Origin of the sequence: Phreatobacter sp. (genome assembly GCF_022843985.1) — a bacterium.
Lineage (GTDB): Bacteria > Pseudomonadota > Alphaproteobacteria > Rhizobiales > Phreatobacteraceae > Phreatobacter.
The window spans coordinates 1-110,444 of record NZ_JALHMP010000011.1; the positions used below are offsets into that span (position 1 = coordinate 1).

At 68.2% G+C, this 110,444-nt stretch carries 112 protein-coding genes (1 of these 112 running past the window's edge); 55 read left to right on the forward strand and 57 right to left on the reverse strand.

Annotated features, from left to right (window positions below; translation table 11 throughout):
• Positions 1-292 precede the first annotated feature (292 nt).
• From Q0C57_RS09475 to aceB, 4 genes are all read right to left on the reverse strand, one after another.
• Positions 293-700, reverse strand: a complete 408-nt coding sequence (locus Q0C57_RS09475; protein ID WP_296575781.1) for an NADH:ubiquinone oxidoreductase subunit NDUFA12 — start codon at positions 698-700, stop codon at positions 293-295.
• A 133-nt stretch (positions 701-833) separates the two neighbouring features.
• Complete coding sequence (locus Q0C57_RS09480) at positions 834-1,667, reverse strand: DUF2076 domain-containing protein (RefSeq protein ID WP_296575458.1); 834 nt, start codon at positions 1,665-1,667, stop codon at positions 834-836.
• Between the two features lie 251 nt (positions 1,668-1,918).
• Positions 1,919-2,800, reverse strand: a complete 882-nt coding sequence (locus tag Q0C57_RS09485) for a TorF family putative porin (RefSeq protein ID WP_296575460.1) — start codon at positions 2,798-2,800, stop codon at positions 1,919-1,921.
• A gap of 220 nt (positions 2,801-3,020) precedes the next feature.
• Positions 3,021-4,607 carry a malate synthase A gene (gene aceB / locus Q0C57_RS09490; RefSeq protein ID WP_296575463.1) on the reverse strand — a complete coding sequence of 529 codons (1,587 nt, stop codon included), beginning with the start codon at positions 4,605-4,607 and terminating at the stop codon, positions 3,021-3,023.
• Positions 4,608-4,793: 186 nt separating this feature from the next.
• On the opposite strand from aceB, the gene Q0C57_RS09495 reads away from it, so the two are divergent.
• Positions 4,794-5,768, forward strand: coding sequence for a hypothetical protein (locus tag Q0C57_RS09495; RefSeq protein WP_296575466.1), 975 nt, complete (start codon positions 4,794-4,796; stop codon positions 5,766-5,768).
• Positions 5,769-5,796: 28 nt separating this feature from the next.
• Here the strand turns inward: Q0C57_RS09495 and Q0C57_RS09500 are convergent, their stop codons facing one another.
• The 3 genes from Q0C57_RS09500 to Q0C57_RS09510 all read right to left on the reverse strand — a co-directional run bounded on the left by Q0C57_RS09500 (position 5,797) and on the right by Q0C57_RS09510 (position 10,074).
• Entirely contained in the window at positions 5,797-7,224 is a 1,428-nt protein-coding gene (locus Q0C57_RS09500) for a heterodisulfide reductase-related iron-sulfur binding cluster (protein WP_296575468.1), read from the reverse strand.
• 5 nt (positions 7,225-7,229) lie between these two features.
• Complete coding sequence (locus Q0C57_RS09505; RefSeq protein ID WP_296575471.1) at positions 7,230-8,408, reverse strand: FAD-binding protein; 1,179 nt, start codon at positions 8,406-8,408, stop codon at positions 7,230-7,232.
• Positions 8,409-8,622: 214 nt separating this feature from the next.
• Positions 8,623-10,074, reverse strand: coding sequence for an FAD-linked oxidase C-terminal domain-containing protein (locus Q0C57_RS09510; protein ID WP_296575474.1), 1,452 nt, complete (start codon positions 10,072-10,074; stop codon positions 8,623-8,625).
• Between the two features lie 189 nt (positions 10,075-10,263).
• Between Q0C57_RS09510 and Q0C57_RS09515 the strand changes: the two genes are divergently transcribed.
• Genes Q0C57_RS09515 through hisG form a run of 3 tightly spaced genes read left to right on the forward strand, consistent with a single transcriptional unit; the run spans position 10,264 to position 13,335 of the window.
• A complete protein-coding gene (locus tag Q0C57_RS09515) occupies positions 10,264-11,190 on the forward strand; it encodes a LysR family transcriptional regulator (RefSeq protein WP_296575784.1) in 927 nt (308 codons plus the stop codon).
• A gap of 34 nt (positions 11,191-11,224) precedes the next feature.
• On the forward strand, positions 11,225-12,361 hold the full coding sequence (locus tag Q0C57_RS09520) for an ATP phosphoribosyltransferase regulatory subunit (protein WP_296575477.1): 1,137 nt from the start codon (positions 11,225-11,227) through the stop codon (positions 12,359-12,361).
• Entirely contained in the window at positions 12,358-13,335 is a 978-nt protein-coding gene (gene hisG, locus Q0C57_RS09525) for an ATP phosphoribosyltransferase (RefSeq protein WP_296575479.1), read from the forward strand. The genes Q0C57_RS09520 and hisG overlap by 4 nt, the downstream gene beginning before the upstream one ends.
• A gap of 3 nt (positions 13,336-13,338) precedes the next feature.
• Here the strand turns inward: hisG and Q0C57_RS09530 are convergent, their stop codons facing one another.
• The 7 genes from Q0C57_RS09530 to Q0C57_RS09560 form a co-directional block, all read right to left on the reverse strand.
• Positions 13,339-13,734 carry a hypothetical protein gene (locus tag Q0C57_RS09530; protein WP_296575482.1) on the reverse strand — a complete coding sequence of 132 codons (396 nt, stop codon included), beginning with the start codon at positions 13,732-13,734 and terminating at the stop codon, positions 13,339-13,341.
• Between the two features lie 83 nt (positions 13,735-13,817).
• Positions 13,818-14,132 carry an AzlD domain-containing protein gene (locus Q0C57_RS09535; RefSeq protein WP_296575485.1) on the reverse strand — a complete coding sequence of 105 codons (315 nt, stop codon included), beginning with the start codon at positions 14,130-14,132 and terminating at the stop codon, positions 13,818-13,820.
• Positions 14,119-14,841 carry an AzlC family ABC transporter permease gene (locus Q0C57_RS09540; RefSeq protein WP_296575488.1) on the reverse strand — a complete coding sequence of 241 codons (723 nt, stop codon included), beginning with the start codon at positions 14,839-14,841 and terminating at the stop codon, positions 14,119-14,121. The genes Q0C57_RS09535 and Q0C57_RS09540 overlap by 14 nt, the downstream gene beginning before the upstream one ends.
• Before the next feature lie 175 nt (positions 14,842-15,016).
• Complete coding sequence (locus tag Q0C57_RS09545; protein ID WP_296575491.1) at positions 15,017-15,490, reverse strand: GNAT family N-acetyltransferase; 474 nt, start codon at positions 15,488-15,490, stop codon at positions 15,017-15,019.
• The gene (gene aat / locus Q0C57_RS09550) at positions 15,487-16,158 is read right to left on the reverse strand and encodes a leucyl/phenylalanyl-tRNA--protein transferase (protein WP_296575493.1); all 672 of its coding nucleotides are present in this window, start codon (positions 16,156-16,158) and stop codon (positions 15,487-15,489) included. The genes Q0C57_RS09545 and aat overlap by 4 nt, the downstream gene beginning before the upstream one ends.
• 71 nt (positions 16,159-16,229) lie before the next feature.
• Positions 16,230-16,643, reverse strand: coding sequence for a GNAT family N-acetyltransferase (locus Q0C57_RS09555; protein WP_296575496.1), 414 nt, complete (start codon positions 16,641-16,643; stop codon positions 16,230-16,232).
• On the reverse strand, positions 16,640-17,632 hold the full coding sequence (locus tag Q0C57_RS09560) for a tripartite tricarboxylate transporter substrate binding protein (RefSeq protein WP_296575500.1): 993 nt from the start codon (positions 17,630-17,632) through the stop codon (positions 16,640-16,642). The genes Q0C57_RS09555 and Q0C57_RS09560 overlap by 4 nt, the downstream gene beginning before the upstream one ends.
• 189 nt (positions 17,633-17,821) lie before the next feature.
• Between Q0C57_RS09560 and Q0C57_RS09565 the strand changes: the two genes are divergently transcribed.
• The 5 genes from Q0C57_RS09565 (at position 17,822) to Q0C57_RS09585 (ending at position 22,466) form a co-directional block, all read left to right on the forward strand.
• Positions 17,822-18,493 (forward strand): histidine phosphatase family protein, encoded by a 672-nt coding sequence (locus Q0C57_RS09565; protein WP_296575503.1) that lies wholly within the window; start codon positions 17,822-17,824, stop codon positions 18,491-18,493.
• 73 nt (positions 18,494-18,566) lie between these two features.
• Positions 18,567-18,887, forward strand: coding sequence for a metalloregulator ArsR/SmtB family transcription factor (locus Q0C57_RS09570; protein ID WP_296575506.1), 321 nt, complete (start codon positions 18,567-18,569; stop codon positions 18,885-18,887).
• 78 nt (positions 18,888-18,965) lie between these two features.
• Complete coding sequence (locus Q0C57_RS09575; RefSeq protein ID WP_296575508.1) at positions 18,966-20,291, forward strand: NAD(P)-binding domain-containing protein; 1,326 nt, start codon at positions 18,966-18,968, stop codon at positions 20,289-20,291.
• A 59-nt stretch (positions 20,292-20,350) separates the two neighbouring features.
• Positions 20,351-21,547, forward strand: coding sequence for an MFS transporter (locus Q0C57_RS09580; protein ID WP_296575511.1), 1,197 nt, complete (start codon positions 20,351-20,353; stop codon positions 21,545-21,547).
• 16 nt (positions 21,548-21,563) lie between these two features.
• Positions 21,564-22,466: a CopD family protein gene (locus Q0C57_RS09585; RefSeq protein ID WP_296575513.1), complete on the forward strand. Its 903-nt coding sequence runs from the start codon at positions 21,564-21,566 to the stop codon at positions 22,464-22,466.
• 4 nt (positions 22,467-22,470) lie between these two features.
• Here Q0C57_RS09585 and Q0C57_RS09590 read toward each other — a convergent pair whose 3' ends face one another.
• On the reverse strand, positions 22,471-23,271 hold the full coding sequence (locus tag Q0C57_RS09590; RefSeq protein WP_366937820.1) for a DeoR/GlpR family DNA-binding transcription regulator: 801 nt from the start codon (positions 23,269-23,271) through the stop codon (positions 22,471-22,473).
• A 50-nt stretch (positions 23,272-23,321) separates the two neighbouring features.
• On the opposite strand from Q0C57_RS09590, the gene Q0C57_RS09595 reads away from it, so the two are divergent.
• Positions 23,322-23,867 (forward strand): RNA pyrophosphohydrolase, encoded by a 546-nt coding sequence (locus Q0C57_RS09595; RefSeq protein WP_296575786.1) that lies wholly within the window; start codon positions 23,322-23,324, stop codon positions 23,865-23,867.
• Between the two features lie 73 nt (positions 23,868-23,940).
• Positions 23,941-25,581, forward strand: coding sequence for a glucose-6-phosphate isomerase (gene pgi / locus Q0C57_RS09600; protein ID WP_296575519.1), 1,641 nt, complete (start codon positions 23,941-23,943; stop codon positions 25,579-25,581).
• Positions 25,582-25,686: 105 nt separating this feature from the next.
• Here the strand turns inward: pgi and Q0C57_RS09605 are convergent, their stop codons facing one another.
• From Q0C57_RS09605 to Q0C57_RS09630, 6 genes are all read right to left on the reverse strand, one after another.
• Complete coding sequence (locus tag Q0C57_RS09605) at positions 25,687-27,333, reverse strand: ABC transporter substrate-binding protein (RefSeq protein WP_296575522.1); 1,647 nt, start codon at positions 27,331-27,333, stop codon at positions 25,687-25,689.
• 183 nt (positions 27,334-27,516) lie between these two features.
• Positions 27,517-28,452 (reverse strand): N-carbamoyl-D-amino-acid hydrolase, encoded by a 936-nt coding sequence (locus Q0C57_RS09610; RefSeq protein WP_296575525.1) that lies wholly within the window; start codon positions 28,450-28,452, stop codon positions 27,517-27,519.
• A gap of 22 nt (positions 28,453-28,474) precedes the next feature.
• Entirely contained in the window at positions 28,475-29,140 is a 666-nt protein-coding gene (locus Q0C57_RS09615; protein ID WP_296575527.1) for an amino acid ABC transporter permease, read from the reverse strand.
• A complete protein-coding gene (locus Q0C57_RS09620; RefSeq protein ID WP_296575529.1) occupies positions 29,140-29,823 on the reverse strand; it encodes an amino acid ABC transporter permease in 684 nt (227 codons plus the stop codon). Before Q0C57_RS09620 ends, Q0C57_RS09615 begins: the two co-directional genes overlap by 1 nt.
• Positions 29,824-30,055: 232 nt before the next feature.
• The gene (locus Q0C57_RS09625) at positions 30,056-30,790 is read right to left on the reverse strand and encodes an amino acid ABC transporter ATP-binding protein (RefSeq protein WP_296575532.1); all 735 of its coding nucleotides are present in this window, start codon (positions 30,788-30,790) and stop codon (positions 30,056-30,058) included.
• On the reverse strand, positions 30,790-31,623 hold the full coding sequence (locus Q0C57_RS09630; protein WP_296575533.1) for a transporter substrate-binding domain-containing protein: 834 nt from the start codon (positions 31,621-31,623) through the stop codon (positions 30,790-30,792). The genes Q0C57_RS09625 and Q0C57_RS09630 overlap by 1 nt, the downstream gene beginning before the upstream one ends.
• A 154-nt stretch (positions 31,624-31,777) precedes the next feature.
• Here Q0C57_RS09630 and Q0C57_RS09635 point away from each other — a divergent pair, with 154 nt between their 5' ends.
• From Q0C57_RS09635 to Q0C57_RS09665, 7 genes are all read left to right on the forward strand, one after another.
• Positions 31,778-32,686 carry a LysR family transcriptional regulator gene (locus Q0C57_RS09635; protein WP_296575535.1) on the forward strand — a complete coding sequence of 303 codons (909 nt, stop codon included), beginning with the start codon at positions 31,778-31,780 and terminating at the stop codon, positions 32,684-32,686.
• Between the two features lie 102 nt (positions 32,687-32,788).
• Complete coding sequence (locus Q0C57_RS09640) at positions 32,789-33,736, forward strand: dihydrodipicolinate synthase family protein (protein WP_296575538.1); 948 nt, start codon at positions 32,789-32,791, stop codon at positions 33,734-33,736.
• Between the two features lie 130 nt (positions 33,737-33,866).
• Positions 33,867-35,285 (forward strand): M20 family metallopeptidase, encoded by a 1,419-nt coding sequence (locus Q0C57_RS09645; protein ID WP_296575541.1) that lies wholly within the window; start codon positions 33,867-33,869, stop codon positions 35,283-35,285.
• Positions 35,286-35,316: 31 nt separating this feature from the next.
• Positions 35,317-36,003, forward strand: a complete 687-nt coding sequence (locus tag Q0C57_RS09650) for a glutathione S-transferase N-terminal domain-containing protein (protein WP_296575544.1) — start codon at positions 35,317-35,319, stop codon at positions 36,001-36,003.
• 73 nt (positions 36,004-36,076) lie between these two features.
• Positions 36,077-37,075: an alpha/beta hydrolase gene (locus tag Q0C57_RS09655; RefSeq protein ID WP_296575546.1), complete on the forward strand. Its 999-nt coding sequence runs from the start codon at positions 36,077-36,079 to the stop codon at positions 37,073-37,075.
• Between the two features lie 27 nt (positions 37,076-37,102).
• The gene (locus Q0C57_RS09660; protein ID WP_296575549.1) at positions 37,103-37,894 is read left to right on the forward strand and encodes an SDR family NAD(P)-dependent oxidoreductase; all 792 of its coding nucleotides are present in this window, start codon (positions 37,103-37,105) and stop codon (positions 37,892-37,894) included.
• Positions 37,895-37,943: 49 nt separating this feature from the next.
• The gene (locus Q0C57_RS09665) at positions 37,944-40,004 is read left to right on the forward strand and encodes a 3-hydroxyacyl-CoA dehydrogenase NAD-binding domain-containing protein (RefSeq protein ID WP_296575790.1); all 2,061 of its coding nucleotides are present in this window, start codon (positions 37,944-37,946) and stop codon (positions 40,002-40,004) included.
• A gap of 48 nt (positions 40,005-40,052) precedes the next feature.
• Here Q0C57_RS09665 and Q0C57_RS09670 read toward each other — a convergent pair whose 3' ends face one another.
• Positions 40,053-41,054 (reverse strand): Gfo/Idh/MocA family oxidoreductase, encoded by a 1,002-nt coding sequence (locus Q0C57_RS09670; protein WP_296575552.1) that lies wholly within the window; start codon positions 41,052-41,054, stop codon positions 40,053-40,055.
• A gap of 150 nt (positions 41,055-41,204) precedes the next feature.
• Here Q0C57_RS09670 and Q0C57_RS09675 point away from each other — a divergent pair, with 150 nt between their 5' ends.
• The 5 genes from Q0C57_RS09675 to Q0C57_RS09695 all read left to right on the forward strand — a co-directional run bounded on the left by Q0C57_RS09675 (position 41,205) and on the right by Q0C57_RS09695 (position 45,314).
• A complete protein-coding gene (locus tag Q0C57_RS09675) occupies positions 41,205-41,618 on the forward strand; it encodes a DUF3830 family protein (protein WP_296575555.1) in 414 nt (137 codons plus the stop codon).
• A complete protein-coding gene (locus Q0C57_RS09680) occupies positions 41,615-42,343 on the forward strand; it encodes an aspartate/glutamate racemase family protein (protein WP_296575557.1) in 729 nt (242 codons plus the stop codon). The genes Q0C57_RS09675 and Q0C57_RS09680 overlap by 4 nt, the downstream gene beginning before the upstream one ends.
• A gap of 97 nt (positions 42,344-42,440) precedes the next feature.
• Entirely contained in the window at positions 42,441-43,112 is a 672-nt protein-coding gene (locus Q0C57_RS09685; protein WP_296575559.1) for a TetR/AcrR family transcriptional regulator, read from the forward strand.
• A 29-nt stretch (positions 43,113-43,141) separates the two neighbouring features.
• Positions 43,142-44,377: an acyl-CoA dehydrogenase family protein gene (locus Q0C57_RS09690; protein ID WP_296575563.1), complete on the forward strand. Its 1,236-nt coding sequence runs from the start codon at positions 43,142-43,144 to the stop codon at positions 44,375-44,377.
• Between the two features lie 172 nt (positions 44,378-44,549).
• Complete coding sequence (locus Q0C57_RS09695; RefSeq protein ID WP_296575567.1) at positions 44,550-45,314, forward strand: SDR family NAD(P)-dependent oxidoreductase; 765 nt, start codon at positions 44,550-44,552, stop codon at positions 45,312-45,314.
• 43 nt (positions 45,315-45,357) lie between these two features.
• Here the strand turns inward: Q0C57_RS09695 and Q0C57_RS09700 are convergent, their stop codons facing one another.
• The 4 genes from Q0C57_RS09700 to Q0C57_RS09715 all read right to left on the reverse strand — a co-directional run bounded on the left by Q0C57_RS09700 (position 45,358) and on the right by Q0C57_RS09715 (position 49,174).
• Entirely contained in the window at positions 45,358-46,116 is a 759-nt protein-coding gene (locus tag Q0C57_RS09700; RefSeq protein ID WP_296575569.1) for an SDR family NAD(P)-dependent oxidoreductase, read from the reverse strand.
• 40 nt (positions 46,117-46,156) lie between these two features.
• A complete protein-coding gene (locus Q0C57_RS09705) occupies positions 46,157-47,476 on the reverse strand; it encodes a TRAP transporter large permease (RefSeq protein ID WP_296575571.1) in 1,320 nt (439 codons plus the stop codon).
• Entirely contained in the window at positions 47,473-48,048 is a 576-nt protein-coding gene (locus tag Q0C57_RS09710; RefSeq protein WP_296575574.1) for a TRAP transporter small permease subunit, read from the reverse strand. The genes Q0C57_RS09705 and Q0C57_RS09710 overlap by 4 nt, the downstream gene beginning before the upstream one ends.
• A gap of 91 nt (positions 48,049-48,139) precedes the next feature.
• On the reverse strand, positions 48,140-49,174 hold the full coding sequence (locus Q0C57_RS09715) for a TRAP transporter substrate-binding protein (RefSeq protein WP_296575577.1): 1,035 nt from the start codon (positions 49,172-49,174) through the stop codon (positions 48,140-48,142).
• Positions 49,175-49,637: 463 nt separating this feature from the next.
• On the opposite strand from Q0C57_RS09715, the gene Q0C57_RS09720 reads away from it, so the two are divergent.
• Genes Q0C57_RS09720 through Q0C57_RS09735 form a run of 4 tightly spaced genes read left to right on the forward strand, consistent with a single transcriptional unit; the run spans position 49,638 to position 53,568 of the window.
• Positions 49,638-50,477, forward strand: a complete 840-nt coding sequence (locus Q0C57_RS09720) for a hypothetical protein (RefSeq protein ID WP_296575580.1) — start codon at positions 49,638-49,640, stop codon at positions 50,475-50,477.
• A 31-nt stretch (positions 50,478-50,508) separates the two neighbouring features.
• Complete coding sequence (locus tag Q0C57_RS09725) at positions 50,509-50,766, forward strand: acyl carrier protein (protein WP_296575582.1); 258 nt, start codon at positions 50,509-50,511, stop codon at positions 50,764-50,766.
• A complete protein-coding gene (locus Q0C57_RS09730) occupies positions 50,763-52,292 on the forward strand; it encodes an AMP-binding protein (RefSeq protein ID WP_296575585.1) in 1,530 nt (509 codons plus the stop codon). The genes Q0C57_RS09725 and Q0C57_RS09730 overlap by 4 nt, the downstream gene beginning before the upstream one ends.
• Complete coding sequence (locus Q0C57_RS09735) at positions 52,282-53,568, forward strand: type III PLP-dependent enzyme (RefSeq protein WP_296575588.1); 1,287 nt, start codon at positions 52,282-52,284, stop codon at positions 53,566-53,568. The genes Q0C57_RS09730 and Q0C57_RS09735 overlap by 11 nt, the downstream gene beginning before the upstream one ends.
• On the opposite strand, the gene Q0C57_RS09740 is transcribed toward Q0C57_RS09735, so the two are convergent.
• The 3 genes from Q0C57_RS09740 to phaZ form a co-directional block, all read right to left on the reverse strand.
• Positions 53,562-54,251 (reverse strand): RraA family protein, encoded by a 690-nt coding sequence (locus tag Q0C57_RS09740; RefSeq protein WP_296575592.1) that lies wholly within the window; start codon positions 54,249-54,251, stop codon positions 53,562-53,564. The genes Q0C57_RS09735 and Q0C57_RS09740 overlap by 7 nt on opposite strands.
• Positions 54,252-54,264: 13 nt before the next feature.
• Positions 54,265-54,840: a hypothetical protein gene (locus Q0C57_RS09745; protein WP_296575594.1), complete on the reverse strand. Its 576-nt coding sequence runs from the start codon at positions 54,838-54,840 to the stop codon at positions 54,265-54,267.
• 143 nt (positions 54,841-54,983) lie between these two features.
• Positions 54,984-56,198: a polyhydroxyalkanoate depolymerase gene (gene phaZ / locus Q0C57_RS09750; protein WP_296575597.1), complete on the reverse strand. Its 1,215-nt coding sequence runs from the start codon at positions 56,196-56,198 to the stop codon at positions 54,984-54,986.
• Positions 56,199-56,332: 134 nt separating this feature from the next.
• On the opposite strand from phaZ, the gene Q0C57_RS09755 reads away from it, so the two are divergent.
• Positions 56,333-56,989, forward strand: coding sequence for a glutathione S-transferase family protein (locus Q0C57_RS09755; protein WP_296575600.1), 657 nt, complete (start codon positions 56,333-56,335; stop codon positions 56,987-56,989).
• Positions 56,976-57,740: a DUF3750 domain-containing protein gene (locus tag Q0C57_RS09760; protein WP_296575603.1), complete on the forward strand. Its 765-nt coding sequence runs from the start codon at positions 56,976-56,978 to the stop codon at positions 57,738-57,740. The genes Q0C57_RS09755 and Q0C57_RS09760 overlap by 14 nt, the downstream gene beginning before the upstream one ends.
• Here Q0C57_RS09760 and Q0C57_RS09765 read toward each other — a convergent pair.
• The gene (locus Q0C57_RS09765) at positions 57,737-58,213 is read right to left on the reverse strand and encodes a YaiI/YqxD family protein (RefSeq protein ID WP_296575606.1); all 477 of its coding nucleotides are present in this window, start codon (positions 58,211-58,213) and stop codon (positions 57,737-57,739) included. The two genes, Q0C57_RS09760 and Q0C57_RS09765, sit on opposite strands and share 4 nt — an antisense overlap.
• Before the next feature lie 4 nt (positions 58,214-58,217).
• A complete protein-coding gene (locus Q0C57_RS09770; RefSeq protein WP_296575609.1) occupies positions 58,218-59,984 on the reverse strand; it encodes a DEAD/DEAH box helicase in 1,767 nt (588 codons plus the stop codon).
• A 256-nt stretch (positions 59,985-60,240) separates the two neighbouring features.
• On the opposite strand from Q0C57_RS09770, the gene Q0C57_RS09775 reads away from it, so the two are divergent.
• The 3 genes from Q0C57_RS09775 to Q0C57_RS09785 all read left to right on the forward strand — a co-directional run bounded on the left by Q0C57_RS09775 (position 60,241) and on the right by Q0C57_RS09785 (position 62,222).
• The gene (locus tag Q0C57_RS09775; protein WP_296575612.1) at positions 60,241-61,098 is read left to right on the forward strand and encodes a ferric reductase-like transmembrane domain-containing protein; all 858 of its coding nucleotides are present in this window, start codon (positions 60,241-60,243) and stop codon (positions 61,096-61,098) included.
• A 70-nt stretch (positions 61,099-61,168) separates the two neighbouring features.
• The gene (gene msrB / locus Q0C57_RS09780; RefSeq protein WP_296575793.1) at positions 61,169-61,576 is read left to right on the forward strand and encodes a peptide-methionine (R)-S-oxide reductase MsrB; all 408 of its coding nucleotides are present in this window, start codon (positions 61,169-61,171) and stop codon (positions 61,574-61,576) included.
• 97 nt (positions 61,577-61,673) lie between these two features.
• Positions 61,674-62,222 (forward strand): hypothetical protein, encoded by a 549-nt coding sequence (locus Q0C57_RS09785; RefSeq protein WP_296575615.1) that lies wholly within the window; start codon positions 61,674-61,676, stop codon positions 62,220-62,222.
• On the opposite strand, the gene ugpC is transcribed toward Q0C57_RS09785, so the two are convergent.
• The 5 genes from ugpC to Q0C57_RS09810 form a co-directional block, all read right to left on the reverse strand.
• Entirely contained in the window at positions 62,223-63,320 is a 1,098-nt protein-coding gene (ugpC, locus tag Q0C57_RS09790) for a sn-glycerol-3-phosphate ABC transporter ATP-binding protein UgpC (protein ID WP_296575617.1), read from the reverse strand.
• Positions 63,321-63,334: 14 nt separating this feature from the next.
• Positions 63,335-64,252, reverse strand: a complete 918-nt coding sequence (locus Q0C57_RS09795) for a carbohydrate ABC transporter permease (protein WP_296575620.1) — start codon at positions 64,250-64,252, stop codon at positions 63,335-63,337.
• Entirely contained in the window at positions 64,249-65,127 is an 879-nt protein-coding gene (locus Q0C57_RS09800) for a carbohydrate ABC transporter permease (RefSeq protein WP_296575796.1), read from the reverse strand. Before Q0C57_RS09800 ends, Q0C57_RS09795 begins: the two co-directional genes overlap by 4 nt.
• Positions 65,128-65,373: 246 nt before the next feature.
• Positions 65,374-66,711 carry an extracellular solute-binding protein gene (locus tag Q0C57_RS09805; protein ID WP_296575622.1) on the reverse strand — a complete coding sequence of 446 codons (1,338 nt, stop codon included), beginning with the start codon at positions 66,709-66,711 and terminating at the stop codon, positions 65,374-65,376.
• A 64-nt stretch (positions 66,712-66,775) separates the two neighbouring features.
• Complete coding sequence (locus tag Q0C57_RS09810) at positions 66,776-67,207, reverse strand: hypothetical protein (RefSeq protein ID WP_296575625.1); 432 nt, start codon at positions 67,205-67,207, stop codon at positions 66,776-66,778.
• On the opposite strand from Q0C57_RS09810, the gene Q0C57_RS09815 reads away from it, so the two are divergent.
• Positions 67,206-67,685, forward strand: a complete 480-nt coding sequence (locus Q0C57_RS09815) for a DUF2938 domain-containing protein (protein WP_296575628.1) — start codon at positions 67,206-67,208, stop codon at positions 67,683-67,685. The genes Q0C57_RS09810 and Q0C57_RS09815 overlap by 2 nt on opposite strands.
• Here Q0C57_RS09815 and Q0C57_RS09820 read toward each other — a convergent pair.
• The gene (locus Q0C57_RS09820) at positions 67,658-68,590 is read right to left on the reverse strand and encodes a LysR substrate-binding domain-containing protein (RefSeq protein ID WP_296575631.1); all 933 of its coding nucleotides are present in this window, start codon (positions 68,588-68,590) and stop codon (positions 67,658-67,660) included. The genes Q0C57_RS09815 and Q0C57_RS09820 overlap by 28 nt on opposite strands.
• Positions 68,591-68,855: 265 nt before the next feature.
• Between Q0C57_RS09820 and Q0C57_RS09825 the strand changes: the two genes are divergently transcribed.
• The 7 genes from Q0C57_RS09825 (at position 68,856) to Q0C57_RS09855 (ending at position 76,498) form a co-directional block, all read left to right on the forward strand.
• Positions 68,856-70,214 carry a flagellar biosynthesis protein FlgA gene (locus Q0C57_RS09825; RefSeq protein WP_296575634.1) on the forward strand — a complete coding sequence of 453 codons (1,359 nt, stop codon included), beginning with the start codon at positions 68,856-68,858 and terminating at the stop codon, positions 70,212-70,214.
• Between the two features lie 163 nt (positions 70,215-70,377).
• Positions 70,378-71,373: a TRAP transporter substrate-binding protein gene (locus Q0C57_RS09830; protein ID WP_296575637.1), complete on the forward strand. Its 996-nt coding sequence runs from the start codon at positions 70,378-70,380 to the stop codon at positions 71,371-71,373.
• A 127-nt stretch (positions 71,374-71,500) separates the two neighbouring features.
• Positions 71,501-72,001: a TRAP transporter small permease gene (locus Q0C57_RS09835; RefSeq protein WP_296575638.1), complete on the forward strand. Its 501-nt coding sequence runs from the start codon at positions 71,501-71,503 to the stop codon at positions 71,999-72,001.
• Positions 72,001-73,293 (forward strand): TRAP transporter large permease, encoded by a 1,293-nt coding sequence (locus Q0C57_RS09840; protein ID WP_296575640.1) that lies wholly within the window; start codon positions 72,001-72,003, stop codon positions 73,291-73,293. Before Q0C57_RS09835 ends, Q0C57_RS09840 begins: the two co-directional genes overlap by 1 nt.
• Before the next feature lie 10 nt (positions 73,294-73,303).
• Positions 73,304-74,095: an SDR family oxidoreductase gene (locus Q0C57_RS09845; RefSeq protein ID WP_296575643.1), complete on the forward strand. Its 792-nt coding sequence runs from the start codon at positions 73,304-73,306 to the stop codon at positions 74,093-74,095.
• Between the two features lie 113 nt (positions 74,096-74,208).
• Complete coding sequence (locus tag Q0C57_RS09850) at positions 74,209-75,027, forward strand: SDR family oxidoreductase (RefSeq protein WP_296575646.1); 819 nt, start codon at positions 74,209-74,211, stop codon at positions 75,025-75,027.
• Positions 75,028-75,244: 217 nt separating this feature from the next.
• A complete protein-coding gene (locus Q0C57_RS09855) occupies positions 75,245-76,498 on the forward strand; it encodes an aminotransferase class I/II-fold pyridoxal phosphate-dependent enzyme (RefSeq protein WP_296575650.1) in 1,254 nt (417 codons plus the stop codon).
• Between the two features lie 36 nt (positions 76,499-76,534).
• On the opposite strand, the gene Q0C57_RS09860 is transcribed toward Q0C57_RS09855, so the two are convergent.
• Genes Q0C57_RS09860 through Q0C57_RS09875 form a run of 4 tightly spaced genes read right to left on the reverse strand, consistent with a single transcriptional unit; the run spans position 76,535 to position 78,808 of the window.
• Complete coding sequence (locus Q0C57_RS09860; protein ID WP_296575653.1) at positions 76,535-76,948, reverse strand: MaoC/PaaZ C-terminal domain-containing protein; 414 nt, start codon at positions 76,946-76,948, stop codon at positions 76,535-76,537.
• Entirely contained in the window at positions 76,945-77,316 is a 372-nt protein-coding gene (locus tag Q0C57_RS09865) for a hypothetical protein (RefSeq protein ID WP_296575656.1), read from the reverse strand. The genes Q0C57_RS09860 and Q0C57_RS09865 overlap by 4 nt, the downstream gene beginning before the upstream one ends.
• Positions 77,313-78,527, reverse strand: a complete 1,215-nt coding sequence (locus Q0C57_RS09870) for a beta-ketoacyl-[acyl-carrier-protein] synthase family protein (RefSeq protein ID WP_366937821.1) — start codon at positions 78,525-78,527, stop codon at positions 77,313-77,315. The genes Q0C57_RS09865 and Q0C57_RS09870 overlap by 4 nt, the downstream gene beginning before the upstream one ends.
• Positions 78,528-78,529: 2 nt before the next feature.
• Entirely contained in the window at positions 78,530-78,808 is a 279-nt protein-coding gene (locus Q0C57_RS09875; protein ID WP_296575658.1) for an acyl carrier protein, read from the reverse strand.
• 230 nt (positions 78,809-79,038) lie between these two features.
• Between Q0C57_RS09875 and Q0C57_RS09880 the strand changes: the two genes are divergently transcribed.
• Entirely contained in the window at positions 79,039-79,647 is a 609-nt protein-coding gene (locus tag Q0C57_RS09880) for a DUF4833 domain-containing protein (protein ID WP_296575662.1), read from the forward strand.
• Positions 79,648-79,653: 6 nt separating this feature from the next.
• Here the strand turns inward: Q0C57_RS09880 and Q0C57_RS09885 are convergent, their stop codons facing one another.
• The 3 genes from Q0C57_RS09885 to Q0C57_RS09895 are packed head-to-tail and all read right to left on the reverse strand — an operon-like array spanning position 79,654 to position 82,864.
• A complete protein-coding gene (locus Q0C57_RS09885) occupies positions 79,654-80,409 on the reverse strand; it encodes a glycosyltransferase (RefSeq protein WP_296575664.1) in 756 nt (251 codons plus the stop codon).
• A 53-nt stretch (positions 80,410-80,462) separates the two neighbouring features.
• Positions 80,463-81,647: an LptF/LptG family permease gene (locus Q0C57_RS09890; protein ID WP_296575666.1), complete on the reverse strand. Its 1,185-nt coding sequence runs from the start codon at positions 81,645-81,647 to the stop codon at positions 80,463-80,465.
• On the reverse strand, positions 81,644-82,864 hold the full coding sequence (locus Q0C57_RS09895; protein ID WP_296575669.1) for an LptF/LptG family permease: 1,221 nt from the start codon (positions 82,862-82,864) through the stop codon (positions 81,644-81,646). Before Q0C57_RS09895 ends, Q0C57_RS09890 begins: the two co-directional genes overlap by 4 nt.
• A 181-nt stretch (positions 82,865-83,045) precedes the next feature.
• Here Q0C57_RS09895 and Q0C57_RS09900 point away from each other — a divergent pair, with 181 nt between their 5' ends.
• Both Q0C57_RS09900 and Q0C57_RS09905 read left to right on the forward strand, forming a co-directional pair.
• The gene (locus Q0C57_RS09900) at positions 83,046-84,107 is read left to right on the forward strand and encodes a hypothetical protein (protein ID WP_296575671.1); all 1,062 of its coding nucleotides are present in this window, start codon (positions 83,046-83,048) and stop codon (positions 84,105-84,107) included.
• A complete protein-coding gene (locus Q0C57_RS09905) occupies positions 84,104-84,613 on the forward strand; it encodes a phosphatidylglycerophosphatase A (protein ID WP_296575674.1) in 510 nt (169 codons plus the stop codon). The genes Q0C57_RS09900 and Q0C57_RS09905 overlap by 4 nt, the downstream gene beginning before the upstream one ends.
• A gap of 36 nt (positions 84,614-84,649) precedes the next feature.
• On the opposite strand, the gene Q0C57_RS09910 is transcribed toward Q0C57_RS09905, so the two are convergent.
• The 3 genes from Q0C57_RS09910 to Q0C57_RS09920 all read right to left on the reverse strand — a co-directional run bounded on the left by Q0C57_RS09910 (position 84,650) and on the right by Q0C57_RS09920 (position 86,715).
• On the reverse strand, positions 84,650-84,772 hold the full coding sequence (locus Q0C57_RS09910; protein WP_296575676.1) for a hypothetical protein: 123 nt from the start codon (positions 84,770-84,772) through the stop codon (positions 84,650-84,652).
• A gap of 94 nt (positions 84,773-84,866) precedes the next feature.
• Positions 84,867-85,583: an LPS export ABC transporter ATP-binding protein gene (gene lptB / locus Q0C57_RS09915; RefSeq protein ID WP_296575678.1), complete on the reverse strand. Its 717-nt coding sequence runs from the start codon at positions 85,581-85,583 to the stop codon at positions 84,867-84,869.
• A 52-nt stretch (positions 85,584-85,635) separates the two neighbouring features.
• A complete protein-coding gene (locus Q0C57_RS09920; protein WP_296575680.1) occupies positions 85,636-86,715 on the reverse strand; it encodes an inositol-3-phosphate synthase in 1,080 nt (359 codons plus the stop codon).
• Between the two features lie 85 nt (positions 86,716-86,800).
• Between Q0C57_RS09920 and Q0C57_RS09925 the strand changes: the two genes are divergently transcribed.
• Together Q0C57_RS09925 and Q0C57_RS09930 are read left to right on the forward strand one after the other, a co-directional pair.
• On the forward strand, positions 86,801-87,769 hold the full coding sequence (locus Q0C57_RS09925) for an NAD-dependent epimerase/dehydratase family protein (protein WP_296575682.1): 969 nt from the start codon (positions 86,801-86,803) through the stop codon (positions 87,767-87,769).
• Between the two features lie 36 nt (positions 87,770-87,805).
• A complete protein-coding gene (locus Q0C57_RS09930; protein ID WP_296575685.1) occupies positions 87,806-88,915 on the forward strand; it encodes a glycosyltransferase family 4 protein in 1,110 nt (369 codons plus the stop codon).
• Here Q0C57_RS09930 and Q0C57_RS09935 read toward each other — a convergent pair whose 3' ends face one another.
• From Q0C57_RS09935 to Q0C57_RS09945, 3 genes are all read right to left on the reverse strand, one after another.
• Positions 88,916-89,914 carry a lysylphosphatidylglycerol synthase transmembrane domain-containing protein gene (locus Q0C57_RS09935; protein ID WP_296575687.1) on the reverse strand — a complete coding sequence of 333 codons (999 nt, stop codon included), beginning with the start codon at positions 89,912-89,914 and terminating at the stop codon, positions 88,916-88,918. It lies immediately after the preceding gene.
• Entirely contained in the window at positions 89,911-90,651 is a 741-nt protein-coding gene (locus Q0C57_RS09940) for a polysaccharide deacetylase family protein (RefSeq protein WP_296575690.1), read from the reverse strand. The genes Q0C57_RS09935 and Q0C57_RS09940 overlap by 4 nt, the downstream gene beginning before the upstream one ends.
• Before the next feature lie 66 nt (positions 90,652-90,717).
• Entirely contained in the window at positions 90,718-91,554 is an 837-nt protein-coding gene (locus Q0C57_RS09945) for a hypothetical protein (protein WP_296575693.1), read from the reverse strand.
• A 111-nt stretch (positions 91,555-91,665) separates the two neighbouring features.
• Between Q0C57_RS09945 and Q0C57_RS09950 the strand changes: the two genes are divergently transcribed.
• Positions 91,666-92,364 (forward strand): CDP-alcohol phosphatidyltransferase family protein, encoded by a 699-nt coding sequence (locus tag Q0C57_RS09950; RefSeq protein WP_296575696.1) that lies wholly within the window; start codon positions 91,666-91,668, stop codon positions 92,362-92,364.
• A gap of 7 nt (positions 92,365-92,371) precedes the next feature.
• Positions 92,372-93,319 (forward strand): phosphatase PAP2 family protein, encoded by a 948-nt coding sequence (locus Q0C57_RS09955; protein WP_296575699.1) that lies wholly within the window; start codon positions 92,372-92,374, stop codon positions 93,317-93,319.
• A 58-nt stretch (positions 93,320-93,377) separates the two neighbouring features.
• Here the strand turns inward: Q0C57_RS09955 and Q0C57_RS09960 are convergent, their stop codons facing one another.
• A complete protein-coding gene (locus tag Q0C57_RS09960; protein ID WP_296575700.1) occupies positions 93,378-95,600 on the reverse strand; it encodes a serine protease in 2,223 nt (740 codons plus the stop codon).
• Positions 95,601-95,748: 148 nt separating this feature from the next.
• Positions 95,749-96,990: a serine hydrolase gene (locus Q0C57_RS09965; protein WP_296575703.1), complete on the reverse strand. Its 1,242-nt coding sequence runs from the start codon at positions 96,988-96,990 to the stop codon at positions 95,749-95,751.
• A 288-nt stretch (positions 96,991-97,278) separates the two neighbouring features.
• Between Q0C57_RS09965 and Q0C57_RS09970 the strand changes: the two genes are divergently transcribed.
• The 5 genes from Q0C57_RS09970 to Q0C57_RS09990 all read left to right on the forward strand — a co-directional run bounded on the left by Q0C57_RS09970 (position 97,279) and on the right by Q0C57_RS09990 (position 103,957).
• On the forward strand, positions 97,279-98,916 hold the full coding sequence (locus Q0C57_RS09970) for an amidohydrolase (RefSeq protein WP_296575706.1): 1,638 nt from the start codon (positions 97,279-97,281) through the stop codon (positions 98,914-98,916).
• 5 nt (positions 98,917-98,921) lie between these two features.
• On the forward strand, positions 98,922-99,863 hold the full coding sequence (locus Q0C57_RS09975) for an ABC transporter permease (protein ID WP_296575709.1): 942 nt from the start codon (positions 98,922-98,924) through the stop codon (positions 99,861-99,863).
• Positions 99,860-100,750 carry an ABC transporter permease gene (locus Q0C57_RS09980; RefSeq protein ID WP_296575712.1) on the forward strand — a complete coding sequence of 297 codons (891 nt, stop codon included), beginning with the start codon at positions 99,860-99,862 and terminating at the stop codon, positions 100,748-100,750. The genes Q0C57_RS09975 and Q0C57_RS09980 overlap by 4 nt, the downstream gene beginning before the upstream one ends.
• A gap of 70 nt (positions 100,751-100,820) precedes the next feature.
• Entirely contained in the window at positions 100,821-102,416 is a 1,596-nt protein-coding gene (locus Q0C57_RS09985) for an ABC transporter substrate-binding protein (protein WP_296575715.1), read from the forward strand.
• Positions 102,417-102,505: 89 nt separating this feature from the next.
• The gene (locus Q0C57_RS09990) at positions 102,506-103,957 is read left to right on the forward strand and encodes an amidohydrolase family protein (RefSeq protein WP_296575718.1); all 1,452 of its coding nucleotides are present in this window, start codon (positions 102,506-102,508) and stop codon (positions 103,955-103,957) included.
• Between the two features lie 212 nt (positions 103,958-104,169).
• Here the strand turns inward: Q0C57_RS09990 and Q0C57_RS09995 are convergent, their stop codons facing one another.
• Positions 104,170-105,300: a 5-methyltetrahydropteroyltriglutamate--homocysteine S-methyltransferase gene (locus Q0C57_RS09995; RefSeq protein WP_296575722.1), complete on the reverse strand. Its 1,131-nt coding sequence runs from the start codon at positions 105,298-105,300 to the stop codon at positions 104,170-104,172.
• Positions 105,301-105,542: 242 nt separating this feature from the next.
• Between Q0C57_RS09995 and Q0C57_RS10000 the strand changes: the two genes are divergently transcribed.
• Positions 105,543-106,493 carry a ring-cleaving dioxygenase gene (locus Q0C57_RS10000; RefSeq protein ID WP_296575725.1) on the forward strand — a complete coding sequence of 317 codons (951 nt, stop codon included), beginning with the start codon at positions 105,543-105,545 and terminating at the stop codon, positions 106,491-106,493.
• Here Q0C57_RS10000 and Q0C57_RS10005 read toward each other — a convergent pair.
• Positions 106,490-107,383 (reverse strand): alpha/beta fold hydrolase, encoded by an 894-nt coding sequence (locus tag Q0C57_RS10005; protein ID WP_296575727.1) that lies wholly within the window; start codon positions 107,381-107,383, stop codon positions 106,490-106,492. The genes Q0C57_RS10000 and Q0C57_RS10005 overlap by 4 nt on opposite strands.
• A gap of 158 nt (positions 107,384-107,541) precedes the next feature.
• Between Q0C57_RS10005 and Q0C57_RS10010 the strand changes: the two genes are divergently transcribed.
• A complete protein-coding gene (locus Q0C57_RS10010; protein ID WP_296575731.1) occupies positions 107,542-107,886 on the forward strand; it encodes a hypothetical protein in 345 nt (114 codons plus the stop codon).
• Here the strand turns inward: Q0C57_RS10010 and Q0C57_RS10015 are convergent.
• Positions 107,874-108,599, reverse strand: coding sequence for an NUDIX domain-containing protein (locus tag Q0C57_RS10015; RefSeq protein WP_296575736.1), 726 nt, complete (start codon positions 108,597-108,599; stop codon positions 107,874-107,876). The genes Q0C57_RS10010 and Q0C57_RS10015 overlap by 13 nt on opposite strands.
• A 174-nt stretch (positions 108,600-108,773) precedes the next feature.
• On the opposite strand from Q0C57_RS10015, the gene Q0C57_RS10020 reads away from it, so the two are divergent.
• On the forward strand, positions 108,774-109,040 hold the full coding sequence (locus Q0C57_RS10020; RefSeq protein ID WP_296575739.1) for a glycine zipper domain-containing protein: 267 nt from the start codon (positions 108,774-108,776) through the stop codon (positions 109,038-109,040).
• A 98-nt stretch (positions 109,041-109,138) separates the two neighbouring features.
• Here Q0C57_RS10020 and Q0C57_RS10025 read toward each other — a convergent pair whose 3' ends face one another.
• The gene (locus Q0C57_RS10025; RefSeq protein ID WP_296575741.1) at positions 109,139-110,065 is read right to left on the reverse strand and encodes a PhzF family phenazine biosynthesis protein; all 927 of its coding nucleotides are present in this window, start codon (positions 110,063-110,065) and stop codon (positions 109,139-109,141) included.
• A gap of 8 nt (positions 110,066-110,073) precedes the next feature.
• Positions 110,074-110,444, reverse strand: partial view of a pyridoxal kinase PdxY gene (gene pdxY / locus Q0C57_RS10030; protein ID WP_296575744.1) — the 3' portion only. 481 nt of this gene lie beyond the right edge of the window; only the last 371 of its 852 coding nucleotides appear in the window; the start codon falls outside the window, past its right edge; the stop codon is at positions 110,074-110,076.

Sequence of the window (110,444 nt, forward strand, 5' to 3'; positions counted from 1 at the left end):
GTGCCGTCTGTCCCGGCGGCGGCGGGCGCTGCTGGGTCGTCGGCGGTGGGCCGAGCTGGAGCTGGGCGAGCGCCGGTGCGCCGGCAGGCGGGATCAGCGCCGGAACGACGACGGCCAAGGCGGTCAGCGCGGAGAGGATCGCAATCTTGTTCGCCAAGGCCTGATCTGGTGTCCCTGTTGCCGGGCCGCTAGCGCTCGGGCCGGGTCTGGATGCGGGGAGGTCCGGCGTCCGGCATTCATTATGGCCGCGAACATGGCGGAACCATGCCGCCCCGGCGGTCGGCTTGCGGCCTTAGGAGCCGGGCGTCCAGGCCTGGTAGTCGCCCGTCGCCTTCGGCCGGCGACCGGCATTCAGGGTCGAGCCTGGCGGCCGATAGGCCGAGGCTGTGCCGGTGGCGTTCGGCTGGTGCGGCTGCTGCCAGGGGCGCGGCCGGTAGGCGCTGGCGGTCGGCGGCTCGGCGGTCCGATGATGCATCCAGCCCCACCAGCCCGGCGGAATGGCGGAGGCCTCGGCCTGTCCGTGGTAGACGACCCAGCGCCGCTCGTGGCCGAGGGCCGGGTCCTTGGCAAAGCGGGACCGGTAATACCTGTTGCCGAACTCGTCCTCGCCGACGAAAACCCCCACCCGCCAGATGGTGAGCTGGGTTCCGAAGGTCTGGCTGTTCCACCAGGTGAAGAACTTGAGGAAGAAGGTCTTCATCGCCTGCCTGCGCGCCTGTCGATCAGACCGGTTCATGCCACCCGTCTTCCCGAATGTCCAGCAGGTGCAGCGGCAATGCAGAACGGCCGCCCCGGTGGGGCGGCCGCTGGGTCTTCAAAGCACGCGGGGCGAGTCAGTAATCGTCGCCACCGCCGTCGTCATAGCCGGCGGAATCGTCGTAACCGCCGTAACCGTCATCACCGGTGAAGCTGTCCTGCGCGGCGGGCTTCTCGGCCGCCTGCTGGGCCTCGGGCGCCGCGGCCGGCGCCGCCGAGGCGGAACTCGTGCCGCCGCCCATCATGCTGGAGATGGCGTTGGCCGCCAGAATGCCGCCGACCACACCCACCGCCGCCGTGGCAGCCGTCGCGAGGAAGCCGCCGCCGCCGCCGCCCTGCTGGGCCGGCGCGGCCTGCTGCCCCCAGGGGCCGCCCATCGGACGTCCCTGCGGGCCACCCATCGGCTGGCCCCAGGGGCCACCCTGCTGGGGTGCGCCGAAATTGCCCTGCGGCGGGGCACCGAAATTGCCCTGAGGGGGGGCGCCGTATGCCGGCGGCGGACCGCCCTGGGGCTGGCCGAAACCGGGCGGCGGCGGTGCCATGCCGGTGTTCAGCGGGCGTCCCGGCATCGGCGGCGGCGCCGCCGGCTTGGAGCCGAAGATGCTCGACAGGAAGCCGCCGCTCTGCGGCTGCTCGGCCTGGCGCTGCACGTGCTGGAGATGCTGCTGCATCTGGTCGACCTGATTCTGCAGCGACTGCGCCTGTCCCTGCAGCGTCTCATTCTGCTTGGCCAGGTCATTGAGGGCCTGGTCGGAGACATACATCGTCTGCAGCAGGGCGTAGACCGCGCCGGGCTGCTGCACGAGGCGCTCCTTGATGAAGGCGTCGACGGCAGGGTCGCGCTGCTGGCTCTCGGCCGAGCGCAGGCGGTCGAACAGTCCGGCGATGATATCGCGTTCCTGTTGGTTCATGGGGGTAGATCCTCCGGAAGAACGTTCGTAGCGGGTCGCCCCCGCGTGGTTCCTGTCTGGCATCGTCTCATTGCGGTCTGATGTCGCGATTCAGAGCCGGAGCCTTCAGGTAGCGGGAAGATGGTATATGGCCCCATCCCGCGCCAGAGGTTTGACGGGGGCGTGGCGGCAAGTCGCAGGGGCCCCACAGATCCAACGAAAAAAGGCCGGGGCGGACCCCGGCCGTGACACCGCGCAGCGCCGCGGTGGGATCATTTGTAGGGCAGCTTCGACCATTGCAGATCGATCGACAGGCTGGCGACGACGCTGTGGCCGCACCAGTTGGACCGGCCCGAGCCGCTGAAAACGCCGCGATAGTCGCCGGTGGTGGCGAAGCACTGCTGCGAGGTCAGGTTGGTTCCGTGATAGCGCAGGTCCAGGGTCAGGAAGTCCTTGTAGGTCCACGACACGCCGGCGTTCCAGTAGACGTAATCCTGGATGTTGAAGTCGGCGCCCGGACCGAACACCGTCGTCGTGCCGAGCCAGTAATGGCCGACCGCACCCGAGATCGCGAAGTCGTTCGGCAGCTTCACCTTGGCGTTGAGCTCGCCATAGGTGCCGGCCGCCCCGGTGCCGAGCCAGTTGGGGGCGAAGTAGAGGGCTGCGCCGACATTGACCGTCGGGGTGATGTCGTAGCCAACCTTGCCGTAGACCTCGACAAAGTTGCTGCGCGCAGGGGCCCAGACGCCGTTGAGGGCCGGTGCCGCCAGGCCGGCCGTCACGAACTGGCGCTCGTTCGGATAGAGATAGTACATCACGCCGAGGTCGAAGGTCGCATCGCCGACGACCGGCCGGATGCCGCCATAGAGGTCGACTTCGCCGACCGGCCGGTTCGGCAGCTTCGTGGTCCAGAAGGCGGCGCCGGCATAGAGCCAGCCGTAACGCGCCTCGCCATAGACGTTGATCGCCGGGCCCCGCGCCGACTGCGAGATGCCGCGGAAATTGTAGTCCGAGAGTACCTTGCCGCCGAAAGCGAAATCGAAGGCCCAGGGCGCCGGCGCGGCGATCGGGGCCGGCGCGGCAACGTCGGCGGCGAAGGCCTGGCTTCCCAGTGCCGCGGCAAGCAGGCCCGTCAGCATCGTTTTGCGAAACATCTGCGTCTCCCGACTGCGGTCGGCGCAGGCCGCCGACCCAAATCACCGCATATCCGTCACAATGACGTCACATGTGGGCAACGGGCGACAAGGCAAAAAATCGGGCATAGGTCGGCAAAATGCCCAATCAGAAAGCAGATGAACCCAATAAAAGCCCCCTGTGGCCGCGTGGCCACAGGGGGTTTGTTAACCCAATTGACCATCGCGGCCGATTCGTCGCTCACGCGAGCATGCGATAGGCCGGAAGGGTGAGGAATTCCTCGAAGTCGGGCGCCAGGGACAGTTTGGCGAAGAGGGCGATGGCCTCGGCGAATCGGCCCTTCTCGAAAGCCTCGGCTCCGACTTCGGCCTTCACCACCTCCATCTCCTCCTTCAGCGCCTTGTCGAAGAAGGCCGGGGTGCAGGCGATGCCGCCTTCCAGCGCCACGCCATAGGTCGTCCATTGCCAGATCTGCGCCCGCGAGATCTCGGCGGTCGCCGCGTCCTCCATCAGGTTGTAGATCGGTACGGCGCCACGGCCGCGCAGCCAGGCCTCGATATACTGGACGCCGACGCGGATGTTCTCGCGATAGCCGGCCTCCGAGCGGGTGCCCTGATGGATCTCGAGAAGGTCCTTCTGCCCGACCACGACGTCGTCGCGCTGGCGGGACACCTGGTTCGCCGCCGGCATCAGCCGGTCGAAGGCCTCCATGGCCACCGGCACGAGATCGGGATGGGCGACCCAGGTGCCGTCGTGGCCGATGGTCGCCTCGCGCTCCTTGTCGGCCTTCACCTTGGCGAAGGCGGCGGCATTGGCCTCGGGATTGTTCTTGATGGGGATCTGCGCCGCCATGCCGCCCATCGCGAAGGCGCCGCGCTTGTGGCAGGTCTTCACCAGGAGTTCGGCATAGGCCTTCAGGAAGGCCTTGCTCATCACCACCTGGCCGCGATCGGGCAGGACATAGGCCTGGTTCCGCGCCAGCTTCTTGATGAAGGAGAAGATGTAGTCCCAGCGGCCGGCATTGAGGCCCGCCATGTGGTCCTTCAGCTCGAACAGGATCTCGTCCATCTCGAAGGCCGCCGGCAGGGTCTCGATCAGCACGGTTGCCTTGATCGTGCCGCGGGGGATGCCGAGCTTCTCCTGGGCGTGGACGAAGACATCGTTCCACAGCCGCGCCTCGAGATGGCTCTCCATCTTCGGCAGGTAGAAATAGGGGCCCGAGCCCTGGGCCAGGGCCGCCCTGGCGTTGTGGAAGAGATAGAGGCCGAAATCGAACAGCGAGCCCGACATCTCCTCACCGTCGACCTGCATGTGGACTTCCGGCAGATGCCAGCCGCGCGGCCGCGGAATGATGACCGCGACCTTGTCCTTCATCGCATAGGACTTGCCGCTGTTCGGGTCGGTGAAGGCGAGCGTGCCGGCCCAGCGATCCCTGAGGTTGATCTGGCCCTCGATCTGGTTCGACCAGGTCGGCGAATTGGCGTCCTCGAAATCGGCCATGAAGCATTTGGCGCCGCAGTTCAGCGCGTTGATGACCATCTTGCGGTCGACCGGGCCGGTGATCTCGACACGGCGGTCCTGGAGGTCCGCCGGGATCGGCGCGACGCTCCAGGCGCCGTCACGGATGTGCTTCGTCTCCGGCAGGAAATCGGGAAGGGTGCCGGCGTCGAACTGCTTCTGCCGTTCGGCGCGCAGCTTCAAAAGGCGCTTGCGCGTCTCGTTGAAGGTCCGCTGCAGATCGACCACGAAGGCCACGGCCTCCGGGCTGAGGATCTCGTCATAGCGCGGGCCCATGGCCCCCGTGATGGTGACTCCGGTCGTGGTCATGGCCCGCTTCCTCCAGAAGATGCATGATATCCGCACACTCTAGCGCAGCGCCGTCTGTTCCGAAATGGACGAGGGTGATGAAGACTTGTTCCAATGGAGGATAAAATCCGGCCCTCCGGCCTTCGTCTGGATTTTGCCGCCCGCAGCCGCTATGGCGACGGACAGCAATTCCGTCACGCGGATGACATGGCCGAGATCGCGCGCGTAGAGACCTATTCCTTCACGCCCGCCGCTCTGCGGGTCGGTGACCGGCGGCCGGGCATATCCGGCTTCGTCCGGACGCGGAACGGAGCCGATTTCGTGGCCGCCGCCATTCGCAGCCACGCCGCCCATGTCGACGAGATCGTCGTCGTCTACAACCAGTGCACGGACGGCACCGAGGCGATCCTCGCGGCGCTGCAGGACGAACTCGGGCCGCAGAAGCTGAGGATCGTCCATTACCTGCCGCGGGTCTTTCCGCCCGGCTCCGACGAACATATCGCCGAGCCCGCCAATTCGCCCCACAGCGTCGTCAATTACTCGAACTTCGCGCTCGCCTGCACCACCCGCCAGGTGGCCTTCAAGATCGACGACGACCACGTCGCCATGGACGGCGCCTTCGCGCGCATGGCGGCGGACATTCACCGGGACGGGCTGGCGCCCGGACGCATGGCCTGCTTTTCCGGGATCAATCTGGCGCGGGACGACCAGGGGCGGGTCGGCGTCTTCGCCGCGACGCCGCTGGCGGGCAATGGCGACCACGGCTTCTTCCCCGTGACGCCCGACGCCTATTTCGTGCATGACCGGCGCTACGAGGACTTCCGCAAGCGCCACTTCCGCCGGAGCTTCATCGGCTTCGCCTACTGGCACCTGAAATATCTGAAGGCCGGTCTCGGCTTCGCCAATTACGAGATCGCGGGTGGCGCCAACCGCCGCTTTGCGAAGAAGCAGCGCGACTTTCACCGCCGCCGCGAGGTCGTCACCATGGCCGAGCTCGCCGCGACCATGCCGCGTCTGCGTGCCTCGCTGATGCGGCTCCTGCCCTTCGACAAATGGGCGCTGATCGGCAACCGCGCCCTCGCCATGGCCGACGGCGCCGTGACCGAGGCCGATCTCGCCGAGGTTCTGGCCCGTTATGGTCTCGGCGCGCTCCACCGCTCCGACCAGGCCTCCGGCGCCTGAACGCCGCCCGGCGCTGCGCGACCGCTCCCTATTGCGCGGCGGCGAGCGCCGGCACCAGCCGCTGCGCCAAGCCGGCCGCCTCCAGCGTCTCGGGGGCCGGCCCGCCCGTCGCCCAGTCGAGCAGTTCGACCGTATGGATGATCGGCGCGCCGCCACCCCTGTCGGCATGGCCGTTGGCGATCTGGGTGATGCAGCCGATATTGCCGGCGGCGATGATGTCGGGCCGGGTCTTGTCGAGATTGGCGATCTTGCGGTCGCGCAGCCGCTCGGCGATCTCCGGCTGCATGATGTTGTAGACACCGGCCGAGCCGCAGCACAGGTGCCCCTCCGGCGGTTCCTTCACCGTGAAGCCGGCGGCCTTGAGCAGGTTTTTCGGCGCGTCCTTGATCTGCTGGCCATGCTGCATCGAACAGGCGGAATGGTAAGTCACGACGAGCCCGTTCGGCGCCGCGGCGGGCAGGCCGAGGGCCGTCAGATATTCCGTGACATCCTTGGCGATGGCCGAGACGCGCGCCGCCTTCTCCGCATAGGCGGGGTCGTCGCGGAACATGAAGCCGTAATCCTTGATCGTCGTGCCGCAGCCCGATGCGGTGATGACGATGGCGTCGAGCCCGGCGCCGTCCATCTCGGCGATCCAGGCGTCGATGGTGCGCTTGGCCTGGTCGTGGCTCTGCTCCTCCCGGCCCATGTGATGGACCAGCGCGCCGCAGCAGCCCTCGCCCCGGGCGAAGACCACCTCGACGCCGAGGCGGGTCAGCAGACGCACTGTCGCCTCGTTGATCGAGGGCTGCAGCACCGGCTGGGCGCAGCCCTGCAGCAGCACGACGCGGCCACGCTTCGGGCCCTCCGGCGCATGCACGCCGCCGCGATCGAGGTGCGAGCGGGCGGGGAGCCGGTCCGGGGCGAGGCCGATCATCGCCCGCGTGCGCTTCAGGATCCCGATGCGCTCCGAGATCGGTCCGACCGCCTTGCGCGACACGGCGACCGCCGCCCGGCCCTTCCAGCGCAGCACCGAGACCAGCGACAGCGCCTTCTTGGCCAGGAAACCGCCGGCCAGCGCCAGACGGAACCGGTTCGGATAGGGCAGGATATTGGCGAGGACGGAGCGCATCAGCCGGTCGGTCCAGGGGCGCTCGTAGGTCGCCTCGATATGGGCGCGGGCATGGTCGACCAGATGCATGTAGTGCACGCCCGAGGGGCAGGTGGTCATGCAGGAGAGGCAGGACAGGCAGCGGTCGACATGCTTGACCACCTCTGCCGTCGCCGGCTGGCCGGTCTCGAACATCTCCTTCATCAGGTAGATGCGCCCACGCGGGCTGTCGAGCTCGTCGCCGAGCAATTGGTAGGTCGGGCAGGTGGCCGTACAGAAGCCGCAATGGACGCAGGTCCGGAGGATCTTCTCCGAGGCCGCCATGGCCGGATCGGCGAGCTGCTGGGGCGTGAAGTTCGTCTGCATGGACCTCAAACCCCCGGATACATGCGGCCGGGATTGAGCACCCCTGCCGGATCGAAGCTCATTTTCATCTTGCGCTGGATCGCCATCAGCGGTGCGGCCGGCGGGGAGAAGACATCGACGGCGAGCCGCACCTGATCGGGCGCCCGCGCCAGGGTCGCATGGCCGCTTGCGGCCTTGGCGGCGGCATGGACGGCCTTCGCTCCCGCATCCCCTGCGGCGGCGATACCGGCCCAGACGAGGCCACCGCCCCAGTCGAGGACGAGGCGGGGGGACAGCGGGGCCAGCCGCTCGGCCAGGGCCGGCGCGGCCGAGGGCGGCACCGAGAAGCGCCAGACCGCCTCGTCCGTCCCGGCGAAGAGGGCGGCATCCCGGATCCCGGCCCAGAGGGTGGCGGAGGCATCGGCCTCCAGGGTCTCGATGGCGCCGAAGGGGGTGAGCAGCTTCGACAGGGCGTCGGTGCGATAGGCGAGGGACGCCGAAAAGCCCTCGATGCGGATGAGGGTGCGCGCCGCCTCTCCAGCGGCAGCGGGCAGGTGCGCCGCCCCCGTCGGCTCGAAGGGCGAGCCGAGCGCCGCCGAGAGGGCTTCCACGGCCCGGGGAATGGACAGACCGGCGACGACCAGCGTCCGCTCGCCCTCGGCAACGGGCAGCACCTTGAAACAGACCTCGTGGAAGACGGCGAGCGTTCCGAAGGACCCGGCCAGCGCCTTGACGAGATCGAGGCCGGTGACGTTCTTCATCACCCGGCCGCCGGACTTCACGTCCTCGGACAGGCCGTTGACGAATTTCAGCCCTATCATCGAATCGCGGGCGGCCCCGAGATTGATCCGCGCCGGACCGGAGACATTGGCCGCGGCGACGCCGCCCACTGTCGGCTCGCCGGTCGAGCCATAGAGCCGGCGATGGTCCATCGGCTCGAAGGGCAGGCGCTGCCCCTTGGCCGCCAGCGCCTCCGTCACCTCCCGCAGCGGTGTCCCCGCCATCGCCGCGATGACGAGCTCCGCCGGTTCATAGAGCGTGAGGCCCGAGAGCCTGGCGGTGGACACCGTCGCGGCCGCCTGGACCGGCCGGCCGAGGCCGGCGCGCGTGCCGCCGCCGGCCACGGCCAGTGGCGTACCGGTGCTGCGCGCCGCGGCAACGACGGCCGCCAGTTCCGCGGGAGAGGAGGGTGTGTGGAGGGTCATGCCGTTGTTGATCCGTACCAGAAGGCCCCACCCCTACCCTCGCCTCGCTGGCGCGAGGAGAGGGGGACTTCGACGTCCCGCGTCATCACAAGTCTTGCGCCCGGCGCAGCCGTCCCCGGCTGGAGGCGCGACGCCATAGTCCCCCTCTCCGCGCAGCGGGGAGGGTGCGGGTGGGGCTTTTCGCCAGATGCATCGACGGGCTGCAAATGGTCCATCATGCCGCCTCGCGTGGGGCTTCGTCCCGCGGCGCATCCAGCGGAAACACCTTGGCCGGGTTGAGGATCCATTTCGGGTCGAGGGCGGTCTTGATCCGCGTCTGCTGCAGGAGGTCGACCTCGGTGAACTGCTCGCGCATCAGGTCGCGCTTCTCGATACCAACGCCGTGCTCGCCGGTCAGACAGCCGCCGAGCTGCACGCAGAGCCTGAGGATGTCCTCTCCGGCATGTTCGGCCTTCACCTGCTCGGCGGGGTCGTTGACGTTGAACATCACCAGCGGATGCAGGTTGCCGTCGCCGGCATGGAAAACATTGGCCACGCGCAGCCCGTAACCCTTCACGATCCGATCGATGCCGGCGAGCACGTCCGGTAGGCGGCCGGTCGGGATCGTCCCGTCCATGCAGATATAGTCGGCGACGCGGCCGGTGGCGCCGAAGGCGGACTTGCGCCCCTTCCAGATCGCCGCCGTCTCCATGGCGGATTTCGACTCTTTCACCGTCGCCACGTCGTGCCGGCGGGCGATCTCGACGATCCGCGCCAGCATGGCCTCCATTTCGGCTTCCGAGCCCTCGACCTCGATGATCAGCATGGCTTCCACGTCGAGCGGATAGCCGGCCTTGGCGAAGGCCTCGCAGATGTGGATCGCCTCGCGGTCCATATATTCGATGGCGACGGGGATGATGCCGGCGCCGATAATGTCCGACACGGTCTGCCCGGCCTGGGCGATCTCCCGGAAACCGAACAGCACAGGCCGCGCGCCCTCCGCGTGTCTGAGGATGCGCACGGTCACCTCGGTGACGACGCCGAGCTGCCCCTCGGAGCCGACCAGCAGCCCGATCAGGTCATAGCCGGGCGAGTCCAGCGCGCCGCCGCCGATCTCGACGACCTCGCCCTCCACCGTCACCAGCTTCAGGCCGAGGATGTTGTTGGCGGTGACGCCGTATTTCAGGCAGTGCGCGCCGCCGGAATTCATCGCCACGTTGCCGGCGATGGTGCAGGCGAGCTGGCTCGACGGATCGGGGGCGTAGAAGAACCCGGCATGGGCCACCTCGCCGGAAATGGCGAGATTGGTGATGCCTGCCTCGACCCGCATGGTCCTGTCGGCGAAATTGACGTCGAGCACCCGGTTCATCTTGGCGACGCCGAGCACCACCGCATCCTCCTGCGGGATCGAGCCGCCGCACAGCGACGTGCCGGCGCCGCGTGCCACCACCGGCACGCCTTCGGCGTGGCAGAAGGCCATGATGGCGGCGACCTGTTCCGTCGTCTCCGGCAGTACCACCACCATGGGCACCCGCCGGTAGGAGGTCAGTGCATCGGTCTCGAAGGCGCGCCGCTCCTTCTCCTCGGTGATCACGCCCTCGCCGGGCACGATGGCCTTGAGGGCGGCGACGACGCGGTCGCGTTTCGCCAGCACGTCGGCACGCGGCGCGGGAAAGGCAATGGTCATGGTGTCCTCCCTCTTCGGGTTTCGGGGCCGCATGTCGGCAAGTGCGTCCTTCGAGGCTCGAAGCACGCAATTTCCGGATGCACATCCCCTCCCGGCTGACTTGATTTCACATCACTATACGCTGGTTCCCCTCTGGCGGAATGGTGTGCAACAGGTCAAGATTGTTTCCCTGCAGGAAAGAATGGGGGCATTCTTTTGACACCACTCGCCGATCTCGAGGTCTTCGCCCGCGTCGTCACCGCCGGCAGCATGTCTGCCGCCGGCCGCGAGATGGGCCTGTCGCCGGCGGTCATCTCCAAGCGCATCAAGCGGCTGGAGGATCGGCTCGGCACGCGACTGCTCCAGCGCACCACGCGGCAATTGTCCCTGACCGAAGCGGGACAGGGCTATTATGAGCGCGTCGTCGCCATCCTCGCCTCCATCGACGAGGCCGAGACCTTCGTGACCCGCCGCTCGAACCTGGCCCGCGGCACCCTCCGTGTCTCGGCGCCAACCTCCTTCGGCCGGCTGCACATCGCGCCGCATCTGCGCGCCTTCCTCGGCGCCAATCCCGATCTCGTCGTCCATCTCGAGCTCTCCGACAGTTTCGTCGACATCGTCGCCGAGGGCTATGACGTCGCCATCCGCATCGGCGAATTGGACGATTCCTCCTTCGTCGCCCGGCGTCTCGCCCCCAACCACCGACTGCTGGTCGCGACGCCCGGCTATCTCGCGGCGCGCGGCCGGCCGGCCGGTCTCGCCGACCTCGCCGATCACGCGCTGCTCGCCCACAATGCCGATACCTGGCGCCTGGAGGGTCCAGACGGGCTGCAGGTGGTGCGGCTGCACGGGCCGCTGCGCACCAATTCCTCCGAGGTCGTCCGCGAGGCGGTGCTGGCCGGCATCGGCATCGCGCTGCGCTCCACCTGGGATGTCGGGCCGGAACTGAAGGATGGTCGGCTGGAGGTCGTGCTGCCGCCATGGCGCGCCTCGCGACGGGTCGCAGTCCATGCCGTCTACCCGACGCGCCGGTTCCTGCCGCAGAAGGTCAGGGTCTTCGTCGACTGGCTGGCGGCGCTCTACGGCCCGGTGCCCTATTGGGACCAGGGGCTCGACCTCGCGGCACGGGAAGGCTAGAGGCTTGACCCATCCGCCCCACCCGGAACACCGCATGACGCGCGCCCTGTCCGATCTCGATCTCCGCCTCGCGAGCCTGCTGGCCGCGGCCGGCTTCGCGCGCGCCGAGCCGCCGCTGCTCATCGCCGCCGATCTGGTCCGCGATCTCGTCGGCGAGGCGCTCGCCCGCCGGCTATTCCTCACCAGCGACGCGGAAGGCCAGGAACTCTGCCTCCGGCCCGACTACACGATCCCCGTGGTCCAGGCCCATCTCGAAGGCCCGCGCGCGGGCGAAGCCGCGGCCTATTCCTATCTCGGACCCGTCTTCCGCCACCGCCCCGGCATGGCGGGCGAATTCAACCAGGCCGGCATCGAGCTTCTCGGGCGGGCCGACCACGAGGCGGCCGAGGCCGAGGTCGTCGCCCTCGCCCTCAAGGGGGCGCGCCTCTACACGGATGGTCCGCTCTCCCTCGCCATCGGTGATGTCGGCATCTTCATGGCCCTGGTGGCCGCCCTCGGCCTGCCGCCCGCCTGGCGCCGGCGCCTCGCCAAGGACTTCCGGCGCTCCGGCATGCTGGCAGGCGACCTGAAGCGCCTCGCCGAACCGGCCCGCAACGGCTCCACCCATGCCGGCCTGCTCGCCGCCCTCGAAGGGTCCGACCCCAAGGCGGCCCGCGCCCTGGTCACCGACCTCCTGTCCATCGCCGGCATCACCACGGTCGGCGGCCGCTCCGCCGCCGACGTCGCCGAGCGCTTCCTCGAACAGGCGGCGCTGGGCACGGGCGGCCTCAGCCCGGACAAGGTCGCGGTCGTCCAGAAGCTGCTCGCCATCGACACCGACGCCGTGTCGGCTGAGGCCGAGATCCGCGATCTCGCCACGGCGTCCGGGCTCGCCATGGGCCCGGCCATCGACCGGCTGGCCCGCCGCAATCAGCTGCTCGCCACTGCCGGGGTCGACCTGTCCACCACGCGCTTCTCGCCGCGCTTCGGCCGCGATGTCGACTACTATACCGGCCTGGTCTTCGAGGTGCATGACGGGTCGGGCCGGGAGCGCCGGCCGCTCGTCGGCGGCGGCCGCTACGACCGGCTCACCGATATGATGACCGCCAAGATGGGGCTCGACATCAAGGTTCCGGCGGTGGGCTGCGCCTTCTGGGTCGAGCGCCTCGCCGTGACGGGAGGCCGCACATGACCGATTTGCCGCTCGTCTTCGCCATCCCCTCCAAGGGCCGCATCCTCGAATCGGCGCAGGGGTTCCTGGAGCGTGCCGGGCTCAAGCCGGTGCAGGGCCGCGGTGCCCGTGACTATCGCGGTACGATCCCGGGCCTCGACCATGTGGAGGTCGCCTTTCTCTCGGCCTCCGACATCGCGCGCGAACTGGCGGCCGGCACGGTGCATCTCGGCCTCACCGGCCTCGATCTCATGCACGAGGCGACGCCGGAGCCCGAGGACCGCCTGGTCTCGCTCACCCCGCTCGGCTTCTCGCGCGCCGATGTCGTCGTCGCCGTGCCGCAGGCCTGGATCGACGTCGCCACCATGGCCGATCTCGATGACGTCGCCAGCCAGTACCGCGCCCGCCACCGCTCGCGCATGCGCGTCGCTACCAAATACCTGAACCTCACCCGCGCCTTCTTCGACCGCCACGGCATCGCCGACTACCGAATCGTCGAGTCCGCGGGGGCGACCGAGGGCGCGCCGGCGGCCGGCGCCGCCGAGCTCATCGTCGACATCACCACGACGGGCGCGACGCTCGCGGCCAATGCGCTGAAGGTGCTGGACGACGGCATCATCATGAAGTCGGAGGCCCATCTCGTGGCCTCGCGGACGGCGCCCTGGCATGCGTCGGCGCTCGCCTCCGCCCGCGACATGCTCGACCGGATCGAGTCCCAGGCGCGGGCCCGCCGGGTCAAGGAGGTGCGCACGCGCTTCGCGTCGGCCGACGCGGCTTTGCTGGACGAAGCCCGCGCCCGCTTTGGCGTCGAGGCGCCCTTCGGCGGGCCGACATCCTCCGGCATGCTGACGCTGCACTGCCCGCCCAAGGCCCTGTTCGGCCTCGCACGCTTCCTCCGGGACCGCGGCGCGGAAACCGTCTCCGTCACCGAACTGGACTATGTCTTCTCGCGCGACAACCCGCTTTACGAGACGCTGGCCACAGCGCTTGCCTGACGCTCAGACCGCATCCGTCGAGGTGACGACGAAGGTCGTGAGGTCGCCGTCCTCGTCGCGGATGGAGACATATTCGCCGATCTGGAAGGCGTGGTCGCCGAAGCGGAAGCCGGCCTCGTCGTCGTCCTCGGCTGTCGGGTCGTAGTCGAAGGTCCAGGTCGCGCCCTTGGCGCCGCCCGCCTTGTGGACGAGGAGACCGTGCTGGTCGGCCTCGCCCTGCCAGAACCGGCGCACCTTGCACAGGGACCGGTGCTCCTTCCACGCTTCGGCGTCGATGAAGCCCTCCGCGTTCAGCGGCGCGACGAATTCATAGCCGTGCAGCTTGGAGCCTTCGGGATAGCCCGGGGAGCGCGCCATGTTGAGGCGGATGCGGTGAAAGCCACGGGGGAGAGTCGTCATGCGTCGGTGCCTCTGGCTGTGATGGCATCCTTGATGCGCCCGGCCCCGCCGCCCCGCCTTGATCGGGGTCAAGTCGTTCGTGCTCAGGGCAGGCCGAGGGCCCGCGCGGCCATGACCGCGCCCATGCCGGCAGCCATGGCCGCGATGTCCTTGCGCACCGCCAGCATGGTCGCCGCCGCTACCGCGACACCGATCCAGGCGGAAATGCCTCCGCGCATCGCCAGCGGCACGACGGTGGCGACGATGATGGCGCCGGGCAGCGCCTCGAGCGCGGCGCGCAGGAACGGGGTCAGCGGCACCCGGCTCATGATCCAGTACCCGGCGAAGCGCACCGCATAGGTCGCCGCCGCCATGGCGAGGATCGCCGCGACGGGGCCGGTCCAGTCAGCCGCGGTCACGGAACATTCCCGCCGCTAGCGAGCCGGCAAGCGCCCCGGCGATGATGAACCAGAAGCCCTCCACGAGGTGTGCCGTGATCACCGCGACGGCGCCCGCCACCGGCCAGGCCAGCCGGTCGCGCCGCATCCGGAACAGGCCGACCGACATCACCGTGAAGGTCAGCGGCATGACCATGTCGATGGCGAAGCGCTTCGGGTCGGTGAGGAGATGGCCGAGGGCATGGCCGGGAATGGTCGCCAGCGTCCAGATGATCCACATGAAGACGCCGGCGCCGACGAAGACGCCGGCATCCTGCCCGCCTCCCGCGTGGTAACGTGAGCCGATGACGAAATTGGCGTCCGTCAGGCCGGCGAGGCCGAGATGGACGGGTCCGGCCGGCCCGCGTGACAGCCAGGGCTGCAGGGCCGCCCCCATCAGCAGGAACCGCAGGTTCACCGCCGTCGTCACCACCACGAGCGCGACGATGGCGGAGAGCGAGAAGATCTCCGGCCAGAGCTGCAGGGCGAGGAGCTGGGAGGCCCCGGCATAGACCGAGAAGCTCATCAGCACCGCCTGTCCGAGGGTCAGGCCCTTTTCGGCGGAGGCCGCGCCCACTGCCGCGGCGAAGACCAGCACGCCCGGCAGCATGGGCATGCTCAGCCGGGCGCCCTCGACCATGCCGGCCAGGGTGCAGGGGACGGGACGAGGAGCGGAATCGGGCGTGTGCATGGGACCTGCGGAGTGGTCGGCCTTTGTCCTGTTCCGCGGCCGGCTGGTCCAGTCCATCCGGTGCAGGGCGGGGCTTCTCGCATCGCAGGGGTGGAACGGGAGCCACTCCACCATCGGACCCGGTTTCGGCCCGACGCCAAGTTCAGGTCCACCCCACCCGCACGGCGCGGGGCGCTCAGTCCAGCCGCTTGCGGAAGCAGAACTCCCAGCTGGCGCTGGCGTCGGCGAGGTAGCGCTCCACCGGCTCCCGCAGGAAGCCGAGCTTCTCGTAGAACCGGTGGCCCCTGAGGAAGCGCGTGTCGCTCCACAGGATGATCGTGTCGGCGCCGCGCTGCCGGAGCAGTGTTTCGCCCTGCCCATAGAGGGCCTGTGCCAGGCCCGAACCTCTGTGGTCGGCACGGGCATAGACCTTGAACAGTTCGCCCAGCCCCGCCGTTCCTGTCATTACCGCCGCGAGCGAGCCGACGAGCAGGCCCTCGCTTTCGGCGACGATGAGACGGCCCCCCTGCCGCTCGTAATGGCTGGCGGGGGCCTTCAGCTCGGGAAACTCAGCGTCGATGAACAGACATCCGGGATATTCGGCGAAGGTGGCGGCGATCAGCGCGGCGAGGGCCGGGCCGTCGGCATCGGTGGCGGGGCGAAGGATCATGCGTCTGCGGGTCTGACGAGGGCGAGGGCGGTGAGGGGGGCGAGCGCTGTGGCGGTGAACCGTGCCGGCACGGGCAGGGCGGCGGCCAGCAGCCGCTGGTAGCGGTTGCGCGGCACCTCGACGGCGCCGAGCGTGGCGAGATGCGGCGTCACGAATTGCGTGTCGAGCAGGCGGAAGCCGTCGGCGGTGAGGCGCGCCACGAGATGGACCAGCGCCACCTTGGAGGCGTCGGTCTCGCGGTGGAACATGCTCTCGCCGAAGAAGGCGCCGCCGAGGCTGACGCCGTAGAGGCCACCGACCAGCTGGCCCTCCCGCCAGGCTTCGACCGTGTGGCAATTCCCCATGCGGAAGAGCGCACCGTAGAGCCGGCGGATGCGGGCATTGATCCAGGTCTGGCCGCGCCCCTCGGCGGGGGCGGCGCAGGCGGCGATGACGGCCTCGAAATCGTGATCGAGGCGGATCTCGAACCGGCCCGACTTGACCGTGCGGGCCAGCCGCGACGAGACCGTCAGCCCATCAAGGGGGATGATACCGCGGCGCTCCGGCTCGACCCAGTAGAGGCCGGGATCGTCGGCACTTTCCGCCATCGGAAAAATGCCGCAGGCATAGGCCTTGAGGAGCACCTCCGGCGTGATGGTCTGGTCGAGGTCGTCGCCGTGGCGCGTCATGCGGCCAGACTAGCGCCGGCGCGCCGGCGCGGCCAGTCCGTCGGCAAAACCATAGGCGGGATCCCCGGGCGCTAACCCAGCGCCTTCTCGAAGATGATCTGGCCGTCGTCGGTCCGGCCGGTCGGTTCCCAGCCCTGCTGGCGGTAGAAGCGTTCTGCCCTTGTGCCGGTGCCGGTCGTCAGCGAGGCCCTGGCGTGGCCTGTACGGGCCAGGTGACGGCAGGCCGCATCGAGCAGGGCGCGGGCAATGCCGCGGCCCTCGCTGGCGGGATCCATGAACAGGGCGAAGATCGATCCGTCGCGCGGATCAGCCGAGGAGAAGCCGTGGATATGGCCATCGTCCTCGAAGACCCAGAAGGCGTCGCGGTCGATCAGGTACTGGACGGCGTCGACGATCTTGTCCGGCCGGGAGAGGACGTTCTCCCGGACGGCCAGGCGGATCTCGGAAATGCGCGGCAGATCGGCGCGGGTCGCGACCCGGATCACTGCTTCTCGATGCCGGCGACGCGCGCGGCCTCTTCCCACTTGACCGCCTCTGCGGTGACGCGCGCGGCGAGTTCCTCCGGCGAGGAGGGCGCGATCACCATGCCGAGCCGGTCGGTAAGGCTGGTCTTGACCTCGGTGCTGGCGGCGGCGCTGCGCACGGCCTCGTTCAGCTTGGTGACGACTTCGGCGGGCACGCCGGCCGGGGTGAAGAGCCCGAACCAGGCGATCAGTTCATAGCCCTTGGTGCCGGCTGCCTCGTCGACCGTCGGCAGGTCCGGCATTTGCGGTGTGCGCTGCTGCGACGTCACCGCCAGAGCGCGCACCGTGCCGCCGCGGACCTGCGGCAGCATCACGCCGAGATCGGCGGTGAACAGGGTGACGCGGCCAGCGATCAGGTCCTGCATCGCGTTCGGGCCGCTGCGGTAGAAGACATGGGTCATCTTCATGCCGGTCATGGTCAGCAGCATCTCGGTCGAAACACGCTGCGACGACGAGGCCGAGGCGAAGGTCAGGTCGGTGCGGGTCTTGGCGAGTTCGATCAGTTCGCGCAGCGTCGTCACCGGCACCGAATTGGCGACCGCCACGATCAGCGGCACCGAGCACAGGAAGGACACCGGCTGGAAGTCCTTGTGCATGTTGAACGGCACGTTGTTGAACAGGGCCGGGGCCGCCGCATTGGTCGAATTGGTACCGACGAGGATCGTGTATCCGTCATTCGCCGCCTTGGCGACGGCATCGGCGCCGATCAGGCCGTTGGCGCCGGGGCGGTTCTCGATGACGATGGTCTGGCCGAGCGTCTTCGACATCTGGTCGGCGAAGGTGCGGGCGACGATATCCGTGGCGCTGCCGGCAGCGAAGGGCACGATCGCGCGGATCGGACGGGTCGGATAGCTCTGCGCCTCGGCGGCCTGCGGCGCCAGCGAGAGGCCGGCAAGGACCAGGGTGGCGGCGGCGGCAAGGCGGGCCATCGACGACATGGCGCGGAACATGGGCATCTCCCGTTGAACATGGTCGGGCGTCGGTCGCGCCCGTTCAGAATGCCGCTATGTCTATCGGCTTTGCGGGGGAAGGCAAGCGATCGCAGGATAGGGCAGGGTGGCACGGTGTCGGTCATGGCGGTGCAGACCTGCGACGTCGCGGCGCTTCGTACGGCCTGACTGCAGCGGATAGAAAAAGCGATGCGTGTCATCCCCAAGCCGATGCCTGCCCTGCGATGGGTCGCAGCCTGCGCCATCGCCGCCACCTGCCTCGCCGCACCGGCCGCGGCCCGGGAACTCGTGCCGCTGGACGCCGCCTCGCCGGCCGCGCGGCCACTGGTGGATCGGCTGCGCCAGGGCGGTCTCGTGCTGTTCTTCCGCCATGCCGATACCGCCGGCATGCCCTGCGACAGCTCCTATCGCATCGGTGACCGCGCCGGACAGCGCAACATCTCGGCCCGGGGGCGCGAACAGTCCCGCCGCATCGGCGAAGCCCTGCGGGCCCTCGGCATCCCCGTGGCCTTTCCGGTCCTCGCCGGTCCCGTCTTCCGCGCCCGGGACACCGCGGAAGAAGCCTTCGGCGCTGGACAGGTGGCCGTGACCGACGGACTGACGGCCGACGATTTCGCCGGGTCGCGCCTCGGCTGGGTGCTGTCGGAACATCGGCGGCTGATGGCCGAGCCGGTGCCGGCCGGCACGAACCGCGTCCTCGTCGGCCACCGCACGCCGGCGATGATGCTCTTCGGTGAGGCGGCCGGTGGCCGGGCCTTCCCGGAGGGGGCCGCCATCATCATGGAGCCGGCGCCCGTGCCGCGCCTCCTCGGGGTCCTGATGCCGGCACCGATCCCCGGCGCCGGCTTCCACAATTGCTGACGGCCGTCCTACTATTTCGATATTGCTCGAAATATATCTTGACGCCGATCGGCTGCGGCAGCAGTCTGCGGCCATGGATATCCTGACCCAGGCGAACCGGCTGGAGGCTCTCGGCAACCCGACGCGCCTCGCCATCTATCGGGCGCTGGTGCGGGCCGGTCACGCCGGCACGCCCGTCGGCAAGCTGCAGGACGCCATCGGCATTCCCGCCTCGACCCTGTCGCATCATCTTGCCAAGCTCTGCGCCTGCGGCCTCGCCGGCCAGACGCGCGAGGGGACGGTGCTGCGCTGCCGGGCGCATTACGACGTGATGGAGCAATTGGTCGCCTTCCTTGCCGCCGAATGCTGCGCGGACGCGACCGCCGCACCCTGCGAGACATCGGCATGCGGATGACACCGGGCGCAGCAGGGCAGTAGCCGGTAAAATATTTCGAATTTTCTGGAATGATAAAAAAAGTGGATGATGGGCGACATGACGATGCATGAGGACCTTCCCGTGGTGGTGATCGGCGCCGGGCCTGTCGGTCTTGCCGCGGCCGCCGAACTGGCGGAGCGCAACCTCCCCTTCCGGATCATCGAGAAGGCCCCGACCGTCGCCGGCGCAGTGTCCGCCTGGGGCCATGTGCGCCTGTTCTCGCCATGGCAGTTCAATGTCGCCGCCGCCGCGGCCCGGCTGCTTGGCCCCACGGGATGGCGCCGGCCGCCGGACCCTGTCCACCCCACCGGTGGCGCGCTCGTCCGGGACTATCTCGCCCCGCTGGCCGCCCATCCCGCCATCGCGCCGCACCTCGTGACGGACACGGAGGTCACCGCCGTGGCGCGTGCCGGCACCGACCGGGTGCGGGATGCGGGCCGCGCGTCGCGCCCCTTTGTCGTTCGCCTCCGCGGTGCAGCCGGTGAGACGGAGATGCGCGCCCGTGCCGTGATCGACACCTCCGGGACCTGGTCGTCGCCGAACCGGGTGCTCTCGGGCGGGCTGGGGGCGCTCGGCGAGATGGATCCGGCCGTGGCCGCCCATGTCGCCTATGCCATGCCGGACGTGCTGGGGCAGGCCCGTGCGCGCTATGCCGGGCGCCGCGTCGCCGTCCTCGGATCGGGCCATTCCGCCATCGGGACCCTCCTCGATCTCGGCCGCCTCGCCGCCGACGGTCCCGGCGGGCAGATCGTCTGGCTGTTGCGCGCCGACAGCGTCGAAAGCGCCTATCGCAGCGGCGCGAACGACCAGCTGGAAGAGCGCGGCGCCCTCGCCACGAGCGTCGCCGGCCTCGTCGCATCCGGGCGCGTCGCGGTGCGCACCGGCATCCGCATCGCGCGCCTCGCGGCGGCGGGAGGGGCGCTGGCGATCGTCACCGAGGGCGGTGATCGCCTCGAGGTCGATGAGCTCGTCGTCGCCACCGGCTTCCGGCCCGATCACGGCCTCGCCGCGGAACTGCGGCTCGACCTCGACCCGGCCCTGGATTGTCCGGTGGCGCTCGCCCCGCTGATCGATCCGAACCAGCATTCCTGCGGGACGGTGCGCCCGCACGGCCATGCGGTCCTCGCCCATCCCGATGCCGGCTACTTCATCGCCGGGATGAAGAGCTATGGCCGCGCGCCGACCTTTCTCATGGCGACGGGGTATGAACAGGTCCGCTCCATCGTCGCCCATCTCGCTGGTGACGCCCAGGCGGCGGCCGACGTCCGGCTGGTGCTGCCCGACACCGGGGTCTGTTCCACCGGACCCGCCAAAGCGGAACCGGCCAGGGCGACATCCTGCTGCGGCGGCGCCGCCGCGCGCGTGCTGGAAACGCAGGACTGAATCGCGGCGGCCCCGGATTGACCGGGGCCAGATTCCGCTTTCAGCATCCCGGCATCATCATGCGCGCATCCTTCCCCTTCATCATCACCGCCCTCGGCCTCACCCAGATCATCTCCTGGGGCACGATCTTCTATGGCATCTCGGTGCTGGCCAAGCCCATGGTGGCCGAGCTCGGCTGGAGTTTCACCTTCATCTTTGCCGGCTTCTCACTGTCGCTGCTCGTCGGAGGCCTGGTCTCGAAACCGGTGGCGCGGCTGATCGAGCGCCGCGGCGGGCGGTTCACCCTGACCGTCGGCTCCGTTGTCGGTGGCATCGGTCTGCTCATGCTGTCGCAGGTCAATGATCCGGTTGTCTATATCGCTGCCTGGATCGTGCTTGGCTTCGCCTCGCGCCTGACGCTCTACGATGCTGCCTTCGCCACCCTTGTCGAGATCTACGGAATGCGGGCGCGCCGGCCGATCTCCGTCCTGACCCTGTTCGGCGGTCTCGCCTCGACGATCTTCTGGCCGATCTGCCACTATGCCAACGAGGCCATCGGCTGGCGCGGCGCCTGGATGGTCTGCGCCCTCTCCGTGCTCGTCATCTGCACGCCGCTGCACCTGCTGCTGCCACGCTTCGGCGCCCCGATCGGCGGCAGCGACGCCAGCGGCACGGGAGATCCCGATCCCGAGCCGCTGGTCCCGGCGGCCCAGCGTGCTTTCGCCGTGCTGATGCTGACCATCGCCATGGCGGCCAATTCCTTCATCACCACCGCCCTGTCGGTCCATCTCATTCCCGCCGTGGTGGCGATGGGCATGGGGGCGGCCATGGCGGTGTGGATCTCCTCGCTGCGCGGTGTCTTCCAGACCCTTGGCCGTCTCGCCGAGATCCTCTGGGGCCGCAACCTCGATCCCTTCCTCTTCGCCAACATCTCCACCGGTGTCATGGTCCTGGCCTTCGTGCCATTGGCGGTCGGCGGCGTCGGCGTCCCCTATTTCTTCGCCTTCAACGTGCTCTTCGGCATTTCGGTCGGGCTCGCCACCATCGTGAAGGGCGCTGTGCCCCTCGTCCTCTTCGGCAAGCACGGCTATGCCGGCGTGCTCGCCTCCATCGCCACGCCCGGCCTCATCGTCACCGCCGCGGCGCCCACCGCCTATGCCGCGGTGCTCGATGCAGCGGGGCCGGTGGCGGGCTTCTGGCTGCTCTTCGCCATCGCAATCCTGTCGTTCGCGGCGACGGCGGCCCTTGCATGGAGGTTCCGCCGCAGCCCAATCTGACCCTGGGGAAACGGCAATGATTCTCGAGGTCTGGCAGGGCGCGGGTGATCCGGTGCGCGGCGCGGCGGTTCTGGTGCGGGCCCTTGCCACGGCGAGCGCCCTCGGGGCTGCCGGCGCGGCCCTGTTCCTGGTCTTCCTCAGCGAGCGGCTCACCCTCGACGAGGCCCGGGCGGCCCGCCGCTGGCTCACCCTCTTCGTCGTGCTCGCCCTTGTTGCAAACGCCGCCCTCTGGCCCTTCCGCGCAGCGGCGCTGACCGGGATCGGCGAGGGGATGGGCCGCTGGCAACTCTATCCCGAGATCGCTCGCTCGCCCTTCGGCGATGCCGCCTTCACCTTGCTGGCCGGACTTGCCCTGCTGCTCTTCGCCCGCGTGCGCACCGCCTGGGGGGCGGGACTGGCGACGGCCGGTGCCTTGCTGGTCTGCCTCGCTCCGGTGCTGGCGGGCCATGCGGTGGGTCATGCCCGCCGCCAGGAACTGATCGCCCTCGGCCTCGTTCACGGCGCTGCCGCGGCCTTCTGGTTCGGCAGCCTCTTCCCTCTGCGCAGCGTTGCCCGCCGGCGCGATCCGCGCTCTGCGTCCGAGACGGTGCTCGCCTGGTCGCGTTTCGCCATGGTCTTTGCGGGTCTGGCGGTCGCCACCGGCGCCACCATGGCGCTTGTCCTCGCCGCCTCGCCCATGGCGCTGGTCCGGACCGGTTACGGCTGGGTCGTGCTGGCGAAGACCGCCCTTGTCGGCGCCATGGTGCTCGGCGCTCTTGCCTGTCGGTTCAAACATGCGCGCCTGATGCAACGCGGCGACGTTCTTGCGGGCGAGGCTTTGCGCACCTCCTGCGGACGACAGATCCTCTTCGCGCTTCTGGTGTTCTACGCGACGGCCGAACTGACGACGGCCGACCTTCCCGCCGTCGCCGGCCGCTGAGCGCTCAGGCGCCCACCAGCATTTCAAGGCCGCGGTCGGTGACCGCCTTGGCGAGCGCCTTGGCCGGCCTCTGGTCGACGATGATCCCGGTGGCGGCGTCCGCTCCTTCGATCCGCACCGGCGTCTCACGATCGAGGGACGATGCATCGACCAGGAAATAGGCGCGTTTGGCGGCGGCGATCATCTGCTTGCGCTGCTCCGCCCAGACGCGGCTGAAATCGGTCGGCTGCCCATCTGCGGCCATGCCTCCCACGCCGACAAAGGCGATGTCGACGCGGTAGTTGCGCAGCATGGCCATGGTGTCGATGCCGACGGCACCGTCACTCGCCGCGTCCACCTCGCCACCGAGCATCACCACGCGGATACCGGGGACCTGTGACAACAGGGCGGCATTGGCGATGCCATTGGTGATGACGGTCAGCCGCGACTTCCCGGCGAGGGCGGAGGCCACGGCGAGAGCGGTGGGGCCGGCATCGAGCAGAACGACGCTGCCGTCCTCGACCAGTCCCGCCGCGGCGCGGGCGATGGCGGACCGACCGGACGGAGTGTCCGCAAGCAGGGTGATCGGGGTCCGGTTGTCGCTCCCGCGGCGCGAAGCGCCGCCATGCACGATGGTGACCTCGCCGCGATCTGCGAAAAGCTTGAGGTCACGGCGAATCGTCTCGCGGGAGACGCCGAGCGTGCTGGCGAGTCCCGAGACAGTGACCGTTCCGACTTCCGCGAGCATCATGCGGATGCGATCATGGCGGGTAATGGCTAGGGGTCTTGCCATCGCGTTGAAGTTCCCTCCGGGAATGTGTGTCATGGTACCAATCGACCATGTCCGAGCGGGGCAATTAATGCGTGTTTGTACGTATGTGCGGTGCTGACGCAGCCTATCGGCCTAATGTCGGGATCGCCCTGTTCAATGCACAGGGCCGGGTCCTGATCGCCCGCCGCATCGGAGACGACGGACCGGAGGTCATCTATCCCGGCTTCGAATGGCAGATGCCGCAAGGGGGAGCAGACCCCGGCGAGGCCCCCGAAATGGCCGCGCGGCGGGAGCTTTTCGAGGAAACGGGCGTGACGTCGGTGCAGTTGCTCGGCCGGTTGCAACGGCCTGTTGCCTATGACTGGCCACCCTATCACGGCCCGCCGCACCGGCTCGGCCGCTGGCGCGGCCAGAGCCAGATCTGGTTCGCCTTCCGTTTCACCGGCTGCGACAGCGAGATCGACCTCGACTCGCCACGGCTGGGGGAAGCGGCGGAGTTCGACGCCTGGCGCTGGGAGCAGCTGTCGGTGCTGCCCGAGATGGTCGTGCCCTATAAGCGCGAGGTCTATTCGGCCGTGGTGGCCGGTTTCGCCCCTTTCGCCGGGCTGTCGGGTGTGCATGACCGTGAGGTCTTGTCCGGTTCCGGTTGATCATGATGTGGTCACGATGGCCGACGATGGTCGCGCCGCCTGCTGCCTGCTGCATGTCGATGGACCTTCCTTGATGACCGATGCCATCACCCGCGCCTATGAGGCGCTCGAAGCCAACCGTCGCGCTTTGATGGTGATGTCGCTGCCGGAAATGTTCGACGAGGATTCCGGGCGGTTCGCGCGCTTCTCGCTGAAGCTCGGCCCGCTTCTGATGGACTGGTCCAAGACGCGCGTCTCGGCCACGACGATGCGGCTTCTGGTTGACCTGGCCAGTGCCGCCGGTGTCGAGGACAAGCGCGACGCGATGTTTGCTGGCGCGCGGATCAATGCCACCGAGGATCGTGCCGCCTTGCACGTCGCCCTGCGCAACCTCTCGGGCGCGCCGATGTTCACCGATGGGCGCGACGTCATGCCGGAAGTTGCGGCCGAACGGGAGCGCTGCTTCGCCTTCGCCGAGGCCGTGCGCACCGGCGCACTGCGTGGCGCCACCGGCAAGCGCTTCACCGCCATCGTCAATATCGGCATCGGCGGCTCCGACCTCGGCCCGGCCATGGCGACCCAGGCGCTCGCCCCCTATGTCCGGCGCGGCCTTGCCATCCGCTTCGTCTCCAATGTCGACGGCGCCCACGTGGCGGAGACGCTGAAGGGCCTCGACCCCGCGCGCACCCTGTTCGTCGTGGTCTCCAAGACCTTCACCACGGTGGAGACCATGACCAATGCGCAGACGGCGCGGAACTGGCTGGCGCAGGCCCTCGGCGATGAGGCGGTCGGCCGGCACTTCGCGGCGGTCTCCACCAATCTGCCTGCGGTCAACGCTTTCGGCATCGCCGAGGCCAGCATGTTCCGCTTCTGGGATTGGGTGGGCGGCCGCTACTCGGTCTGGTCGGCGGTCGGGCTCACGCTGATGATCGCCATTGGTCCGCGCCAGTTCACCGCCTTCCTCGCGGGGGCCGAGCGTGTCGACCAGCATTTCCGCACGGCGCCGCTGAAGCGCAACATGCCGGTGATCATGGGCCTTCTCGGTCTCTGGCACCGCCATGTCTGGGGCTATTCCAGCCATGCGGTGCTTCCCTACGACCAGCGCCTCGCCCGCCTGCCGGCCCATCTCCAGCAGCTCGACATGGAGAGCCTCGGCAAGGGCGTCACACTGACGGGGCAGGCGGTGACGCGGCCGACCGGACCCATCATCTGGGGTGAGCCGGGAACCAACGGTCAGCACGCCTTCTTCCAGCTCCTGCACCAGGGCACCGAGATCGTGCCCTGCGATTTCCTCGTCGCCGCCTCGCCGCACGAGCGCGGCCGCAAGCACCATGACCTGCTGATCGCCAATTGCCTCGCCCAGAGCCAGGCCATGATGCGGGGCCGCAGCTTCCAGGAGGCCCGCGACCAGCTGATCGCCCGGGGCATGGACAGGGCCGCCGCCGAGCGCATCGCCCCGCACCGGGTCTTTCCTGGCAACCGGCCCTCGACCACCTTCCTCTATCGCAAGCTCGACCCCGCGACCCTCGGCATGATCGTCGCCCTCTACGAGCACAAGGTCTTCGTCATGGCGACCGTCCTCGGCATCAATGCCTTCGACCAATGGGGCGTCGAACTGGGCAAGGAACTGGCGACGCGGCTCGAGCCGCTGGTGGCCGGCCACTCCGCCGATGCGTCGGGCCTCGACTCCTCGACTGCGGGGCTTCTGGCGCAGTTGAAGAAACTCAGGGTCTGAGGCGGCGACGGGGCCGCCGCGCCATGGACCCGCCGATGACGTCATGGCCGGGCTTAAGCGGGCCATGACGCGGGAGCGGGCGAATGGCGGGGCACCCCCTGATCCTCAGGCCGCCGGCCCCACCGTCACCGGCGTATAGTCCTGGAACCAGTTGCGGGCCTGGACGAAACCCTTCACGCGGGCCGACAGGCCGCGCGGATTGAGATCATGGACGACGAACAGCGCCGCGGCGTCGTCCACCAGCAGGGCATGCAGCTTGCCCATCGCCTCGTTCTGCGCCGCGGGATCGAAGGCTTCGCGCATGACCTTGATCTGCGCATCGATCGCCGGGTTATTGTACCAGCCCCAGTTGACGCCGCGGGGCGCGGTCAGCGTCGAATCGTAGATCACCCAGCCGGTCGTCGGGTCGATGGAGGGGATGGCGATATTGAGGGCGTGGAAGCCCTTCTGCTGGTCGGTGCGCGTGCCGCCGCGCAGCATGTTGATGATGGTGGTGAAGTCGACCACCTCGAACTTCACGTCGATCCAGATCTCCTTGAGGTTCTCCTGGATCATCTCGTTCATTGGCAGCGGCACCATCTGGCCGCCGCCCCCGGACGCGATGACCGCGACGACCTCAAGCCGCTTGGCGGGTCCATAGCCGGCTTCGGTCATCAGCTTCTTTGCCGCCGCGACATCGTAGCGGATGTCAAATGTCGGCTTGCCGAACCAGGGATCGCCGGGCAGGACCTTGCCCTTGGCCGGCAGCGCCGTGCCGGACAGCAACTGCACCATGCTGTCGCGGTCGATGGCGAGATTGGCCGCGCGCCGCACGCGCAGATCGGCGAAGGGGGTGCCGGGATTGACGTTGAGCCGCCAGGCCCAGATGTGGGGATAGGAGTTCTGGACCACCTGGAAGCCCGCCGATTTCAGGGAGGGAATGGCGTCGGGCGGCAGGGTTTCGGCCATGTCGATCGTGCCGGAGCGCAGGGCCGCGATCCGCGCATTGGCATCAGGAATGGGTAGCAGCACGGTGCGCTGCGTCTTCGGCACGCGGCCCTTGTCCCAATAGGCGGTGTTGGCCTCCAGCTCGACCCGCTCGCGCGGGGTGACGGAGACGACCTTGTAGGGACCGGTGCCGGCAGGACGCTGGGTGAAGCGCTGCCAGTCGCCACCGAGTTCGGCCAGCCGTGCCGGGCTGACGAACCAGAGATAGGCGAGTTGATAGGGCAGCATGCCGTCGACGACATTGGTGGTCACCGCGATGGTCTTCGCGTCGATCTTCGTGTAGCCGGCAATGGATGACAGGCGCGAGCGCACCAGGCCGACGCGCGGCTGGTGGAACTGCGGCGCATCCGCCTTGAAGATGGAATCGAAATTCCAGATCACGGCATCGGCGTCGAAGGCCGTGCCGTCATGGAAGGTGACGCCCTCGCGCAGGGTGATGATCCAGCGCTGCCGGTTGGCCGGGTCGATCTCCCACTTGGTTGCAAGGCCCGGCGTCAGGCCCGAGGGCTGGTCGGCCTTGGTCATGTCCCAGTTCACCAGCGCGTCGAAGACCATATAGGCGCCGAAGCGCAGGCCCTCGAAGCCGCCTTCCGGCCCGCCCCACATGCGCGGCACGTCGGAGAGCGAGATGCCGATGCGCAGCGGGGCGTTGGCCGCCTGCGCGCCTGCCGTACCCGGCAGGGTCGCCGCACCGGCCGCCACGGCGGCGCCCTTCAGCAGGGTCCGGCGGGAAAAGGCACTGCTCGTGAGGGTCTTGCGCGCCATGACGGCCTCCAGGTTCGGTCACCTGGAAGGTCCTGCATACAATTCATATGCCAGCCGGTGCGCCGGCGCAAAGCCCTGAAATCAAGCATCAATTTCTGCGGAGCGCGCATGGGTGACTGGATTCGGATGCGGCAGCCTGCCTCCATGCGAGGCAGGGGCCGTCCCTGGCGCAGCCGCGGGCCGTCAGCGTCCCAGCGGTTCGCCGACGCCGACGCGCTCGGTGATGAGGCCGTAATGTTCGATGCGGCGATGGCGCTTGAAGTCGAAGATCGTCTCCTTGCCGAAGACGGTGTCGTCGAGGTCGCAGGCATGGACCAGCACGCCGTCGTGCTCGTGCGGCAGTTCGCCGACGATCTTGCCGTTGGGATCGACGATCAGCGTGCCGCCCATCAGGTGGTTGCCGTCCTCCGTGCCGGCCTTGGCGACGGCGACGACCCAGGTGGCGTTCTGATAGGCGCCCGCCTGGCAGGACAGACGATGGTGGAACAGCCGGTCCTCCATGCCCTCGCCGGCGCGCTGCGAATTGACCGAGGGCGTGTTGAAGCCGAGCACCACCATCTCGACGCCCTGCAGGCCCATGACCCGGTAGGTCTCCGGCCAGCGGCGATCGTTGCAGATCGCCATGCCCATCAGCCCGCCTTCGAAGCGCCAGACCGGAAAGCCGGTGTCACCGGGCTCGAAATAGCGCTTTTCGAGATGTTGGTGGGTACGTTCGGGATCGAACTCGACATGGCCGGGCAGGTGGGTCTTGCGATACTTGCCGACGACGGCGCCAGCCTTGTCGACGAGGATCGAGGTGTTGAAATGGTGGCCGTCGGGGGTCAGCTCGGCATAGCCGAAGCTCATCGCCATGCCGAAGGCCCTGGCCTTGTCGAACAGCGGTTGCGTCGCCGCATTGGGCATCGCGGCCTCGAACCACATGTCCATCTTCGCCCGGTCCTCTTCGTACCAGCGCGGGAAGAAGGTGGTCAGCGCCAGTTCGGGATAGACGATGAAGGTCGCACCCTTGGCCTTGGCCTCCTCCATCAGCGCGATCATGCGGGCCACCACGCTGGCGCGGCTTTCCGCCTTCTGGATGGGGCCGAGCTGGGCTGCGGCGACGGTGACGATGCGGGCCATGAGGGGTCTCCTGGAGGGGCCTCTAGTGTCCAAGCCGGTGTTCGAGCCGGCTGACGAGCCGCACGATGGGCCAGAGGACGATGAGATAGAGGAAGGCGGCGAGGACGATGGGCGAGGTGTTGTAGGTCACGCTGCGGGCCATGTCGGCGGCATAGAGCAACTCGGTGAAGGATACGACCGAGGCGATGGAGGTGAGCTTGATCACCTCCACCGTGTTGGAGACGAGGTCCGGCAGCACGTTGCGGGTCGCCTGCGGGAGAATCACGGACCGGTAGGTCTGCACCCAGCTCAGCCCGGTCGAGCGCGCCGCCTCCCATTGTCCCTTGCCGACGGATTCGATGCCGGCGCGGAAAATCTCGCCATAGAAGGACGAGGCGTTGAGGAAGAAGGCGATGCAGACCGCCATGAAGGGCGACATGCGGATGCCGGCGAAGGGCAGGCCGGAATAGATGATGATCAGCAACACCAGCGGCGGCACGGCGCGGAAGAAGTCGACATAGGCCTTGGTGGCGAGCCGCAGCGCCCGCGAGCGCGCCATCGCCCCCGTCGCCACCATCAGCCCGCCGGCGAGGCCGAGCGGAATGACGGCCAGGCACAGCAGCAGCGTCATCTGCGCGCCGCCGAAAATGATCGGCCAGGCCTGCCGCATGATGTCGAAGTTGAGGAACTGGAAGAGGAAGATCTCCATCACGCCCTCTTCCAGGCGAAGCGCCGCTCGATCCACGATCCCAGCGCGACGACAGGCACGAAGATGAGGATATAGGCCACGGCGGCCATCATCAGCGGCGTCGCATTGCCTGACAGCGACATGGCCGAGGTGCCCTCGTTCATGATCTCGCCAACCCCGATCACCGTGCCGAGTGCAGTGTTCTTGGTCACCGCGATGGTCCGGTTGGTCAGCGGCGGCACGCAGATGCGGATCGCCTGCGGCAGGATCACCGACGTCATGGTCTGCCAGTGGCTGAGCCCGGTGGAGCGCGCCGCCTCCCACTGGCCCTTGCGCACCGAGACGATGCCCGACCAGAAGATCTCCTCGGCGAAGGCCGCGAGCACCAGCGACAGCACGAGCCAGAGCACGGCGAAGCCGGAAATGTTGATGCCGAGATTGGGCAGGCCGAAATAGACGATGAGGATGGCGACCAGCGGCGGCAGGGCGCGGAACATGTCGACGAAGACGATGATCGGCGCATTGGCAAGGCGCGAGCGGTAGCTGCGGATCACCGCCAGGACGAGGCCGAGGGCCAGGCCCGTGATCACCACCGCCACGGCGATCTGCAGCGTCACCGCCACGCCCGAGAGGATATCGGGCCAGTAGCGGGCGATCAGCTCCGGCTTCAGGAAGGCGTCCTGGAAGCGCTCGAGGCCGGTCACCTGAGGCCTCCCGCCGCCGGAGCAATCACGACATGCCCCACCCGCACGCTCCCCTTCTCGCTGCGCTCGCAGGGGAGGGGGACTTTGGCGCTCAGCCCTTCATGCTCCGGTCGGGCCTGGCTCGACGGCCGGCGATGAGCCGGGGCGCAATAGTCCCCCTCTCCTCGCGCCAGCGAGGGGAGGGTGCGGGTGGGGCCATTTCCATCCCCCCTCAACGGGCGATCAGAATACCTCACCGCGACAGCTCCCCGACGAAGTCCCGGGTGCGCGGAAGCTGCGGATTGCCGAAGATCTCCGCCGGCGTGCCCTGTTCGAGAATCTGGCCCTCCGCCATGAAGACGATTCGGTCGGCGGCGTCGCGGGCGAAGCGCATCTCGTGGCTGACGACGACCATGGTCATGCCCGAGGCCTTGAGGTCACGCATCACCCCGAGCACCGCGCCGACCAGTTCCGGATCGAGCGCCGACGTCGGCTCGTCGAAGAGCATGATCTTCGGCTCCAGTGCCAGCGCCCGGGCGATCGCCACGCGCTGCTGCTGGCCGCCCGAGAGTTCGGACGGGTAGCTCGGCGCTTTTTCTTTCAGTCCGACGCGATCAAGCGCGGCGCGGCCGATCGCTTCGGCCTCGTCCCGGCTCTTGCCCAGCACCTTGCGCAGCGCCAGCGTGACGTTCCCGAGCGCCGTCATGTGCGGGTAGAGGTTGAAGGCCTGGAAGACCATGCCGATCTGCCGGCGCATGGCGTTGATGTCGATGCCAGGCGCCATCAGGTCGACGCCATCCACGATCACCTGGCCGGCTGTCGGCTCCTCGAGCCGGTTGCAGCAGCGCAGCATGGTCGACTTGCCCGAGCCCGAAGGCCCGATGATGAAGACCAATTCCCGCGCGGCGACGGAAAAGTCGATGCCGCGCAGGATCTCGGTGGTGCCGAAGCTCTTTCTGAGGCCCCGGACGTCGAGCAGTGCCGACATCAGCAGCGCGGCTCGCGGGCGGTCGCGTCATAGCCCGCCATGCCGGGAACGCCGGAGCCCGGGAAGATGGTGACGGCCGCGGAACCCGGACGGGGCGCGATGCCGAACCACTTCTCGAAGATCTTCGCCATGGTGCCGTCCTTCTTGATGCACTCGATGGCGTTCTCGAGGGCCGCACGGGTCGCGAGGTCGCCGTTGCGGACGGGCGCGGCCCAAACGAGGCCGGTCTTGTGCAGATAGTCGAGTTTGATCTGCGGGTTGTTGCGCACGGCGAAGGCGGCGACCGTCTCGGCGGTGATATTGGCGACGGCGCGGCCGGCGATGACCGCCTGCACGGCATCGGTCTGGGTACCGAAGGCTTCCACCTTCCAGCCCACCGTGGCCTCCATCGATTTCGCCCAGCTCTCGTAGGCCGAGCCGCGGTTCACCGAGACGACCTTGTCGCGCAGCGAGGCAAGATCGGTAATCGCTGCGTCACCCCGACGGGTGACAAGGCGGAAGTCCGTATCGAGATAGCCCTCGGTGAAAAGCAGGCTCTCGGCGCGCTCCCTGGTCACCGTGACCGGAGCCGCGATGAAGTCGTAGGTGCCGGCGTTCAGCGCCGGGATGATGCCGGAGAACTGCGTCGAGGTGATTTCGATGGGGCGGCCGAGGCGCCTGGCGACTTCCTGGAACAGGTCGATGTTGAAGCCCTGGACGCCGCCGGCGGCGAGGTTCGGGAAGGCATGCGGGGCGAAGGTGCCGTCGACGGCGGTCTTGATGGGAGCCTGCGCCAGGGCCTGTCCGGTCATGAGCGTCGCAAGGCCTGCGGCAGCGAGAATATGGCGGAGCATGATGGGAACCCTCTGTTGGGAGCCGCTCTGACGGCGGTGGTTCCCAACGTAAACACGCAAAAAAGGGCACCTCAATATCATTGACGATGAATAATCAAGCCTTGAGTATAATCATAGATTATATTGCCCGCTCCCTGGGCACGAGGGCCCACCCATGCTCAATCTGCGGCAACTGGAAATCTTCCGTGAGGTCATCCGCTGCCAGACGACCGTCGGCGCGGCGGAGGCGCTGGCCATTTCGCAGCCGGCCGTCTCCAACGCCATCAGGCAGATCGAGGCCCAGCTCGGGCTGCCACTCTTCGACCGGATCGGCAATCGCCTGGTTCCGACCGCCGAGGCGCAGGAGGTCATGCGCGGCTCGGAACCGATCTTCTCGCTCTACCGGGCCTTTTCCCAGAAGCTGAAGGATCTGCGTGATACCCGAACGGGCAGCCTCAGGGTCCTCTCGACCCCGGCCCTCTCCAACGCCCTGGTGCCGCGCGCCCTCAAGGCCTTTCTCGCGAGCCGGCCGGACATGCATGTCTTCTTCGATGTCAGGCGGACGCCGGGCGTGGTCGAAGGTGTCGAGACCGGCTTCGTCGATCTTGGCTTCTCGCTCTCGCCGCAGCCGCGGCCGGGCATCGAGGCCACGGCCATCTGCACGGGACAGATGGTCTGCGTCTGCCCGCCCGATCATCCGCTGGCCGATCGGTCCGAGATTTCCGCCACCGATCTCGCCGCCTATCCGCTCGTCGGCTTCGAGCCGGGAACCCCGCTCGGCTTCGCCCTCAACCAGGGTTTCTGGACCCCGGCGCTGCAGGACCGGGTGATGGTGGAGACGCGCTACAGCGGCACCGCCTGCCTCCTCGCCGAGAGCGGCGTCGGCGTCGCGGTGGTCGATTCCTTCGCCGTCGTCGGTGGACGCTACGACCTCGTCTTCCGTCCGCTCAGCCCGCGGGTGCCGATCCAGGCCTTCGCCCTGACGGCCCGCGGGCAGCCGCCGAAGCGCGTCGTCCGCGCTTTCCTGAAGGAGGTTCAGGCGAGCGCCGTCCGCTTCGCCGATCCTTTCGTGGCGCTGCCGTGAGCGGCCCGGCATGGAAGCCTTGCGACGGCCGGCTTTGACCGCCACCCTCGTTCCGTGGCATCGCCAGCATCGAAACGCGCCCCCCTTGAGAGGACAAGAGCCATGAAGGCGAACGGAACGGATCTGACCACGGCCAGCGGTGTCTATGTCATCGCGGCGACGCCCTTCCACGAGGACGGTCGCATCGACGAGAAGTCGACGGATTCCATGGTTGATTTCTACCGTGCCTGCGGCGCCGACGGGCTCACCATTCTCGGTGTCATGGGCGAGGCGCCCAAGCTCGCCGCCGAGGAATCGGTCGCCATCTCCAAGCAGATCATCCAGCGCGCCGGCCCCTCCATGCCGGTCATCGTCGGCGTCTCGGCGCCGGGTTTCGCCGCCATGCGCTCGCTCGCCCGCACCGTGATGGATGCCGGCGCTGCCGGCGTCATGATCGCCCCGCCCAACACGCTGCGCACCGACGACCAGATCATCGGCTACTACAAGCAGGCAGTCGATGCGATCGGCGACGACGTGCCCTTCTGCATCCAGGATTTTCCCATCACCTTCTCGGTGGTGATGAGCCCGAAGGTCATCCGCGCCATCATCCAGGACCTGCCGTCCTGCGTGATGCTGAAGCACGAGGACTGGCCGGGCCTGGAGAAGATCTCGACCCTGCGCGGCTTCGAGGCCGACGGTTCCATGCGCCACGTCTCCATCCTGTGCGGCAATGGCGGCCTGTTCCTCGACTTCGAATGCGAGCGCGGCGCCGACGGCGCCATGACCGGCTATGCTTTCCCGGACATGCTGGTGGACGTGGTCCGGCTGCAGAAGGCCGGCAAGCGCGACGCCGCCCATGATCTCTTCGACGCCCACCTGCCGCTGATCCGTTACGAGCAGCAGCCGGGCGCCGGCCTCGCCGTGCGCAAATATCTGATGAAGAAGCGCGGCGTCATCGCCTCCGACGCCCAGCGCAAGCCCAGCGCCCCGCTCTCGGCCAAGGCGCGTGCCGAGGTCGACTATCTCTTCGACCGGCTGGCCAAGCACGACGCCCGCGCCAAAGCGGCGTGAACGGGCCCGGGGGCCGTCGGCGGAAGGCCGGCGGCCCGCCGGGTCGTCGGGTCAACCATGCGCAGGCGCGCTGGACTTCGCTGCAGCGCGGTCGTGTTATGCGCGCTGGCTGATCGACCCCGGGGGTATCATGGACAACAGAAGCGATCTGTGGCGGCAGGTGGACGCGGCATCGGGCCGTCTCATCGCACTGTCGGACCGCGTCTGGGGCATGCCGGAGGTCTGCTACACCGAGACCCGCTCCTGCGCCGAGCACACCGCCCAGCTGAAGGCCGAAGGCTTCCGCATCACCGAGAAGGTCGCCGGCATCCCGACCGCCGTGATCGGCGAGGCGGGCGAGGGTGGACCGGTCATCGCCTTCCTCGGCGAATATGACGCCCTGCCGGGACTCAGCCAGGAGGCCGGCGTCGCCGAGCCTCGCCCGGTCGAGGCCGGTGGCCACGGCCACGGCTGCGGTCACAATCTCCTTGGCTCCGCCGCCCTTCTCGCAGCCACCGCCATGAAGAACTGGCTGGCGGAGAACGGCATTCCCGGCCGCGTCCGCTACTATGGTTGCCCGGCGGAAGAGGGCGGCGCAGCCAAGGCCTTCATGGTGCGGGCCGGCGCCTTCCAGGACGCCGACATCGCCATCACCTGGCATCCGGGAAGCTGGTGGGAGGTCGCCCCGCCGCTGTCGCTGGCCAATACCCGCGCCGACTTCATCTTCACCGGCAAGGCCGCCCATGCCGCGGCTTCGCCCCATCTCGGCCGCTCGGCGCTCGACGCGGTCGAACTGATGAATGTCGGCGTCAACTATATGCGCGAGCACATGCCCTCAGACGCGCGGGTGCATTACGCGCTCCTCGACACCGGCGGGATCGCCCCCAACGTCGTGCAGGCCCATGCGCGCGTGCGCTATTCGATCCGTGCCCGCGACCTACCCGGCATGCTCGAACTGGTCGGGCGCGTGAAGAAGATCGCCGAGGGCGCAGCGCTGATGACCGAGACGAAGATGGAGGTGAAGATCATCTCCGCGGTCTCCAACATCCTCGGCAACACGCCGCTGGAGCAGACGCTGCAGGGCGTGATGGAGGAGCTCGGCCCGCCGCATTTCGACGAGGTCGACAAGGATTTCGCCCGGCAGATTCAGGCGACCCTGACGCCGCAGGACATTGCCAGCGTCTATCGCGCCATCGGCCTCGAGCCCGAGGACAAGCCGCTGGCCGACTTCACCGTGCCGCTCGACGCCAGGCGCAATCCCTTCATCGGCTCGACCGATGTCGGCGATGTCAGCTGGGTGGTGCCGACCGTGCAGGCCCATGCGCCCACCGTCGCCGTCGGCACGCCGTTCCACACCTGGCAGGTGGTGGCCCAGGGCAAGACGCCCGCCGCTCACAAGGCCATGGTCCATGTGGCGAAAGCCATGGCCGCCACCGGCGCCGCCGTGCTGTCGAATCCGGCGCTCATGGCCGCCGCCAAGGCGGACCTTGCCCGCCGCACCAAAGCCACGCCCTATAGCTGCCCGATCCCCGACGAGATCGGGCCGCCGCTTACCATGTCCGCCGGCTGAGCCGGACCCCCATGCCCGAAAGGCCTCTTCGATGATCCGCTTCTACTTCAACGGTTCGCCCAACCCGACCAAGGTCGCGCTCCTTCTCGAGGAGACAGGTCTCGCCTACGAGCCTGTCGCGGTCGACACCCGCACCGGCGCCCAGTTCGCGCCCGGCTATCTCGCCATCAATCCCAATGGCAAGGTGCCGGCCATCGTCGACGGCGATGCGGTCGTCTTCGATTCCAACGCCATCCTGCTCTATCTCGCCGAGAAGAGCGGCCAGTTCATTCCCCCGGCCTCCGACGCCAAGGCGCGCGGCGAGCTCCTGTCCTGGCTCATGTTCGTCGCCTCCGGCATCGGCCCCTATTTCGGCCAGGCGGTGCATTTCAAGCATTTCGCCCCCGAGCCGGTGCCCTATGCCCATGACCGCTACCAGTATGAGGCGGACCGCCACCTGAAGGTGGTCGAGGGGCACCTCGCCGGCCGCGACTGGATGGTGGGCGGCGCCTATTCCATCGTCGACATGGCGCTCTGGGGCTGGATCCGCATGCTGCCCTTCGTCCTCGGCGACGATGCCTGGTCGCGCTATCCGAACGTCAGGAAGCTGCACGATGCCGTGGCGTCCCGCCCCGCCGCCGCCCGCGCCGTCGCCCTGAAGGACCGCTTCACCTTCAAGGCGCAGATGGACGACGAGGCCCGTGCCATCATGTTCGGCCACCTGAAGAAGGCCGGCTGATCGCAGCCTTCCCCGGCCATGCCGCATCCCGCTCCTGCCGTTCGGCCTATTGCGACGGCCGGAGGCGGGGTGAATGCTGGCCGCAGAGGTTCTTCTTCGGGAATTCCGCATGGCCAGTGAGCCGATCCCCGCACCCCTGGTCGCCTTCGCCGGCGCCAGGCCGCCGGCGCCGCCATGGTTCACCCAGGCCCTCGCCACCGAGCCCGAGCGTTCCACGCACCAGGGCGCCGGCGTGACGATCGAGTGCCTGGCCTGGGGCGAGCGCGGCAAGCCGGGGCTCCTGCTGCTGCACGGCGGTTCGGCCCATGCCGACTGGTGGAGCCATCTCGCCCCCTTCTTCGCCCGGACCCACCGCGTCGTCGCCCCGTCCTGGTCGGGCATGGGCGGCACCGACTGGCGCCCGGCCTATTCCATGGACGACCTGATGGGCGAGATGCTCGCCACCATCGCGGCGACGGGTCTCGATGCGGGGCCGGTAAAGCCTGTCGTCGTCTCCCATTCCTTCGGCAGTTTCCCCGCCATGGCCTTCGCGGCGACCCACGGCCATCGCATCGGCGGGCTGATGACCATCGATTCGCCCTTCCTGTCGAAGGACATGCGGGCGAAGCGCGACTTTGGCCGGCCGCCCTCGCGGGAGCCGCGGGAGACTCTCGTCTATGACACGTTCGACCAGGCGCTGGCCCGCTTCCGCCTGATGCCGGCCCAGACCGTGGACAACCTCTACATCGTCGACAATATCGCCCGCCACTCGCTGCGCGAGGTGAGCAGGGCCGACGGCTCATCCGGCTGGACCTGGCGCTTCGATCCCTTCATGTGGTCGCGGATGACCAGGCGCGAGCCGGCCGAGGATCTCGCAGCCGCGACCTGCCGCCTCGCCATCACCTGGGGCTCGGATTCGGTGCTGTTTCCCGACGAGGTGAAGGCCTACGTTCGCCGGCAGGCGCCGCCCGGGACCTTCTTTGTCGAGATCCCCGAGGCCCAGCATCACGTGCTGATCGACCAGCCGCTCGCCCTCGTCACGGTGATGCGGACGGTGCTGTCGGCCTGGGAGGCTGACGACAAGGCTCGGTGAACGGGCGACAGGTCTCGGGAGGACCGCATGGGCAGGCTCAAGGGCAAGCGCACCATCGTCACCGGTGCGGCGAGCGGCATCGGCCGGGCGAGCGCCCGTCTCTTCGCGCGCGAGGGCGCCAGCGTCCTCCTCATCGACCGGTCTGACGAGGCGGTGGAGGCTGTGGCCGCCGAAATCCGCGCCACCGGCGCCACGGCTCTCGCCATGGCTGCCGATGCAGGGTCGGAGGCGGATGTGAAGGCCTATGTGGCGCGCGCCGTCGCCGCATTCGGCGGCATCGACGCCATCTACGCCAATGCCGGCATTTCCGGCGGCCTGACGCCGTTCTTGGATCTCACCGTGGACCACTGGCAGGAGATCCTGCGCGTCAACCTGATCGGCCCCTTCCTCGCCATTCGCGAGGTCGCCCCGCTGATGATCGCCCAGGGGGGAGGGGCCATCGTCTGCACTGCCTCGGTGGCCGGTCTGAAGGCCAATGCCGGCGGTGCCCCCTATTCCGCCTCCAAGGCCGGCGTCGTCAGCCTCGTGCAGACGGCGGCCAACGCCTTCTGTGGCACCGGCGTCCGCGTCAACGCCGTCTGCCCCGGCCTGATCGAGACCGGGATGACGGTCCCGATCTTCGACCACGCCCGCAAGCGCGGCAGCGAGGGCAAGCTCGGCCAGCTCAATCCCCTGAACCGCCCGGGCCAGCCGGAGGAGATCGCCGCCATGGCCTGTTTCCTCGCCAGCGACGAGGCGAGCTACGTCAATGGCCAGGCCTTCCCCGTCGATGGCGGCCTGTCCTCGACGCTGCCCTTTGCCGGTCAGCGCCCGCGCTGACGCCCTGACCATCCAGCCATTGCATCCAAGGAGTTTGCCCGTGTCCGCCATCAACGACGTCATCGATCTCGCAGCCGAAGGGGCCGTGGCCGTCGTCACTGTCGCTTCCCCGCCGGTGAATGCGCTCTCGGCCCATGTCCGCACCGGCATCGCCGAGGCCGTGCAGAAGGCCGGCGCCGACCCCGCCGTGAAGGCCGTCGTCATCCACTGCGCCGGCCGCACCTTCATCGCCGGCGCCGACATCACCGAATTCGGCAAGCCGCCGAAGGGCGTGCCGCTCAGCGAGGTCAATGCGATCATCGAGGGCTGCCCGAAACCGGTCGTCGCCGCTATCCACGGCACGGCGCTTGGCGGCGGGCTCGAACTGGCGCTGTCCTGCCACTATCGCGTTGCCGTGCCCTCGGCGAAGCTCGGCCTTCCCGAGGTCAAGCTCGGGCTCGTGCCCGGGGCGGGTGGCACCCAGCGCCTGCCGCGCCTCATCGGCATCGAGCGGGCGCTCGAGGTCATCGCCTTCGGCGAGCCGATGAAGGCGGCCGAAGCCGCGACCCATGGCCTCGTCGACGCCGTCGCCGGCGAAGCGACCCTGAGGGCGGATGCGCTCGCCTTCGCCGCCAAGCTCGTCGCCGAGGCCGCGCCGCTGGCCAAGGTGCGTGACCGCGCGGGGAAGCTCGTCGCCGATCCCGCCATCTTCGCCACCTTCCGCAAGGCCAATGCCCGCCGCTTCCGGGGTTTCGAGGCACCCGAGGCCTGCATCCAGTGCGTCGAGGCCGCCGTCTCCATGCCCTTCGACCAGGGCCTGAAATACGAGCGCGACACCATCATGCGCCTGATGGTCGGCACCCAGTCCCTGGCCCAGCGCTACGTCTTCTTCGCCGAGCGTCAGGCCGCCAAGATCCCCGACGTTCCCGAGACCACGCCGACGCGCAAGATCGCCAGGGTCGGCATCATCGGCGCCGGCACGATGGGCGGCGGCATCGCCATGAACTTCGTCAATGTCGGACTTCCCGTCACCATCGTCGAGACCAGGCAGGAGGCCCTCGACCGCGGCCTGTCCGTCATCCGCAAGAACTACGAGAACACCGCCAAGCGTGGCCGCCTCACCATGGCCGATGTCGAGACCCGCATGGCGCTCTTCACGCCGACGCTCGATCTCTCGGCGCTGGCCGATTGCGACCTCATCATCGAGGCGGTCTTCGAGAATATGGACATCAAGAAGGAGGTCTTCGGCAAGCTCGACGCCATCGCCAGGCCCGGCGCCATCCTCGCCACCAATACCTCCTATCTCGACGTCGACCAGATCGCCGCCATGACGACGCGTCCCGAGGATGTCATCGGCATGCATTTCTTCTCGCCGGCCAATGTCATGCGCCTGCTCGAGGTGGTGCGCGGCGCGAAGACCGCGAAGGATGTGATCGCCACCGCCATGGGCCTCGCCAAGACGATCGGCAAGGTCGGCGTCCTCGTCGGCGTCTGCCACGGCTTCGTCGGCAACCGCATGCTCGCCCAGCGCCAGCGCGAGGCGACCAAGCTGATCCTCGAGGGGGCCATGCCCTGGGACGTCGACCGCGTGCTCTACGAATTCGGCCTGCCCATGGGACCCTTCGCCATGAGCGACCTCGCCGGCCTCGACATCGGCTGGTCGCGCGAGACCTCGAAGGGCGAGACGGTGCGTGAGATCCTCTGCGAGATGGACCGCCGCGGCCAGAAGACCGGCGCCGGCTTCTACGATTACGACGAGAACCGTGTGGCGAAACCCTCGCCGGTGACCGAGACGATCATTCTCGACCTCGCCGCGAAGAAGGGCATCAACCGGCGTGAGATCTCCGACGAGGAGATTCTGCAGCGCTGTATCTATCCGATGATCAACGAGGGCGCGAAGATCCTCGAGGAGGGCAAGGCGATCCGCGCCTCCGATATCGATATCGTCTGGATCAACGGCTATGGCTGGCCGGTCTATCGCGGCGGCCCCATGTTCTACGGCGACACGGTGGGCCTCTCCGAGGTGCTGAAGGTGATGAGGGCGTTCGAGGGCCGCCACGGCGCCGACTTCAAGCCATCGGCGCTGCTGGAGAAGTTGGTGGCCGAGGGCAAGGGCTTCAAGGACCTTTGAGGGCAAGGATGAGGGCCGGCGCATGCGGCCGGCCCTTCAACCCACATGCTACCAGCCCGCCTTTTCCAGGATCTCGCCGATGAGCTCCTGGCTCTTCAGCGCCTCCTCGCCGGAGACCACGGGGTCCCGGCCCTCCTTGATCGCATCGAGGAAGTCGGTGATCAGAAGCCGGTGCCAGTCGTGGGGAAAGTCCATGACATTGGCGCCGCCGCCGGTCGGCCCCTCCTGCCGCAGCACCTCCTCGCGTCCATCGAGCCAGGCGACCTTGAGACTGCCTCCGGCAAGCCAGGCCGTGCCGAGGCTTCCCATGATCTCGATCCGCTCCTCGCCGCCTGGATAGGCGGCGGTGGTGGCCTGGATGACGCCAGGCGCGCCGTTGGCGAGCCGAACCAGCGCCGCGGCGAAATCCTCGGTCTCCATGCGGTGCACAGGGGTGGTCGCGGCGGTCGCCGCGGTCACCGTCATATCCCCGACCAGCGAGCGGAACAGGTCGAGCGTATGGATGGCCTGCGTCAGCAGCACGCCGCCGCCATCGCGCGCCAGGGTGCAGCGGCCGGGCTGGTCGTAATAGGCCTGCGGACGCCACCAGGGCACGGTGCAGGACGCTGCCCCGATCGTGCCGAGCCCGTCCTCCGCCAGGATCGCCTTCAGCCGCAGCGCCGCCGGTCGGAACCGGTGCTGCAGCGTCACGCCGAGGGTGAGGCCGGACCCGCGCATGCCCGAAACGATCGCCGCGGCCCGGTCGAGCGTGATGTCCAGCGGCTTTTCGAGCAGAACGTGCTTGCGGCCCTTCGCCGCCTGCTTGACCAGTTCGAGATGGGAATGGGGCGGCGTCAGGATCCACACCGCATCGATGTCGCGGCTGGCGAGGACGCCTTCGACATCGGTGGTCATCGGAAAGCTGAACCGCTGCGCGAAGGCCTTGAGCCGGTCCTCGCTGCGCGAGGCTGCGACGACGACCTCCACGCGATTGCCCAGATCCATCAGGCTCTTCGCATGCGGCTCCACCGCATTGCCAAGCCCGATGATCCCGATACGGATCCGTGCCATGCCCTGCCCCCGATGCTTCTCCCGTGCCGCATCTTGCGCGCGGCTACCCCTCATTCTGTGGCACTTCGGCAGTCCTGCACAACCCTCCGCATTGCCACTTGCCTCCGCGGCGGCTGCCATGCACTTTCGCCGCCTCTTTCGGAGCGTCCCATGAAGAAGATCAAGATCACTGCCGGCCCCTACACCTTCGTCGCCAAGCTCGAAACCGAGGCCGCGCCGAAGACCTGCGCCGCCTTCGAGAAGGCGCTGCCCTTCATCTCGGAGATCATCCACGTGCGCTGGAGCGGGGAGGGCGTCTGGATGCCCCTCGGCGACCTGAATTTCGGCGTCGACTATGAAAACGCCACCTCCTATCCGGCGCCCGGCCAGATCATCCTCTATCCCGGCGGCGTCTCGGAGACCGAGATCCTCCTTTCCTACGGCCCGGTCTGCTTCGCCTCCAAGGCGGGCCAGCTCGCCGGCAACCACTTCCTGACCATTGTCGAGGGCCTGGAGAACGTCCATCCGCTCGGCCGGCTCGTCCTCCTGAAGGGCGCCCACCCGATTCGCTTCGACGCGCTGTGACGGCACCCCGCATCGCACCCGGCGGCAAGGCGATCTACGGCGCGCCTCTTGGCATCCTCATGCTGGAGGCGCGCTTTCCGCGCATTCCCGGCGACATGGGCAACGGCACGACCTGGCCGTTCCCGGTGCTGTTCCGGGTGGTGCGCGGCGCCGATCCCGAACGCGTCGTGCTCCAGGGCGCGCGCGGCCTGCTGCCGGATTTCATCGCCGCGGCACGCGACCTCGTCGACCTCGGCGCCGAGGCCATCACCACCAATTGCGGGTTCCTGTCGCTGTTCCAGCGCGAACTGGCGGAAGCCGTGAACGTGCCCGTCGCCACCTCCTCGCTGATGCAGGTGCCCTGGGTCCAGGCGACGCTGCCGCCGGGCCAGCGCGTCGGCGTCATTACCGTCAGCCGCAGTTCGCTCACCGCCGCCCATCTCGACGCGGCCGGCGTGCCGCGCGACGTGCCGGTCGTCGGCACCGAGGGCGGGCGCGAGTTCTTCCGGGTGCTGATCAAGGCCGAGAAGACCGACATGGACATCGCCCTGGCCGAGGCCGACATCGTCGCCGCCGGCCGTGATCTCGTCGCCCGCCATCCCGAGGTCGGTGCCATCGTGCTGGAATGCACCAACATGCCGCCCTATGCCGCCGCGCTGGCCGCGGCCGTGGGACGGCCGGTCTATGACATCTATTCGATGATCACCTGGTTCCATGCCGGCCTGAGGCCGCGCCGCTTCGGCTGACCATCCCCCATCCGGCTCGAAACGCTCTTCGCCCTTGACCCGTGGTCATCGATGTTATTTGTTTGTCAGCAAGCAAATAATACGGCGGGACGAGGCGATGGGTGCGGCGGGTGCGCAGAAGCGAGCGGTGACGGAGGCGGGAGCCGATGTCGCCATCCGGCGTCGGCGCACCCAGGCCGAACGGCGGGCCGAAGCCGAATCCCGCGTCCTCGCCGCCACTGCCGAACTGGTCGCCGAGAAGGGCATCGACGGCGTCACCCTGGCCGAGGCCGGGGAGCGCGCCGGTTACAGCCGCGGTCTCGCCGCCCACTATTTCGGCTCCCGCGACGAATTGCTCGCCGCCATGGCCGAAGCCATCCACGACGAGTTCAGCCAGCAGCGCCGCGAGCGCCTGCGCGGCACATCCGGGCTTGCCCGGCTGATGGCCACGCTCGACGCGTCCTTCGAGCGCCCCGCAGTCGGCATGGTCAAGATGCGCGCCTATATCGCCGTGCTGATGGGCGCTGCCCACAAACCGGCCCTTGCCGAGGCGGTCGCCACCTTCAACCGGGAATCGGCCACCGAGTTCGGCCGCCTGATCGGCAGCGCCATGGAGGCGGGGGAGATCCGTCCCGACATCGATGCGCGCACCCAGGCGCTCATTCTGTCCGCCGCTCTGCGCGGCATCATGGCCCAGTGGGTGCTCGACCCCGAGGGCGTCGACCTCGTGCGCATCCGCGAGGAGTTCATCGCGCTCGTCGCCCGCAGCCTCGCCATATCCCCAAGCTGATCCACAAGACCCAAGAGGAGAGGAAGTCCATGGATTTCTCGATGTCCGAACGCCAGCGCTACTGGCGCGACCGCGTGATCGCCTTCATGAACGCCCATGTCTATCCGGCCATGCCCACCTATGACGCCCAGATGGAAGGCTTCGGAGCCAACCGCTGGCAGGTCGTGCCGGTGCTGGAGGACTTGAAGGCCAAGGCCAAGGCCGAGGGATTGTGGAACCTCTTCCTGCCGCCTTCCGAGGCTCATGACGACGACGAGTTTCACGGCGCCGGGCTGACCAATCTCGAATATGCCCTCTGCTCGGAACAGATGGGCCGCGTCGGCTTCGGCTCGGAGGTGTTCAACTGCTCGGCCCCCGACACCGGCAACATGGAGGTGTTGCACCGCTACGGCACGAAGGAGCAAAAGCAGCAGTGGCTGCGCCCCCTCATGGCCGGCCAGATCCGCTCGGCCTTCCTGATGACCGAGCCGGCGGTGGCATCCTCCGATGCCACCAACATCGAGACCTCCATCCGCCGCGACGGCGACCATTACGTCGTCAACGGCCGCAAGTGGTGGTCCTCGGGCGTCGGTGATCCCCGCTGCAAGATCGCCATCGTCATGGGCAAGACCGATACGGGCGCGGCCAAGCACATGCAGCAGTCGCAGATCCTCGTGCCGCTCGACACGCCCGGCGTGAAGATCCTGCGCCACCTGCCGGTCTTCGGCTTCGACGATGCCCCCCACGGCCATTCCGAGGTGCTGCTGGAGAATGTCCGCGTTCCCGCCGGCAACCTGCTGCTCGGCGAGGGTCGCGGCTTCGAGATCGCCCAGGGTCGCCTCGGACCGGGCCGCATCCATCACTGCATGCGCACCATCGGCGTCGCCGAGATGGCGCTGGAGAAGCTGATCAAGCGCATCCAGTCGCGCGTCGCCTTCGGCAAGCGTGTCTCCGAGCAATCGGTGTGGGAGCAGCGCATCGCCGAGGCCCGCATCGATATCGAGATGACGCGGCTCCTCTGCCTCAAGGCCGCGGACATGATGGACAAGGTCGGCAACAAGGTCGCCAAGCTCGAGATCGCTATGATCAAGGTGGCGGCGCCGCGCATGGCCCTGAAGATCATCGACAACGCCATCCAGGCGCATGGCGGTGGCGGTGTCACCACCGATTTCGGTCTCGCCAAGGCCTATGCGCACATCCGCACCCTGCGCCTCGCCGACGGTCCGGACGAGGTGCACAACCGGTCCATCGCCCGGATGGAGATGGGCAAATACGCCAGCCATTGAGAAGCAGTCAGCCTCACAGGCTTCGCCCCAACCGTCATGGCCGGGCTTGTCCCGGCCATCCACGACTTGAACACCGCACTGTCAGGAAAGTCGTGGATGCCCGGCACGAGGCCGGGCATGACGGAAGGGAGAGTCAGCCGACCAGACAACGATAAGCCAGGAAGGACACGCCATGACTCTCTTCGACATGAGCGGCAAGGTCGCCGTCATCACCGGGTCCTCGCGCGGCATCGGCCGCGCCATCGCCGAGCGCATGGCCGAGCATGGCGCCAAGGTCGTCATCTCCTCGCGCAAGGCCGGGCCCTGCGAGGAGGTGGCGTATGCCATCAACGCCAAGCACGGCGCCGGCACCGCCATCGTCGTGCCGGCCAACATCTCGTCGAAGGAGGACCTGCAGCGCCTCGTCGACGAGACACGCCGCCAACTCGGCAAGATCGACGTGCTCGTCTGCAATGCCGCTTCGAACCCCTATTACGGGCCGATGGCCGGCATCACCGACGACGCCTTCGGCAAGATCCTCACCAACAACATCGTCGCCAACAACTGGCTGATCTCCATGGTCGTGCCGGAGATGATCGCGCGGAAGGAGGGCTCCATCATCATCGTCTCCTCCATCGGGGGCCTGCGCGGCTCGGAGGTGATCGGCGCCTATTGCATCTCCAAGGCCGCCGACATGCAGCTTGCCCGCAACCTCGCCCACGAGCACGGCCGCCACAATATCCGCGTCAACTGCATCGCCCCGGGCCTGATCAAGACCGACTTCGCCAGGGCGCTGTGGGAGGACAAGGAAGCCCGCGAGGCCCGCGAGCGCGAGACGCCGCTGCGCCGCATCGGCGACCCCGACGAGATCGCCGGCGCCGCCGTCTATCTCGGCTCGAAGGCCTCGACCTACATGACCGGGCAGTGCCTGGTGGTGGATGGCGGCGTCACGATCTGAGCGGGAGATCAGGCGGTCGGCAGTCGTCCGATTGCCGATCGTCTCAGTAGAGCCCGCGGCCGCCGTTGATCTGCACCGTCTCGCCGGTGATGAAGGCCGCCATGTCCGAGGCGAGGAAGAGCACGAGATTGGCGACGTCCTCCGCCGTCCCCTCCCGCCGGAGCGGCGTGCCCTCCACCGCCGACTTCCGCCCCTCCGGCGTGTTGAACTGCACGTGGAAGCGCGTGTCGATGAGCCCCGGCGCCACGCCGTTGACCCGGATGCCGAGCGGCCCGAGTTCCTTCGCCAGTGCGCGGGTATAGGTGACGATGGCCCCCTTCGACGCGGCATAGTGCAGCGCGCCAGGCCCGCCGCCGTCCATCGCCGCCAGCGACGACATGGTGACGATGGCACCCGATTTCTTCTCCGTCATGATCTTCACCGCTGCCTGGCAGGTGAGATAGGTGGACATGACGTTGAGGTCGAAGGTGCGCTGCCACAGGTCGAGCGAGGATGCGGTCGTGCCGACCCGCTGCAGGATGCCGCCGGCATTGGTGAAGACGATGTCGAGCGTGCCGAAGGCGCGCAGCACTGCCGCAAAGGCGGCATCGGTTTCATCCTGCCGCGTCAGGTCCGCCTTGACGGCCAGGGCCTTGCCGCCGGCCGCTGCGATCTCCGTCTCCAGCGCGTTCGCCTCCGCGCCGCTGGAAATATAGGTGAAGGCGACTTTGGCGCCGGCCTTGGCAAAGGCCCGCGTCGCTGCCGCGCCGATGCCCGATGCGCCACCCGTGACCAGTGCGACCTTGCCCTTGAAATCCATCATGCACTCCCTCGGATGGCGATGAACGGCCACGCTGGCCGCGTCAGTTCAGAAATTCCGGCGAGATCAGGCTCGGCAGGAACAGCGTCACCTTCGGCCAGACGATGACCAGCGCCAGCACCATGAACAGCGGGATCAGCATGAAGATCGTATCCTTGATCACCGCCCGCATGCGCAGGCCCGCGACAGCGCAGGCGATCATCAGACAGAGCCCGTAGGGTGGCGTGACGAGGCCGAAGGCGAGTGAGACGATGCCGATCATGGCGAAATGGACCGGATCCATCTCCACCGCCTTCGCCAGCGGCTGCAGGATCGGCCCGCAGATGATGATGGCGGGGATGGCATCGAGGAAACAGCCGACGATCAGGAAGACGGCGGCGATGAAGAATCCGGTGGCGATGAAGCCCATCTGCCAGGTCGAGACGCCGGTCAGGATGGCTTCGGGGATCTTGTAATAGGCCAGCAGCCAGCCGAAACAGCTCGCCGTACCCACGCAGAACAGGATCACGCCGGTGAGCCGGCCGGTATCGAGCAGCGCAGTGTAGAGCCCCTTCAGGTTCATCTCGCGATAGACGACGAAGGACAGGACGCCGGCATAGAGCACGGCGATCGCCGCCGATTCAGTCGCCGTGAACCAGCCGAAGATCTTGCCGCCGATGATGATGCCGGGGGTGAGCAGCGCCAGGAAGGAATGGGCGCAGGCGCAGAGCAGGGCCCGCCAGGTCTCGCGCGGATAGGTCGGGTAGCCCCGCTTCACCGCATAGATGTGGACGGTGGCCATCTGCGCCCCGGCGATGAGGATGCCGGGGACGATCCCGGCGAGGAACAGCGCGCCGATCGAGGTCGTCAGGATGCCCCCCCAGACGATCATCAGGATCGACGGCGGGACGATGACCGCGAGGACGGCGGACACGGCGGTGATGGCGACCGAGAAGGAATCGTCGTAGCCGGCGCGGCGCTGGGCCTCGATGAAGATCTTCGACTGGCTGGCGGCATCCGCCGTCGATGAGCCGGAAATCCCGGCGAAGAACAGCGACAGGACCACATTGATCTGTGCCAGGCCGCCCGGCCAGTGGCCGACCATGCTGCGCGACAGCTTCAAGAGGCGGTCGGTGATGCCACCGGTGTTCATCAGGTTGGCGGTGAGCAGAAAGAACGGCACCGCCAGCAGGATGAAGGAATTGAAGGCGTTGAAGCTCTCCGACATGAGCGTCACGGTGTCGAGACGCGGCTCGATCAGGAGGATCGGCAGACAGGCGAGTCCGAGGGCGAAAGCCACCGGCACGCGCAAGGCGAGCAGCCCGAAGAAGGCCCCGAACAGCACGAAGGCCGCCTGGCCCGAGGTCAGCACGGCGCCGGTCATAGGTTGAGCGTCCCGGCTTCGATATCGTTGATGGCGGGCTTCACCGGGGATGCCTTGCGGCCGGCGGCGATCAGCACGTCGTCCCACATCTGCTCGCCGAGGAAGATGATCCAGGTGACGCCCATCATCGGCCAGGGCAGGTGGATGAGCCAGAGCGGCAGGTCGGCGAGTTCGGAGGTCCGGAACCAGGCGAACTCGACGAATTTCGTGCCGGCGAAGACGAAGACGCAGGCCAGCACCAGCGTGCCGATGCGACCGATCAGGCGGGCCACCGCCTCGGCCCGGGGCGGCAGTTCCGGCATGACGTCGACCTCGAAATGGGTCGATTCCCTGACGCCGATCATGGCGCCGATCGAGATGGTCCAGATGAACAGGAAGCGCGCCATCTCCTCGGTCCAGATATAGCTCGGAATCAGCGCGGTATGGCGCGAGAAGATCTGCAGGCTGACCGGGATGATGAGGACGGCGACCGAGGCCACGACAAGATGGGACAGGAGGCTCGCATAGGCGGCCGTAAACCGCCGCCAGAGGCTCGGTGCCTCCCCCACGGCAGGACTGTCGGACGGGGTCATGATGCGCTTTCGGAGAACGATGGAACGGCGCCGGCGCGCCGCAACGGGCCGGCCGGCCGCGCCGGGGCGGCGGGCCGGCCGAACGGTTTCGTCAGACGCCGCTGAGCTGTCCGAAGATGGCCTCGGCGCCGATCTCCCTGGCATAGGCGGCCATGACCGGATCGGTCAGCCTCTTCATCGCGTCGCGTTCCTCGAACACGATGCGCTTCAGGCGGCCGGCCTTCTCCAGCGTCTCCAGCTTGGCGCTGTCCTCGCTCGATTCCACCTGGCGGCCGAATTCGCCGGCCTCGGCACCGGCCGCCACGATAGCGTCCTGCAGGTCCTTTGGCAGCGTGGTCAGCATCTTCATCGAGAAGCAGATCGGGCGGATCGACACCGCGTGCTGGGTCAGCACGAGGTTCGGCGCCACTTCGAAGAACTTCATCGCCTCGACGCCGGCCGCCTCGTTCTCGCCCGCCTGGATCACGCCGTTCTGGATGGCGTTGTAGACCTCGTTATAGGCGATGACGGTCGGCGACATGCCCGCTGCGGCGAAGGTGCGCGACCAGATCGGCGCGCCCTGGACGCGGATCTTCAGGCCGCGCATCTCGGCAAGGTTCTTGAAGGGCTTGTTGGCGAAGATGTTGCGGGTACCGCCGCCGGCATGGCCGATGAGACGCACGCCCGCCCGCCGTTCCACTTCGTCCTCGATGGGCTTCAGCACTTTCGCCTTGATCACGTTGCCCATATGAGCCACGTCGCGGAACACGAAGGGCGCATCGATGAAGGGCGCGGCGCGGGCAAAGGTGGACATGTGTGCCGGTGAGACGATGGCATAGTCCACCGCGCGGCCCTGGGCCATGTACTCGAAATACTGCTTCTCGAGGCCCAGCGACGAGTTCTTGTGCAGGTTGAAATTGACCGGCTTGCCGTAGAGCGCCTTGACCCGCTCCTCGAACCGCACCAGCGCCTTGGTAAAGGCATGGTCGTCGTTGAACTGGACGGCACCGTTCAGCGTGATCGGGGCCTGGGCGCGCAGCACGGTCGGGCTGGCGACGAGGGCCGCAGCGGAGACGGCGCCGAGACCGAGGATGACCTGCCTGCGTTCCACGCCGCTCCGTGTATGGGTGTCCTTGCGCATGCTCATTGCGATTCCTCCACAGTTGCCTTGCACTCTTGCGGTGCGCCCATGTTGTCCTGGGTAGGCCAGATAGTATGTCAGAACGATCTGGGGCCGGACAATTGCAAAAGCCCATGTTGCGGCGCGAATTTAAATGGATTTATATTGCAGTGCACTGAACGGATATTTCGCAACGCACATCCGCTCTGCCGGACCGGTGGCCGGGATTGTAACCGTTGCGCATGTGACCGGGCCTGTGGCTTTACCCGGTAAATCGAGGCAATCCGTCGCAGCCCCGGGCCACAGGACCATAACCCTTCCGTAGCGGTTTTCTCGTAGGGATCGGACGTATTCAGTCGTTTCCTCGGCGGAACCGGCTGCTTTCGAGTCAAGAGGCCGCGAGGCGACCACCATGGCGGTTCACCATGACAGTTAAGGACGCGTCCATATTGTCCCGCCGGCCAGCCCGTTCGCTGCTAGTGTCGTAGCAATGCTGGAGGCGATCGGACGAGACACGATGGGGGAGGCGCGGGCGCTCTTGGCGCGCGGCTTTCCCATGCGCGCGGAGCCCTTCTGGGCGGCCGGGCTCGACCGGCTGTCTGCCTTTCACGATGCCCAGGGCCTCGGTCCCATCGGCCAGATCATGCGGATCAAGGGTGAAGCCGTCGGCGTGATCCTCACCATGCGCAGCCGCCGCGAACAGGCCGATGGCGCACCGCCGCAGACTGTCGTCAATCTGTCCAGCTGGTATGTCGAAGAGCGTTTTCGTCTGATGGCGCCGCGCATGCTGCAGAAGGTCCTTGCCGAGACGGTCGATAGCTTCACCGACCTGACCCCGAGCCCTGCCGTCACTGACATGATCGGCCGCTTTGGCTTCGTGCGCTGCCATGACGGCGGCGTCATCTTCGCCCTGCCGGTCCAGGCGCTCCAGTCGGGGCCTGGACAGATCGGTCCGGTCGAAACCATCGCGCTCGACGCGGCTCTCGGCCGTATCGTCGAGGATCACCTGGGCCTCGGTTGTCTCGCCTGCGCCCTGGTCGATCCGGAGGGCAGTCGCCCGCTGGTCTTCAGCCTCGGCCGGCGCAAGGGCCTGCCGGCGGCCCGGCTCGTCTATGCCGACGACGTTGCGTCAGTTCGCCGCAACATCGGGGCCATCGCGCGTTTTCTGCTGTCGCGAGGCGTGATCTGTCTGGAAATGCCCGCCAATCGCCAGGATACACCCAAAGGCGCGTGGTTCTCGACCCGGTCCCGACCAAGCTTCGTCCGGGGCGTCAGCCCGGTGGCCGCGATCGACCATGCCTATTCGGAATTTGTTTTCCTTCGCATCTGACAATGCCACCGGACCTGAGCGGGAGAGAACCGTGAGCACCGAGATGATCGATATTGCCGAGGAGACCAGCGCCTTCCTCAAGGGCCGGTTCCCGGCACTCGCCAACCAGCCGCTTGCGGCCGAGACGCAGCTCCTCGCCAGCGGCGCCATCGATTCCCTCGGCATTCTTGAACTGGTCACCTTCCTCGACGAGCGCTTCGGCATCCAGCTGATGGACGACGACTTCGACCCGGCCAATTTCGAGACCTTCGGCCAGCTGGTCGCCTTCGCGGAGCGCCAGCGCGCGTGACGGCTCCGCCCTATCTCCTCCACCACCTTCTCGAACAGGCCGCCGCGTCCGGGGCGGAGCGCATCGCCGTGGTTGATGGCGAGCGGCAGGCGACCTATGCCGACCTTCTCGCCGCCGCCCGCTGCTGCGCGCAGCTCTGTCGCGACCAGGGCCTGGCCCGTGGTGATCGGGTCGCGATCTTTCTGCCGAAGAGCCTCGAGGAATGCTGGGCGATCTTCGGAATCGCCATGGCCGGCGGCGTCTTCGTCCCCGTCAATGCCCTGCTGAAGCCGGCCCAGGTCCGCCACATCGTTGCCGATTGCGGCGCTCGGATCGTGCTGACCCTCAGGGATCAGGTCGCCGCCCTCGACGAGGCTTTTGCGGGCCTCGATGACATCCGGATCATCGCCGTCGACGGCCTGCCGGCCGACGAGCCGGCCGCCTTGCCGCCGGCCGCTGGCATCGGCGAGGATCTCGCCGCCATCCTCTACACCTCGGGCTCGACCGGGCGGCCCAAGGGCGTGATGCTGAGCCACCGCAACCTGCTGGCGGGCACGCGCATCGTGCGCACCTATCTTGGAATCACCGAAGACGAGCGCATCCTCTCGGTGCTGCCCTTCAGCTTTGATTACGGCCTCAACCAGTTGCTGACGGCGGTGGAGCAGCGCGCCCGCATCGTGCTGCTCACCTTCCAGTTCGGCGCCGACATCGTGAAGGCGATCGCCACGCACGGCATCACCGGGCTCGCCGGCGTTCCCACGATCTGGGCCATCCTCACCCGGGCGACGCCGATCCTGGCGAAGACGCCGCTCCCGACCCTGCGCTACATCACCAATTCCGGCGGGGCCGTGCCCTCCGAGACCGTGGCGCGGCTGCGCGAGAAACTGCCCGGCACCCGGATCTTCCTGATGTATGGCCTCACCGAGGCCTTCCGCTCCACCTTCCTGCCGCCCGAGGAGGTGGAGCACCGCCCGACCTCCATCGGCAAGGCCATCCCCGAATGCGAGATGCTGGTGGTGACCGCCGACGGCCGCCGGGCCGCGCCCGGGGAGCCGGGGATCCTCGTCCACCGTGGCCCCACCGTGTCGCTCGGCTACTGGAACCGGCCGGATGCGACGGCCGAGGTCCTCAGGCCCCATCCGTTCCGGCCGGCCGTCGAGGGCGGCGAGACCGTCTGCTGGTCCGGTGACCTGGTGACGGAGGATGCGGACGGTTTCCTCTATTTCGTCGCCCGCAACGACGCCATGATCAAATCCTCCGGCCATCGCATCAGCCCGACCGAGGTCGAGGAATGCCTGATGGCCATGGGCCATTTCCAGCAGGTTGCGGTGATCGGCCTGCCCGACCCCTTCGCCGGGCAGAAGGTCCATGCCGTGGCGGTGGCCCTCGGCCCGGTCGACGGCGCCGCGGTGCTGCAGGCCGCCGCGGCCGAACTGCCGCCCTACATGGTGCCGCGCGAGCTGGAGCTGGTCGCGCGCCTGCCCGTCACCCCCAATGGCAAGGTCGACTATGTCGGCCTGGTCCGCGAGCGCAGCCATGGCGACTGACGCGACCCTCGCCGACAGGCTCGTCGCCGACCAGTTCGGCGTCGCCGGTGCCGACCTCCTGATCGGCGGTATCCCGGCCCGTGCCCTCGCCGAGCGCTTCGGCACGCCGCTCTTCGCCTATGATGCCGGCCTCATCCGGCGCTCCTATCACGCTCTGGCGGCCGCCCTCGAAGGCTTCGCCACCATCCATTACTCGATCAAGGCCAATCCCAATCCGGCCGTGGTGCGGGTGCTCCATGCCGCCGGCGCCGGAATCGAAATCGCCTCGCTCGGCGAGTTCCACGCGGCGATGAAAGCGGGCGTCGATCCCGCACAGATCCTCTTCGCCGGCCCGGGCAAGCGCCGCTCGGAACTCGCGGCCGTGATATCAGCCGGTATCGGCGAGATCCACCTTGAGAGCCACGAGGAAATGGCCCATGTCGCGGCCATCGGCGCGTCCCTCGGCCGCCGGGTCTGCGTTGCCGTCCGTGTCAATCCCATCGCCGAGGCCCAGGGCGGCGCCATGCGCATGGGCGGCAAGGCCGCCCCCTTCGGCTTCGACGAGGAGGATCTCGACGCCGTCGTGGACGCTGTGGCAGGCGATCCCCATCTCGATCTCACCGGCATCCATCTCTTCGCGGGGACGCAGATCCTCGATGCCGCCGTGCTGATCGGCCAGTGGCGCCACGGCCTCGCCGTCGCCGGCCGCGCCGCCGCGCGTCTCGGCCGCCCGCTGCGCACCATCGACCTCGGTGGCGGGCTCGGCATCCCCTATTTCGCCGGTGAAGGCACCCTCGACCTCGCGGCGGTCCGGGCCGGCCTGCCGGAGCTGATCGCCCTGCGCGACGCCGATCCGCTCATCCGCGACGCCCATGTGCTGGTCGAGCCCGGCCGCTATCTCGTCGGTGCGAGCGGCGTCTATCTCTCGGCCGTTCTCGCCGCCAAGATCTCGCGAGGCCAGCGCTTCCTCGTGGTTGACGGCGGCATGCACCACCATCTCGCCGCCTCCGGCAATCTCGGACAGGTCATCAAGCGCGATTATCCGGTCGCCGCCGCCTCGCGCATGGGCGAACCGCTGGTCGGTCAGGCCAGCGTCGTCGGGCCGCTCTGCACGCCGCTCGACACCCTGGCCCGCAAGGTCGAGATGCCGACCATGGCCGAGGGCGATCTCGTCGCCGTGCTGCAGTCGGGCGCCTATGGGCCGACCGCCAGTCCGGTCGGCTTCCTCAGCCATCCCGCGCCCGCCGAGGTCCTGGTGGACGCCGGCGCGGCGCAGCTGATTTCACGGGTTCAGTAGACCGAGGCCTTGCCGAGCGCGGCGCCTTTGGCGGCGAGCGTCGCATCGACCCAGCTGCGGTCGAGCGTGCCGGCGGCGATGGCCTTCATCGTCGCATCCTCGGCGGCGAGCTGGGCGCGGGCGAGCGCCGCGACGGCGGCCACCTCCGCCCGCGGCACGGCGAGAACCCCGTCGGTATCGCCGACGACGAGATCGCCGGGCGCGACATGCTGGCCGCCGATCACCGCACCTGTATTGATCTCGCCGGGGCCGTCCTTGTAGGGGCCGCGATGGGTCACACCGGCGGCGAAGATGGGCAGGCTCATCGCCGCGATGGCGTCGGAATCGCGGATGGCGCCGTCGATGACGATGCCGGCGACACCGTTCTTCAGCGCGATCGTCGCCATGATCTCGCCGATGATGGCATTGGTCAGCACGCCGCCGGCCTCCACCACCACCACATCGCCCGGACCGGCCATGTCGATGGCCTTGTGGACCAGGAGGTTGTCGCCGGGCCGTGTCCTGACCGTCAGCGCGAAGCCGAGCATCGGCGTGCCGTCATGCATCGGCCGCAGCGCCGGGCCAGCGGCGAAGAGCCGGCCCATATTGTCGCTGAGCAGCGCCGTCGGGATGCCGGCGAGCAGCGCCGTCAGCGCGGGATCGTTGGCATGGGGCTTGGGCAGGACCTGGAAACCGAGGGACATGGCGGGAGCCCGATCAGCCGTTGAAGGATTCGATGGCGGCGATATCGAGCAGGTCCAGAAGGGCGCGCTTCTCGGCTTCGGTCCCGGATCCCTCGAGAATGATCAGCGTCCGCCCCAGCAGCACCTGGATATTGCCGTCGCGGGAATGCACGGCGGTCTTGCCCTTGAAGCGGAAGACACGGCCCATGGCGCCGAGCAGCTGGGCGTTGGAGAACAGCGGCGACAGCTGGGCGATCATCGGGGAATTGGCAAGCACCTGCAGGGTCACGTGGCGCTCGCCGGTGGAATAGCGCCGCTTGGCGATGAGGCCGCCGCCGAACATGGCTGCGGCGCTGGCATCGGTCTCAGCCTCGTCGGCGGTCCAGCCGCGCGGCGGGGCGGGCAGGAAGCGCGACAGGCCGCTGGCGCTGCGCTGCGCCAGAAGCTGCGAGGCGACGTCGAGGGCCGCCTTGGCGGCGACGAGGTCATTGGCCTGATAGGCCTTGCGGGCCTCCTCGATCGCATCGCGGATATCGTCGGCGAAGGCGGGCGAGGCGACGGCGAGCGTCGCTGCAATGGCGGCGGCGCGCAGCAGGCGGGTCAGGGTCATGGCGGGTTGGTCCTCATTGGCGTCGTCCGGCGCGGTGCCGGAATCGTCAGTCGTCCCTGCCACCGCCTATAGCGGGTCGCCGGCCGATTGACACGCCCCCCAAAAAGGGCAGCGGCTCCGCCCCTTGCTCGCGGAGGCTGTTTCTATTCGCTCGCGAGGATCATGTTGCGGACGATCGGATAGACCTGACCGTCCCATTTCCGGCCGCTGAAGACGCCGTAATGGCCGACGCCCGCCTGCATGTGGTGGCGCTTGCGGAAAGGCTTCAGCTTCGAGGCGAGATCGTGGGCGGCGACGGTCTGGCCGAGCGAGCAGATGTCGTCACGCTCACCCTCGACGGTCAGGAGGGCGGTCCGGCGGATGGCGGAGGGGTCGACGGGGCGGCCCTTGTAGGTGAGTTCACCCTTCGGCAGCAGCGCCCGCTGGAAGACCTTGTCGATGGTCTCCAGATAGAATTCCGCCGTCAGGTCGAGCACGGCGAAATACTCATCGTAGAAGGTCTTGATCGCTTCGGCCTTCTCCGTCTCGCCGCGTGTGAGGTGGCCGTGCAGGTCGAGATGGGCCTTGATGTGCCGCTCCTTGTTCATCGACAGGAAGGCGATGAGCTGGAGGACGCCCGGATAGACGCGCCGGCCGGCGCCGGCGCAGGGCAGGGGCACCGTCGAGATCAGGTTCCTCTCGAACCACTCGAAGGGATGGCTGGTGGCGAGATCGTTGACCTTGGTCGGGTTGACCCGCACGTCAACGGGGCCGGCCATCAGCGTCAAGCTGCTGGGTTGGTCCGGATCGCCGGCCTGCGCCATTACCGCGGCGGCGACGAGCGCCTGCACGCAGGGCTGGCAGACCGCGACCACATGCGATCCCGGCCCCATCACATGCAGGAAGTCGATGATGTGCTCGACATATTCGTCGAAGCCGAAACGTCCCGCCGTCCATGGAATGTCGCGGGCGCTGTGCCAGTCGGTGATGAAGACGTCATGGTCCTGCAGCATCGTCCGCGCCGTGCTGCGCAGCAATGTCGCGAAATGGCCGGAGAGCGGCGCCACCAGCAGCACTTTCGGCTGGGTGACGTCGACATCCTTGCGGAAATTGAGCAGCGTTCCGAAGGGCGTGACGTGGACGGGGACCTCCGATACAGCCGCCTCGCGGTTGCCCACCATGACGCTGGTGATCCCGTAATCCGGACGGGTATGGATGACTCCGGTGCGGCCGATCATCTCCCAGGACGCCATGATCTCGCGGCCGAGCCGTCCTTGCGATGCGAAGAGAGCGGGGCCGAACAGGGCACCGGCCATGCGGGCAGCATCACGTACGGGCTCGAACATCCGCTGCTGGAATTCGAACGCGTGGTACAGCATGGGTGGTCCGGGGTGGGTCGAGATGCCACCTTGGCATCGATCCAAAAAAAGCTAGTGCACTTTCTGTTGCACTGCGAGAGTATTCTTTCTGTCGGATCTCTGCATCAGAGCCGCCGTCACCGGGGAGGTTCGGGATGGCCAAGGCCAAGCTCACCATTTCGAGCAAGAACTATTCGTCCTGGTCGCTGCGCGGCTGGCTCCTCTGCAAGATGTCCGGCATCGCCTTCGACGAGGTGCCGATTCCCGTCGATGATCCGGGGCAGCGGGCCGAGCTCCTGTTGCTCTCGCCGTCGTTCCTCGTTCCGGCGCTGACCGACGAGGGCGCCAAGATATGGGGCACCTGGGCGATCGCGGAATATCTGCACGAGACCTTTCCCAAGGCGGGTCTGCTGCCCCGGGACCGCGTGGCACGGGCCCATTGCCGCTCCATCTCGGGCGAGATGCATGCAGGTTTCCAGAACCTGCGCTCGGCCCTGCCGATGAATCTCAAGGCCCGCCATGCAGGCTTCAAGATCTGGGCCGGGGCTCAGCCCGACATCGACCGCATCCTCGCCATCTGGGACGAGTGCCTTTCCACCTATGGCGGCCCCTGGCTGTTCGGGGCGTCGCCGACGGTGGCCGACGCCATGTATGCGCCGGTCTGCATGCGATTCTACACCTACGATGTCCCTCTGGATGCCACAGCCGCCGCCTATTGCCGGACCGTCATGGACTGGGCGCCGCTGAGGGAATGGATCAAGGCCGCCAAGGCCGAGCCCGAGGAGATCGAGGAACTGGATGTCGAGTTCTAGGCCCGGCCGGAGCCGGCGGATTGCCCTGGCCTTTCTGCTGCTGTTCCTGCTGCCCATCGGCTGGTCCGCCGGCCATTACGCGGCCGGTGACCAGGGTCCCGACTGGTCGGCTGCAGGCCGGGCCAGCGCCGGGCTCCTGGCACCCGCCGGGGCGACGCCTGAGGCGGTGATCCGCGTCTATGCCGCCCGCACGGTGCGCTGGCGCGGCATCTTCGCCACCCATACCTGGATCGTGGTGAAGGAGGCGGGTGCCGCCCGCTATGACCGGTTCGACTATACCGCCTGGGGCGAACCGATCCGCATCAACGGCTTCGTCGCCGACGGTCGCTGGTTCGGGCGCGAGCCGGAACTGGTCTTCGCTGCCGACGGCGCGACGGCCGCCGCCGCCATTCCCAGGATCCGCGCCGCCATCGCCGGCTATGTCCATGCCAATCGCGGCGACTACCGCGCCTGGCCGGGGCCGAATTCCAATACGTTCGTCGCCGCGGTTCTCGCCGCCGCCGATCTGGAGGCGACCCTGCCGCCGACCGCCATCGGCAAGGACTTTCCCCATGATGGCCGCTGGCTTGCGCCCGCGGCGGCCGGCCTCGGCTTCCGCGCCACGCTCGGCGGCTATCTCGGTCTCACCATCGGCTGGTACGAGGGGCTGGAAATCAGCCTTTTCGGCGCGGTTCTCGGCCTCGACTTCCGCCGCCCGGCCATCAAGCTGCCGGCCATCGGCCGCATCGGCATGGGCGAGAGCTTCGTCTAGCCGCCATAGCCCGCCCGCTTCAGCCGGTTCACCGTCAGGTCCATGGCCGAGAGAAAGGCCGAGCGGTCGCGGGCGGCAAAGGCCGGCGGACCGCGGGTCTGGCCGCCCGCCGAGCGGATGTCGTCCATGAGGTTGCGGGTGGCCAGCGCCATGCCGATCGAGCCGGCGTCGAAAATGCGGCCGTTCGGCGCGAGCGTGGCGGCACCTGCCTTCACCGTCCGCGCCGCCAGCGGAATGTCGGCGGTGACGACGATGGCGCCGGCGCCGGCGCGCTCGGCGATCCAGTCGTCGGCGACGTCGGGACCCTCGCTCACCACGACGCGCTCGATCCACGGCTCGCGCGGTACGGCGATCGGGCTGTTCGCCACCACCTTGACGGCGAGGCCGTAGCGCTGGGCGACGCGGTAAACCTCGTCCTTCACCGGACAGGCATCGGCATCGACATAGACGACGATCGGACCGCCCGCCGTCATAGCGTCACTGGCGCTCGCGATTCTTGCGGTGCTTGAAGCCGCCGCGCTCGGCCTTGCCCTTGGGCGAACCCGGCGGCGGGCGCTTCTTGGCATAGGGCTTGGCGTCGCGCGTCTCGCGCCCCTCGTCCGGCCGCTGGCGGAAGCGCGGCGGCGGTGCGCCGCCCTCGCCCTCCTGGATCGGGGTGATGAACACGTCGTCCGCATTGGCCTTGCGGGCATTGACGATGAAGGTCTCGGCGAGGGCCGCCGACACCTGGAACTCCGTCGTCGTGTCATGGATGCGGATGGCACCGATATCGTCGCGCGTGACCTTGCCGCGGCGGCAGATCATCGGCAGCAGCCATTTCGGATCGGCGCGGTTCTGCCGGCCGACATCGGCGCGGAACCAGGCCATGTCGCCGGTCATCTTCAGGTCGCGCTCGGGCCGACCGCGCGGCCCGGCGGTGGCGCTGCGGGCGAAGCCCGGATCGGAGACCTCCTCCGGCTCGGGCAGGCGAGAGCGCAGCACCCGTGCCAGGGCGACGGCAATGTCCTCCGCCGACTTGCGCTCCATCAGCACCGCGGCGACCTGACGGTCCTCCTCGCTGGCCTCCTCGGTCAGCAGCGGGTCGGCGAAGATGCGCTCGCGGTCGAGGGCGCGGATGTCGTCGGCGGTCGGCGGGCCGGTCCATTCGGCCCGGATGCCGGCTTCGGCGAGCAGGCTTTCGGCGCGGCGACGCCGCGTCGTGGGCACGAGGAGGACGCTGACGCCCTTGTTGCCGGCGCGGCCCGTGCGGCCGGAACGATGCTGCATCACCTCGGCGTCGTGCGGCAACTCGGCATGGATGACGAGGGCGAGGTTCGGCAGGTCGATGCCGCGCGCCGCGACATCGGTGGCGACGCAGATGCGGGCACGCCCGTCGCGCAGGGACTGCAGGGCGAGGTTGCGCTCGTGCTGGCCGAGTTCGCCCGACAGGAACACGGCGGAGAAGCCGCGCTCCACCAGCGTCGCCTGCAGGTGGCGCACGGCGTTGCGGGTATTGGCGAAGACGATCGCCGTCTTCGGCTCGAGCTGGCGCAGCACGTTGACGACCGCGTGCTCGACCTCGTTCGGAAAGACCCGGATCACGCGGTAGTCGATGTCCTGGTGGCCGCGTTCGCCGGCCCCGGATTCGATGCGCAGGGCCTGGCGCTGGTAGCGCTTGGCAAGGGTGGCGATGGCGGCGGGGATCGTCGCCGAGAACAGCAGGGTGCGGCGATCCTCGGGGGTGGCGTTGAGGATGAACTCGAGATCGTCGCGGAAGCCGAGATCGAGCATCTCGTCGGCCTCGTCCAGCACCACGGCCTTGGCCTCGAACGGTTCGAGCGCGCCGCGTTCGATATGGTCGCGCAACCGGCCCGGCGTGCCGACGACGATATGGGCGCCGTCCTCGAGCAGGCGCCGCTCGCGGCGCGCGTCCATGCCGCCGACACAGGCGATGATGCGCGCCCCGGTATCGGCATAGAGCCAGGTCAGTTCGCGCTGCACCTGCAGCGCCAGTTCGCGCGTCGGCGCCACGACCAGCGCCAGCGGCGCGGCGGTGCGGTGCAGGCGCTCGGCATCCCCCATCAGGGTGTCGACGAGGGCCAGACCATAGGCGACCGTCTTGCCTGATCCCGTCTGGGCAGAGACAAGGAGGTCGCGGCCCGCGGCCGCGGGCGCCAGAACGGCGCTCTGGACCGGGGTGAGGTCGACATAGTCCCTGGCGGCGAGGGCCGCGGCCAGTTGCGATGGGATGATGGCTTCGGTCACGTGGCGGAATGTCCTGAATGGTCCGAGCCGGCGGAAGGAAGGGCCGGTCAGGGATCGGCGGACATGGCGGCTTCGGAGGTTGGCCGTCTCCCTAGGCGCATCCGCGACAAAAATCCATGTTTTTCGCAGATGCGGTAGATCCCGCCAGCTCCGACGCGCCGGAGGCCCGGGCCTCACCGCAACGTGAGGGGCGATACAGTAACCTGTTGCGGTGCTCTCGCGTATGGCATGACATCGGGCCGTCAGGGGATCTTGCATGCTGCCGTGGAACGACCGGGCGGGGAATCTCTCCGTTCTCAAGCTCATCGTCTTCCTGGGGATCCTTGCGCCTGGGGCGTGGATCGCCCTCCAGGCGGCGACGGGCTCGCTCGGCGCGAAACCGATCACCGCGGCTATTCACCAGTCCGGCGACTGGTCCCTGCGGCTGCTTCTGGTCGCCCTTCTGGTGACGCCGCTGCGTTTCATCGCCGACTGGCCGAAGCTGATCGCCGTGCGCCGCATGGTCGGCGTCGCCGCCGCGGCCTATGCGCTCGTCCATCTCCTCTTCTACGTGGTCGAACAGGCCTATGACCTGCAGAAGGTGGCGAGCGAGATCCTCCTGCGCTTCTATCTCACCATCGGCTTCGTCGGCGTCGTGGGGCTGCTCGTCCTCGCCGCGACCTCGACCGACGCCATGATCCGCCGGCTCGGCAGCACCGCCTGGAACCGGCTGCATCTGCTGACCTATCCGCTCACCTTCATCGCCATCTGGCATTTCTTCCTGCAGACCAAGATCGACGTGTCGCAGCCGGCGCTGATGCTCGGCTTCTTCGTCTGGCTCATGGGATTCCGGCTGATGCGGCGCCGGGGGATCGCGCCGCGGCCGTTGCAACTCGCCGGTCTCGCCCTCATATCGGGGATCGCCACGGCCCTGCTCGAGGCGCTGTGGTACGCGACTATGACCGGTGTCATGGCCTCGCGCATCCTTCTCGCCAATCTCGACATCGCCTTCGGGGTGAGGCCGGCCCTGTGGGTGGTTCTGGCGGGCCTGGCGCTGGCGCTGGTCAGTCTCGTCCGGCTCCGTGCCCGGCGGGACGCGCCTGCCCCGCGTCGGGCAACCGCCGGCGCGCGATGACAGGAGGGCCCAGGTCATGGGACTTTTGCAGCAACTGACCGCCCTGTTCGGAACGAAGGGAGACGACACGATGAATGTTGCCACCAAGACCTTTCCCGTCACCAAGACCGACGAGGAATGGCGCCGCATCCTGACGGCCGAGCAGTATCAGGTGTTGCGCGGCCACGGCACGGAGCGGCCGGGCAGCTGCGCCCTCAACCACGAGAAGCGCGCCGGCACCTTCTCCTGTGCCGGCTGCGGACAGAAGCTCTTCGTGGCGGCCAAGAAATTCGAGAGCGGGACCGGCTGGCCGAGCTTCGACCAGCCCCTGCCGGGCGCGGTGGAGGAGACGGTCGACCGCTCGTGGGGCATGGTGCGTACCGAGGTGCACTGTTCCAGCTGCGGCGGCCATCTCGGCCATGTCTTCCCCGATGGCCCGCCGCCGACGGGCCTGCGCTACTGCATCAACGGCGTGGCGCTGACCTTCGAACCGGCCTGACACGGCGGCGGGCAACCGGGCATTAACGGGGCGATGCGATCATGATCCCGGACCCTCCGGACGGCCCTCTCCGGAGCCCATCGAACCGAGTGCCCGCATGACCTCGCCCGCCGTCCCGCCGCCCTTCGACCGCGAGAGGGCCCTGATCGACGTGACGCGGGTCATCGTCGCCAGCGCGCTGACCATCGGCTCGGTGATGCTCACCGCCTTCGGCTTCGTCGAGCGCGTCGTCGGCATCGACAAGATCGCCACCGACCGCCGTTTCGCCCTGCTCGCGCTGATGCCCGGGGCGGCGGCGCTGGCCTTCCTTGCCAGCGGCCGGGCGCTCGGCGCGCTCTTCGACGTGAGCGTGCCGCCGCGCGCCGTCCCGGCCTGGCAGCGCGCCCTGTTGCGCTTTACGGACATATCGGGCGCCTATGGCCTCTTCGCCGTTGTCATTTCCGGCCTTGTCGGCGTCGCCACCTTCCTGTCCATCGCTCTGATGCTGGACCTGAGGTTCGTCATCCTGTCGAGCCTGAGCGGCATGCTCGCCTTCTGCGTGGCGCTGTCGGGCATGCTGATGCGCTACTCGCCGCGCCGCCGACTGATCGACCTGGCATTGGCCGTATCGATCGTTGCAGCCATGGCGATCGACCAGTTCTTCTGATCACAGCACCATGCCTGCGGCATCGATGAGGTGCATGTGGTTGAGATTGGCAGCGAGGCGCATGGGCTGGCCATCGGCGGCCCCCGCATTGGGACTGACGCGCCCGCACATGGTATCTCCGCCAATGGTGAAATAGACCAGCGTCTCGTTGCCCATGGGCTCGATGACATCGAGCGTCATGGCGAAGGGCGCGACGCCCGGATCCATGGCCGCCGAGGTCTCGGTGATGTGCTCGGGGCGAAGGCCGAGGACCAGTCCCGCCTGGCCGGCAAAGCCCTTGTAGCGCTCCACCCGTGCCGGCGGCACCGGCAGCACGATGGAGCCGGTGATGAAAAGGTCGAGGCCGCCATCCGTCGCCAGCAATTGCACCGGGATGAAGTTCATCGCCGGCGAGCCGATGAAGCCGGCGACGAAGCGGGTCCGCGGGTGGTGGTAGAGCTCGTTCGGCGGCCCGATCTGCTCGATCAGGCCGTGGTTCATCACCACCACGCGATCGGCGAGGGTCATCGCCTCGACCTGGTCGTGGGTCACGTAGACTGTGGTGGTGCGCACCTTGAGGTGGACCTTCTTGATCTCGGTGCGCATCTGCACGCGCAGCTTGGCATCGAGGTTCGACAGCGGCTCGTCGAAGAGGAAGACCTTGGGATTGCGCACGATGGCACGGCCCATGGCGACGCGCTGGCGCTGGCCGCCGGACAGCGCCTTGGGTTTGCGATCGAGCAGCTCCCGGATGTCGAGGATGCGCGCCGCCTCGTCCACACGGCTCTTGATCTCCGCCTTGGGATAGCGCTTCAGCCTGAGGCCGAAACTCATGTTCTCGGCCACCGTCATATGCGGGTAGAGGGCATAGTTCTGGAACACCATGGCGATGTCCCGGTCCTTCGGCGGCACATCGTTGACCACGTCGCCGTCGATGGCGATGTCCCCGTCCGAAATGTCCTCCAGCCCGGCGATCATGCGCAGCGTCGTCGACTTGCCGCAGCCGGACGGGCCGACCAGCACCACGAATTCCTCATCGGCGATGTCCAGGTTGATGCCGCGGACGGCCTCCACGTCTCCATAGCGCTTGACGACGTTCCTGAGGGTTACTCCTGCCATTGTCTGCTCTCCCGTCAGCCCTTGGTCGCGCCGGCTGTCAGGCCTGCGATGTAATAGTCCATGAGGAAGGCGTAGATGATCAGCGGCGGCAGGGCTCCGAGCAGCGCTCCCGTCATGATCTGGCCCCAGGCGAAGACGTCACCACGGATCAGCGTGGTGATGATCCCCACCGGCAGCACCAACTGATCCACTGACGTGGTGAAGGCCAGCGGGTAGAGGAACTGTGCCCAGCTCACCGTGAAGGCGAAGATGGTGGCGGCGATGATGCCGGGCAGGGCGACGGGAATGAAGATCCGCGTCAGGGTCTGGAACCATGAGGCCCCGTCGATGATCGCCGCCTCGTCGAGCTCCTTCGGGATCGAGGCGAAATAGCCGATCATGATCCAGGTGCAGAAGGGCACGGTCAGCGTCGGATAGACGACGAGCAGCACCCACCAGCGGTTCAGCATCTGGATGCCGGTCCATTCGTGAAACACGGCGAACATCTTGAACAACGGGATGAAAAGCAGCGTGTCCGGAACGAGATAGGTGAGGAACACCCCCGTCGCGAGCGTCGCTGACCCCCAGAACCGCATGCGCGACAGGGCGAAGGCGGCGGGGATCGAGATCAGCATGGTGATCGTCACCACGAAGGTCGAGACGACCACCGAATTGCGGAAGAAGACGAGATATTCCGGCTTGGTCAGCAGTTCGACATAGTTCGACAGGGTGGGATTGTAGACCCACCACGGATTGGTCGCCGCTGAGATTTCCGCGCTGGTCTTCAGCGATGTGATGAACATGTAGATCGGCGGCAGCAGGAAGAAGGCGGCGAAGATGACGAGGAAGAAATAGGACCAGCGCAGCGCCCAGGTCCGGTCGCGGCTCATCGAGCCATAGGCCGTCTTGCGCCTCGGGGCGCCCTTGTCGGACATGGTGGTCGCCGCGGTCATGCCTCGTTCCCTCGCTGGTTGATGTCCCGCAGGATGAAGATCGCCGCGACCGCCAGGATCGGCACCATGAACAGCGACACCGAGGCGCCGAGCGGGATGTCGCCGCCCTCGATGCCGAGCTTGAAGGCCCAGGTCGCGAAGAGATGGGTCTGGTCCAGCGGCCCGCCGGCCGTGAGCACGCGGACGATGTCGAAATTGGCGAAGGTGACGATGGTGGAGAACAGCGCCGTGATGGCGATGATGTTGCGCATCATCGGCAGCGTCACGTACCAGATGCGCTGCCACCAATTGGCGCCGTCGATGGCGGCCGCCTCGTAGAGCTGGTCGGGCACCGATTTCAGCGCCGCCAGATACATGATCATGAAGAACGGCGCACCGACCCAGATATTGACCAGGATCACCGCGAACCGCGCCCAGTTGGCGTCCCCCGTCCAGGGGATGCGGTCGAAGCCCGCGCCGGTCAGCACATAGTTGAAGGCGCTGTAGGAGGGGTCGAAGAGCCAGAGCCAGGCGAGCGTCGACATGGCCGGCGGAATGACCCAGGGGATCAGCAGCATGCCGCGCCACTTGCGCTGCCCCTTGGCGGGGATGTTGTGGACGAAATGGGCGAGGATGAAGCCCAGCAGCGCCTTGAAGATCACCGCCGTGATGGCGAAGAGGCAGGACTGGTAGACGACCTTCCAGAACGTCTCGCGGGTGAACAGGAACTGGATGTTGCCGAAGGGCAGGTGGGTGCAGATGATGTCGGGCAGCCAGGCGCAGTTGCGCATCCAGGCGACGCTGGTCATCGATTTGCGGAGCGTCGACAGATAGACCGCATAGAAGGCCGGATAGATGACGAGGCCGAAGATCAGGATGATCAGCGGCAGGGCCATCAGGAAGGCGATGGTGGACTTGCGCTGGAAGAAGCGCCGGACCGCATTCGGGCGGGTGATGACGCGGCGCGCCGGGGGATCGGATGAAAGGACTGCATCTGCCATCAGGTGTCGCCGCCTTGCGAGGGTGTCGGTCCGGGTGATCGGGTGATGCTGCCGCACGGCGGCCCGCATCGGCGCGCCGCCGTCATCGTCGCAGGGGGCGCCGCAAGCGCCCCCTCGACCGGTGCGGGAAACCCGCGCGGATCAGGTGCGCAGGAAGCCTTCCACCTCGCTCTCGGCCCAGGCCAGCGTGCGCTCCATGGGCTCGCCCTGCAGGTGCCGGACGATCATCTTCGTCAGCGTTCCCTGGCTGTAGATCTGCTGGGCGATCTTCGGCGGCGCCGGGGCGGCGGCGATCGAGAGGGTCTGGTGATTGTGCGGGTTGGGGTAGTGGTAGAGCGTGCCCTTCGGCGGCCCTTCCTCCGCCCAGGTCGGCAGGGTCGTCAGCTTCTCGAAGGAGGGAATGTCATAGCCGGCCGAGGCCGCCACGAATTTCGCGACGGCGTCCGGCTGCGACATCGCGACGAGCAGGCTCTTGGCGGCCGGCTTGTTCGGCGAGAAGGACCAGATGTTCCAGAAATAGGGCAGGAAGGGCGAGAAGCGCCCCCGCGGTCCCGCCGGCATGCCGTGGGTCCAGCACTGGGCCGCGATTTGCGGGGCGTCGCGCTTGGCCACCGCCCAGGCGCTCGGCGGGTTCATGATCAGCGCGCCGCGGCCGGAGACCAGCCAGCGGTTGTTCGAGCCGTCGTCCCAGGCCGGCGCGTCGGCGGGATAGAACCTCGCGACCTTGACGCAGTATTCCAGCGCCTGGCGCACGGCGTCCGACTTCACCGTCAGGTCGCCCTTGGCGTCGACCAGCGCCGCTCCGAAGGACTGGAAGAAGGCGCCGGCCGTATCGACCGAGTCGGTGGTGTCGCCGAGCCCGACGCCGAAGGGCACACCCGCCTTGTGGCAGGCTTCCGCCGCCTTGAGATAGGCGTCCATGGTCCAGGCATCGGCTTTCGGCGCGGAGCCGGCCGGATACATGGCCTGGATGTCGATGCCGGCATGCTGCTTCAGCAGGTCGATGCGCGAGCAGGGCCCCTTGATCTGCGAACCGATGGTAGCGGGCACGCCGAGCCACTTTTGGCCGGCACGCCCGAGATATTGCACCGTGCCGTTCACCTGACCGTTCTGGCTGATGAGCTGGGTCATGATGTCGTTGCACGATTCCAGCTGGTCGGCATGGGCCTGCGGCCACCAGGTCGGCATGGCGAGCATGTCGTGGCCCGACCTCGCCTGCGCCTGGGCGGCGATGGTCAGGAGATTCTTGTTTCCCTGCGAGGGGATGTAGTCGATCGTCAGTTCGACCTTCTCTTTCGCAGCCCAGGCCTGTGCCACCTCGGTGGAGGCCCGGTTCGCCCCGGGGACCCAATGGTCCCAGAGCCCGATGGACAGCTTGCCGGCGGCATGGGCGCCGCGGACGAAGGGCGTCGAAAGCGCCGCTGTGGTGATCGCCGTCGCTGCCAGGAACCGGCGGCGGCTCAGGGTCTGTCTGCGCATGGTGAATCCTCCCGAGGACGGTCGCGGCCGGATGGCCGCGCTGATGGACGCCGTGCCGAGCTCGTTAGCCAATCCAGCGACCCGGCCGCAGGGCCTGCCGCATGCATGTCAGCTTGGGCGTCGTCCGCAGTAAACGATAAAATTCGGCGGAGTCAAAGATGCGGATACTACCGCACGTGAAGTGAATATTTCGCAGTCGCAAAATAATCGCTGAAATGTATGATACAAGTTGTGTATTTGTTACAACAATCCCGCGGGTAAAAGCCGAAGTGATGGCGATCTGTCTGGTGTGCGTTGCAGCAAGTAGGTGATCATTGCTGCCGCGATGCAGCGTTCTGGGGTGGCCGGTGATCCGCAGGCCCCCGGGGGGATCACGCCCCGCCGGTTGCCACGCAACCCTGCCATCCGCACCGACCCGGCTTCTCGCCGCCGCGACGATCGTCCAGATTGGCGCCTGCGCCGCGCCGCAAGAGCGCGGGACGGGGAGTTCATCCATGTTCGAATTCATCTGGCGGTCCATCGTGCTCGGCGTCGCCGCCACCGCCCTGCTCGATCTCTGGGCCCTGTTCCTGCAGCGCGCCTTCGCCATCGCTCCGCCGAACTGGGCCATGGTCGGCCGCTGGGTCGGCCATCTGCCGCAGGGCCGGTTCATCCATGACGATATCGGCCGGGCCGCGCCGGTGGCGAACGAGCGCGCCATCGGCTGGATCTTCCACTATGCCGTCGGCATCGCCTTCGCCGCTGCCCTGCTGGCCATCTGGGGGGTCGGCTGGGCCCGGGTCCCAACCCTCGTTCCCGCGCTCATCGTCGGCTATGTGACCATCGGCTGCGGCTGGTTCATCCTGCAGCCCGGCATGGGCGCCGGCATCGCCGCCTCCCGGCGTGACAATGCCATGCAGATCCGCATGCTCAACATCCTCGGCCACACCGTCTTCGGGCTCGGGCTCTACGTCGCCGCCCTTCTGACCCGCTGAGGCGCCTCCACCTTTGCACGGTCGGCCGCCATCTCCTCGGTGATCCAGGTGACGAAGGCCTCGATCTGCTGACGCGCCCGGTCCTCGCGCCGGTAGACGAGCCGGTGCGCGACGGCGGTGACCCCGAGAGGGCCGAATGGCGCGATGAGTTCCCCCGCCGCCAGCATTCCGCCGGCCTGGAGGGTCGATTCCAGCATCAGCCCGAGCCCGTCGCGCGCCGCCATCAGCCCGAGATAGGCGCGGTCGAAAGTCATCCCGCGGCGTGCCAACATGACATGCGGCGCATGGCGGGCGATCCACTGGTCCCACTGCACGACGCTGCGGACGGAATGGATGAGCGGCACGGCGCTGATGTCCTCCACCCGCGTCAGGTGGTGGCGCGCCACGAAATCCGGGCTGGCCAGCGGCATGACCGTCTCCTCGCACAGCACCAGCCCCTCGCAGGCCTCGGGCACGGGGCGGTTGTACTGGATGTCGATCATGAAGCCGTCGTCGCCGAGCTTTGCCGGTTCGTGGCCGGCGAACAGCGTCAGGTCGATCTCCGGGTGTCGGGCGCGGAAGGCGGAAAGCCGCGGCACCAGCCAGAGCGTCGCGAGGCTCGGCGCCGAATGCAGCATCAGGCGCAGGACCGATCCCTCGGACGCGAAGCGGCTGGTGGCGACCGCGATGCGGGTGAAGCTCTCGCCGAGGGCACTGGCATAGGCCACGGCGTCCTCGGTCGGCTGCACCGTCCGGTTGCGGCGTACGAAGAGCGGCTTGCCGAGAATGTCCTCCAGCATGCGGATCTGGTGGCTGACCGCCGACGGCGTCACGTTGAGCTGCCCTGCGGCGCCCGCGAAACTGCCCGTCTCCATGACCGCCGTGAAGGTCTGGAGGCACTTCAGGGGCGGCATGCCTCCGATCATCGGTGAAATCTCCTCGTCGATTTCATCAGTTTATTTCGTTTTCATGAAAATCATATCCTTGTTAGCGTTCTCTCAAGATACGTCGACGGCCCGGTCAACAGGGTCGCGGGGAGGAAGCCATCAGGTCGCCGCACGGGATGCGGCTGCACCGGCGCGGATGCGGCCTTCAGGCTGCCGCGCGGCCTTGTCTGCCCGCAATCTGGCCAGTCCCCGACGGTCCCGGCGCCGCTGCGCCGACGTGAAACTGTCAGAGGACGACCGTCGCATGAACCTCCATCGGATGCTTCTCGAACGGCAGGCGGCCGGCAAGCCCGTGACCGTCGGTCTCATCGGCGCCGGCAAGTTCGGCACCATGTTCGCCAGCCAGTGCCGCCTGACCGAGGGCATGCATCTCGTCGGCGTCGCCGATCTCAACCCCGACCGCGCCCGCTCCCAGCTGAAGGCCGGCTCCTGGCCGGAGGAGCAATATGCCGCCTCGTCCATCGACGACGCGCTGCGCACCGGCCGCACCGCCATCCTCGACAATGCCGATCTTCTCGTCACCCATCCCGCCATCGAGGTCATCATCGAGGCGACGGGTGATCCCGGCGCCGGCATCCGCTTCGCCATCAAGGCGATCGACAACGGCAAGCATATCGTCATGGTCAATGTCGAGGCCGATGCCGTGGCCGGTCCCATCCTCGCCCGCAAGGCCAAGGCTGCCGGCGTCGTCTATTCGCTCGCCTGGGGCGACCAGCCCGCCCTCATCGCCGACCATGTCGACTGGGCTCGCGCCTGCGGCTTCCGCGTCGTCGCCGCCGGCAAGGGCACCCGCTACCACCCGACCTACCACCAGTCGACGCCCGACACGGTCTGGGACATCCTCGACAAATACATGAAGATCCGGGACCGGAACTCCATCAATCCGAAGATGTTCAACTCCTTCGTCGACGGCACCAAGTCCGGCATCGAGATGACGGCGGTCTGCAATGCCACCGGCCTCCATGCCCAGTCGGAAGGCCTGTCCTTTCCGCCGGCGACCCGCTTCGAACATGCCGAGATCTGCAAGCCCCGCTCCGCCGGCGGCGTGCTGGAAAAGGCAGGCGTCACCGAGGTGACCTCGTCGGTCTATCGTGACGGGACGGACGTTCCCCATTCCCTGGTCATGGGCACCTATGTCGTCTTCGAGAGCGACAGCGCCTACAGCCAGGAATGTTTCCGCGAATATTCCATGCTGCAGGATTCCTCGGGCAAATATGCCTGCCTCTACCGCCCGATCCACATGATCGGCCTCGAACTCGGCTATTCCGTCGCTTCCGCCGCCCTGCGCAAGGAGCCGACCGGCGCGCCGATCTGCTTCAATTCCGACGTCGTCGCCACCGCCAAGCGCGACCTCAAGGCCGGCGAGATGCTCGACGGCGAGGGTGGCTTCTGCGTCTGGGGCAAGCAGACCCCGGCCGAGGCCTCCCTTGATCAGGGCTATTTGCCGCTCGGACTTGCGCATAACGTCAAGCTCAAGACCGACGTGAAGCTCGGCCAGCGGCTGAAGTGGAGCGACGTCGCCTATGACGCCGACAGCCTCGCCGTGAAGGTCCGGCGGGAGATGGAGGCGGCCTTCGCCAAGCCCAACGCCAAGGTGGCGTGAGGGCCGATCCGACAGCGTCGCGCCCGGCCACCGGGCGCGACATGCAGGCATAGAGATGACCGGACAACCGGTCCGCCAAAATCAGACCGGCCTCAGGCCGGCACCCGAGGAAACGATCGTCAGAGCCCGCCAAACGGGCCCCACCCCACCGAGGAGGACCACCATGACCACATTCGAGACCAAGAGTGCATCCCGTCGCCTGGTGCTCGGCGGCCTCGCTGCCGGTACGGCGCTCGTGGCCATGCCGGCCGTGCTGCGCGCCCAGCGGCTGAACTGGATCGGCGCCAGCGCCACAGCCCAGGCCGACTTCATCGGTCAGAGCCTTGACTTCTTCGCAAAGCGCGTCGGCGAACTGACACAGGGCCAGATCGTCATCACGGCCCATCACGGAGGCTCCCTCGGCGGTGAACGGGAGCATATCGAGGCGGTGCAGCAGGGTGCTATCCAGGTTGCCACGCCCGGTCAGGGCGTGCTCGCCGGCGTTTATCGGCCCGCAGAGGTCTGGACCCATCCCTATCTGTTCAAGGACGTCGCCCACAAGGATCGGGTCTGGGACACGATCCGTGCCGAATATCAGGACGACGTCGCAAGGAATGCCCGGATCCGGCCCCTCGGCGCGATTCCCCGCATGCCGCGCCAGCTCTCGTCCAATCGTCTGGTGCGTGTGCCTGCCGACCTCCGGGGCCTTAAAATTCGCGTGCCGGAAACAGCGCTCTGGCGGCGCACCTTCGAGCTTTTCGGCGCATCCCCGACCCCGATGCCGTGGCCGGAGGTCTTCCAGGCTCTGAAGTCCAGGGTCATCGACGGCCAGGAGAACCCGACGGCGCTGTCGTTCAACTCCGGCATCTTCGATGCCAACACCCATCTCGCCCTGACCGAGCATATGATGCAGGACAATTGCATCCTTGTTTCCCAGTCGACCTACCAGGGGCTGGCTCCGGCCCTCCAGCAGGCGCTCGACCAGGCCGCACGCGACATGGAGGCCCATATCCGGCCCCGTGTCATCGCAGAGGACACCGATATCCTTGCCAAGGTGAAGGCGAAGGGCATCGTCGTCACCGAGGTCGACAAGGCCGCCTTCACGCAGTCCGTTCGGAACCTCATCACGGAGTTCCCTGCCGGCAAGCGGTGGGCTGACCGGATGGCCCAGGTCGCCTGACCTTGGGCTCCACCTCGCCCATGGCCGGCTTAGGCGGGCCATGGGTGCCTTCGCGGCGGGCGCACCCGCCCAAGCCGGCTGACCGTCCGCCACTGCCTGGCGGGCGGCATCGTTTGGCACGAGGTCCATGACCGCAATCATCAGCAGGACGTCCCATTGGGTGACCGAGGTGGCGAAAGTCTTCCTCGGAATCTGGGTCGCCGCGATCGTCCTCATCACGCTGGCGGCCGTCTGGTGGCGCTATGTGATGAACTCGCCGATCTCCTGGATCGAGCAGGTGTCGAACATCCTGTTCATCTGGATCACCTTTGTTGGTGCGGCCGTACTCTATCGGCAGAAACTCCATATCGGGGTTGACATGTTCATCGATATGCTACGCGGTCGCGCCAAGCAGATCATGTTTTGGGTCATTGAGTTGGCCAATCTATTGTTCATCATTGTCTTGTTTATCTATAGTTTGAAGCTCTCCATCGATGTTTTGCCGAACACATATGGGGCCCTCGACATATCGCCGGCCTATTTCTATTTCGCCGCACCGGTGGCTTGCGCGATGATGATGCTCTACTTCCTGGAGAAGATCGTCGATCCGTCGAAGCGTCGCCCCGAGGGCTCGGTGGGGGACTTCTGATGGGCACGGTCCTGATCGGCGTTTTCTTCCTTCTCCTCGCGGTCTCCGTCCCCATCGGCTTCGCCATGGGCCTTGCAACCATGGCGGCGATCTGGACCCACGGCAGCCTGCCCATGTCGCTGCTCGCTCAGCGCACGCTGGTCGGCGCAGACAGCTATGCGCTCCTCGCCATTCCCTTCTTCATCCTCGCCGGCAACCTGATGAATGGCGGCGGCATTACCGAGCAGATCATCCGCCTCGCCAATGCCATGGTCGGCCGCTTCCGCGGCGGCCTGGCGCTGACCTCCATCACCGCCGCCATGATCTTCTCCGGGCTCTCCGGTTCAGCTGCGGCGGATGCCTCGGCGCTCGGCAAGGTGCTCATCCCCGCCATGAAGAAGCAGGGCTATGGCGGCGGCTTCGCGGCGGCGCTCATGGCCTCCGCCTGCGTCAACGGGCCGATCATCCCACCCTCGATCCCCCTTGTCATCTACGGCCTCTCCGCCGGCAAGGGGGTCTCCATCATCGCGCTCTTTCTCGGCGGCATCGTCCCCGGCATTCTCCTCGGTGTCTCGCTGATGGTGGCTGCCTATGTCATCGCAGTGAAGCGTCGCTATCCCGTCTCGGAGGCCGTGCCGCTGCGCGAGATCCCGCGTCTCATCGGCCCCGCCATGTGGGCGCTGATGATGCCGGTCATCATCCTCGTTGGCGTCACCGGCGGTGTGGTGACGGTCACCGAGAGCGCCACCATCGCCGTGGTCTACGCGGCCTTCGTCGGCTTCTTCATCTATCGCGTGCTCAACTGGCGCACGGTCTGGCCGATCCTCGTCCAGACGGCCCTCGACACGGCGCTGGTCATGTTCATCATCGCGCTGTCGTCGGGGTTCGGCTGGCTCCTCGCGGTTTCCGGCATCCCGCGTGCCGCTGCGACCTGGATTGCCTCGGTTTCCACCGACCCGACCATCGTCCTGATGATGATCAACGTCTTCCTGCTGGTCATTGGCATCTTCATGGAGCCGCTGCCGGCGCTGTTCATCCTGATCCCGGTTCTCGTCCCGGTGGTCCAGGCGGTCGGCATCGACCTCGTCCATTTCGGCCTGGTCATGGTGTTCAACCTCTGCCTCGGCCTCATCACACCACCGGTCGGCATCCTCCTCTACATCTGCGCCAACTTTGCCGGCGTGAAGCTGGAGGAGGAGAGCCGCGAGCTCGGGCCGTTCCTGCTCGCCGGCCTCGTCGTCCTCGCGATCATCTCCTTCTTCCCATCGACGGTTCTTTGGTTGCCGCGCGTCCTCGTCGGCTACACGGGTTGAGACCATGACAGTGAACAGACTCGCAGACCGCGTGGCTCTCGTCTTCGGCGCCGGTTCCGTCGGCCCGGGCTGGGGCAACGGCAAGGCCTCGGCCGTCGCCTATGCGCGGGCCGGCGCCAAGGTCGTCTGCGTCGACATCAACCGTTCGGCGGCCGAGGAAACCGTCGGCATCATCCGCGGCGAGGGCGGCAGTGCCGAGGCGCTCGCCTGCGACGTCACCAAGCTCATGGAGGTGGAGGACGTCGTGGCCCGCACCACCGCGCTGTTCGGTCCGGTCGACATCCTCCACAACAATGTCGGTCACGCCAAGATGGGCGGCCCTCCGGACCTCACCGAGGACGAGTGGCGCCGCGAGATGGACCTCAACGTCACCGGCATGTTCCTCGCCTGCAAGGTGGTGATCCCGACCATGGTGGCGCGCCGCCGGGGCGTCATCACCAATATCTCGTCCTCGGCCGGCATCCGCTATGTCGGCTATCCCTATACGAGCTACTATGCGGCCAAGGGCGCGGTGAACCAGTTCACCGTCGGCGTGGCGCTGCAATATGCGCGCGACGGCATCCGCTGCAATGCCATCCTGCCCGGACTCATGGACACGCCGCTGATCTACCAGCAGATCACCGTTCAATATGCCTCGCCCGACGATATGGTGAAGGCCCGTCACGAGGCGACGCCCATGGGGCGCATGGGCACCGGCTGGGATGTGGCCAACGCCGCCGTCTTTCTCGCCAGCGACGAGGCCAGCTACATCAATGCCGTCTGCCTGCCGGTGGACGGCGGCTTCACCGCCCGCTGCGCCTGAGGCCGCGCCACGGCCGCCGGGTTCCGGTCCGGATGGCTTTTTGCGAATGCGAAACGGATGCATGAACCCTTCCGACAGGCTAAGGAGCCCCGTCAGTCCGGGAGGGAACAGCCATGGCAGGGTCGCAGGTCGTTCTGGTCACCGGGGCCTCGTCCGGGATTGGCCGCGCCACGGCCGACCTCCTCCAGGCCCGCGGCCATCGCGTCATCGGCACCAGCCGCCGGGCGAGCCCGGGCGCGGCGCCCTGGACCTGGGCGCGGCTCGACGTCACCGATGACGCCTCGGTTACCGCCTGCGTCGCCGGCGTGCTCGCTTCCGAAGGCCGCATCGACGTGGTGGTGAACAATGCCGGCCTGGTGATGGCCGGCGCCGTCGAGGACACGGCCATCGAGGAGGCGCGCCGCAGCCTCGAGACCAACGTCCTCGGCGCCATGCGCCTTGCCAGGGCGGTGCTGCCGGGGATGCGGGAACGCGGCTCGGGCACCATCGTCAATATGGGCTCGCTCGCCGGCCGCGTGGGCATGCCGTTCCAGGGGATCTACTCCGCCAGCAAGTTCGCGCTGGAGGGCCTGACGGAGGCCCTTGCCCAGGAAGTGGCCGGCTTCGGCATCAATGTGGCGCTGGTGGCCCCGGGCGACACCGCGACGTCCGTCGTCGACAACCGCGTCCGGGCGGTCGCCTCGCAGGATCCGGCCTCGCCCTATGCGGCCGCCTGTGCCCGGATCGTCGCCATGTACGAGGCGGACGAACGGGCCGGCGCACCGGCGACCGGCGTCGCAACGCTGGTGGCCGACCTCGTCGAGGGCCGCAGGCGCGGGCCGCGCTATGCCGTCGGCCCTGTCGGGCAGCGCGTCATGGTGGCTGCGCGCGGCATGGTTCCCGGAGGCGTATTCAGGTGGGGCATGTCACGTTACTTTGGCCTGCGGAGATGATCAGCCGGCCGGCGGGATCGGCACCGTCGCCGGCCTGCCTCGGGGCGGCTGCTACGCGCTGATTTCACGGGCGAATTGGCCCAGCCCGGTGGGTCGCTCCGGTCGGCGGGAGCGGGGTGCGGTTTTGGCCCGAGGCTTGCCCGCAATCGCCAACCAAACTATAGCCTCTGCATCACCTCTCTGACGGTTTGGTGACCCTTGAAAGCAAAGCTGCTCCATGTCCGATAGTACGGTGCATCCCGAAGGCGGTTCGCAACCGGTCGCCGCGACCGCCCAGCTCACCGGGATTTTGCGCCGCGTGGCAACTGTCGGAGACATTCTGGAGCGGTCGGTCGGCGATGCGACCCATCCACTGAAGATCCAGATCCAGCGTTTCGACAGCCCGGTCCAGGCGGTGATCGACGGCCGGCAGACCACGCTCTTCGGCACCAACAGCTATCTCGGCCTCAATTTCGATCCGCGCTGCATCGCGGCGGCGGAAACGGCCCTGCGCACCTGGGGCACCGGCTCCACCGCCTCGCGTGTCGCCAGCGGCAACCAGGCCGGCCATGCCGAACTCGAGCGCACCATCGCCGCCTATTACGGGCGGCCGGATGCCATCGTCTTCTCCACCGGCTTCATGGCCAATCTCGGCGCGATCGGCGGCCTCGCCGCCGAGGGCGACCTCATCCTCTACGATGCCTTCTGCCATGCCAGCATCATCGATGCCTGCCGGGCGAGCGGCGCGACCTTCAAGTCCTTCCGCCACAACGATCCCGCCGACCTCGACCGCATGCTGACGGAGGCCACCGTGCCGCCGTCGCGCACCCTGGTCGTGCTCGAGGGCCTCTATTCGGTCTGGGGCGACCTCGGCGCAGTGAAGGATCTCGCCACCGTCGCCAAGCAGCACGGCGCGCTGGTTCTGGTCGATGAGGCCCATGGTCTCGGCCTCTACGGCGCCACTGGCCGCGGCGTCACCGAGGCCCAGGGCGCCGAGCATCTGGTCGATGCCGTCGTCGGCACCTTCTCGAAGTCGGTCGGCGTCATCGGCGGCTATTGCGTCACCAGCCATCCGGCCCTGAAGGCGCTGCGCTTCCTCGCCCGCGCCTATCTCTACACCGCCTCGCTGCCGCCCGCCGTCGTCGCCTCGGCCCGCACGGCGATCGGGATCATCGCCAGCGAGCCCGAGCGGCGCGCCGACCTCTGGCGCAAGGCCGAGCGCTTCTGCGCCGGCGTCGAGGCGCTCGGCTATTCCCTCTGCGCCGCGCCAGGTCCGGTCGGCGCCATCAAGATGCGCGGCCTCGTCCAGGGTCTCGGCTTCTGGCGGGAACTGCTCGAGCGCGGCATCTATGTGAACATCCTCGTGCCCCCGGCGACGCCGAGCGGCGAGGTGCTGCTGCGCTATTCCGTCTCGGCCGCCCATGCCGATGCCGATATCGACCTCTTCCTGGCGGTCCTGGCCGACCTCTCGAAAGTGGCACAGACCGCCTGACTCCTCCGGCCGGGCTGCCTGCCGGGCCCGTCGCCTTCAGAACAGGACGACCGCCTCGGCGAGCGCCACCGCCTTGCCGGCCTCGTCCTTGATGAAGATGCGCAGCGTCGCCCGTGCCCGGCCGTCGGCATGGTCGGCCCGCACGACGCGCCCCGATACGGTCACAGCGGCGCCCACCGGCACCGGCAGGGCGAAGCGCGTCGACAGCTTGGCGCAGGTGGCGTCCGGCAGCCAGCCGCCGAGCGCCGTATCGGCGAGGCCCATCAGCAGCATGCCCTGGACGATCGGATCGGCGAGGCCGATGGACCGTGCCGCGGCGGCATCCACATGGATCGGGTTATCGTCCCCGGAGGCCGCCGCATAGCGGCGCACCATGGCCATGTCGACCGATGGAAACGGCCGGTCGGGCAGGATCGTGCCGAGCGGCAGGGGGTGGTCGGGTGGCGTCACGGCACCAGCCTCAGAACGGCGTGCAGGCGCGCTATCGGCGTGTCGGAGTGGCTGATCGCGACGTCGAGTGCGAGGTGGATCGCATCCGTCCGCCTGACCTCGGCCACCAGGGACAGCGGCGTGTCGAGGGGCAGGGCGGCAAGCATCTCCACCGTCTGCAATTCATGCACCGGCAGCGAGTCCGGCCGGTCGGCGGCCAGCGCCCTGACGAGGTTCACCACCTCGGGCCGTGTCAGCCAGCGGATCGGATAGGTCGTCGGCAGGCGTGTGCCGCCGGTGGCCCCGACACTGGCTGCGAACGCCGCCACATCGGCGCCGGTGGCGATCACCGTGCAGCTGGCGCGGCGCATGTCGCCGGCCTGGCTCACGCAGCCCGACCGATGGCCAGGGACGCGTTGATGCCGCCGAAAGCGAAGGAATTGGTCAGCGCGACGCCGAAGTCATGGTCCCGCCCGACATTGGCCACGCAGTCGATGGGACAGGCCGGATCCGCCTCCAGGAAGTTGATCGTCGGCGGAACGAAGCCCTCTTCCAGCGCACGGATCGTGACGACCGCTTCGATCGCGCCAGCCGCCCCCAGCGTGTGGCCGTGGATCGGCTTGGTCGAACTGACGGGCACGGCGGCGAGCCGGTCGCCGAAGATCCGGCCGAGGGCTTCGCTCTCGGTGGAATCGTTGAGGATGGTGGCGGTGCCATGGGCGTTGACATAACCCACGGCATCAGCCGAGAGACCGGCATCGGCGAGGGCCAGCGCCATGGCCTCCGCGGCACCTCCGACATCCGGCTTCAGCATGTCCTTGGCGTCGCTGGTCGTCCCGTAGCCGAGGATGCGCGCGCGGGCGCGGGCGCCGCGCGCCTGCGCGACCTCCTCCGCCTCGATGACGAGAGCGGCCGAGCCCTCGCCCAGCAGCAATCCGTTGCGCCCGCGGGAGAAGGGACGGCAGAGCTGCGGCGACAGCACGCGCAGCATCTCCCAGGCCTTCATGCCGCCCGGCGTGACGATGGCCTCGGCACCGACGACGATGGCCCGGTCGGTCATCCCGGCGCGCACCATCTGGAAGGCGATGCCAAGGGCCTGCGCGGAGGAGGCGCAGGCGCTCGACACCACGAACGTCGTGCCGGTGCAGCCATAGATCAGCCCGACATTGGAGGCCGAGGCGCTGATCATCGCCCGCGGCACGGTCAGGGGGTCCGGCCGCTTCTGGGTCAGCGTCATGTTGCGCGTGGCTTCCTCGATCGTGCCGAGGCTGGCAATGCCGGTGCCGACGATCACCGAGGTCCGCGGTCCGAGCGGCAGGGCGTCGGAGAGGCCGGCGTCCTTCACGGCCTCCTCGGCGGCGATCAGCGCCATCAGCGTGACACGGTCGAAGAAGGAGGTCTTCAGATGCGGGAAGAAACGTTCGAGGGCGAAGTCCTGGACCTGGGCGGCGATGCGCAGGTTGTTGCCCATCTCGTAGTCCAGCACGATCTGCTTGACGCCGGACACGCCGCCGGCAGCCGCACGCCACAGGGCGTCGACGCCCGGGCCGGCCGTGGTGAGCGCACCGAGGCCGGTGACGACAACGTTGCGGGGCGTCACGATCAGGCCTTCTGAGCTTTCTGGATATGCTCCTTGAGGACGGCGATCAGGCCGCCGACGTCCTTGACCTGGGCGAGGCTCTCGTCCATCGGCACATAGACCTGGAACTTCTCCTCGATGGCGGCGAGGATCATCATGTAATCCACGCTGGCGATGTTCAGCGATTCGAGCGTCGTTTCCGGCCCGACGCCGTTCAGATCGACCATGCCTTCCTTTGCGATAACCTCGACGAGGTCGCGCGTCAGCTGGTCGTCACCGAAAGCGGATGCGGTATCGGTCATTCCGTGGCCTTCTTGTTTCTTCTCGCCGTCGGTCGGGCCTGGCACCGGCACGCTAAGCGTTTCCGGCGCGCGCGCCAAGTGCTCGGCGGCCGCCGTGAGTGCCGGCGTCCCGACCGACGCGTGGTGCCTTCCTAACCTCTTCTTTCCGTCCTATCTAGCGTCCAGTTGCACTGGATGTGATCCCGAGGGCCCGTCCGGTCATATTCAGGATGTTTCGCGAGGCTGCCTCCATGACGTTTTCCCGCCGAGGGCTGCTTGCCGCAGCCGCCCTGCTCGCGCCGACGGCATCGGCACAGGCCCAGGACCGTCTGCCGCCCGTCAGCATCCGCCGGTCCGAAGTGTCAGTGTCACGCACCCTCACCATCGCACGTCCGGACCTTCCCGTTCCGACCGATCGCGGCATGCTGTTCTATGTCCAGCACGCCATCAACCGGAATGTCCTTGTCTACGCCGCCCGTCAGCGCCCCGATGGCGGCCTCGATCCGCAGCGGCCGGTGGAGGTGTTCTGGCGCCGCTTCGGCGACGAAAACGGCAACCGCCGTGAACTGTCCTTCTTCGAGCGCGTCTTCGCCTTCGGCATCAGCACCCAGTCCATCGACCAGGCGCGCCACTCGGCCCGCATCGCTGGCTACCGCGAGCGCGATGCGGTGATCGATGTCGGCTCCGACGGCACGCCGCGCGCGCTCATGACCGTCGGCGCGCGCACCATGCGGATCGTCTATGCCTATGCCGAGGCCGAGGACCGCCGGTTCATCCCGAAGATCCACCATATCGACATCCACGGCATCGACATTGCCAGCGGCGAGGCTTTGCGGGAGCGTGTGCGCCTCGACATGTAGGCGGGGTCAGCGCGCCGGGGAGCCCCAGCCGAAATCGTGCCAAAGCCCACGTGGAAACGGGTTTGGCAGGCGGTGGCGCTCGATGATCTGGCGCATCAGCGGCGGCTTTGGCCGTTTCGGCTTCCAGGCGCCGTCGAAATGGTGGCAGAAATGGATGTGGCGTGAGAGCAGCGGCTTGCCCGAATAGAGCCCGGGCGGCACCCAGTAGATCTGTTCCAGCACCGCCACATCCCGCGGCTTCAATGTGTAGAACAGCCGGGTGAGCGCCTTCGGGCCGGTGGCGTCCTCGACATCGTCGGTGGAGACGATCGGCCGGCGGGCGACATTCTCCACCATGCGGTCGATGAAGGCCTTGAAGAAGGGATGGCGCGGGGGCGCGCCGAACATGCAGTTGGCAAGCTGGAAGGGCTGGTCATAGCCGAGCTCGCGCTGGCGCTGCGGCATCAGCTGGGCCTCGATGGCGAAGACGGCGGTGTCGGTGGCACGGAAGATGTCGATCGGCCGCAGGCATTCCATGTCGAGATCGGCGTAGAAGCCGCCGTCGACATAGACGGCGACGACCCTCCAGAAATCGGCCTCGGCGACACCGAGTTTCAGCCTGTCGAAGGTCGGCAGAAGATCGGGACAGTGCTGCGCGACATAGGCGCGCCGCGCCCGTGAATCGTAGAAGCGGATGGCAAGTCCCGGGTTCTTGTCGCGGATCGAGCGCTGGAAGGGCACGAGATGGCCCGGGATATCGGCACTCTCCCATGTCTGGTGCACGATGGCCGGTATCATCTGTCCCCGTCACCCCGAAGAAATCTGTGTCGCCGGGGTCAGTCCCGGCCGGCCCGTTCCATGCGCATCATCAGACCCAGAGCGGTGACGATCATGGCCAGCGGCATCAACCACGCGGCGAGCAACGGTGGTAGTTGCCCATATTCTCCCAGCCAGACAACGATATTGTTGGTGACATAGAGGAAATAGCCGGCGAGCCCGATGAGGATCATCGGTCTGAACAGGGTCCGCTGGGCCAGCAGCGTCATCGCCAGGGCGGAGGCCATCAGCATCATGCCGAGCGGCAGCACCGCCTGGGCGATCCTGACGTGCCACCAGGCCTGGTAGGAGGGCTCGTTCAGCCCCTTGATGCTGGCGAGCTGGGACAGTGTCGGTTGCGGCAGGTAGCGGGCGTCGATCCCGAGATTGGCGAGCCAGAGCGGCTCCAGCGGCAGGGCGATCCGCTCTTCGGCGAAGCGCCGCGCCGTGCCGGTCCCTTGCGCCGGGCTCGGGGCGCCCTCGGCCGGCGCCGTCCAGCGGCTGCCGTTTCGGAAGATCCAGATCCCCGGAACATCGGCCGGGACGGCACTGGCGGCCGCCATGCGACCCGCGAGGCGACCGGCCTCCGACAGTTCGAACAGTTGCACATCGACAAGGGTCCGGTTGCGGTAGTCGATCCGCGCCTGGACCATGTGGTTCGGCAGGACGATCCAGCGCCGCTCTTCCGGCTTCAGCTGTCGGTCGAACCACTCGCCATGGCCGCCGAGCTGGGTCTCGATCTGGATGCCGACGGCGGTTGGCCGCAGGACCGCGAGCGCGGTCACCTGGAGCGCCCCCAGCAGCACCCCGAGAACGGCGATGGGCATCAGCGACTGCAGCGGCGAGCGTCCCCCGTTCCAGATGACGATCCGCTCGCGCGACTGTGTCAGCGTGATCTCCGACCAGAACAGGCCCATGAAACAGGCGAGCGGCAGCAGATTGCCGATCAGGTCGCAGATGCGCAGCAGCAAGTACCAGCCCATGTGCAGAATGAGCCCCGGAACGCCGCCGCTGGCCTGGGCCACGACCTGGTTGGCCCGCGCGGCGAGATCCAGCGTCAGCGCGACGATGAGCAGGGCGGCGACGACGGTGCCGATATGGCTCGCATGGGCGAGGGTGAGCGTGCGCGTATAGGTGCCGAAGGCGACGAGCCCGAAGTGGCGCCCCTTGGCATCGGCCGGAACGGGGGTCTGGAGGGCGGTCACGAGCGGCTGAGCCCCGGTCTGGCGATCGCCGAGGAGCGCAGCGCCACCGCCGTGATGAGCGCCGACCCGATGGCGAGGCCGCCGCCGGCCACCAGCAGCAGCACCGGCCACAGACCCATCCACAACAGGCCGGCCAGAACCGAGGTGCCGGCGATCTCCATGGCCATCAGTCCCGCGCAGGCCAGCGGCAGCACGAAGGCCTGGTTGGCGCGGGTCGTGAAGGACAGGGCAAGAAGGGCGATCAGCGGCGCGATCAGGCAGAGGAGGCTGCGCCCGATCCGCTTGGCCAGTTCCAGCCTTTCCGGGGCCCGCTCCATGGCGCCGACGAACAGTTCCGGCAGGATCAGTTCCGAGATGTTGCGCCCGCGCGGGTCGAAGGGGACGACATCGTTGAAGACGAGGCTCTGCTGGGTCGCCGTTCCGCGCAGCGAGGAGGCCGGCGCGACGGGCACGCGCTGGGCCCCGTCGGCGGCTGCCCCCGGCTGCGGTGCCGGGAAGTCATCGATGGCGAAATCGTAGAGGTGCAGCGCCACCCGGCCGTTGATGTCGGGACCGATCAGGCGGGTGCCGTTGGCGACCACGACGCGCTCACCGCCGCCCTCGGTCGGCTGCCGCACGAAGAGGCGCGGCGCCGGCACGCCGTCGGACCGCGGGATCACCGCGACCGTGCCGATCTTCGTCTCGAACAGGCGGTTGGCCGTCACCGTTCCGCCGGTGAGGGCGTGATACTGGGCGGAGAACATCACCAGCCGGAAGGCATAGCGCGACAGCGGGTCGACCAGGCCCCCCACCGCCAGCGCGGCGATCTGGGCGACGAGGCCGATGCGGATGACGAGGCGGATCAGGCCGTGCGGCGGAATGCCGAGGCTCGACAGCATGAGGAACTCGCGCTCTTCCCTGAGGCCGAGCGCCACCCTGTACACCGCGATGAGGATCGCGGTCGGCAGCGCCAGTTCGAACACCTGGGGCAGCATGGTCGCCATCATCGCGATGGTCTTGGCCAGCGACGCGCGGATCTTCAGCACCTCCTCCAGCAGGCCGGAGATGAGCTGTTCGGCGACGAAGATGCTCTCGATCAGCAGGAGGACGAGGGCGACCTGGACGGTGACGTCGCGCATGATCCGCCCCGCCTGCTGGCTCGGGAAGCGGCGGGCCCGCCCGGACAGATCCAGTTGCGAGACAAGCCGCCGCTTCAGGGCGAAGAGGGTCCTCACCACGCCGGATGCCCTGTGCTGGCATCGGCCGGCGCCACGGTGTAGACAGCGCAGACCCTAGGCAGTCGGAACGGCGGCGGGCAGCCGCGCCCATCGGGGACGAATTCGGTTGCAGATTGCTGAAGCACGGTCACGGCGCGATTTTAGACGCTTCATCCGCCTCCCGCGACAACTCTATTCGGGAATGCCCGGATTTCAGCCGCCGCTCGATCTGGAGCGGTTCCTGCTGCTCGATCCGCGCGTGGCCCCCTTCTTCACCCATGGGGAGGCGGCCTTCTTCATCGCCCGCGATGCAGCCGGCCGGCCCCTCGGTCGCATCTCCGCCCAGTGCGACCGGCTGGCGCCGGCCGATCGCGCCGCGACCGGGCATTTCGGCTGTCTCGACGCGGTGGACGATCCCGCCGTCGTGGCGGGTCTCATCGCCGCCGCCCGCCGCTGGCATGCCGAGCGTGGCCGCCACCGCATCGAGGGCCCCTTCACCTATTCCATTAACGAGGAGGTCGGCATCCAGATCTCCGGCCAGGATCGCGGCGACATGGTGCTGATGCCCTGGCATCCGCCCTATCTGGGCGCCCATGTCGAGGCCGCGGGCCTCGTCCCGGTCAAGGATCTTCTCGCCTATAGCGTGCCGCTCGCCCGGGGCGCGCAATGGCGCGGCGTGCGCTTCGCGCAATTGCCCGAAGGAAGCCCGATCAAAGTCCGCCAGCTCGACCTCGGCAACCTTGCCGGCGAGGCCGCCATCATGACCGAGCTCTACAACGCCTCCTGGCGCGACAATTGGGGCTTCATCCCCCTGGCGGCGGCCGAACTCACCACGCTACTCCGGGTGATACGGCCGATCCTCAAGCCGGCCCATGCGGTCTTCCTCGAACATGACGGGCGGGCGGTCGCCTTCGCCTTCATCATGCCCAATGGCTACGAGCTGTTCCGCGGCTTCCGTGGCCGGCTCTTGCCCTTCAACTGGGCGCGGCTCCTGTGGCGCATCTTCACCCATCGCTTCGCCGCCAAGCGGGTGACGCTGCTCGGCGTCAGGACCGACCTGCGCGACACGATTCTCGGCGCGCGCCTGCCCATTGTCGCCATCGCCAGGCTCATCGCCGCCAATCCGGAGCCGGCCGAGATCGAGATGAGCTGGATTCTTGACGACAATCTGCGTATGCGCCGTATCATCGAAGGCGCGGGCGGAACCATATCCAAGCGCTACCGGGTCTATGCCGATCCGGAACCGACGGGCGAGGGGCCATGAGCACGGCAGGCAGTACGGGCGGTCTCGCCCCGGTGGACGCCGCCTTTCTGGTGAGTCACCCGGCGCCGCTGGTGGCGCTGGTCGGCGGCGCCGGCCTCTTCCCCTATGGACCGGGAACGCTCGGCGCCCTGGTCGGCATCCCGCTCGGCCTGGCCTTGCAGGCGGCACCGGCCGCCGTCGCGCTTGCCCTGGTCGCGGCGACCTTTGCCTTCGGGGTCTGGGCCTGCGGTGTCACCGCGCTGCGCTCCGGCGTCCACGACCATCCCGCCATCGTCTTCGACGAGACCTGGGCCATGGCCGCCGTCATCGCCTTTTCGCCGCCGGGTCTCAGGGCCGTGCTGGTCGGTTTTCTCGCCTTCCGCCTCTTCGACATCCTCAAACCCTGGCCGATCGGTCACATCGACCAGAACGTCGCGGCCGGCTTTGGCATCATGCTGGATGATGCGGTCGCGGCGGTCTTCGCCCTCGCGCTCGTCTTCGGGCTGTCGCGCCTCGGCTGGCTCTAGGCGGTCGCGCCCGCGGTCCGGCTGGCGCCCGCCGGCTCACACGCCGGCGATCACCCGCATGGTGAGCAGGCCGCAGGCCAGCGCGATGGCGATCCCCAGTCCATCGAAAAGTTGCATCCGCGTGATCCCGTCGTGACGGGAGTCATCATGGAACAACATGATGAATGAACCGTGTTGCAAGAACGGCCGCTTCGTTGCGGGATCGTGTCGACGACGCGGCACTCTGGCGGTGCTGGCCAGGCCTAGGCCGCCGTCAGAGCACGAAATCCGTGCCCAGATAGACCGCCTTGACCCGGGGATCGGCAACGATGTGCTCGACCGAGCCGGAGGCCAGGATCAGGCCGCCGTCAAGAATATAGGCACGATCGACCAGGCTGAGCGTCTCGCGGACATTGTGGTCGGTCACCAGCACGCCGATGCCCCGCGCCGAGAGCTTGCGCACGAGGATGCGCACCTCCGACACCGCGATGGGGTCGACGCCGGCGAAGGGCTCGTCCAGCAGGATGAAGGAGGGCTCGCTCGCCAGGGTCCGGGCGATCTCCAGCCGCCGTCGCTCGCCGCCCGAGAGGGACCCGGCCTTGGAGCGGCGCACATGGGTGATGCCGAACTCCTCCAGCAGGCCATCCAGCCGCCGGCCGCGCGCCTTCCGGTCGCCGATGAGCGATTCCAGCACGATGAGGATATTCTCCTCCACCGAGGAGCCGCGGAAGATCGACGCCTCCTGCGGCAGGTAGCCGAGCCCCATGCGCGCGCGCATGAACAGCGGCAGCCGCGTGATGTTCTTGTCGTCCAGCATGACGACGCCACTGTCGGGCACCTGCATGCCCGCGATCATCGAGAAGGTGGTGGTCTTGCCCGCCCCGTTGGGCCCAAGCAGGCCGACGACCTCGCCGCGTCGCAGCGCCAGGTCCACCCCGCGCACCGTGGGGCGGCCGTCATGGGACTTGACCAGCCGTCGCGCGATCAGCATGGCGCGGACCCTTCCGGCAGCGCAGACCTCGGGTTCGCCGCCCGAACGGCCCTCAGCTCTCGCCCTGGATGAAGGCGATGGTCCGGTCGCGCGCTTCCGGATCCGTGTACTGCTGGGGCGGCGACTTCATGAAATAGCTCGATGGCCCGCCGATCGGCCCGCCGATCTTGCGGTCCAGCGCGATGCGGCAGCAGCGCACCGCATCGATGACGACGCCGGCGGAATTGGGCGAATCCCAGACCTCCAGCTTGAGCTCCATGTTCAGCGGCACGCCGCCGAAGCCGGTGCCCTCGATGCGGATATAGGCCATCTTGCGGTCGTCGAGGAACGGCACGAAGTCGCTCGGCCCGATATGGATGTTGTCGGCGGCGATCGGCACGTCGATCTGGCTGGAGACGGCCTGGGTCTTCGACTTCTTCTTCGACGACAGGCGCTCGCGCTCGAGCATGTTGAGGAAGTCGGTATTGCCACCGAAATTGAGCTGGTAGGTGCGCTCGATCTTGACGCCGCGGTCCTCGTAGAGACGGGCGAGCACGCGGTGAACGATGGTCGCGCCGACCTGACTCTTGATGTCGTCGCCGACGATCGGCAGGCCCTTGTCGGCGAAACGCTTGGCCCAGTCCGGGTTGGAGGCGATGAACACCGGCACGCAATTGATATAGCCGCATCCCGCCGCAAGAGCGCATTCGGCATAGAACTCGCTGGCCTCCTGCGAACCGACCGGCAGGTAGGAGATGATGACCTCGGCACGGGCGGCCTTGAGCGCGGCGACGACATCGGCCGGTTCAGCCGTGGATTCCGCCACCACGTCGACCAGGTGCTTGCCGACGCCGTCGAGCGTCGGGCCGCGCTGGACCACCACGCCCGTCTCCGGCACCTTGGCGAACTGAATGGTGTTGTTCGGCTTCGCGAGGATGGCGTCGGCGACATCCCGGCCGACCTTGCGGCTGTCGATGTCGAAGGCAGCCACGATCTCCATGTCGCGGATATGGTAGTCGCCGACGACGACGTTCATCAGGCCCGGGATCGATTCACCAGGCTCGGCGTCTTTGTAGAATTGCAGACCCTGAACGAACGAAGCGGCGCAATTGCCGACACCGACGATGGCAACACGAATGGCAGACCGTGACACGAACTATCTCCAGGCGCTCGGGCCGGAATCCACCGGCTGCGCGCGGCTCCTTATACTTCATTGTTTCGTCATTTGAAGTGCTCCCATGTTGATGGTCACAGGCGCCGCAGGGCTGCTGGGCAACAGCCTCGTGCGGGCCACCGCCGCGCGGGGGCTGGCTGTCACCGCATGGCTGCGCAACAGGGCCGGAGAACGGACGCTGGCGGGGCTGGACGTGCCGGTCGTCTTCGCCGATCTGGCAGGCGAGGGGCTCGAAAAGCGGGTCGAAAGTGCTGATGTGGTGGTCCACTGTGCTGCGCGGGTGGGAATCGGCCGCACCGATGCAGCGGGCTTCCACCGCGACAATGTCCTCGCGACGCAACGTCTGGCGACGGCCTGCCGTGCCGTCGGCGCACGCCTCGTTCATGTCTCGACGGTGGACACGCTGGTCTGGGGAACGCGCGAAAAACCGGGCGACGAGACCCCTGCCGCGCCGCATCCACGTGATACCACTTATGCGGCATCCAAGCGCCTCGCCGAGGCCGCAGTGCTCGCCGAGATGGACCGGGGGCTCGACGCGACCATCGTCCATCCCGGCTTTCTGCTCGGCCCCTGGGACTGGAAACCCTCATCCGGCCGCATGATCCTCGCCGCCGCGCGCGGACCCTTCACCGTGGCCCCGCCCGGAGGCAACGATTTCTGCCATGCCGGGGCCGTCGCCGAAGCGCTGCTCGCCCTCGCGCAAAGGCGCCCGCCCGCCGACCGCTATGTCCTCTCCGGCGAGGCCCTGACCTATGCGCAGGCCTTTCGGCTGATGCGGCAGGCGGCCGGCCGTCCGGCGCGCGTCGTCACCGCGCCGGCGGCTGCCGTCCGGGCGGCGGGAGCTGCCGGCGACCTCCTGGGGCGGCTGTCGGGCCGCGAACCGGCCCTCAACAGCGCCGCTGCCGCCATCGCCTGCCAGCCGCACCATTTCTCCTCGGCCCGCGCCATCGCGGAGATCGGCTACCGTCCGCGCCCGGCCATCGAGGCCATGCGCGAAGCGTGGACATGGTTCGTCGAACGCGGCTATGCGTGACCGACCGCCGCTCCATCCTTCGATGAAAGCTCCGTCGTGAAGATCGCACTCGTGAGCGACTGGTTCGCCCCGCGCCTCGGCGGCATCGAGCTGCAGATGCGCGATCTCGCCGTGGCGCTGCGCGACCGCGGCCACGCGGTCCGGGTCATCTGCGGGGTTCCCGGCGACCCTGACGTCGACGGCATTCCGGTCGAGCGCCTGCCAGGGCCACGCTTGGCCGGTTTCGGTATCGCCTTCACCCCCGCCGTCTTCGCGTCTCTGCGGGCCGCCATCGATGCCGGTGGCGACGAGGTCGTCCACATCCATTGCGGCAATGTCGCGCCGCTCGCCCATCATGCCGTCCAGCACTGCATCCGCCGCGGCATCCCGGCGGTCGCGACCTTCCATTCGGTGCTGAAATATTACGACCTGCCGCTGATGGTGCTCGACGCCCTGCATGGCTATGCGCGCTCCGCCGTCCGCTTCACCGCGGTCTCGACGGTTGCCGGCGCGGCGCTGCGCCCGCTGCTGCGCGACACGCCCGTCAGCGCCATCCCCAACGGGATCGACCTCGCCTGGTGGCGCCGGCCGGATGATCGCGCGCCGCGCCCGCCGGGGCCGGTCGAATTCATCTCGGTGACGCGGCTGCAGAAGCGCAAGCGGGCGCGCTGGCTGGTCAGGGCCTTTGCCGCGGCGGTGGCGCATTTGCCACGCGAGGCCGCGCGCCTGACCATCGTCGGCGACGGCGACGAGAAGGCCGCCATCGCCGCCATCATCCGGCGGGCCGGCATGGAGGACCGCATACGGCTCGCCGGGCGCGAGACCCGCGAGGCGATCCGCGACCGGCTCCATCGCTCCGACGTCTTTCTGCTGGCCTCGCGGCTGGAGGCCTTCGGCATCGCCGCCCTGGAGGCCCGCGCCGCCGGCCTGCCCGTCATCACCATGGCGCAGTCCGGCGCCCGCGACTTTCTCCATGACGGCGAGGACGCGGTCCTCGCCGCCGATGACGACGCGCTGGCCGATGCGATCCGCCGGCTCGCGGGGGCCCCGGCGTTGCGCCTGCGGATGATCGCCGCAGCGGCGGTGCCGCCGGCCGGCGTCGACTGGCGCGAGGTCGCGCCGCGCTACGAGGCGGAATATGCGGCGGCACAGGCCGCGGTCACCTGATCAGGGCTGGTCGAGGCGCCGCGCGCCACTCTCGTCCCGCGGCAGCGCCCAGCCGAGATAGCCGAGGCCGACCAGCGAGGCGCCGAAGAGCGCGCCGTGATGGATCAGCGCCGCGGCGGTGGCGACAGGCAGCGGCACGCCGAGATATTGGTAGCAGAGGATGACCGTGGCTTCGAAGACGCCGAGATGGCCCGGCGAGACCGGGGCTATGGTGGCGAGGTCGAGCGCCGCGACGACGAGCACCGCGGCGGCGACCGACGGCGCGATGCCCACCGCGACCTGCACGGTCATGACCAACAGCACCTCGACGCCCGCCTTGGCGAAGGCCAGGGCCAGCACCGCCGCCGTCAGGAGCGGGCTGCGCAGGGGCTCGAGATGGTCGACGAAATCGGCGACATGGCTGATGAGCCGTGCCGGGCGCGCGCCAAGGCCGATGCCAAGGCGCCGCAACCTTTGGCCACCATGGGCGGCCACGAGCAGCGCCACCGTGACCAGCGCCATGATCCCCGAGAGGGTGAGAAGCCCCGAGCGGATCCAGTCCGGCACGGGGACCAGGAGCGCCGCCAGCGCCAGCGTCGCCACCTTGCCGATGCCGGTCATCAACTGGTCCACGGTGTAGACCGAGGCGGCGGCGGAGGGCGGCAGCCGGCCGCGCACGATCAGGAACCCCACCGAGGCAACCACGCCGGTCATCGGCAGCGAGGTATTGGCCGCACCGCTCAGCGCCGTCACCTGGGCCATGCGGGAAAAGCTCGGACGATGCGCCTTCGGCGCCAGCAGCTGCCATTGCAGGATCCAGAAAGGCCATCCTGCCAGCGACACGAAGACGGCGAGGAGCGCCCAGTGCCACTGCGCCCCGGCAAGCGCCGTAAGGACATCGGCCCAGGGCAGCGCATAGGCGGCGATGCCCGCGAAGAGCACCAGCACGCACCAGCCGAGGATCCACCACATCCGCCGCGAGGGCGTCGCCGCGCCCTCCGTGGTGGTCGGGCCGTTCATGCGGCGCGGCCTCTCGCCTGGGCGCCGAGCTCGCGCATGGTCATGAAGCTGGCGCCGCGGCCCTTGAAGTAGGAGATGACGGAGGCGAGCGCGTCGAGCGCCGGCTGGCCGGTGCGGAAACGGCAGTCATAGCGCAGGTTGGAGGCGCGGAAGTCGACAAATTCCCAGGGGTGGACGAAGAGCACCACCGGATCGGGCAGCCGGCCGAGGAGATATTCCCGCAGGAGCCGGGGAATGCGCAGCGCGCTGGAGGTGATGGAGGCGGGAATGCGCACCAGGCCCGGCGCGTTCTCCTTGCCCGGCACGTCCTTCTTGTAGCGCGCCTGCGAGGAATCGAGATCGAAGCCCTCGTCCTGCAGCAGGTCGAGATAATGGCCGGGAAAGCGCAGATAGGGCGCGCGGAACGAGGTGATCGTGGAAAAGTCGCGCAGCCGCCGGGTCGAGTCCTGGATCTCCCAGCGGGCGCTGTCCTTCGACATCCAGTCGAAGCGCTGGTGGGAGACGCCGTGGCAGGCGAGCTCGTGTCCGCCGTCGACCACCGCGGTCACGGCGCCGGGATGCAGGCGCGCCGTCTCGCCGGTGGTGAACCAGGTGACCGGCACCGCCTCGCGGGCGAAGAGGTCGAGCAGCCGCGGCGCACCCTCCGTCACGCCCCGCCACGTCCACAGGAAGGGCGGGCAGTCCGGTTCCATGTCGACGGTGAGCGCGACGCGCAGGGGCGGAGAGGCAGCGGTCATGGCCGCGCTCTTAGAGCATTTCGCCGGCGAGGGGGAGGGGCCTCGGCATCCGGGTAAGCGTGCCCGCTACCACCAGTCCTTGAAGGCCGCGATGGCGGCGAGGTCATTGGCGCCGGACCGGTTCGGGCCGAAGGTCAGGGCGGCGAGATCGGAGGCTTCCGTCTCGATCGGCAGGCCGCGGCCGGGAATGACGACCCGCGGCACACCGCGCTTCGCCAGATGGCCGGCGAACCAGACGTCGTCGACGAAGCGCAGGCCGGGCGCCTGGCCGGCAAAGTCGTGCACCGCCGCGTCGAAGGCGCCGGGCGGCACCAGATAGCCCCAGGTCCCCAGCAGGATGTCGACCGGCTCGGGAGCGGTGAGGGCGGTGGCGAAGATATGCGGAAACCGCTTGGGATGGGCGCCCGGCACGATGCGCCAGCCGCGCCATCCGATCGCCGTCCCCGGCAGCCGGCGATGCCAGGCGAGCAGCTGTTCGATGAAATCGGCGGGATAGATGACGTCGTCATCGACGACGATGATGGCCGCGGCGGGTTCGGCGAGGAGCGCCGGCAGCAGCTTGGTGGCCGGCCCCTCGTCCACCGTGTCGAGCACGTCGATCCCCGGAAAGGGCGGGTCGAGCCGCGGATAGGGCAGGCCCGAGCGCCGCGACACGTCCGGCCGGGCGAGAATGATGCGGTCGGCCGCCACGGTCTGGTCCATGAGGCTGCGGAACACCGGCGCCAGCCGGTCCATGCGCTCGGGAACGGTCGTCAGCGTCACCACGATCCGCTCCGGCCGCGCCGGCGCGGCCGGCCGGGCCGGCGCCGTCCCATGCATCAATTTGCGTGCGCGGGCATGATCCTGATAGAGCCTAGCCGGCGTCATGCGCCGGAAGCGCATCAGCGCGTTGCGGATCTTCATGGCCGGTGGGCCGGGGCGGTCCGGAAAGTGGGGCGCATCTCGACCTCGGCTCTCTCACGGGATGAGGACGGGCTCAATAGCACCGCACGCGGCAAACGGGGAGCCGGGTTGATGTCGGAAAGCTGGGTCTCGCGGCTTCTCGCGAGCCTTGAACGGGGGGCCTCGCTGCAGGACATCGCCCGCAGTGCATCCTTCGCCGGAGCCCTGGCGAAAGCGGCGGCGCTGCTGGCGCGGACCGGCGTCACGCCTAACAGTCTGACGCTCCTGTCGCTGGTGCCGGCCCTCCTGTCGGGCCTTTTCGCCGCCTACGGGGCCTTCGGCTGGGCGACCCTGTTCCTGCTCCTGTCCGGGGTCGTCGACATGCTCGACGGGCCGCTCGCCCGTTCCACCGGGACGGTCAGCCGTTTCGGCGCCCTGCTCGATTCGACCATCGACCGCATCACCGATGCCGCGCCGCTGCTCGGCCTCATCGTCTACTACGCGCCATCCGGCTGGATGGTCGTCATTCCCGGCTTCACACTCCTGACCGCCTATACGGTCTCCTATGTCCGTGCCCGCTGCGAGGGACTGGAGGTGCAGCTGCCGCCGCTGTGGATGCGCCGGGGCGACCGCATGGTGCTGATCGCGCTGTCCCTGCTCCTCGGCCTGTGGTCGCCCGCCCTCACGCTGGCCTGTATCGGCCTGGTCGGTGTCCTCAGCCTCCTCGCCTCGGCCGACGCGCTGCGCGTCGCACGCCAGGTCATTGACTCCCGGCTGCCGGACGCGCGCGCCGCGTCGGACGCACCGGCGAGCCGCGACACCGCGATCTGAGACTCCCATGATCGACAAAGCCCGGACCCATCTGACCGGCCTGTGGGGCCGCTGGTGGCTCGCCCCGCTCGCCCCCGCCATCTATGCCCTCGCCATGATCCCGGCAGGTCAGTTCAGGCCGGAACATGCCGTCATCGCAGGCCTGGTTCTCGGCCTCGGCCTGTTCAACCGGACGACCCAGCGCCTCACCGCCGCGCTCTATCCCGGCGTGCTGGTGGCCGTCGCCTCCGATGCGATGCGTTTCGTCGTGCCGGTCTTCGTCACGCCCGAACGGGTCCATGCCTGCGACCTGCGGGCCCTCGAACTGACGCTCTTCGCCGTTGCGCCCGACACGACCCCGGGCGACTGGCTGCAGCGGCATACGGCGCCGTTCTGGGATGTGTTCTTCGCCATTCCCTACGCCGCCTTCCTCTATGTCGTGCCGGTCTATGCGCTCTATCTCTTCGTCCGCGACCGGGAACGCATGGCGCTCTATCTCTGGGCCTTCGCCATCGCCCATGTCATCGGCTACACCCTGTGGCTGATCGTGCCGGCGGCCCCGCCCTGGTATGTGCGGCTGAACGGCTGCGCGGTCGATGTGAAGGCCGCGGCCAATGCGGCGGGCCTGCTGCGCGTCGACGACCTCTTCGGCATGAGCTATTTCCAGCAGTTCTACGCCCGCGCCGCCAATGCCTTCGGCGCCGTGCCCTCCATGCATGTCGCCTTCCCGCTGATCGCGCTCTTCGCCGCCATGGGCCGCGCCACCTGGCGCACCTGGCCGCTGCATATCGGCTACGCGACAGCCATGTTCATCGGCAGCGTCTATCTCGACCACCACTGGATCGTCGACGGGATCGCCGGTGCGGCGGTCGCCCTGGCCGCCGTGTGGATCGCCGCCCGCCTGCTCGGCCTGCCCTGGCCCTGGCCGCCGCGGGCGCTGCCCCCGGCGGAGGGTGCGCACCCGCCCAAGCCGTGAAACGCCAGCGGCCCGGCCTGGACCGGGCCGTCGTCGTCACGCCTCCGCGTGCGGGGACCTATTCCAGGCAGTCGAGCGGCACCACCGACGGATCGGCGTTCTGCAGGATGTCGCTGGTCGGCAGGCTCTGTCCCGGCTCGCCCTCCGCCGGTGTGACGCTGTTGGCGGCCAGGAACTGGCGCACCAGGTCGAGCTTGATGCCGAAATTGATGTTCTGGGCGGTGCGCTCGCCCGAGATCTTGTCGATCTGCGAGACGACCACGCCAACGACGAGACCGGAGGCATCCAGAACCGGGCCACCGGAATTGCCCGGCTGGGTCGGTGCCGTGTACTGGAACCGGCTCTGGTCGCCGAGCGCGCCGCGCAGACCGGAGACGATGCCCTCGGTGACATTGACGCCGCCGAGCTGCGAGCGGGCGGGATAGCCGACCAGCACGACCCTCTCGCCGCCGCGGACATTGACGCCAGCCCCGTTGCGCAGCCGCAGCGGCGTGGTGGAGGCGTTCTCCTGCACCAGCACGGCGAGGTCAGCCCCCTCGTCGGCGCCGATCAGGCGCAGCGGCACGCGCTGCCCGCCCGGCCGGGCGATCGCCACGGTCGAGCAGCCGTCGATGACATGGTGGTTGGTCAGGACATGGCCGCTCTCGTTGATGTAGAAGCCGGTTCCGGTGGACGCGACCTGGCCCGGCCGGCCGGCCCGGCCGATGGCCATTTCCGGCGATGAGCACAGGTCCTGGTCGCGCTTTTCCATCGACTGCCCCCCCTCATAGACCACCCTGAGGTCCCAGCGGCAGCCGGCTTCGGTCGGCAGCCGGAGTTCGAGCCGGAAGCGGCGCGGCATCAGTTCCGACCCGAGACGGTCATCGCCCCAATGCGTGTCCGAGACGGGGGTCAGATAGACCTCCCGGACATCGCCGCGGCCGTTATTGGTGAAGACGACCCGCCGGCCATTGTCCGGCCCGCCCCCATCGATCCGGAAGGCATTGGCGCCGCCAAAGGCGATCTCCTGGCGCTGGCAGAGGTTCTGCCGCATCCGGCGCTCCTCGCGGCCGCCCTGGTAGACGATCCGCAGGTCGTAATTGCACTGGTCGTCCCGTTCCACCCGCGCGGTGAAACGTGCGCCCGGCTGGATGCGGACCTCCGGGTTCAGCATGTCGTCGCCCCAGGAGGACACCTTGGACGAGGAGATGAACAGCGATTCGATCGGGCGGTCGCCTTCGTTGATGACGACGATCTGCGCAATGGACGGCTGGGCTGCCCGCTCCGTCGGGCGCTGCTTGCGGTCGCCGCGGCCGGCGACGATGGCCGGGCCGTTGACGACGAATTCCGTGGTCTCGCACAGGTTGACCCCGTTGCGGACCTCCTCGCGATCATTGTCGAAGCGCACCCTCACGTCATAGTCGCAGCCCCGGCGGGGCATGGTGACCTGGAAGGAGCCGCGCGCGGCGATCGTATCGCTGCCCAGGCGGTCCTCGCCCCAGGCATTGGTGCCGCGGGGGCGGATATAGAGATACTGGATCGGTATGGCCCCGCGGTTCTGGACAACGAAAGACAGCGGTTCACCGGTGGTGGGCGTGGTCCGCTCGCGATCCTCGCCGCGGCGGGCCTGCCCTCCCGGCGCATCGGCCTCGGCACCGAAGATCACCTCGCGCGCCGTGCACAGATTGCGGCCCGCGATCCGCCGATCGCCGGCGCCATCGAAGGTCGCCACGACGTCGTAGATGCAGCCGGCGGTGCGGCGGAAACGCCCCGTGAAGGTCTGGCCATTCTCGACCACTGTCGAGCCGAGGACGTCCTCACTCTCATCGCCGCCGGGCGAGACGAGCTTGAGGACCTGCAGGGTCTGGCCGGACCTGTTGCGCACGACATAGAGGGCCACCGGTCCCTGGCGCTGCAGGTCGGTGTTGGAGGTCTGGGTGCGGCCGTTGAGGGCGACCTCCGGACGGTTGCACAGGTCGAGTCCGAACCGGGTCTCCTCGCGGCCGCTCTCATAGACGGCGCGCAGGTCATGACGGCACTGGCCGGCCTCGATGGTGAAGGAATGGCTGCGGTTGCGGGCGACCGTGTCGCTGCCGAGGCGGTCTTCGCCCCAGGACACTTCGCCCACCGGCGTCACATAGAGATATTGCAGCGTCGCGCCGGCGCGGTTCTGGATCGTCACCTCGGTGGGTTCGGCGGCCGGCGACCGCCGCCGCTGCGCTTCCGCATCGGTCGCCTGCAGGAACATCAGGCAGGCGGCGGCGAGCGCCAGCGGCGCCGGGTGGCGGATGAACAGCGGCATCGACGGTATTTCCCTGTCTCGCGGCCCGCCCCGGGGCAGGCCATGGGTAGCCTATAGCGAGGGGCGGTTTCCGCAAGACTTCGCGCGGGGGTGGCTTTGACCTGGCAGCCCGACGGCCCAGCAATAACGCTGAAACGTTCCGCCGTCGTCAGCCCATGAGGTGACGGGCCACCGCCATATAGGCCGGCAGCGACACGGGGTCGTTGGCGACATTGCCGGCGACGGGATGCGAGGCATAGCGGGCAATCACCATCTCGGCTTTCGGATCAATGTAGAGCGCCTGTCCGAAGACGCCGCGCGCCATATAGGCCCCGTGGGCGTTGTGGCTCACCCACCACTGGTTCCGGTAGGACCAGCCGGGCAGGGTGGCATAGCCCGCCGGCGCAAATTTGCCGGGGTCGCCGCCCCTGGCGATGGCGTCGGCGACGCCTGCCGGGAAGATCTGCCGGCCGTTGAAGGCGCCACGGTTGCGCATCACCTCGCCGAAGCGGGCGAGATCGCGCGTCGTCGTGTTGAGGCCGCCCCCGCCGCTTTCGATGCCGAGCCGGTCGACATGGTAATAGGCATCCTCCTCCGCTCCCATCGGCTGCCAGATGCGGGTCGACAGCAAGTCGCTCAGCGACTGGCCGCTGACCCGCCGCAGAATCCAGGCGAGGACGTCGGTATTGACCGTCTTGTAGGCGAAGACCCGGCCATGCTCGCCTTGCTTGCCGATGGTGGTGAGATAGTCGAGCAGCGAGAGCTGCGGCGTGCCGGGCAGCGGCGGGGCCATGCCGTTGGCGCGGCGCAGCGCGAAAATGTCCGAACTGGGATCGGTATAGATCTCCGAATAGGCGAGCCCGGTGGTCATGTCCATGACCTCGCCCACCGTGGCGTCGCCGAAGCCGCCGGCGGCAAGTTCGGGGACATAGTGGGTCACCGGTGCCGCCGGATCGATGAGCCCCTCGGCCACGAGGATGCCGGCGAGCGTGCCGGTGAAGGACTTGGTCACGGACATGCCGATATGCGGCTGATGCGGCTTGAGGGCGCCGAAATAGCGCTCATAGACGAGCTTGCCGCGGTGCAGGACGACGACACCGTCGGCATAGGTCTCGGCCAGGGCCGCGGCGAAGCTGATCGCCCGGCCATCCATGGTGGTGACCGCGACCGGCCCCAGGTCGGTCTCGGCGCGGGGCAGGGGGGAGGCGGGGCCGGCGCCGCGCCAGACATTCACCGTCGGCACGATCTGGCGCACATGGCTCCACGACCAGCGCGATTGCGGGAAGGCGCGGAAGGAACCGTCGGCATAGGTGATGGCCTTGTCGGCCGGCGGCGGGAAACCCGTCATCCAGCCGCGTGCGACCGGGTCGCTCGCGGCGGCATCGGGTGTTTCTGTCCGGGCGTCGGTCATGGAAGGGCTCCTGCGCGAGTGATGCGGTGCGAACGGACGACCAACCCATGAGCGGTCGGCGGGGCTCTATTCGTTCCGCGATGCGATACGGTCGTGCCAAAACATATTGAAGCCGAAGAAGATTGCTGCTCATTCTACCGGCGCGGGCGAAATGAAGGTCACCGACCATAACGGCGGTGGGCAACAAATCCACCCCGCGCAATGGAGAGGTGCCCGGCACCGGCGTGGCTTGTCGATGCAAAAACAGGCATGCCACGATGCTGGGCAGATTGTATGCGAGGTTTGTTGATGCCGATCCTGCCCAGGGCGGATGTCGTGTTGCGCGGCGGCCGTGTTTTCGTGGCCTATGGCGAGCCGGTCGCCGAGGCGATCGCGCTATGGTCGGGCAAGGTTCTGGCGGTGGGCTCCTCCGCCGACATGGAGCCGCTGATCGGTCCGGCGACCCGGGTCGTGGAATTGCGCGGACGGCTCGCCACTCCGGGCCTGTTCGAGGCGCATGCCCATCTCCTGCCCATGGGCCTGTCCATGGCCGAGGTCGATGCGCGGCCGCAGAAGGCCGACACGCTCGATGCCCTGCTCGATCTCATCCGCGCCGCTGCGGCGACCAAGAGGCCCGGCGAGTGGATCCTGGCGCGCGGCTATGACGATTCCAAGCTCGACATCCGTCGCCACCCGCACCGCACCGAACTCGATCTCGCGGCGCCGGACCACCCCGTCTATCTCGTGCGCACCTGCGGCCATCTCGCCGTCGCCAACACCCTGGCGCTGAAGATCGCCGGCGTGACGACCAGGAGCCCGGTGCCCGCCGGCGGGGCCATCGAACAGGTCAATGGCGAACTCACCGGCCTGATGGCCGAGAACGGCCGCCAGGCGGTCCAGGCGGTGTTGCCCGCCTATACCGACGAGGACCATGTCGCCGCCATCGAGCGCGGCGCGAAATACATGAACACGTTCGGCATCACCTCGACCATGGATGCCGCCGTCGGCATGCGCTCCGGCTACCGGGAGATCGTCTCCTACCGCAACGCCGTCCGCACCGGCCGCCAGCCGATCCGCGTGACCCAGTGCCTGCTCGATAGTCCCGGCGGCATTCTCGATCGCTGCTACGAGGAAGGGCTGGTCACCGGTGCGGGCGACGACATGCTGCGCATCGGCCCGGTGAAGATCTTCACCGACGGCTCCGCCGGCGGCAAGACCGCGGCGATGACCGCGCCCTATGCCGGCGAGGAGGAGACCCACGGCATCTATTGCCTGACCGACAAGGAGATGGAGGAGGCGACCCTGGCGGTCCATGCCAGGGGTTACCAGCTCGCCGTCCACGCCATCGGCGACGGCGCCATCGAGCAGACCCTCGTCGCCATGGAGAAGGCTCTGGCGAAATATCCCGACGCCGACCGCCGTCACCGCATCGAACATTGCGGCTTCAACACCATGGACCAGATGAAGCGCATGCGGGCCGCCGGCATCGAGCCGGTGCCGCAGCCGGTCTTCATCTACGATTTCGGTGAACTCTACCGGCAGGTCATGCCGGATGCCCGCCCGGAAACCAGCTATCCCATGAAGACCTGGATCGACATGGGCTTCCAGCCGGCCGCCTCGACCGACGCGCCGGTCTGCGATGCCAATGTCTGGCCGAACTTCTTCACCATGCTGACGCGCAAGACCCACAAGGGTTCGGTGATCGGTGCCGGCGAGGCGATCTCCATGGCGCGCGCCATCCAGGCCTATACCGCCTTCGGCGCCTATGTGAACAAATGCGAGGACCATCGCGGCACGCTGAAGCCGGGCATGGCCGCCGATGTCGCAGTCTTCTCGCGCGACTTGCTCACCGCCGCGCCAGAGGCAATCCTGTCGGACACGCGCTGCGACCTCACCATTCTCGGCGGCGCCTGCGTCCATGACGCGACTGGTGAGTGGAAGGGCTGACGAGCATGGGAGTCCATCTCTTACACCGTGCCCTTCTGTCGGTCCCCGTCCTGTTCGGCGTGCTGCTTCTGGGCTTCATGCTGCTGCAGCTGGTGCCCGGTGATGTCGCCCAGGTCATTGCCGGCCCGCAAGCCACGCCGGAGGTCATTGAACAGATCCGCCGGGATCTCGGCCTCGACCGCTCGCTGGTCATCCAGTTCTTCATCTACATCACGCGGGTGATGCAGGGCGATCTCGGCTATTCGATGATCAACAACACGCCCGTCATCCAAGAGCTCGGCGAGGCCATTGGCCCGACCTTCGAGCTGATGCTGGGCTCGCTGCTCTTCTCCGTGCCGATTGGCATCGCGCTTGGCACCATCGCCGCCGTCAACCGCGGCCGCGCCCTCGACCGGATCATCATCGCCATCTCGGTCTTCGGCGTCTCCATGCCGGTCTTCTTCATCGGCCTGATGCTGATCATGTATGTCGGCTTCCATTGGCAGTTGCTGCCCTTCCTCGGCCGCGCCGGCCCGCTCTGGACCCTCGACGGCCTCGCCCATGCGGCGCTCCCCTCGCTGACCCTCGGCCTCATCTTCATCGGTCCCGTGGCGCGCATGACGCGGACCGCCGCCCTCGAGGTGATGAATGCCGACTATGTCCGCACCGCCCGGGCCAAGGGCCTCGCCGAGCACACGGTCATCATCCGCCACGTGCTGCGCAACGCGCTGATCCCGGTCGTCACCCTCATCGGCCTGCAGGCCGGCTTCCTGCTCGGCGGCGCCGTCGTCACCGAGACCATCTTCTCCTGGCCGGGTGTCGGGCGCCTCGCGGTCGGCGCCATCCTGGCGCGCGACCTGCCCCTCGCCCAGGGCTCCATCCTGATCCTCGCGGTGTCCTTCATCGTGATCAATCTCTTCGTCGACGTCCTCTACGGCATCCTCGATCCCAGGGTGGGCAAGCGATGACCGCCGTGACCGCCAACGAGCCCGTCGTGACTCCCCGCCGCTTCGGCAACCTGCGCCGCCTGTTCCGCGACAAGCTGGCGATCACCGCCGCCGTTCTCCTTGTCCTGCTCATCCTCGCCGCCCTGCTGGCGCCCTGGCTCGCCCCCAACGATCCCTATCTGACCAATACGCGGCTGCGCATGCTTCCCCCCGTCTGGGAGGCGCGCGGGCGCTGGGAGTTCCTGATGGGCACCGACGGCCTCGGCCGCTGCATGCTCTCGCGCCTGCTCTACGGCCTGCGCGCCACCTTGATGATGGGCGTCGTCGCCACCGCCATCGGCGGCTCGATCGGCCTGCTCCTCGGCCTCTTCGCCGCCTTCTACCGGCGGCTCGACGGCCTGATCATGCACCTGTCGGACATCCTGCTGTCCTTCCCGGCCATTCTCCTCGGCCTTTCCTTCGCCGCCGTCGTCGGGCCGGGCATGACCGCGGTCGTGATCTCCCTCGCCGTGGCGACCATCCCCACCGTGGTGCGTGTCACCCGCGCCTCCGCCCTGGTCGTCATGGGCCAGGACTTCATCGAGGCCGGGCGCTCGATCGGCCTCAACGACCGCACGCTGCTGGTCCGCTATCTCGCGCTCAACTGCATCTCGTCGGTCTTCGTCTACATGACGCTGCGCTTCGGCCAGGTGATCCTCTTGGGATCGGCCCTGTCCTTCCTCGGCCTCGGCGCCCAGCCGCCGGTCGCCGAACTCGGCACCATGGCCTCGGCCGGGCGCAACGAGCTCTTCCTCGCTCCGCATATCGCTGTCATGCCGAGCCTCGTCATCGTCGTGCTGGTGCTCTGTGCCAACGTCCTCGGCGATGCCCTGCGCGACATGCTCGATCCGCGGCTCAGGCACACATGAGCCGCCGATAGCCAAGGGCCCGGATCAACACGGGCCGGAACAGAACCCAGGTCTCCAGAGGAGTTGGAAGATGAGTATGAAACGACTTGCATTGCTGGCCACCGCCATCGCCGGCGGCCTCGCCATGGCGACGCCCGCCCTGGCGCAGGCGCAGAACACGCTGACCATCGTCCGCGAGGTCGATTCCGACCGCTATGATCCGCATCGCTCGACGGCGCGCGCCGCCTCCGAGGTGCTGTTCATGCTCGCCGACACGCTGGTATCGCTCGACCATGACATGACCACCATCAAGCCGGGCCTCGCCGAGAGCTGGACCGTCTCGCCCGACGGCAAGGTCTACACCTTCAAGCTGCGCTCCGACGTGAAGTTCTGCGACGGCAAGGCGATGACCGCCGACGACGTGGTCTATTCGCTGAAGCGCTGGATCGACCCGGCCACCCGCTCGCCGGTGCGCTGGCGTGCCGGCCCGGTCGAGGACATCATCGCCAAGGATGCGACGACGGTCGAGTATCGCCTGACGGCGCCCTTCTCCGAGCTCCTCTACCAGCTCACCCAGAGCTTCGCCGTCGTCATCGACAAGGCCAATGTGGAAGCCCTCGGCGCCGATTTCGGCGTGCGCGGTTTCAACGGCACCGGCCCCTATTGCTGGGGCGAATGGCGTCCGCGCAACGACATGCGCCTGCGCCGCCATGATGCCTATCGCTGGGGCCCGCCGATCTACGAGAACCGCGGCCCGGCCCATATCCAGGAGATCGTCTGGCGCATCGTGCCGGAGGAGAACACCCGCCTCGCCGCCGTGCTGACCGGCCAGAGCCAGGCCACCCAGTATGTGCCCTATTCGGGCATGGCGCAGATCCGCGCCAACCGGAACCTGCGCATCGTCGACAATCCGGCCGCCTTCTGGACCTATTTCATCGGCTTCAAGGTCGACAAGGCCGGCGTCGACGATCCCGTTGTCCGGCGCGCCATGGTCATGGCCGTCGATCAGGAGGCGATCTCCCGCGACATCAATTTCGGTGAGACGGAGCCGGCCTTTTCCTACATCCACCAGTCGGCCACCGACTGGAACAGGGCGGTCGACTCGCGCCTGATCCGCACCAATGTCGCCGAAGCCAACCGCCTCCTCGACGAGGCCGGCTGGGTGCGCGGCGCCGACGGCTTCCGTTCGAAGAACGGCGTCCGTCTGTCGCCGCTGGCCTATGGCTTCACCGGCTCGACCTGGCAGAAGCTGATGGAGACCGTGCAGGGCGACCTGCGCAAGATCGGCGTCGACCTGCGCATCCAGCTCTTCGATGCGACGGTGGCCTGGGGCAAGCTCGCCACGCAGGAATTCGACCTGTTCGGCATGTCCTTCCCCTACATCACCGCCGGCGATGCGCTGAACCTCTACTTCCGCTCGACCAACGCGCCGACGCCCAACCGCATGAACTGGAAGAACGCCGACACCGACCGTCTGCTGCAGACCGGCATGACCGCTGTCGACGCCGCCCAGCGCGCCGCGGCCTATGGCGAGGTGCTCCAGCAGGTGCATGACGCGGCCGTCTGGATCCCGCTCTACCACGAGCCGATGAAGGTGGCGGCCTCCGCGCGCCTCGCTCCCTTCAAGGCCCACAACATCTATGGTTGCGGTTTCTACAAGGGCCTCGACCTGCGCTTCACGCGCTGATCTGACGACCTTTGCGGCCGGGCGCCCCGTGCGCCCGGCCGTTGCCTCGCGCCGGCCAGAAGAACCCGACACGCCCCGAGAGAACGCTCATGCCCGTCACCCTGATCAAGAACGCTTCCTGGGTCGTCGCCTTCGATGGCCGCAAGCACACCTATATGCAGGGGGCCGACGTCGCCTTCGAGGACGACAAGATCATCCATGTCGGCCCGGGCTTTGCCGGCAAGGCCGCGACGACCATCGACGGTGCGGGCATGCTGGTCATGCCGGGCCTCGTCAACGTCCATTCCCATCCGGCCTCCGAGCCGATGGCCAAGGGCTGGAACGACGAACTCGGTTCGCCGCGGCTCTACCAGTCCGCTCTCTATGAATTCATGCCGCTGTTCCGCGCTGATTCCGGCGGTGCTCCCGACATGGAGGCCATTCCCGCCTCCGCCACCGTCGCCTATTCCGAACTCCTGCTCTCCGGCGTCACCACGCTGGTCGACATGTCGGTCGCCTGGGACGGCTGGCTCGACACCTTCGCCGCCTCCGGCCTGCGCGGCGTCCTGTCGCCCATGTATCGCTCGGCCCGCTGGTTCACGAGGAACGGCCACGTCGTCGAGTACGAATGGGCCAAGGACGAGGGCATCCCCGCCATGGAGGCGGCGATGAAGGTGCTCGAGAGCGCGGCGAAGCACCCCTCGGGGCGCATGTCCGGCATGGTCTCACCGAGCCAGATCGACACCTGCACCCCCGGTCTCATCAAGGCGAGCTTCGCCGAGGCCAAGAAGCGCAAGCTGCCCTTCCAGATCCACGCCGCGCAGTCGGTGGTCGAGTTCCACGAGATCACCCGCCGCCATGGCATGACGCCGGTCGAATGGCTCGGCTCGCTGGGCGTCCTCTCCGACCGCTCGCTCATCGGCCACGGCATCTTCATGGACCACCACACCTCGGCCCACTGGCCGCGCCGCGACGATCTTCAGGATCTGGTGGATAGCGGCACCACGGTGGCCCATTGCCCGACCGTGTTCCAGCGCCGCGGCATCGCGCTGCAGACCTTCGGCGAATATGTCCGTCGCGGCGTCAACATGGCCATCGGCACCGACACCTATCCCCACAACATGATCGAGGAGATGCGCCACGTCGCCATCATGTCGCGCGTCGTCGGCGAGGACGTCTATGACGTCCGCTCCACCGACGTCTTCAATGCCGCGACCCTCGGCGGCGCCAAGGCGCTGGGCCGCAAGGATATCGGCCGGCTCGCCGTCGGCGCCAAGGCCGACATCGTGCTGGTCGACGTCACCCACGCCTCCATGCGGCCGCTGCGCGATCCCGTCCGCTCGATGATCTATTCGGCGGCCGAGCGCGCCATCCGCACCGTCTTCGTCGACGGTCAGAAGGTGGTCGATGGCGGCAAGGTCCTGACCATGGACCTCGACGCCGCCTCGGAGAAGCTGGAGGCGGCCCAGCGCCGCGCCGAAGCCGGCGTCAAGGCGCTCGACTGGGCCAAGCGCGACCACATGAAGATCTCGCCGCTGATGTTCCCGCCGGCGAAGGGGTGAGGCTCAACGGGTCAGCGCCTGGGAAGGCCCCACCCGCACCCTCCCCGCTCCGCGGGGAGGGGGACTACCACGTCTCTCCTTGTCGCGACGGTCGCGCCAGGCTCCTCCCGGCAAGATGACCCGCGAGGTCGAAGTCCCCCTCTCCTCGCGTGAGCAAGGGGAGGGTGCGGGTGGGGCCTTCAAGGCCTTGGCGAGGGTCTGAACGTGACGCCCTATCCCCACACCTCGCGCGCCACGTCGACGATCATCTCCAGCTTCCGCCACTGCTCGTCCTCGGCCAGCGTGTTGCCCTCCTCGGTCGAGGCGAAGCCGCATTGCGGCGACAGGCAGAGCTGCTCCAGCGGAACGAATTTCGCCGCCTCGTCGATCCGCCGGATGATGTCGTCCTTCTTCTCCAGGACGCCGGTCTTCGAGGTGACCAGGCCGAGCACCGCCGCCTTGCCCTTGGGCAGGAAGCGCAGCGGCTCGAAGCCACCGGCCCGCTCGGTGTCCCACTCCATGAAATAGGCATCCACCGGCATGGTGTTGAACAGCAGTTCGGCGATCGGCTCGTAGCCGCCGGAGGCGACGAAGGTGGAGCGGAAATTGCCGCGGCACAGATGCATGGTGATGGCGAGGTCCTTTGGCCGACCGCCGATGGCCGCCGTCACCATCGCCGCATAGATGCCACCCTGCGCCTCGGGATCGTCGCCGCGCTCGGCCAGCATCTGCTTCTGCGCGGGGTCGCAGAGATAGGCGAAGGAGACGTCGTCGAGCTGCAGGTAGCGGCAGCCGGCGTCGTAGAAGGCATGCACCGCCTGGCGGTAGGCCTGGCCGAGATCCTCGTAATAGTCGGCCATGTCGGGATAGAGTCCCATCGTGATGAGCTTCCGCCCGCCCCGGTAATGCAGCATCGACGGCGAGGGGATGGTCATCTTAGCCGTGCGCGTCGTGTTCGCCTTCAGGAACTTGAAGTGCTCGATGAAGGGGTGGGTCGAGAAGCCGATCTTACCGGTGACCCGCGGTGCCTCGGCCTTGGTCTGCACCCCGGCGAACTGGATGCCCTGGTCGAGCGCCACCCGGGACACGCCGTCGAGCTGCCAGAGGAAATCATAGTGCCACCAGGAGCGGCGGTATTCGCCGTCGGTGATCGCCTGCAGCCCGATCGCCTCCTGCCTGGCGATGAGTGTCTTGATCTCGGCGTCCTCCACCGTCCTGAGCCCGAGCGCGTCGAGCGAGCCGGCGGCATAGGCGGCGCGGGCCTCCTTCAGCGGCTGCGAGCGCAAGAGCGATCCCACCTGGTCGGCGCGATAGGGTCCCGCCTTGCCGGGCAGCACGGGGGCGGGTGTGGTGGCGATGCTCATCGGTCCTGTCTCCCTGGCGAGCCCCTGTCCCGGCCCCTCACGGCCGGCGGCTTTCTTCCGTATCGCCACAATAGGATGGAACCCGGCGGCCGGCCATGCCGCGCCGGCGCGTCGGTGGCGCGGGCATCGGCGCAAGCCCGGCTTGCGGCACGGCCCGCGCGGCCCCCTTGCCTGGCGGCGACTTCCGGCCGATCTAGGCGACAACGCCATGCGGCCTGCGCCGCGTCATGCGAGGACGAGCCATGACCCCCGCTCTTACCGGCATCCACCACCTGACGGCTGTCTCGGCCAATGCGCCGGGCAACCACGCCTTCTACACCCGCGTGCTCGGCATGCGCCTTGTCAAGCGCACGGTGAACCAGGACGACACCTCCGCCTATCACCTCTTCTACGGCGACGGCGTGGCCAGCCCCGGCTCGGACATCACCTTCTTCGAATGGCCCGTGGCGCCCGAGCGGCGCGGCACCAATGCGATCATCCGCTCGGCGCTGCGCGTCTCGGGCGAGGCGACCATCCGCTGGTGGGCGGCCCGCTTCGCCGAGAAGGGCGTCAAGCACGACGCCCCGGTGCTGCGCGACGGTCGCCTGACCCTCGATTTCGAGGACCCGGAGGGCCAGCGCCTCGCCCTGATCGACGATGGTGGCGTGGGCGAGGCCCATCCCTGGGACCAGAGCCCCGTGCCGGCCGAACACCAGATCCGCGGCCTCGGCCCCATCACCGCCAGCGTCCCCGTGCTGGAGACCACCGATCTCGTCCTCACCCACGTGCTCGGCATGCGCAAGGTCCGTGACTACACCCTGCCCAGCGCCTCGCCCGTCCATGTCTATGCCATGGGCGCCGGCGGACCGGCCGCCGAGTACCATGTCGCGGTCGAGCCGCATCTGCCGCAGGCGCGCCAGGGCGCCGGCGCGGTCCACCATGTCGCCTTCCGCACCCCTGACGAGACCGAATATGCCGGCTGGATCGCGCGGCTGAACGGGTTGCGCATCCCCAGCTCCGGCGCCGTCGACCGCTACTATTTCCGCAGCCTCTATTTCCGCGAGCCCAACGGCATCCTCTTCGAGATCGCCACCGACGGCCCCGGCTTCGATGTCGACGAGCCCCTGGCGACCATCGGCGAGAGCCTTGCCCTGCCGCCCTTCCTCGAGCCGCAGCGCGCCGCCATCGCGCGCGGGCTGAAGCCCCTCGGCTAGGGGCCGGCGCGACGTTCTCCGAGAACCCGCGCCAGGAAGGCGATGACGGGCGGTGCCACCGCCCCGGCATGTTCCTCATAGGCGGAGAGCTTGCCCTCGCCGACCACCACGTCCTCGATCCCTGCGAGGCTGGCGAGCGCCGCCATCTCCGCCCCTGACTTGCGCGGGGTGGCGGCGGCACGCACCACCTGGACAGGGACGGCGGCCTGTCCCGCCGCCGCCAGCATCGCCTCGCGGCTGTCGAACGGATCGAGTTCGCCGGTGACGAATCGGAACGAGGCGTGGCGGGCGCCGGGGGCCTCCGTCACCGTGAGCTTCTCCTGCATCAGCTCCGGCGTCACGAAGGCGGGATCGGCATAGACGTGGCCGCGCATCATCATGCCGATCACCGGGCGGTTGACGTTGAGCCGGTAGAAGGCCGTCCCGACGACGGGCAGGTCGACCGCCTGCGCCAGCGCCCGGAACAGCCGCAGCCGTCGGCCGGTCATGGTCGGCAGCGGCCCCCGCCAGGTCGGGGAGAGCAGGCTCAGCGCCCCGAGCGCGCGCGGCGTCGCGGCCGCCTCGGCGAGGGCGTAGCCTGCCGCATGGCCGGCGGCGACGGTGGCGGCCGGGCGCAGCCTCACCGCCAGTTCGTGAAGGAAGGCCTTGAGATCCTCCGGTCGCCAGTTGCGAGCGGGTCGCGGCAGCGTGCCGAAGCCCGGCCAGTCGACGCTGACGGTAGCGGCATGCGGCGCCAGCAGCCTCTGCAGCGGGAGCAGTTCCGCGCGGGTGGAAATGGAGCTCAGGGCCGGCAGCAGCAGCACCGTTTCGCCCGAGCCCATGCGGGTCATGCCGAGGCGGATGTCGACGCCCTCGTGGTGCCAGCTGAACTCCTCGTCGTGTCGTTCCATGGTCGATCCTCCGGCAGTCGCCGCATACGGGCGAAATGTGTCACGTCCTGTCCGGTTGTCCACTGCGATCGTGGCCACCCTGCCCCGGGGCGCGCTTGTGAGGCGCAGACGGCGCCGCCTAGTATCCGGCCATCGATTCGTGACTGTCGGGGCCCGCCATGATCCGCCTGAGCCTGCTTGCTGCCTTCGCCGCCTTCGGCCTCGCCGCCTGCCAGGCGACGACGGCCCAGGCGCCGGCGCCCCAGCCCGTGGCCACCGCCACCCCGTCCTATGTGACGCGGCCCGATTTCCGCCTTCCCGAAGGCGCCGGCTGCGCCGGCGAGATCGCCCGGTTCCGCGCCGTGATGGACAATGATCTGGCGACCGGCCATGTCACCCGCGAGGTCCATGGCCGTGTCATCGCCGACCTCCGGGGCCCCGAGGGCGCCTGTTCCGCCGGCCGTGACGGCGAGGCGCGCGGCGCTCTCACCGCCGTCAAGCGGCGCTATGGCTATCCCGGCTGAGCCGCCGGGCCGCCGGCCAGCCACCATTGCGCATAGGCGAGCTGGAAGGGCGGCATCAGGTCGGGCCTCAGGTCATCGGCGGTGCGCAGGATATGGATGCCGGCAAGTTCCGGCTCGGCCTGTCGCGCCAGGCGCTCCAGAATGGCCCCGCGCAGCGCCTCCGCGGTGAGGCGCGTGCGGACGACCTTGATGAAGGCGGAGCGCTTCTCGTCCTCGTGCAGCCAGAACCCCTGGTCGAAGGCCAGTTCCTCCGCCGTCAGCCCCGTCTCCTCGGCAAGCTCGCGCACCACGCTGCCGTCGAGGTCGACCCGGCCGTCGACCACGTCGGCGGGATCGGGCGTGCCTCCGGGGAAGTAGATCCTGCCGGCATTCGCCGTATGCCCGCCCATGATCCCCATCACCAGCGCGCCGTCGGCACTGGTCAGCCCGGCGACGGCGAAGCCGTTGCGGCTCACGCCGTCCGGCTCAGCGTGCCGCATATAGTGGAGGAACTGCGCATAGCGCACCTGCCGGTAGCGGGCCTCGAAGACATCGCCTGCCACCTTGCGCTCGGCGATGACCAGGACCGGCCCGTCAAACAGCGCGGGATTGGCTGCGGTGGCCGTCCGCCAGGCGGCGTCGATCGCCTCGGCATGGGTTTCGGCATAGTCCCAGGCGCGATCCTCGACCGTGGCGCGAATGTGGCGGATGTGGCGGAACCTGTAGGGCGTCAAGACGTTGTCCTCGCGCGATGTCCTTCGACCCGGAGGTCCATGGGTCCACGGTGTCGTGTCTCTTGAGGCACGGCCTTTGACCGACCTCAAGGTTGGTGGACTTGCAGCTTGGCAAATGGCACGACGGTCACCTATGGTCCACCCTGGGTCGGGGGCCTGCAGGAGGGAATACCCATGTTGAAGAAATTGGCTTTGGTCGGCGCTGCCGCTCTGATGATCGGTGCCTGCACCCCGCGCGAAGAGCGTGCCGTGGCCGGCGGTGCCATCGGCGCAGGCGCCGGCGCCCTGATCGGTGGCCTCGCCACCGGCACGGGGGGCGGCGCATTGGCCGGCGCCGCGATCGGCGGTGTTGCCGGTGCGGTGATCGGTGCCGAGACCACGCCGCGTCGCCGCTGCTGGATCAACAGCTACGGCGAGCGTATCTGCCGCTACCGTCGCTGATCGCAGGCGACAGCGAGATCAGACCCGCCGGCGCCAGCCGGCGGGTTTTTCTGTGGCCGTTCCGGCGCAACGACGGCAGGCCTAGAGAAACGGCAGGCCTAGAGAAGAAGCCGGCCCTCGCTGACCAGCACCGCCCCGCCGCCGATGGTGACGGTCTCGACGGTGCCGCGCGCCAGCGTCAGGCCGAGGGTGATGCGGCTCGGTCGCCCCATCGCGAATCCCTGCTCGATGATGATCTGGTGTGTGCCATCGGCGAGGCCCTCCTGCGCGGCCAGGACGCCGGCGAAGGCGGCGGCAGCCGCGCCCGTGGCGGGGTCCTCCGCGATCCCGAGGCCGGGCGCGAACATGCGCGCATGGAATCCCGCTGCCGGATCGACGGTCTCGCGGCTATAGGCGAAGATCGCGGGATGGTTGTCGCCGATGGCGGCGAAGGTTTCCGCGAACCAGCGCGTGTCGACGCGGATGCGGTCCATGGCCGCGCGCGTCCGGACCGGCACGTAGCAGAACGATACCGGCGCGCCATAGCGGCTCGGACGGTGGCGATCGAAGCCGATGTCGCGGATGTCGAGCCCCAGCACGCCCGCGAGCTGCGCGGGGTCGGGCGCAGGGCCCAGATCCGCCGGCTTGCGCGGGGCCACGAAGGTCGCCGTGTAGCGCCCGTCCATGTCGCGCCGCACGCGGCAGGGGACCGGCCCGGCCTTCTCGCCGAGGATGAAGGCGGTCTCTGCGCCCGGCGCGAGGCCGTCGAGGACGGCGAGGAGAACGGCCGTGCCCACCGTCGGATGGCCGGCGAAGGGCAGTTCCGCGCCGGGGGTGAAGATGCGGATGTCGGCGCGGTGGCCGGCCGCCGTCGCGGGCAGAACGAACACCGTCTCCGACAGGTTGAACTCGCCGGCGATCCTCAGCATGGCGGCGGTGTCCAGCCCGGCGGAATCATGGACGACGGCGAGCGGGTTCCCGGCCAGGGCCTCGTGCGTGAACACGTCGAGCGTATGAATGCGGCGGGCGGGGGACGCTGGCGTCATGGCGGCTCTCAGGCGATCGGTTCGGGGGAGAACAGGCGCGACGGCGCGACGAACTCGTCCTGCGCCGCGACGGTGAGGATTTCGCGCGAGCCGGCTTCTTCCGTGCGCTTCAGCAGGCCGAAGACCGAGGAGGCCGCGCGCGAGACCGCGAAGGCCTCGTCGCCGGTCGTCGCGGCATGGACGAAGAACAGCGCCGCGATGGCATCCCCCGCCCCGTTGACCGAGACCGAGAGCCGCGGCGTGCGCACGCGGAAGCGGCCATTCGGCCCGCAGGCGAGGAGATCCATGGCGTCGGCGGGCGTGTCCTCGGTCATCAGGCTGGTGACGAGAACGGTCTTGGGGCCCGTCGCGCGGATGGCGTCGACCGCCGCCACCGCAT

Coding starts and splice junctions, on each gene's coding strand:
- Q0C57_RS09630 (WP_296575533.1), bottom strand. CDS start 31,623: ATGCTCCGCCATATTCTCGCTGCCGCAGGCCTTGCGACGCTCATGACC.
- Q0C57_RS09655 (WP_296575546.1), top strand. CDS start 36,077: ATGCTGGCCGCAGAGGTTCTTCTTCGGGAATTCCGCATGGCCAGTGAG.
- pgi (WP_296575519.1), top strand. CDS start 23,941: ATGACCGATGCCATCACCCGCGCCTATGAGGCGCTCGAAGCCAACCGT.
- Q0C57_RS09520 (WP_296575477.1), top strand. CDS start 11,225: ATGACGCGCGCCCTGTCCGATCTCGATCTCCGCCTCGCGAGCCTGCTG.
- Q0C57_RS09475 (WP_296575781.1), bottom strand. CDS start 700: ATGAAGACCTTCTTCCTCAAGTTCTTCACCTGGTGGAACAGCCAGACC.
- Q0C57_RS09625 (WP_296575532.1), bottom strand. CDS start 30,790: ATGTCGGCACTGCTCGACGTCCGGGGCCTCAGAAAGAGCTTCGGCACC.
- Q0C57_RS09880 (WP_296575662.1), top strand. CDS start 79,039: ATGACGTTTTCCCGCCGAGGGCTGCTTGCCGCAGCCGCCCTGCTCGCG.
- aceB (WP_296575463.1), bottom strand. CDS start 4,607: ATGACCACGACCGGAGTCACCATCACGGGGGCCATGGGCCCGCGCTAT.
- Q0C57_RS09675 (WP_296575555.1), top strand. CDS start 41,205: ATGAAGAAGATCAAGATCACTGCCGGCCCCTACACCTTCGTCGCCAAG.
- Q0C57_RS10005 (WP_296575727.1), bottom strand. CDS start 107,383: ATGGAACGACACGACGAGGAGTTCAGCTGGCACCACGAGGGCGTCGAC.
- Q0C57_RS09720 (WP_296575580.1), top strand. CDS start 49,638: ATGCTGGAGGCGATCGGACGAGACACGATGGGGGAGGCGCGGGCGCTC.
- Q0C57_RS09955 (WP_296575699.1), top strand. CDS start 92,372: ATGATCGACAAAGCCCGGACCCATCTGACCGGCCTGTGGGGCCGCTGG.
- Q0C57_RS09670 (WP_296575552.1), bottom strand. CDS start 41,054: ATGGCACGGATCCGTATCGGGATCATCGGGCTTGGCAATGCGGTGGAG.
- msrB (WP_296575793.1), top strand. CDS start 61,169: ATGAATGTTGCCACCAAGACCTTTCCCGTCACCAAGACCGACGAGGAA.
- Q0C57_RS10000 (WP_296575725.1), top strand. CDS start 105,543: ATGACCCCCGCTCTTACCGGCATCCACCACCTGACGGCTGTCTCGGCC.
- Q0C57_RS10020 (WP_296575739.1), top strand. CDS start 108,774: ATGTTGAAGAAATTGGCTTTGGTCGGCGCTGCCGCTCTGATGATCGGT.
- Q0C57_RS09650 (WP_296575544.1), top strand. CDS start 35,317: ATGATCCGCTTCTACTTCAACGGTTCGCCCAACCCGACCAAGGTCGCG.
- Q0C57_RS09800 (WP_296575796.1), bottom strand. CDS start 65,127: ATGGCCCTGCCGCTGATCATCCTGATCTTCGGCCTCGTCATCTATCCG.
- Q0C57_RS09590 (WP_366937820.1), bottom strand. CDS start 23,271: ATGACACACATTCCCGGAGGGAACTTCAACGCGATGGCAAGACCCCTA.
- Q0C57_RS09950 (WP_296575696.1), top strand. CDS start 91,666: ATGTCGGAAAGCTGGGTCTCGCGGCTTCTCGCGAGCCTTGAACGGGGG.
- Q0C57_RS09545 (WP_296575491.1), bottom strand. CDS start 15,490: ATGATCCTTCGCCCCGCCACCGATGCCGACGGCCCGGCCCTCGCCGCG.
- Q0C57_RS09585 (WP_296575513.1), top strand. CDS start 21,564: ATGATTCTCGAGGTCTGGCAGGGCGCGGGTGATCCGGTGCGCGGCGCG.
- Q0C57_RS09635 (WP_296575535.1), top strand. CDS start 31,778: ATGCTCAATCTGCGGCAACTGGAAATCTTCCGTGAGGTCATCCGCTGC.
- Q0C57_RS09745 (WP_296575594.1), bottom strand. CDS start 54,840: ATGACCCTGACCCGCCTGCTGCGCGCCGCCGCCATTGCAGCGACGCTC.
- Q0C57_RS09805 (WP_296575622.1), bottom strand. CDS start 66,711: ATGCGCAGACAGACCCTGAGCCGCCGCCGGTTCCTGGCAGCGACGGCG.
- Q0C57_RS09815 (WP_296575628.1), top strand. CDS start 67,206: ATGTTCGAATTCATCTGGCGGTCCATCGTGCTCGGCGTCGCCGCCACC.
- Q0C57_RS09925 (WP_296575682.1), top strand. CDS start 86,801: ATGTTGATGGTCACAGGCGCCGCAGGGCTGCTGGGCAACAGCCTCGTG.
- Q0C57_RS09570 (WP_296575506.1), top strand. CDS start 18,567: ATGGATATCCTGACCCAGGCGAACCGGCTGGAGGCTCTCGGCAACCCG.
- Q0C57_RS09795 (WP_296575620.1), bottom strand. CDS start 64,252: ATGACCGCGGCGACCACCATGTCCGACAAGGGCGCCCCGAGGCGCAAG.
- Q0C57_RS09855 (WP_296575650.1), top strand. CDS start 75,245: ATGTCCGATAGTACGGTGCATCCCGAAGGCGGTTCGCAACCGGTCGCC.
- Q0C57_RS09965 (WP_296575703.1), bottom strand. CDS start 96,990: ATGACCGACGCCCGGACAGAAACACCCGATGCCGCCGCGAGCGACCCG.
- Q0C57_RS09505 (WP_296575471.1), bottom strand. CDS start 8,408: ATGACCCTCCACACACCCTCCTCTCCCGCGGAACTGGCGGCCGTCGTT.
- Q0C57_RS09710 (WP_296575574.1), bottom strand. CDS start 48,048: ATGACCCCGTCCGACAGTCCTGCCGTGGGGGAGGCACCGAGCCTCTGG.
- Q0C57_RS09875 (WP_296575658.1), bottom strand. CDS start 78,808: ATGACCGATACCGCATCCGCTTTCGGTGACGACCAGCTGACGCGCGAC.
- Q0C57_RS09995 (WP_296575722.1), bottom strand. CDS start 105,300: ATGAGCATCGCCACCACACCCGCCCCCGTGCTGCCCGGCAAGGCGGGA.
- Q0C57_RS09610 (WP_296575525.1), bottom strand. CDS start 28,452: ATGGCCCGCATCGTCACCGTCGCCGCAGCCCAGCTCGGCCCCATCCAG.
- Q0C57_RS09480 (WP_296575458.1), bottom strand. CDS start 1,667: ATGAACCAACAGGAACGCGATATCATCGCCGGACTGTTCGACCGCCTG.
- hisG (WP_296575479.1), top strand. CDS start 12,358: ATGACCGATTTGCCGCTCGTCTTCGCCATCCCCTCCAAGGGCCGCATC.
- Q0C57_RS10025 (WP_296575741.1), bottom strand. CDS start 110,065: ATGACGCCAGCGTCCCCCGCCCGCCGCATTCATACGCTCGACGTGTTC.
- Q0C57_RS09565 (WP_296575503.1), top strand. CDS start 17,822: ATGCGTGTCATCCCCAAGCCGATGCCTGCCCTGCGATGGGTCGCAGCC.
- lptB (WP_296575678.1), bottom strand. CDS start 85,583: ATGCTGATCGCGCGACGGCTGGTCAAGTCCCATGACGGCCGCCCCACG.
- Q0C57_RS09640 (WP_296575538.1), top strand. CDS start 32,789: ATGAAGGCGAACGGAACGGATCTGACCACGGCCAGCGGTGTCTATGTC.
- Q0C57_RS09580 (WP_296575511.1), top strand. CDS start 20,351: ATGCGCGCATCCTTCCCCTTCATCATCACCGCCCTCGGCCTCACCCAG.
- Q0C57_RS09850 (WP_296575646.1), top strand. CDS start 74,209: ATGGCAGGGTCGCAGGTCGTTCTGGTCACCGGGGCCTCGTCCGGGATT.
- Q0C57_RS09540 (WP_296575488.1), bottom strand. CDS start 14,841: ATGCACACGCCCGATTCCGCTCCTCGTCCCGTCCCCTGCACCCTGGCC.
- Q0C57_RS09970 (WP_296575706.1), top strand. CDS start 97,279: ATGCCGATCCTGCCCAGGGCGGATGTCGTGTTGCGCGGCGGCCGTGTT.
- Q0C57_RS09485 (WP_296575460.1), bottom strand. CDS start 2,800: ATGTTTCGCAAAACGATGCTGACGGGCCTGCTTGCCGCGGCACTGGGA.
- Q0C57_RS09685 (WP_296575559.1), top strand. CDS start 42,441: ATGGGTGCGGCGGGTGCGCAGAAGCGAGCGGTGACGGAGGCGGGAGCC.
- Q0C57_RS09575 (WP_296575508.1), top strand. CDS start 18,966: ATGACGATGCATGAGGACCTTCCCGTGGTGGTGATCGGCGCCGGGCCT.
- aat (WP_296575493.1), bottom strand. CDS start 16,158: ATGACGCGCCACGGCGACGACCTCGACCAGACCATCACGCCGGAGGTG.
- Q0C57_RS09495 (WP_296575466.1), top strand. CDS start 4,794: ATGGCCGAGATCGCGCGCGTAGAGACCTATTCCTTCACGCCCGCCGCT.
- Q0C57_RS09735 (WP_296575588.1), top strand. CDS start 52,282: ATGGCGACTGACGCGACCCTCGCCGACAGGCTCGTCGCCGACCAGTTC.
- Q0C57_RS09980 (WP_296575712.1), top strand. CDS start 99,860: ATGACCGCCGTGACCGCCAACGAGCCCGTCGTGACTCCCCGCCGCTTC.
- Q0C57_RS09755 (WP_296575600.1), top strand. CDS start 56,333: ATGGCCAAGGCCAAGCTCACCATTTCGAGCAAGAACTATTCGTCCTGG.
- Q0C57_RS09510 (WP_296575474.1), bottom strand. CDS start 10,074: ATGACCATTGCCTTTCCCGCGCCGCGTGCCGACGTGCTGGCGAAACGC.
- Q0C57_RS09530 (WP_296575482.1), bottom strand. CDS start 13,734: ATGACGACTCTCCCCCGTGGCTTTCACCGCATCCGCCTCAACATGGCG.
- Q0C57_RS09765 (WP_296575606.1), bottom strand. CDS start 58,213: ATGACGGCGGGCGGTCCGATCGTCGTCTATGTCGATGCCGATGCCTGT.
- Q0C57_RS09760 (WP_296575603.1), top strand. CDS start 56,976: ATGTCGAGTTCTAGGCCCGGCCGGAGCCGGCGGATTGCCCTGGCCTTT.
- Q0C57_RS09615 (WP_296575527.1), bottom strand. CDS start 29,140: ATGGAGATCTTCCTCTTCCAGTTCCTCAACTTCGACATCATGCGGCAG.
- Q0C57_RS09840 (WP_296575640.1), top strand. CDS start 72,001: ATGGGCACGGTCCTGATCGGCGTTTTCTTCCTTCTCCTCGCGGTCTCC.
- Q0C57_RS09645 (WP_296575541.1), top strand. CDS start 33,867: ATGGACAACAGAAGCGATCTGTGGCGGCAGGTGGACGCGGCATCGGGC.
- Q0C57_RS09825 (WP_296575634.1), top strand. CDS start 68,856: ATGAACCTCCATCGGATGCTTCTCGAACGGCAGGCGGCCGGCAAGCCC.
- Q0C57_RS09595 (WP_296575786.1), top strand. CDS start 23,322: ATGTGCGGTGCTGACGCAGCCTATCGGCCTAATGTCGGGATCGCCCTG.
- Q0C57_RS09835 (WP_296575638.1), top strand. CDS start 71,501: ATGACCGCAATCATCAGCAGGACGTCCCATTGGGTGACCGAGGTGGCG.
- Q0C57_RS09715 (WP_296575577.1), bottom strand. CDS start 49,174: ATGAGCATGCGCAAGGACACCCATACACGGAGCGGCGTGGAACGCAGG.
- Q0C57_RS09910 (WP_296575676.1), bottom strand. CDS start 84,772: ATGTTGTTCCATGATGACTCCCGTCACGACGGGATCACGCGGATGCAA.
- Q0C57_RS09960 (WP_296575700.1), bottom strand. CDS start 95,600: ATGCCGCTGTTCATCCGCCACCCGGCGCCGCTGGCGCTCGCCGCCGCC.
- Q0C57_RS09820 (WP_296575631.1), bottom strand. CDS start 68,590: ATGATCGGAGGCATGCCGCCCCTGAAGTGCCTCCAGACCTTCACGGCG.
- Q0C57_RS09975 (WP_296575709.1), top strand. CDS start 98,922: ATGGGAGTCCATCTCTTACACCGTGCCCTTCTGTCGGTCCCCGTCCTG.
- Q0C57_RS09905 (WP_296575674.1), top strand. CDS start 84,104: ATGAGCACGGCAGGCAGTACGGGCGGTCTCGCCCCGGTGGACGCCGCC.
- Q0C57_RS09695 (WP_296575567.1), top strand. CDS start 44,550: ATGACTCTCTTCGACATGAGCGGCAAGGTCGCCGTCATCACCGGGTCC.
- Q0C57_RS09500 (WP_296575468.1), bottom strand. CDS start 7,224: ATGCAGACGAACTTCACGCCCCAGCAGCTCGCCGATCCGGCCATGGCG.
- phaZ (WP_296575597.1), bottom strand. CDS start 56,198: ATGCTGTACCACGCGTTCGAATTCCAGCAGCGGATGTTCGAGCCCGTA.
- Q0C57_RS09830 (WP_296575637.1), top strand. CDS start 70,378: ATGACCACATTCGAGACCAAGAGTGCATCCCGTCGCCTGGTGCTCGGC.
- Q0C57_RS09560 (WP_296575500.1), bottom strand. CDS start 17,632: ATGTTCCGCGCCATGTCGTCGATGGCCCGCCTTGCCGCCGCCGCCACC.
- Q0C57_RS09775 (WP_296575612.1), top strand. CDS start 60,241: ATGCTGCCGTGGAACGACCGGGCGGGGAATCTCTCCGTTCTCAAGCTC.
- Q0C57_RS09985 (WP_296575715.1), top strand. CDS start 100,821: ATGAGTATGAAACGACTTGCATTGCTGGCCACCGCCATCGCCGGCGGC.
- Q0C57_RS09740 (WP_296575592.1), bottom strand. CDS start 54,251: ATGTCCCTCGGTTTCCAGGTCCTGCCCAAGCCCCATGCCAACGATCCC.
- Q0C57_RS09990 (WP_296575718.1), top strand. CDS start 102,506: ATGCCCGTCACCCTGATCAAGAACGCTTCCTGGGTCGTCGCCTTCGAT.
- Q0C57_RS09690 (WP_296575563.1), top strand. CDS start 43,142: ATGGATTTCTCGATGTCCGAACGCCAGCGCTACTGGCGCGACCGCGTG.
- Q0C57_RS09810 (WP_296575625.1), bottom strand. CDS start 67,207: ATGGATGAACTCCCCGTCCCGCGCTCTTGCGGCGCGGCGCAGGCGCCA.
- Q0C57_RS10010 (WP_296575731.1), top strand. CDS start 107,542: ATGATCCGCCTGAGCCTGCTTGCTGCCTTCGCCGCCTTCGGCCTCGCC.
- Q0C57_RS09660 (WP_296575549.1), top strand. CDS start 37,103: ATGGGCAGGCTCAAGGGCAAGCGCACCATCGTCACCGGTGCGGCGAGC.
- Q0C57_RS09605 (WP_296575522.1), bottom strand. CDS start 27,333: ATGGCGCGCAAGACCCTCACGAGCAGTGCCTTTTCCCGCCGGACCCTG.
- Q0C57_RS09705 (WP_296575571.1), bottom strand. CDS start 47,476: ATGACCGGCGCCGTGCTGACCTCGGGCCAGGCGGCCTTCGTGCTGTTC.
- ugpC (WP_296575617.1), bottom strand. CDS start 63,320: ATGGCAGGAGTAACCCTCAGGAACGTCGTCAAGCGCTATGGAGACGTG.
- Q0C57_RS09700 (WP_296575569.1), bottom strand. CDS start 46,116: ATGATGGATTTCAAGGGCAAGGTCGCACTGGTCACGGGTGGCGCATCG.
- Q0C57_RS09900 (WP_296575671.1), top strand. CDS start 83,046: ATGCCCGGATTTCAGCCGCCGCTCGATCTGGAGCGGTTCCTGCTGCTC.
- Q0C57_RS09945 (WP_296575693.1), bottom strand. CDS start 91,554: ATGAAGATCCGCAACGCGCTGATGCGCTTCCGGCGCATGACGCCGGCT.
- Q0C57_RS09935 (WP_296575687.1), bottom strand. CDS start 89,914: ATGAACGGCCCGACCACCACGGAGGGCGCGGCGACGCCCTCGCGGCGG.
- Q0C57_RS09940 (WP_296575690.1), bottom strand. CDS start 90,651: ATGACCGCTGCCTCTCCGCCCCTGCGCGTCGCGCTCACCGTCGACATG.
- Q0C57_RS09785 (WP_296575615.1), top strand. CDS start 61,674: ATGACCTCGCCCGCCGTCCCGCCGCCCTTCGACCGCGAGAGGGCCCTG.